Origin of the sequence: Colwellia sp. BRX8-5 (assembly GCF_014077325.1) — a bacterium.
GTDB lineage: Bacteria > Pseudomonadota > Gammaproteobacteria > Enterobacterales > Alteromonadaceae > Colwellia_A.
Genome location: NZ_JACGVR010000001.1, coordinates 230,685 through 346,027 on the forward strand (window position 1 = coordinate 230,685; position 115,343 = coordinate 346,027).

General features: G+C 37.7%; 83 protein-coding genes, 1 tRNA gene and 1 riboswitch (1 of these 85 only partly in view). Of the genes, 46 read left to right on the forward strand and 38 right to left on the reverse strand.

Going from position 1 to position 115,343, the window contains the following annotated elements; genetic code table 11:
- Window positions 1-1,373: 1,373 nt before the first annotated feature.
- The 4 genes from serA to H4J62_RS01005 form a co-directional block, all read right to left on the reverse strand.
- Complete coding sequence (gene serA, locus H4J62_RS00990) at window positions 1,374-2,603, reverse strand: phosphoglycerate dehydrogenase (protein WP_182218522.1); 1,230 nt, start codon at window positions 2,601-2,603, stop codon at window positions 1,374-1,376.
- 107 nt (window positions 2,604-2,710) lie between these two features.
- Complete coding sequence (rpiA, locus tag H4J62_RS00995) at window positions 2,711-3,367, reverse strand: ribose-5-phosphate isomerase RpiA (protein WP_070374586.1); 657 nt, start codon at window positions 3,365-3,367, stop codon at window positions 2,711-2,713.
- 51 nt (window positions 3,368-3,418) lie between these two features.
- Window positions 3,419-4,021: a 5-formyltetrahydrofolate cyclo-ligase gene (locus H4J62_RS01000; protein WP_182218520.1), complete on the reverse strand. Its 603-nt coding sequence runs from the start codon at window positions 4,019-4,021 to the stop codon at window positions 3,419-3,421.
- 124 nt (window positions 4,022-4,145) lie between these two features.
- Window positions 4,146-5,678, reverse strand: coding sequence for a peptide MFS transporter (locus H4J62_RS01005; RefSeq protein WP_182218519.1), 1,533 nt, complete (start codon window positions 5,676-5,678; stop codon window positions 4,146-4,148).
- Between the two features lie 436 nt (window positions 5,679-6,114).
- Between H4J62_RS01005 and H4J62_RS01010 the strand changes: the two genes are divergently transcribed.
- From H4J62_RS01010 to H4J62_RS01020, 3 genes are all read left to right on the forward strand, one after another.
- Window positions 6,115-8,814: an SLBB domain-containing protein gene (locus H4J62_RS01010; RefSeq protein ID WP_182218517.1), complete on the forward strand. Its 2,700-nt coding sequence runs from the start codon at window positions 6,115-6,117 to the stop codon at window positions 8,812-8,814.
- 369 nt (window positions 8,815-9,183) lie between these two features.
- Window positions 9,184-9,477: a hypothetical protein gene (locus H4J62_RS01015; RefSeq protein ID WP_182176096.1), complete on the forward strand. Its 294-nt coding sequence runs from the start codon at window positions 9,184-9,186 to the stop codon at window positions 9,475-9,477.
- A gap of 13 nt (window positions 9,478-9,490) precedes the next feature.
- Entirely contained in the window at window positions 9,491-9,775 is a 285-nt protein-coding gene (locus tag H4J62_RS01020; RefSeq protein WP_182202700.1) for a GIY-YIG nuclease family protein, read from the forward strand.
- 453 nt (window positions 9,776-10,228) lie between these two features.
- On the opposite strand, the gene H4J62_RS01025 is transcribed toward H4J62_RS01020, so the two are convergent.
- Together H4J62_RS01025 and H4J62_RS01030 are read right to left on the reverse strand one after the other, a co-directional pair.
- Window positions 10,229-11,569 carry an IS4 family transposase gene (locus tag H4J62_RS01025; RefSeq protein WP_182218515.1) on the reverse strand — a complete coding sequence of 447 codons (1,341 nt, stop codon included), beginning with the start codon at window positions 11,567-11,569 and terminating at the stop codon, window positions 10,229-10,231.
- A gap of 283 nt (window positions 11,570-11,852) precedes the next feature.
- Window positions 11,853-13,976: a TonB-dependent receptor gene (locus tag H4J62_RS01030; protein ID WP_182218191.1), complete on the reverse strand. Its 2,124-nt coding sequence runs from the start codon at window positions 13,974-13,976 to the stop codon at window positions 11,853-11,855.
- Window positions 13,977-14,066: 90 nt separating this feature from the next.
- A riboswitch (TPP riboswitch) is annotated at window positions 14,067-14,185 on the reverse strand.
- 119 nt (window positions 14,186-14,304) lie between these two features.
- Here H4J62_RS01030 and H4J62_RS01035 point away from each other — a divergent pair.
- From H4J62_RS01035 to H4J62_RS01045, 3 genes are read left to right on the forward strand one after another with little or no spacing between them, the layout of a single operon-like run.
- Window positions 14,305-14,955: a single-stranded DNA-binding protein gene (locus H4J62_RS01035; protein WP_182218189.1), complete on the forward strand. Its 651-nt coding sequence runs from the start codon at window positions 14,305-14,307 to the stop codon at window positions 14,953-14,955.
- Between the two features lie 45 nt (window positions 14,956-15,000).
- Window positions 15,001-17,106 (forward strand): SHOCT domain-containing protein, encoded by a 2,106-nt coding sequence (locus tag H4J62_RS01040; protein WP_182218188.1) that lies wholly within the window; start codon window positions 15,001-15,003, stop codon window positions 17,104-17,106.
- A gap of 11 nt (window positions 17,107-17,117) precedes the next feature.
- Window positions 17,118-17,786 carry a TVP38/TMEM64 family protein gene (locus tag H4J62_RS01045; protein WP_182218186.1) on the forward strand — a complete coding sequence of 223 codons (669 nt, stop codon included), beginning with the start codon at window positions 17,118-17,120 and terminating at the stop codon, window positions 17,784-17,786.
- Window positions 17,787-17,816: 30 nt separating this feature from the next.
- Here the strand turns inward: H4J62_RS01045 and H4J62_RS01050 are convergent, their stop codons facing one another.
- The 3 genes from H4J62_RS01050 to ccoG are packed head-to-tail and all read right to left on the reverse strand — an operon-like array spanning window position 17,817 to window position 20,901.
- Window positions 17,817-18,449 carry a thiol:disulfide interchange protein DsbA/DsbL gene (locus H4J62_RS01050; protein WP_182218184.1) on the reverse strand — a complete coding sequence of 211 codons (633 nt, stop codon included), beginning with the start codon at window positions 18,447-18,449 and terminating at the stop codon, window positions 17,817-17,819.
- A 41-nt stretch (window positions 18,450-18,490) separates the two neighbouring features.
- The gene (locus tag H4J62_RS01055; protein ID WP_182218182.1) at window positions 18,491-19,468 is read right to left on the reverse strand and encodes a serine/threonine protein kinase; all 978 of its coding nucleotides are present in this window, start codon (window positions 19,466-19,468) and stop codon (window positions 18,491-18,493) included.
- The gene (ccoG, locus tag H4J62_RS01060) at window positions 19,468-20,901 is read right to left on the reverse strand and encodes a cytochrome c oxidase accessory protein CcoG (RefSeq protein ID WP_182218173.1); all 1,434 of its coding nucleotides are present in this window, start codon (window positions 20,899-20,901) and stop codon (window positions 19,468-19,470) included. Before ccoG ends, H4J62_RS01055 begins: the two co-directional genes overlap by 1 nt.
- Window positions 20,902-21,035: 134 nt before the next feature.
- Between ccoG and H4J62_RS01065 the strand changes: the two genes are divergently transcribed.
- Entirely contained in the window at window positions 21,036-21,392 is a 357-nt protein-coding gene (locus H4J62_RS01065; protein ID WP_182218171.1) for a hypothetical protein, read from the forward strand.
- Between the two features lie 86 nt (window positions 21,393-21,478).
- On the opposite strand, the gene H4J62_RS01070 is transcribed toward H4J62_RS01065, so the two are convergent.
- Both H4J62_RS01070 and hutG read right to left on the reverse strand, forming a co-directional pair.
- Window positions 21,479-22,840, reverse strand: coding sequence for a formimidoylglutamate deiminase (locus tag H4J62_RS01070; protein ID WP_182218169.1), 1,362 nt, complete (start codon window positions 22,838-22,840; stop codon window positions 21,479-21,481).
- Between the two features lie 129 nt (window positions 22,841-22,969).
- Window positions 22,970-23,761, reverse strand: coding sequence for an N-formylglutamate deformylase (hutG, locus tag H4J62_RS01075; protein ID WP_182218167.1), 792 nt, complete (start codon window positions 23,759-23,761; stop codon window positions 22,970-22,972).
- Between the two features lie 309 nt (window positions 23,762-24,070).
- Between hutG and H4J62_RS01080 the strand changes: the two genes are divergently transcribed.
- Both H4J62_RS01080 and H4J62_RS01085 read left to right on the forward strand, forming a co-directional pair.
- Complete coding sequence (locus H4J62_RS01080; RefSeq protein ID WP_182218165.1) at window positions 24,071-27,325, forward strand: ATP-binding protein; 3,255 nt, start codon at window positions 24,071-24,073, stop codon at window positions 27,323-27,325.
- 155 nt (window positions 27,326-27,480) lie between these two features.
- Window positions 27,481-28,209, forward strand: a complete 729-nt coding sequence (locus H4J62_RS01085) for a glutathione peroxidase (protein ID WP_070375171.1) — start codon at window positions 27,481-27,483, stop codon at window positions 28,207-28,209.
- Between the two features lie 96 nt (window positions 28,210-28,305).
- Here H4J62_RS01085 and H4J62_RS01090 read toward each other — a convergent pair whose 3' ends face one another.
- A complete protein-coding gene (locus tag H4J62_RS01090; protein ID WP_182218163.1) occupies window positions 28,306-30,186 on the reverse strand; it encodes a methyl-accepting chemotaxis protein in 1,881 nt (626 codons plus the stop codon).
- A 162-nt stretch (window positions 30,187-30,348) separates the two neighbouring features.
- On the opposite strand from H4J62_RS01090, the gene H4J62_RS01095 reads away from it, so the two are divergent.
- The 7 genes from H4J62_RS01095 to hemN all read left to right on the forward strand — a co-directional run bounded on the left by H4J62_RS01095 (window position 30,349) and on the right by hemN (window position 37,582).
- Window positions 30,349-30,594, forward strand: a complete 246-nt coding sequence (locus H4J62_RS01095) for a VF530 family DNA-binding protein (RefSeq protein WP_182218162.1) — start codon at window positions 30,349-30,351, stop codon at window positions 30,592-30,594.
- 123 nt (window positions 30,595-30,717) lie between these two features.
- On the forward strand, window positions 30,718-31,578 hold the full coding sequence (gene purU / locus H4J62_RS01100; protein ID WP_182218160.1) for a formyltetrahydrofolate deformylase: 861 nt from the start codon (window positions 30,718-30,720) through the stop codon (window positions 31,576-31,578).
- 124 nt (window positions 31,579-31,702) lie between these two features.
- Window positions 31,703-33,520: a M61 family metallopeptidase gene (locus H4J62_RS01105; RefSeq protein ID WP_182218158.1), complete on the forward strand. Its 1,818-nt coding sequence runs from the start codon at window positions 31,703-31,705 to the stop codon at window positions 33,518-33,520.
- Window positions 33,521-33,646: 126 nt separating this feature from the next.
- On the forward strand, window positions 33,647-34,171 hold the full coding sequence (locus H4J62_RS01110) for a VOC family protein (RefSeq protein WP_070375174.1): 525 nt from the start codon (window positions 33,647-33,649) through the stop codon (window positions 34,169-34,171).
- Window positions 34,172-34,944: 773 nt separating this feature from the next.
- On the forward strand, window positions 34,945-35,526 hold the full coding sequence (yihI, locus tag H4J62_RS01115) for a Der GTPase-activating protein YihI (RefSeq protein WP_182218156.1): 582 nt from the start codon (window positions 34,945-34,947) through the stop codon (window positions 35,524-35,526).
- 9 nt (window positions 35,527-35,535) lie between these two features.
- Window positions 35,536-36,027 carry a DUF2489 domain-containing protein gene (locus tag H4J62_RS01120; protein WP_182231310.1) on the forward strand — a complete coding sequence of 164 codons (492 nt, stop codon included), beginning with the start codon at window positions 35,536-35,538 and terminating at the stop codon, window positions 36,025-36,027.
- Between the two features lie 184 nt (window positions 36,028-36,211).
- The gene (gene hemN / locus H4J62_RS01125; RefSeq protein WP_182215385.1) at window positions 36,212-37,582 is read left to right on the forward strand and encodes an oxygen-independent coproporphyrinogen III oxidase; all 1,371 of its coding nucleotides are present in this window, start codon (window positions 36,212-36,214) and stop codon (window positions 37,580-37,582) included.
- A 49-nt stretch (window positions 37,583-37,631) separates the two neighbouring features.
- On the opposite strand, the gene H4J62_RS01130 is transcribed toward hemN, so the two are convergent.
- Window positions 37,632-38,189, reverse strand: a complete 558-nt coding sequence (locus H4J62_RS01130; protein ID WP_182180442.1) for a DUF1285 domain-containing protein — start codon at window positions 38,187-38,189, stop codon at window positions 37,632-37,634.
- Window positions 38,190-38,423: 234 nt separating this feature from the next.
- Here H4J62_RS01130 and H4J62_RS01135 point away from each other — a divergent pair.
- Window positions 38,424-38,499: transfer RNA gene (locus tag H4J62_RS01135), tRNA-His, on the forward strand.
- A gap of 927 nt (window positions 38,500-39,426) precedes the next feature.
- Window positions 39,427-39,930 (forward strand): MarR family winged helix-turn-helix transcriptional regulator, encoded by a 504-nt coding sequence (locus H4J62_RS01140; protein WP_070375187.1) that lies wholly within the window; start codon window positions 39,427-39,429, stop codon window positions 39,928-39,930.
- 32 nt (window positions 39,931-39,962) lie between these two features.
- Here H4J62_RS01140 and H4J62_RS01145 read toward each other — a convergent pair whose 3' ends face one another.
- Window positions 39,963-41,918 carry a choline BCCT transporter BetT gene (locus H4J62_RS01145; protein WP_182215383.1) on the reverse strand — a complete coding sequence of 652 codons (1,956 nt, stop codon included), beginning with the start codon at window positions 41,916-41,918 and terminating at the stop codon, window positions 39,963-39,965.
- Window positions 41,919-42,173: 255 nt separating this feature from the next.
- On the opposite strand from H4J62_RS01145, the gene H4J62_RS01150 reads away from it, so the two are divergent.
- The 3 genes from H4J62_RS01150 (at window position 42,174) to H4J62_RS01160 (ending at window position 48,123) form a co-directional block, all read left to right on the forward strand.
- On the forward strand, window positions 42,174-44,828 hold the full coding sequence (locus tag H4J62_RS01150; RefSeq protein ID WP_182215382.1) for a TonB-dependent receptor: 2,655 nt from the start codon (window positions 42,174-42,176) through the stop codon (window positions 44,826-44,828).
- A gap of 130 nt (window positions 44,829-44,958) precedes the next feature.
- Entirely contained in the window at window positions 44,959-46,968 is a 2,010-nt protein-coding gene (locus H4J62_RS01155; protein WP_182215380.1) for a tetratricopeptide repeat-containing sulfotransferase family protein, read from the forward strand.
- A gap of 117 nt (window positions 46,969-47,085) precedes the next feature.
- Complete coding sequence (locus H4J62_RS01160) at window positions 47,086-48,123, forward strand: GGDEF domain-containing protein (RefSeq protein WP_259364980.1); 1,038 nt, start codon at window positions 47,086-47,088, stop codon at window positions 48,121-48,123.
- A 75-nt stretch (window positions 48,124-48,198) separates the two neighbouring features.
- Here the strand turns inward: H4J62_RS01160 and H4J62_RS01165 are convergent, their stop codons facing one another.
- On the reverse strand, window positions 48,199-50,604 hold the full coding sequence (locus tag H4J62_RS01165; protein WP_182215379.1) for an ATP-binding protein: 2,406 nt from the start codon (window positions 50,602-50,604) through the stop codon (window positions 48,199-48,201).
- Between the two features lie 5 nt (window positions 50,605-50,609).
- Window positions 50,610-51,593 (reverse strand): ABC transporter substrate-binding protein, encoded by a 984-nt coding sequence (locus tag H4J62_RS01170; RefSeq protein ID WP_182215377.1) that lies wholly within the window; start codon window positions 51,591-51,593, stop codon window positions 50,610-50,612.
- 211 nt (window positions 51,594-51,804) lie between these two features.
- On the opposite strand from H4J62_RS01170, the gene H4J62_RS01175 reads away from it, so the two are divergent.
- The 6 genes from H4J62_RS01175 (at window position 51,805) to H4J62_RS01200 (ending at window position 58,198) form a co-directional block, all read left to right on the forward strand.
- Complete coding sequence (locus H4J62_RS01175) at window positions 51,805-52,272, forward strand: (2Fe-2S)-binding protein (RefSeq protein WP_259364808.1); 468 nt, start codon at window positions 51,805-51,807, stop codon at window positions 52,270-52,272.
- Window position 52,273: 1 nt separating this feature from the next.
- Window positions 52,274-54,451, forward strand: a complete 2,178-nt coding sequence (locus H4J62_RS01180) for a xanthine dehydrogenase family protein molybdopterin-binding subunit (RefSeq protein WP_182215375.1) — start codon at window positions 52,274-52,276, stop codon at window positions 54,449-54,451.
- A 90-nt stretch (window positions 54,452-54,541) separates the two neighbouring features.
- The gene (locus H4J62_RS01185; RefSeq protein WP_182215373.1) at window positions 54,542-55,564 is read left to right on the forward strand and encodes an XdhC family protein; all 1,023 of its coding nucleotides are present in this window, start codon (window positions 54,542-54,544) and stop codon (window positions 55,562-55,564) included.
- A gap of 24 nt (window positions 55,565-55,588) precedes the next feature.
- Complete coding sequence (locus H4J62_RS01190; protein WP_182215372.1) at window positions 55,589-56,233, forward strand: NTP transferase domain-containing protein; 645 nt, start codon at window positions 55,589-55,591, stop codon at window positions 56,231-56,233.
- Window positions 56,234-56,382: 149 nt separating this feature from the next.
- Entirely contained in the window at window positions 56,383-57,126 is a 744-nt protein-coding gene (locus H4J62_RS01195) for a S9 family peptidase (RefSeq protein WP_182215370.1), read from the forward strand.
- Between the two features lie 13 nt (window positions 57,127-57,139).
- Window positions 57,140-58,198 (forward strand): WD40 repeat domain-containing protein, encoded by a 1,059-nt coding sequence (locus tag H4J62_RS01200; protein WP_182215369.1) that lies wholly within the window; start codon window positions 57,140-57,142, stop codon window positions 58,196-58,198.
- 77 nt (window positions 58,199-58,275) lie between these two features.
- Here H4J62_RS01200 and H4J62_RS01205 read toward each other — a convergent pair whose 3' ends face one another.
- Window positions 58,276-58,683, reverse strand: a complete 408-nt coding sequence (locus tag H4J62_RS01205; RefSeq protein ID WP_182215367.1) for a GFA family protein — start codon at window positions 58,681-58,683, stop codon at window positions 58,276-58,278.
- Between the two features lie 354 nt (window positions 58,684-59,037).
- Between H4J62_RS01205 and H4J62_RS01210 the strand changes: the two genes are divergently transcribed.
- A complete protein-coding gene (locus H4J62_RS01210) occupies window positions 59,038-61,371 on the forward strand; it encodes a fatty acid cis/trans isomerase (protein ID WP_182215365.1) in 2,334 nt (777 codons plus the stop codon).
- A 146-nt stretch (window positions 61,372-61,517) separates the two neighbouring features.
- Here H4J62_RS01210 and H4J62_RS01215 read toward each other — a convergent pair whose 3' ends face one another.
- Genes H4J62_RS01215 through H4J62_RS01225 form a run of 3 tightly spaced genes read right to left on the reverse strand, consistent with a single transcriptional unit; the run spans window position 61,518 to window position 63,436 of the window.
- Window positions 61,518-62,225, reverse strand: coding sequence for an energy transducer TonB (locus H4J62_RS01215; RefSeq protein ID WP_182215363.1), 708 nt, complete (start codon window positions 62,223-62,225; stop codon window positions 61,518-61,520).
- The gene (locus H4J62_RS01220; RefSeq protein WP_182215361.1) at window positions 62,222-62,818 is read right to left on the reverse strand and encodes a sigma-70 family RNA polymerase sigma factor; all 597 of its coding nucleotides are present in this window, start codon (window positions 62,816-62,818) and stop codon (window positions 62,222-62,224) included. The genes H4J62_RS01215 and H4J62_RS01220 overlap by 4 nt, the downstream gene beginning before the upstream one ends.
- Before the next feature lie 9 nt (window positions 62,819-62,827).
- Window positions 62,828-63,436 carry an energy transducer TonB gene (locus H4J62_RS01225; protein WP_182215360.1) on the reverse strand — a complete coding sequence of 203 codons (609 nt, stop codon included), beginning with the start codon at window positions 63,434-63,436 and terminating at the stop codon, window positions 62,828-62,830.
- A 287-nt stretch (window positions 63,437-63,723) separates the two neighbouring features.
- Here H4J62_RS01225 and H4J62_RS01230 point away from each other — a divergent pair, with 287 nt between their 5' ends.
- Window positions 63,724-65,166: a response regulator gene (locus H4J62_RS01230; RefSeq protein ID WP_182215358.1), complete on the forward strand. Its 1,443-nt coding sequence runs from the start codon at window positions 63,724-63,726 to the stop codon at window positions 65,164-65,166.
- Between the two features lie 257 nt (window positions 65,167-65,423).
- The gene (locus tag H4J62_RS20595; RefSeq protein ID WP_182215357.1) at window positions 65,424-65,948 is read left to right on the forward strand and encodes a type II secretion system protein; all 525 of its coding nucleotides are present in this window, start codon (window positions 65,424-65,426) and stop codon (window positions 65,946-65,948) included.
- A 42-nt stretch (window positions 65,949-65,990) separates the two neighbouring features.
- Here H4J62_RS20595 and H4J62_RS01240 read toward each other — a convergent pair whose 3' ends face one another.
- The 3 genes from H4J62_RS01240 to H4J62_RS01250 form a co-directional block, all read right to left on the reverse strand.
- Window positions 65,991-66,374: a hypothetical protein gene (locus H4J62_RS01240; protein ID WP_182215355.1), complete on the reverse strand. Its 384-nt coding sequence runs from the start codon at window positions 66,372-66,374 to the stop codon at window positions 65,991-65,993.
- A gap of 31 nt (window positions 66,375-66,405) precedes the next feature.
- Window positions 66,406-67,404, reverse strand: a complete 999-nt coding sequence (locus H4J62_RS01245; RefSeq protein ID WP_182215353.1) for a WD40 repeat domain-containing protein — start codon at window positions 67,402-67,404, stop codon at window positions 66,406-66,408.
- 174 nt (window positions 67,405-67,578) lie between these two features.
- A complete protein-coding gene (locus tag H4J62_RS01250) occupies window positions 67,579-68,052 on the reverse strand; it encodes an NYN domain-containing protein (protein WP_182215396.1) in 474 nt (157 codons plus the stop codon).
- 138 nt (window positions 68,053-68,190) lie between these two features.
- On the opposite strand from H4J62_RS01250, the gene plsB reads away from it, so the two are divergent.
- Entirely contained in the window at window positions 68,191-70,632 is a 2,442-nt protein-coding gene (plsB, locus tag H4J62_RS01255; RefSeq protein ID WP_182215352.1) for a glycerol-3-phosphate 1-O-acyltransferase PlsB, read from the forward strand.
- 103 nt (window positions 70,633-70,735) lie between these two features.
- Here plsB and ubiA read toward each other — a convergent pair whose 3' ends face one another.
- Window positions 70,736-71,599 carry a 4-hydroxybenzoate octaprenyltransferase gene (gene ubiA / locus H4J62_RS01260; protein ID WP_182215350.1) on the reverse strand — a complete coding sequence of 288 codons (864 nt, stop codon included), beginning with the start codon at window positions 71,597-71,599 and terminating at the stop codon, window positions 70,736-70,738.
- Between the two features lie 37 nt (window positions 71,600-71,636).
- Window positions 71,637-72,218, reverse strand: a complete 582-nt coding sequence (locus H4J62_RS01265) for a chorismate lyase (RefSeq protein WP_182215348.1) — start codon at window positions 72,216-72,218, stop codon at window positions 71,637-71,639.
- Window positions 72,219-72,526: 308 nt separating this feature from the next.
- Here H4J62_RS01265 and H4J62_RS01270 point away from each other — a divergent pair, with 308 nt between their 5' ends.
- Window positions 72,527-72,919 carry a flagellar basal body-associated protein FliL gene (locus tag H4J62_RS01270; RefSeq protein ID WP_182215347.1) on the forward strand — a complete coding sequence of 131 codons (393 nt, stop codon included), beginning with the start codon at window positions 72,527-72,529 and terminating at the stop codon, window positions 72,917-72,919.
- Window positions 72,920-72,980: 61 nt separating this feature from the next.
- Here the strand turns inward: H4J62_RS01270 and glpG are convergent, their stop codons facing one another.
- Both glpG and glpE read right to left on the reverse strand, forming a co-directional pair.
- Window positions 72,981-73,853 carry a rhomboid family intramembrane serine protease GlpG gene (gene glpG / locus H4J62_RS01275; protein WP_182215345.1) on the reverse strand — a complete coding sequence of 291 codons (873 nt, stop codon included), beginning with the start codon at window positions 73,851-73,853 and terminating at the stop codon, window positions 72,981-72,983.
- 13 nt (window positions 73,854-73,866) lie between these two features.
- Window positions 73,867-74,196 (reverse strand): thiosulfate sulfurtransferase GlpE, encoded by a 330-nt coding sequence (glpE, locus tag H4J62_RS01280; protein WP_083277969.1) that lies wholly within the window; start codon window positions 74,194-74,196, stop codon window positions 73,867-73,869.
- A gap of 213 nt (window positions 74,197-74,409) precedes the next feature.
- Here glpE and H4J62_RS01285 point away from each other — a divergent pair, with 213 nt between their 5' ends.
- A complete protein-coding gene (locus H4J62_RS01285) occupies window positions 74,410-75,021 on the forward strand; it encodes a DUF952 domain-containing protein (protein ID WP_182215344.1) in 612 nt (203 codons plus the stop codon).
- Window positions 75,022-75,142: 121 nt separating this feature from the next.
- On the opposite strand, the gene H4J62_RS01290 is transcribed toward H4J62_RS01285, so the two are convergent.
- Window positions 75,143-76,330, reverse strand: coding sequence for an amino acid aminotransferase (locus tag H4J62_RS01290; RefSeq protein ID WP_182172491.1), 1,188 nt, complete (start codon window positions 76,328-76,330; stop codon window positions 75,143-75,145).
- A 256-nt stretch (window positions 76,331-76,586) separates the two neighbouring features.
- The gene (locus tag H4J62_RS01295) at window positions 76,587-77,297 is read right to left on the reverse strand and encodes a DUF445 family protein (protein ID WP_182215342.1); all 711 of its coding nucleotides are present in this window, start codon (window positions 77,295-77,297) and stop codon (window positions 76,587-76,589) included.
- A gap of 115 nt (window positions 77,298-77,412) precedes the next feature.
- Between H4J62_RS01295 and H4J62_RS01300 the strand changes: the two genes are divergently transcribed.
- Window positions 77,413-78,270, forward strand: a complete 858-nt coding sequence (locus H4J62_RS01300) for a peptidylprolyl isomerase (protein ID WP_182215340.1) — start codon at window positions 77,413-77,415, stop codon at window positions 78,268-78,270.
- An 88-nt stretch (window positions 78,271-78,358) separates the two neighbouring features.
- Window positions 78,359-80,635 (forward strand): EAL domain-containing protein, encoded by a 2,277-nt coding sequence (locus H4J62_RS01305; RefSeq protein ID WP_182215339.1) that lies wholly within the window; start codon window positions 78,359-78,361, stop codon window positions 80,633-80,635.
- Window positions 80,636-80,857: 222 nt separating this feature from the next.
- On the opposite strand, the gene H4J62_RS01310 is transcribed toward H4J62_RS01305, so the two are convergent.
- From H4J62_RS01310 to H4J62_RS01320, 3 genes are all read right to left on the reverse strand, one after another.
- Entirely contained in the window at window positions 80,858-82,393 is a 1,536-nt protein-coding gene (locus H4J62_RS01310; RefSeq protein ID WP_182215337.1) for a PAS domain-containing methyl-accepting chemotaxis protein, read from the reverse strand.
- Between the two features lie 202 nt (window positions 82,394-82,595).
- The gene (gene greB, locus H4J62_RS01315; protein ID WP_182215336.1) at window positions 82,596-83,069 is read right to left on the reverse strand and encodes a transcription elongation factor GreB; all 474 of its coding nucleotides are present in this window, start codon (window positions 83,067-83,069) and stop codon (window positions 82,596-82,598) included.
- A 308-nt stretch (window positions 83,070-83,377) separates the two neighbouring features.
- Window positions 83,378-86,155, reverse strand: coding sequence for a pitrilysin family protein (locus tag H4J62_RS01320; protein WP_182215394.1), 2,778 nt, complete (start codon window positions 86,153-86,155; stop codon window positions 83,378-83,380).
- Window positions 86,156-86,766: 611 nt separating this feature from the next.
- Between H4J62_RS01320 and H4J62_RS01325 the strand changes: the two genes are divergently transcribed.
- Together H4J62_RS01325 and H4J62_RS01330 are read left to right on the forward strand one after the other, a co-directional pair.
- The gene (locus H4J62_RS01325) at window positions 86,767-87,633 is read left to right on the forward strand and encodes an SPFH domain-containing protein (protein WP_070375218.1); all 867 of its coding nucleotides are present in this window, start codon (window positions 86,767-86,769) and stop codon (window positions 87,631-87,633) included.
- 23 nt (window positions 87,634-87,656) lie between these two features.
- Complete coding sequence (locus tag H4J62_RS01330) at window positions 87,657-87,839, forward strand: hypothetical protein (RefSeq protein ID WP_220465239.1); 183 nt, start codon at window positions 87,657-87,659, stop codon at window positions 87,837-87,839.
- Between the two features lie 301 nt (window positions 87,840-88,140).
- Here H4J62_RS01330 and polA read toward each other — a convergent pair whose 3' ends face one another.
- Window positions 88,141-90,900, reverse strand: coding sequence for a DNA polymerase I (gene polA, locus H4J62_RS01335; protein ID WP_182215334.1), 2,760 nt, complete (start codon window positions 90,898-90,900; stop codon window positions 88,141-88,143).
- 825 nt (window positions 90,901-91,725) lie between these two features.
- On the opposite strand from polA, the gene H4J62_RS01340 reads away from it, so the two are divergent.
- Window positions 91,726-93,753, forward strand: coding sequence for a methyl-accepting chemotaxis protein (locus H4J62_RS01340; RefSeq protein WP_182215332.1), 2,028 nt, complete (start codon window positions 91,726-91,728; stop codon window positions 93,751-93,753).
- 100 nt (window positions 93,754-93,853) lie between these two features.
- Here the strand turns inward: H4J62_RS01340 and gorA are convergent, their stop codons facing one another.
- The gene (gene gorA / locus H4J62_RS01345; protein ID WP_182215330.1) at window positions 93,854-95,209 is read right to left on the reverse strand and encodes a glutathione-disulfide reductase; all 1,356 of its coding nucleotides are present in this window, start codon (window positions 95,207-95,209) and stop codon (window positions 93,854-93,856) included.
- 67 nt (window positions 95,210-95,276) lie between these two features.
- Window positions 95,277-99,803, reverse strand: a complete 4,527-nt coding sequence (locus H4J62_RS01350; RefSeq protein ID WP_182215328.1) for an EAL domain-containing protein — start codon at window positions 99,801-99,803, stop codon at window positions 95,277-95,279.
- A gap of 322 nt (window positions 99,804-100,125) precedes the next feature.
- Between H4J62_RS01350 and prlC the strand changes: the two genes are divergently transcribed.
- Genes prlC through H4J62_RS01365 form a run of 3 tightly spaced genes read left to right on the forward strand, consistent with a single transcriptional unit; the run spans window position 100,126 to window position 103,689 of the window.
- Entirely contained in the window at window positions 100,126-102,171 is a 2,046-nt protein-coding gene (gene prlC / locus H4J62_RS01355) for an oligopeptidase A (protein ID WP_182215327.1), read from the forward strand.
- 16 nt (window positions 102,172-102,187) lie between these two features.
- Window positions 102,188-102,895 carry a DNA-3-methyladenine glycosylase I gene (locus H4J62_RS01360; protein ID WP_182215325.1) on the forward strand — a complete coding sequence of 236 codons (708 nt, stop codon included), beginning with the start codon at window positions 102,188-102,190 and terminating at the stop codon, window positions 102,893-102,895.
- A gap of 5 nt (window positions 102,896-102,900) precedes the next feature.
- Entirely contained in the window at window positions 102,901-103,689 is a 789-nt protein-coding gene (locus H4J62_RS01365; protein ID WP_182215390.1) for a class I SAM-dependent methyltransferase, read from the forward strand.
- 365 nt (window positions 103,690-104,054) lie between these two features.
- Here H4J62_RS01365 and H4J62_RS01370 read toward each other — a convergent pair whose 3' ends face one another.
- Entirely contained in the window at window positions 104,055-104,999 is a 945-nt protein-coding gene (locus H4J62_RS01370) for a DUF4382 domain-containing protein (RefSeq protein WP_182215323.1), read from the reverse strand.
- Between the two features lie 471 nt (window positions 105,000-105,470).
- Here H4J62_RS01370 and H4J62_RS01375 point away from each other — a divergent pair, with 471 nt between their 5' ends.
- The 5 genes from H4J62_RS01375 (at window position 105,471) to ftnA (ending at window position 114,260) form a co-directional block, all read left to right on the forward strand.
- Window positions 105,471-110,048 carry an EAL domain-containing protein gene (locus H4J62_RS01375; protein WP_182215322.1) on the forward strand — a complete coding sequence of 1,526 codons (4,578 nt, stop codon included), beginning with the start codon at window positions 105,471-105,473 and terminating at the stop codon, window positions 110,046-110,048.
- A gap of 809 nt (window positions 110,049-110,857) precedes the next feature.
- The gene (locus H4J62_RS01380; protein WP_182215320.1) at window positions 110,858-112,804 is read left to right on the forward strand and encodes a methyl-accepting chemotaxis protein; all 1,947 of its coding nucleotides are present in this window, start codon (window positions 110,858-110,860) and stop codon (window positions 112,802-112,804) included.
- A gap of 111 nt (window positions 112,805-112,915) precedes the next feature.
- Complete coding sequence (locus H4J62_RS01385; RefSeq protein WP_182215318.1) at window positions 112,916-113,089, forward strand: hypothetical protein; 174 nt, start codon at window positions 112,916-112,918, stop codon at window positions 113,087-113,089.
- 20 nt (window positions 113,090-113,109) lie between these two features.
- Window positions 113,110-113,583 (forward strand): peroxiredoxin, encoded by a 474-nt coding sequence (locus H4J62_RS01390; protein ID WP_182215316.1) that lies wholly within the window; start codon window positions 113,110-113,112, stop codon window positions 113,581-113,583.
- A 149-nt stretch (window positions 113,584-113,732) separates the two neighbouring features.
- Complete coding sequence (gene ftnA, locus H4J62_RS01395; protein WP_182215314.1) at window positions 113,733-114,260, forward strand: non-heme ferritin; 528 nt, start codon at window positions 113,733-113,735, stop codon at window positions 114,258-114,260.
- A 74-nt stretch (window positions 114,261-114,334) separates the two neighbouring features.
- Here the strand turns inward: ftnA and H4J62_RS01400 are convergent, their stop codons facing one another.
- Window positions 114,335-114,637, reverse strand: coding sequence for a winged helix-turn-helix domain-containing protein (locus H4J62_RS01400; protein WP_182215312.1), 303 nt, complete (start codon window positions 114,635-114,637; stop codon window positions 114,335-114,337).
- Window positions 114,637-115,343, reverse strand: partial view of a hypothetical protein gene (locus H4J62_RS01405; RefSeq protein WP_182215310.1) — the 3' portion only. 799 nt of this gene lie beyond the right edge of the window; the window shows 707 of its 1,506 coding nt (coding positions 800-1,506); the start codon falls outside the window, past its right edge — the gene reads right to left on this strand; its stop codon occupies window positions 114,637-114,639. Before H4J62_RS01405 ends, H4J62_RS01400 begins: the two co-directional genes overlap by 1 nt.

Sequence of the window (115,343 nt, forward strand, 5' to 3'; positions counted from 1 at the left end):
GAAATGAATTCAGCATGACGGGAATGGAAGCTGAAATAAATTCAGCATCAACGCAACACCCATCAGCATGAACGCAAACTCCATCAGGATGAACTCAAACTCCATCAGGATGAACTCAAACTCCATCAGAATGAACCCAATCGCCGTCATCCTGAACTTGTTTCAGGATCTCGTTCTTAACAACCCAAAGACCAGATACTGAAATAAATTCAGCATGACGGGAATGGAACAGAAACAAGTTCAATATGAAATCCAAACCCCATTAGCATGACTCAAAACTCCGTCATCCTGAACTCGTTTCAGGATCTCGTACCTAAAAACTCGAAGACCAGATACTGAAACAAGTTCAGCATGACGGGAATGGATACTGAAATAAATTCAGCATCAACGCAACACCCATCAGCATGAACGCAATCACCATTAGCATGACTCAAAACGCTGTCATCCTGAACTTGTTTCAGGATCTCGTCCTTAACAACTTGTTTCAGGATCTCGTACCTAACAACTAAAAGCCCAGATACTGAAATAAATTCAGCATGACGGGAATGGAAGCTGAAACAAGTTCAGTGTGAACTCAAACTCCATCAGCATGAACCCAAACGCCGTAATCCTGAACTTGTTTCAGGATCTCGTACCTAACAACTAAAAGCCCAGATACTGAAATGAATTCAGCATGACGAGAGTGGATACTGAAACAAGTTTAGTGTGAACCCAAGCTCCATAAGCATGAACCTAACCGCCGTCATCCTGAACTTGTTTCAGTATCCACTCTCGTCCCTAACAACCCAAAGCCCAGATACTGAAATAAATTCAGCATCAACGCAACACCCATAAGCATGAACGCAAACACCATCAGTATGAACTCAAACTCCGTCATCCTGAACTCGTTTCAGGATCTCGTACCTAATAACTCAAAGACCAGATACAGAAATAAATTCAGCATGACGGGAGTGGAAGCTGAAATAAATTCAGCATCAACGCAACACCCATCAGCATGAACGCAAACACCATTAGCATGACTCAAAACTCCGTCATCCTGAACTCGTTTCAGGATCTCGTCCTTAACAACTTGAAGACCAGATACTGAGACAAGTTCAGTATGAAGGGAATGGATACTGAAATAAATTCAGCATGACGGGAGTGGATACTGAAATAAATTCAGTATGACGAGAGTGGATACAGAAACAAATTCAGCATGACGGGAATGGATACTGAAATAAATTCAGTATGACAAAAGTTCTTTCATTTCAGTATTACCGGGGCTGTATTCGGTTTTGTTACACGTTCAAATGATAGCTCGTTAATGTGGCAATAAAAAAAACGAGACTTATTAAGTCTCGTTTTTTATTGTTTACGCTAAATACTCAGAAAAACTAATGAAGAATACGTGCGCGTATTGTGCCGTCAATTTGTTTTAATTCACGTAATGCTAGTACACTATCTTGTGCTTCGATATCAATAACTACATAACCAATTTGATCGTCTGTTTGTAAGTACTGTGCTGCAATATTAATATTATGCTTAGCAAATGCTTGGTTAATTTGAGTTAACACACCCGGTTGATTGCGGTGTATATGTAATAAGCGGCTTGTTCCCGTATGACCAGGCAAAGAAACTTCAGGGAAGTTTACTGCCGAAAGTGTTGAGCCGTTATCAGAGTATTTTGCCATTTTACTGGCAACTTCTAAGCCGATATTCGACTGGGCTTCTTTGGTACTACCACCAATATGTGGCGTCAAAATAACGTTGTCGAACGCGCGTAATGGTGAAATAAACTCTTCATCATTACCTTTAGGTTCAACAGGGAAAACATCGATTGCTGCGCCAGCGACTTTTTTACTTTTAAGCGCTTCTGCTAATGCATCAATATCAACGACAGTGCCACGAGAAGCATTAATAAAAATAACACCATCTTTCATGAGTGCAAATTCTTTTGCTGCCATCATGTTTTGAGTTTGAACCGTTTCAGGTACGTGTAAGCTAACTACATCAGCTTCTTTTAATAAAACTTTTAAACTTGATGCTTGGCTCGCATTACCTAACGGAAGTTTGGTTTCGATATCATAAAAGCGTACTCGCATACCTAAAGTTTCAGCTAAAATGCCTAATTGCATGCCAATATGGCCGTAACCAATAATACCTAAGGTTTTGCCACGAGCTTCTACCGAGCCAGCCGCAGATTTATTCCATTCACCGCGATGAGCTTTAGCGCTTTTTTCAGGAATCCCACGTAATAATAATAAGGTTTCACCTAATACTAGTTCGGCAACCGAGCGTGTATTTGAAAACGGAGCATTAAAGACTGGAATGCCACGTTTTTGTGCCGCCTTAATTTCAACTTGGTTAGTACCAATACAGAAACAACCAATAGCCGCGAGTTTTTTAGCATGGCTTAGTACATGGTCAGTTAACTGAGTACGAGAACGAATACCAATAAAGTGAACATTAGCAATTTTTTTGATCAAATCTTCTTCAGCAAGCGATGTACTAATACATTCAATATTGCTGTAGCCTTTCATTTTTAACTCTTCAACAGCGCTCGGGTGGACACCTTCAAGTAATAAAATCTTAATTTTTTCTTTTGCTAATGAATTATTGCTCATTTTCTAATATCTCATGTAGGACTATAGTGGTCATTGCCTTAACCAAATATAAAGTGTTTAGATGGCTAGATTTCTAAACTAGCATATAGTGTATAAACTCTAAAGATTTATTTTATGAGTTTTGCGCCATCTTGAGTGCCTAAAATTAAAACATCAGCGCCACGTAGTGCAAATAAACCATTAGTAACAACACCTACAATGGCATTAATATCGCTTTCAAGTTTTTTAGGATCAAGTATCTCTAAGTTATGCACATCTAGAATCACACAACCGTTATCGGTAATTACGCCTTGGCGATAAACCGGGTCACCACCTAACTTAACAAGTTCGCGCGCTACATAGCTTCGTGCCATAGGAATAACTTCTACCGGTAAAGGAAATTTTCCTAGCATTTTTACTTGTTTACTTTCATCGGCAATACAGACAAATGTTTTTGCTACAGCCGCGACAATTTTCTCTCGGGTTAGTGCAGCACCACCACCTTTTATCATCGACAGATATTCAGTAATTTCATCAGCGCCATCAACATAAACATCAACGCTACCGACATTATTCAATTCAAACACTTCGATACCATGGGCTTTCAATCTTTGAGTCGACGCTTCAGAGCTAGAAACAGCACCTTCAATATCGTCTTTGATTGTTGCTAGGGCGTCAATAAAATGGTTAACAGTAGACCCGGTGCCTACGCCAACAATGGTATCGTTTTTAATAAATTCGAGTGCTTTAAAGGCTGCTGCCTTCTTCATTTCATCTTGTGTCATGTGAATCCTAATTAGCGAGGGGAAATTAGGTAGAAGTATATCAGCAGATGATTAAATATCGAAGTTATAGCTGGTGGTAGGAGTGATAATTTTAGGCAGTGGAATATCCCAACTTTCAAAGGGGATCGTGGTAACTTTTTGGCAATCGTGAGCTAAGCCAACTGGTAAGGGTTTAGCGTGTTTGTTTTGTTGATATTGAGCATGCCAAGCCGAAAGTGTTCGGTCATAAAAGCCACCCCCCATGCCTAAGCGATTACCATATCGGTCAAAGGCGACTAAGGGAGTAAAAATAATATCAAGCTGAGCGACCGTTATTATATCTTGCACGTTAAGCTTAGGCTCTAAAATACCATATTTGTTTTTGACGAGAATAGACGTCTCAGCATATTTTAAAAAGAGTAAGTTATTCTTACTAAAAGGATGTATTACCGGTAAATATACGGTGATGTTATTTTGCCAGCACCAATCAATAAAAGGCTGAGTATTTAACTCGCCATCATTGGCTAAATAAATCGCGATGTGTTGAACGCCTTTGACTACTTGTTCTTTAATGAGTCTTTTAGATAATAAAAGTGATTGTTCCGCTTGCTGGTCAGCGTTTAATAAACTGCGTTGATAGCGAATTTCTTTGCGAAGCACATCTCTTGTTTTCATGATATTTAACCCCTTATAAAATAAGCCTAACAACAACAAGTAAGTTACAGTAAAAATTAGCTATAAAAAAGCCAACAATAAATGTTGGCTTTTCAAAATCACTTTAACGATGAACGATAGTTAACTAAGCGTTAGTCGTTGCCGTTGAACCATTTGCGTTAGTCGTAGATGCTTCTGAATCATCAGGCAAATTTTCCCAAAATCTAGATTTGAAACCAACCAACAAAATGATTAAACCAATACCAATGCTAAATAAGCTAATTTGAATATAAAGCGAAGGTATTTGCGCGACGTTATTTGGATCGTAATTACCGGCTAATAAACCAGAAATTATATTACCTATTGAATAAGTTAAAACAAATACGCCCATCATTTGTCCTGCAAAGCGTTTAGGTGATAATTTACTTACCGCACTAAGTGCAACAGGGCTTAAACAAAGCTCACCAACTGTATGTAGGAAGTAAGTTGCTACTAACCAGTAAGGGGCAACTTTCATTCCTGAAGCAGCGTATTGTGCAGCAAAAAACATCACGATAAAACCACTCGCCATGATGATTAATCCAACAGCACACTTTATGCCATAAGAAGGACTGACCAGTCTTTTACCTAAGTTAATCCATAAAGCAGCAAAAAAGGGTGATAGTAAAACGATAAAAAAGGAGTTTGCAGATTGGAACCAACCCGTAGGTATTTCAAATGATCCAATGACGCGGTCAGTATAATCGCGCGCGAATAAATTCATCGACGAACCCGCTTGCTCAAAGCCCGACCAAAAACAAGCTGATGCAATACAGATCAATAATAATGCCCAGAGTTTTTTCTTTTCATTTTGCGTTAGGTTACTACCAAAATATATTACCGCATAATAAATAACGAAAATTACAGAGAATGCTACGGCAACGTATTGAGCGACAGTTACAGGAACAATAGTAATAATGCCTTGAAAAGTAGCATAGGTAACAAACGCAATAACCGCTAAAACAATACCAATAATTGTCCAGCTGGTTTTTTGTGCTTTCTCTGACATAGGATATACCGGCTTTTCACCAATACCTTGAAGCTTAGGGGTAGTCAATTTGTATTGAATTAAACCTAATGCCATACCAATAGCTGCGGCGCCAAACGCCCAATGCCAACCAACATTTTCCATTAAGTAGCCACAAACTGCATAGCCAATAACTGAACCTAAATTGATGCCCATATAATAAATGGCATAACCACTATCACGGCGAACATCTTCATCTGAGTATAATTGACCAACCATAGCGCCAATATTTGGTTTTAATAAACCCGTACCTAAAATGACGACGATTAAACCAATAAAAAACGTGGTGTCATTCGGAATAGCTAAGATGATATGGCCAATCATAATAATGATTGCGCCGTACCAAACTGCTTTTTGACCACCAATTAATCGGTCAGCTATCCAACCGCCAGGTAAGCCCATAAAATAAACACTACCAGTATATAAACCATATATAGCAGCGGCAGAAGCGACGGTTAAACTTAAGCCTCCTTCTTGTAAAGTAGCGGTCATAAATAATACAAGTAGCATACGCATACCGTAATAACTCATGCGCTCCCACATTTCTGTAACAAACAGCGTTTGTAACCCTGCCGGATGGCCAAAAAAAGAACCTGAATCAGGTTTGCTCATAAAAAATTCCTCTAAGATAAGTGTAAATTACAGATAAATATTATTATTTTAATTCGCTAAAAACATTTTAAAATATTGAAATAAGTTCTTTGCGCTGTAATTATTGTCAAATTTATTTGCGAAAGTCAGCGTGTGTTATACCTGTGCTTGCCATGAAAGGCAATAGTTTGGCATCGAGATTTGATTAAGCAGATGTAATGTTTTAGTTACTTTTGATATTTTTAGAAAGAAAAATAATAAACAGACTCCCCAAAATTAATTATTTGACGTTATAAAAGGTAAGCAAGTTACTTTATTCAATAGCTTGTTACTGATAAACTCCAAACGTTAATTTTAGAACATATTTAGTCGATATATTTGGCCATTATTAATTTTTATGGTTTATAAGTATTGAGCTAATGTTATACCTCGCATTTATAGGAAATTTATTGCCCCAATGATGAACATTACTCGCTATCTGATAGCAACCTTTTTACTTTTTGCGCTTTCTTTAAATTTACATGCCCAGCAAGTGTCTGCTCAGCAAATTGAACAATTTAAAAAGTTACCTAAATCTCAACAACAAGCATTAGCCAAAAGTATGGGCGTCGATTTAAATGCTATTGAGGCTCAGTTATCAGGAAGTAATACACAAAACGCTTCTATTAATACACAGGTAATGCCACGCGATATAAATAGCCTGAACAATGAAAACCTTAAAGCCAAAGATGCCGAAGAAACAGAGAAAGCTGAAGCTATTTTTAAGACCTTGCCACGGTTCGGTTTAGATGTATTTGCAAATTCGCCAACAACATTCTCTCCGGTTATGGATATTGCCATTCCAGAAGGGTATATCTTAGGTACGGGAGACTCAGTTTCAATACAGGTTTTCGGTAAAGAAAATCGTGAAATGCAATTAACGGTGACACGTGAAGGTGAGTTGGTTTTTCCTAACCTGGGCCCCATTAGTGTTGCAGGATTAACATTTTCAGAATTAAAGACTTTTGTTGTTAATAAAATTCAACAAAAAATTATTGGTGTTAATGTGGTGGTTAGCTTAGCTGAATTACGCTCTATGCGTATATTTGTTTTAGGTGAAGCTTATAAACCTGGCCCCTATACGTTAAGTTCATTATCTTCAGTCACCCATGCCATTTTTGCTGCAGGTGGTGTCAGTGATATTGGCTCATTAAGAAATATTCAAGTAAAACGTTCAGGGAAGCTAATTCAACAAGTCGATTTATATGACTTATTAATTGAAGGTGATTCATCAAGTGATATTTTGTTGCAATCAGGCGATGTCGTTTTTATTCCTCCTCAAGGCAAGTCTGTGTCAATTGCCGGCGAAGTAAGACGTCCTGCTATTTATGAATTGAGCCAATCAGACGACTTTTCTAATGTCATTAAAATGGCTGGCGGACTTTTACCCGCGGCTTACCCAAAATCTACTATCGTAGAGCGTTATAACAAAAGCGATTTACGTAGTATCCTAAATATTGATTTATCTGATAAAACCCAAAAAGCTGAAAAAGTTCAAGCGGGTGATTTTATTAGAGTGTTAAAAAGCTCAGACTTATATGTCGATTCAATTACTTTAATAGGCGCTGTAGCACGTCCAGGTAAATACCAGTTACAACAAAACATGTTGTTATCCGATGTTATTACCAATGCTGACGCTCACCTATTACCTTACGCCGATTTAAATTACGGCATTGTCGTTAGAGAAATCGATAGTGCCCGTAATATTGAAATTTTACAGTTTAATTTAGCCAATGTGTTTGCTGATAAAAATTCTAAGAGCAATATCCAACTCAGCAGTAATGATAAAATTATCATCTTCTCGAAAGCCTTTAAATTCTCTGAAGAACAATTCTTATTAGACGAGCTCGCCTACACTCAAGAAGAGTTATTAGCGAAAGAAAGAAATTTAGCGATTGAAACGAGTAAGAAAAAAGAGTTTTGGGAAACCCATGAGCAAAATGATGTTATGGCTGAGACCAAAGATGAAAAAATTTATACCTCTATTAATAATATTAACAGTGGTGCAGAGCACGAAAATGTGACAATTCGAGAAATGGCATTGTTTTCTCGCCAACGTCTACTGGTGCCTATTGTTAACAAACTTCGATACCAAGCAGGATCTGGTGAAGCGGTAAAGTTAATTGAAATTGATGGTGAAGTTAAATTTCCAGGGGTTTATCCATTAGGGAAAGGGGCTCGGGTAATCGACTTGATTTTAGCCGCCGGTGGCGTTAAAGAGTCAGCTTACTTATCAAGAGCTGAGTTAACACGTAATGATATGAGTGGTATTAACTCTGTAAAAATCTCTAAGAATATTCATTTAGTGAATGCCCTCAATAATATTGATGAAGATAATATTCTGCTAAAAAGTAAAGATCGCCTTAACATTCACCGTATCCCTTCATGGAGTGAAAATAATGTTATAGAGTTACGCGGCGAAGTCCTTTTTCCGGGTAAATATACAGTCCGTCGTGGAGACAGCTTATCAAGTATTATTCTTAAAGCGGGAGGATTAACCGCTTTTGCAGATCCCAATGGCTCTGTTTTTTCAAGAACAAAGTTAAAACAACTTGAAAAACAAAACTTAATGAAAGTAAGTGCCGACTTACGTATTGAAATGGCAACTAAATCTTTATCAAGCAACAGCGGGGTAACTTCATATAGTGAAATTCAATCGTTATTAGCAGACCTATCTAAGGTAGAACCGCTAGGGCGTTTAGTTATTAATTTACCGCAAGTTATAGCCAAAAATGATTATGATATTGCCATAGAGGGCGGCGATGTACTGTACATCCCCACTCAGAATCGTTCAATTAATGTTATGGGGCAAGTGCAAGTGAATAGCTCACACATGTTTGACTCATCAAGCAGTGTTGAAGATTATATAACGCAAAGCGGCGGCTTAAAAAAACGTGCTGATGATGAGAGAATTTATATTATTTCATCAAACGGTAGTATCCAAATGTTTGAAGAAAGTAATTGGTTTAGCGGCGGTGCTGACTCAGCTTTAAAACCGGGCGATTCAATTGTTGTACCACTTGATTCAGAGTACATGAACAACTTAACCTTGTGGACAACAGCGACAACAATTATGTATAACACAGCAGTTGCCATAGCGGCAATTAGTGGACTTTAATACTTGTTTTTATAAAAACTAATAATAGATAATTTTTTAACAAAAAAAATAAGTAAAGTCCGATTTTTATCGGACTTTACATTGTTGAATAAAACCCAAACATAGACCAGTTCAGCAAATAAGAACAACCCACCATCATAGTAGCACTGTAAACCGTAATCCTAATTGCGAAACTGTTATCCAGACACAACCACGTTCAGCCTAGACCACCACCGTCATCCTGAACTCGTTTCAGGATCTGTACTTAGAACGCAAAAAACACAAAGACCAAAACAGTATTTTAATTTCATATGAGAAACCTGACAAAACAATAAAGCTGAACTACAATATCAATAAGATGTAAAAATAATGTTAACAAAAGGAGTTGCTATGAATACATTAGTTTATATTTATATATTACAGTCGGTGGATGGTAGCTACCACACTGGCTGCTGTGATGAACTTGGCATTGTGTTAGCGAAATACGATAAATATAACCAACTTCTTTTAGGTACTGAAATAAAGCCCCCAGTCAAACTTGTCCACCAGCAGAAATTTAAAACTGAACAAGAAGCAAGATTGATAGAAAATGAAATTAGAAGGTGGTCTAAAAAACAAAAACAATTTCTTATTAACAATGATTGGCCTGAAATATCTAAATTAGCGAAAAAATTTATTTACTAACAGGGTCGTCAATATGAAACAGCCTCATATTTATATAATGACAAATATAAAAAACACGACACTATACATAGGTGTAACGAGTCAGTTAGTTCAAAGGGTCTATCAACATAAATCTAAACTGACATTAGGCTTCACCAATAAATATAACCTGAATAAATTAGTATATTTTGAGTCATTTGAAACAATGTACGATGCGATAACAAGAGAAAAGCAACTTAAAAACTGGCGAAGGGCCTGGAAGAAAAACTTAATAGAAGAAATAAACCCGAATTGGCTAGATCTGAGCAAAGATTTATAAGCCACACCACCACTGTCATCCAGACCAAGCCACCGTCAACCAGACACCACACTGTAAGCCAGCCACCAATACCGTCATCCTGAACTCGTTTCAGGATCTGTACTTACTCAACAAAGCCCAGATACTGAAATGAATTCAGCATGACGACAAAAGGGCAACGTAACTCTACGCATGTATTCCATCAGCCAGACAGAACCACCGTCAACAGACACCACCACTATCTAGCCGCCAATACCGTCAACCAAACCCCACCACCGTCATCCTGAACTCGTTTCAGGATCTGTACTTACTCAACCAACCCAGATTCTGAAATAAATTCAGCATGACGACAAAAGGGCAACGTAACTCTACGTGTGTACCCCGTAAAACAGACACAATCACCGTCACCAGACACAACCACTATAAGCCAAACACCACAACCGTCATCCTGAACTCGTTTCCAATGCTGTTCGTTTAAGCTATTTCTTTTCGCTTTTGTGAACGCTTCACCGGGAACTTCCCCATCCTCATTTTTACCGCCCTAGGATAATTAGGGCGTTTCTGCTTTGGCAAAATAAAATCCTTAATCGTATCCGTTAATTCTTTTAATCTTGCTGGTATGCTTTGTAAGTTCGATGCTGTTGCCATGCCATAATAATCATAGAGAACTACACGCATTGCCGTTTTGAAACTTATCCTCGTGGGTCTTAATTCAACAACATCTGCCGCTAAAGCAGCCTCATGTCTAATAAGGTTGTACGCTATTAACATGCCATATAATTCTTGTATAACTAAATCAGGCTTTTTACTTCTTAACGTTATTGCGTTTTTAAGTAACGTTTTTTTGATCTCCCTATAGCCTAATTCAATTTCCCATCGCTCATGATAAAGCTCAATAATTTGAGCTGCACTGTATTTTTCTATCGGTAGTGAAGTCGCTATCTCTTGCGGTTCATATCCTTCAAGTTGATACTTCACTACTCTCATTTGCCATTTACGCGGCAATGAGGGGGATTTCTTTCTTGCGTGAGCACTTAAATCCCGCTCAACCAAAAAATCATTATCTCCATACTTTTCAAGCTGTCGATATTTAATCGTGCTTTTTAATCTTGTGACCCAGTACCGCTCTTCGCCAAGGTTTTCAAAATAGTGCAATAACTCCGCTGAATGATACAGTCTATCTAACAGCAATACACTTCTAGGCGGAACATTGTCTAACAATTGTGAGGCAACGGTTAACTCCCCCGTCTTAAAAGGCCCTATAGAAACACGACTTATAATATGGCTTCGCACATTCATTAAACAGGCTAAACGAAACGCAGGGAAGGAAGAAACTAATTCGCCTTTGCTATGCGCTGAGCCAAAATTCTCTCGATTTTCTTCGCTATCCTCAGTTCTAAACGTTGTTCCATCAATACTAAATAAGTTCAGGCCATGCCATTTGTCATCACAATGTGACTGCGATGACCATTTATCAGCACTGCGGTTAAATAACCATTCCACCGGAGCAGAGCCTACACGCTGTCTAGCGCTGCTGATCGAACTTCGTGCAAGTAACTGATTATCAAGTTGCTTTGATTGAAAACTCAATCTAGCGGCTATCTCTTGAATAGGCTCATGTCGCATTAACGACATACCTATTGATAATCGGATAATATCTTCAGCAGGCATTTTTCTTCGCCTAACGGTTACGCTTCCTGTTACGTTAAGTGCTTCATCTATCCACTCTTTTGGGAGTTGGGCATTAAAAATATCAACCTTATCTTTTAAATCACTACACTCGTCAAAAAAATACGCTAACTCATCACTTAACATGCTTTATTTCCTGTAAAAAGAAATAAATATGACACACTCGAAAGATCGTTCAAGTACTATATTTCATCTAAAACGATCAGCATTGGAACTTGTTTCAGGATCTCATTACTTTAAGCCACTAATACAGATACTGAAATAAATTCAGCATGACGACGTGTTAGTTCAGCATGACGGCGTGTTACTTCAACATGACGGCGTTTTACTTCAGCATTATGGCATATCAATTCAGCATGACGGCATGCTACTTCAGGATGACCGCGTGTTAGCTGAAGAGTGCTTAACCTTAGAAGTTATAATCAAACGTTACACCAATTTGTCTTGGTGCGCCAAAACGTTGATATTTTTTAGCTACCCAATCTAAATCAGGTTCGTTGCCGAAGAAGAAGCCGCGTGTTGCGATTTTTTCATCGGTAATATTTCTAGCCCAAAGTGAAATAGACCAATCAGCGAGTTCATAAGCAATTTTCGCATTCAATAAGTTTGAACTTGACGCTTTTTCGTCATGGCTATCAGAGAAGAAAAATTCATCTTTTCCTGACCAGTTCACATTGAAGACAACGCCATTGTCGCTGCGATACGTAGAGCCAAGGCTAAAGGTATAGCTTGGTGCGTGTGCTAAATCGCGTCCTGAAATGTCAATGTTTGTACCGTACTTGTCAGAATAGCCATAAACATCATATGTTGCGTTTAGGTAGCCCACTGTCGAGTCGATCGTTAAATTACTATTAACCTGATATGTTAACTCAAGTTCCAAACCGTAACTGCTTGAACTGGTGGCATTTGCCGTGTAAATGGTAAATTGCTGTGGCTTATCAGGGTTCTGTTGAGAAGCATTAACTTGTTGATCTTGTCTGTCCATATAAAATAAGGCTAGTCGACTGACTAAGGTATTATTTAGCATATTCGATTGCAGACCTAATTCATAATTGACTAAGACTTCGGTATCAAATTCTTTAAATTGGATTAATTGCTCGGGTAAATCCATATTAAAACCACCCGCTTTGTAGCCACGCGCGACACGAACATAGGCAGAATGCTCATTGTTAATGGTTTTACTCAAGGCGATGTGTCCGCCCCACATGGTTTCAGACGGGTCAAACTCATCGCCAGCACTATCGCTATAATCGGTTGAACGTTTTTCAACGCGCAAACCTACTGATAATTCATGGCCATAGCTAAGAACACTGTCTAACTGGGTAAAAATTGCATAATTATTAGCTGAGTATGTAGAGTCGAGTATTTCGTCTTCCCAACCATTATAAAAAGAGTCAAGGTCGTTATCTTCATTCATTTTGCTAATGTAAGTACCCACTAGCCAAGCAGTTGTATTGTCAAAAATTCTTGAGCCGTCATTTGATGATAATCGAAACTCTTGTGACCATACATCTCTATCGGCGCGTTTGTCCCAAAGGTAACTGTATTCACATGGCGCACCATCACAACTTTTACTTGCCCAATAATCTGCGTTTGCCCAATCACCATCATAAGCGTGCTGATGCTCTGTCTTGGTATAGCTGCTTATCGCTTCGAATTTTGCAAATGACAAACCTTCAAAGCTAAATTTTAGTGCGCCGCCATGCGATTTTTGATTATCAACACCTGGGTTGTCCGTGATCGTATTAAAGCCGTTGTTATCTAATGTCCATGGGTCGAAACTATTATCGTTATCCGCAAATATATAAGTAAAATCAACACTTAAATCTTCTGTTGCCGTATATTGCAATTTGAACTTTCCAGAAAACTCGTCAATGCCATTAGTATCATCTCTATTTAGATAAAGATTGTCGCGATAACCGTTTTGTTGATGTTGCTCTAATGATATGCGGTAATTTAAGTCTTCAGTGACAGCACCAGAGCTATAACCGGCAACATTAATTAAGTCGTCATTGCCTAACGTTACTTTAAAACCATGCTCGGGTAATTCTGTTGCGTCTTTTGATTTTATGTAAATTAAACCCGCAAGCGCATTGGCACCAAAACGTGTACCTTGTGGACCTCTTAAGACTTCAACTTGTTGAACATCGTACATAGAAGCTGCCATGCCCAAGCCTGACAAATCGATATCGTCGACAATGAAGCCCACTGATGAGTTTGGCGCACCGCGGTATTCAGAGCGTTCACCGACGCCTCTAATTTGTAAATATTTCGGACGAGATGTTCCACCAGAGAAATTTAAGTTGGCGACACCATTAATAACTTCTTCAAAATGTTGAATGCCCTGCTCAGCTATTTTTTGTTGGTCGATGATTGCAATACTAGTAGGAGCTTGCGCTAAAGATTGCTTATTGAAGCTGGAAGTGACGGTTATACGCTCAATATCATTTGACTCATTTGCTTGTGTGACGCTAGCAAAAGTCAATAAAGTCGTTGTTACCGCAATTGAAATAGGAGATTTTATAAAATTCATACTGGGCTCTTTTTATGGCATGCAAGCAAAAAAGAGCAATAAGGTAAATACACCGTAAGTAAGCACTTACAAAAAGTGTTTACGATAAGTATTCAACATATTAACCATTCCTACGCCGGCATTATCCGTTTCAGGTATTAAGGGTAAAAATTCTCAGCAATACAAAAGCCTATTAACAACAGCTTTTTATTGCACCCCTTGGTTTGATCGGCATACTAACAATTTTATCATCAAAGTACAGAAAAATTATGGTTATTTAATGTCATGTATTTGCTTAATCTGATGATTTTCAGTAAATTAGCACTATAGTTTTTTTTATTAAATTGCCATGACAAATCATCTAAGCCAAAATCATTTATGTTCAGTAACCTTATTAGGAAATTTAGTTGCTAAGCCTGATATTCGTTATCAAGCAAACCCGGTCCTTGCTGTAGCTGAGTTAGTATTAGCGACCCATAGCCGATGGTTTGACAAAACGAGCCAACAGTTTAAAGAATGGACGAGTTATCATACGGTTAAAGTTATTGGTGATATTGTTGATCGTTCACTTATTCACTCGCAAAAGGGTGATGTTATTTTAGTGCAAGGCTATTTACTTAATAGTAAAAAAGCTAACCGTGAAATATTACACGCCACTTATGCACAAACATTTGCAAAGGGTTACGCCCAATCAATAAACCAAGTGCATATGAGTGGTGAAATAAGCAGCGATATTAATTTAGTACTAACCGAGAATAATAAAGAATTAGTCGCGCTTAACTTAACCGTTAATAATTTAGTGTATTCGCCTATAACACAGCAAACCCAAAATATTTCTATCGAACGTTCGGTACATATCTGGGGAAAACAAGCACATTATATTAAAGATAAGGCCGAGCTAGGCGACCAATTAGTTGTCGACGGAAGGTTAAGCTATCTCAATGATAGTAAAAAATCACAATTTATTGATTCACACCAAGTCATTTTATTGAAACATTAAAACGGATTACCTATAATTTTATAAAATTAGGATTGTTGGCAAAATATGGACGTTTTTCATTATATAAAAAAAATAACTACGCGAGCACTTCCAATGTTGCTGGCTTTTTACTGCCTATTAACGCCCTTAACAGCGATTGCTGAAGAAGTTCAACTCGAAGTTTTAGCGCAGCTGCCTAGCCTAAGTTCAACCAATAAAACAACCGTAATTGCATTACCTGTTAATAGTGAGAATAAGCAGCAATACTTAATTGCAGACGCTGCTGGCGAATTGTCTTTACTTAATAATGACAAGCTCACTTTTTTAGCAAGCTTACCTTTAAATAATCATACTACCGATAAACAAGTTAAATTAACCGCGCTAACGTTACACCCCAGTTTTTCGTTAGCAGATAAAACTGGCTTCCAAAACTTTTTTACTGCACATATTGAGCCCGCTAAAACAAATAATAATGTTGCGCGATTAACGCTGTTAGCCGATCCCGTTGCATTGCCATTTGACGCTGTGATAACGCAGTGGCAATACGACAATACAGCGGCAATTAAAATTGATGTGCAGCAACGCAGAGAGGTGCTGAGAATTGCGGTGCCAACTGCCACACATCAAATACAGAAAATTGCCTTTAATCCATATAATAAAGTATGGCACGATGATTATGGCTTAATGCTTGTTGCTTTATCTGACAGTAACGCTAGCTCAGCCAACGCTAGCGAAGGTGCTTTATATTCTGGCGTTGTGTTACGCATTAACCCTGAGAAATTTGGCTTAAGAAATTATAGGGTGCCCAGTAGTAACCCTTTTATGAAAACAAACGACGTTAACAATGAGATCTTTATTTTAGGCGCTCAAAGCATTAGTTCTTTTTCGTGGTCAAAAAAACATTATGGCGCATTACTCGTAGAACATGACTACGATGGCGGTCACCAAGTTGTTGTTGCTGATAAAGGTGCTGACTGGCGAGACTCTTACCAAAATAACCTTGTTTTTCCGCTGAAATCTACTCAAGGAACTGATGGAAATATTTTTCCTTATTATGGGCGAAACTTAGAAGCGTCTGTAGGTAGTGTCTTATATCTTATTAATGATACAAAAAATTGGCAACTTGCCCAATTGAATACCACGATGGTAAATAGTGAGGCTCAAAGTGGCGCTGCTGCATTACCTATTTTGTCTTTTAGTCGTGATGAGCTTTCTCCAAAAAATAAAGTGTCATTACTCTTTGATCACAACGGCGAACCCTTACTGTTAGATTTAACCAATAAACAATTATTATCGGTAAAGGCTATCCCGTTAAAAAGTGACAATAGTAAGCGTATTCAGGTGGATAATAAAAGTGATGAACAATCGGCGCCACTCAACAATAGCGCTTATGGCAAACTACTGCTTACCCTGTTTATATTGGTGGTTGCGGTGGTGTTTTATCGATTACGACTAAAAACGGTTAATCAAAAAGCAAAATTAAGAGGTATGTTTGCACGCTTTGAACTCGATACTAGCCAAACAACCGTATCGTTTTACAAGCGCCATCGGTCAGAAATAGACAGTCAATTGGCTATTGCCGATATTGTTAAAAGTGAAATTTGGGTAAACGATAGCAACGTCAGTATTATTAATGAGGATATTGACCATGGTTACAATGAGCAATGCGAGAACAAACTGCGCTTGTTATTTAATCAAGCGCATCGCCATAAGCTTATTAATGATGAAACTCGACAAGTCCTGCTTTATTTAACCGATAAAAACGCTAAAACATATGTTGTATGCTTATATTTTAGAAAAGGTAACCAGCGTCTAACCAAAGCTAAATATTTTGATATTTTAGAGTCATTAATTGATTGGAGTTGGTTTATTGCCAGCCAGCTGAATCCAGAAGCAACAACGGTACGACCGCTGAAAGTAACCATCGCTAAGAGCGCGATAAAAAAAGTTTTTAAGAAAAATAAGGCCGAGCCTGAAAGCATTGATGCATCCGTAATAGAAGAACCGCTACCTAGTAAGCAAACTGCAGCGGTATTGCACGACATCGTTGTTCATGACTCGGAATTAATAAGTGCGCTAGACAAGCTTGTTGATTTAAAACAACAGGGTTTTTTAACCGATGAAGAATTTAGTTTAGCGAAAGCGAAAATTTTATCAGATATGATTGTTTAATATGGATAGAGATGCTGAGCAAACAAACTAAAACACTTTTTTTAATGACCACATTAATTAGTATTGCCATTCTTTTTAGCGTGTTATTTTCTTTAGATGTATTGAAAAACAACAACCTACAGCCACTACTTGACCAGTTTATTCCTCAAGGGTATCTGGGGGTGTTGATGGTTTTAAGCCTATTGACATTACTGACCAGTATCGGTTTACCCAGGCAAGTCGCTGCCTTTTCTTGTGGTTACATCTTTGGCATTGTTTATGGGGCGCTGTTAGCCACTTTAGCGGCAACACTCGGTTGCATGCTAACGTTATTTATCGCAAAAACTTTTTTTAGACAAAGGGTGCTTGACGCTTACCCCGACAAAGTAATGGTGCTGTCTACTTTTTTCTCAACGGACACCTTCAGCAAAGCTCTAGTTATTCGTTTGTTACCTGCGGGCTCAAACTTTTTAACCAACATATTGGCAGGCATGGCTAAGGTAAAGTTTATCCCCTATGTTACAGGCACTTGTGTTGGCTTTATTCCACAGATGTTGATATTTTCATTACTGGGCGCAGGTATTAAAGTTGGTGAGGAACAGCAAATATTACTGAGTTTATCTTTACTGGTTGTTGCGTTAATTTTTGGCTATTTATTGTATAAAAAAGAAAAAAAACGCAATAAAAAAGGAGCTGTTTAGCTCCTTTTTTATTGTCTTGCTAACGGTCATTTAGTTGAGTGTTAACAAGTACTTCACTAAGTTATTATAGTCAGCTTCAAAGTTGTTTTTGTCTAAACCTGCATTTTCAATTTTGTAGCGGCCATTAACAATAACGGCTGGCACACCAGTTAAACCACCACTTTTTGCGTAGTAGGTTTGCTTTTTCTTCATTTGTTTTACTTGGCTATTTACACCAAAGCTTTTCATTAATTTGTCAAACTTTTCGCCGTCAGCGCCATTTAAAACAAAAACATTACGAATATCTTTTTCAGAAGTAAAAACTGCGCGCTGCACATGAATATAATTAAAAAGTGCGCCCATTAGCTTACTTTCCATGTCCATTTGCTCGGCAACAACTACCGCTTTACTTAACGTTTCCTGCATAACTTGAGAAGCGCCGCGTAAAAAATCAACGTGATTGAATTCAAATTTAACCCCTGCTGGTAACTGCTTTTTAACGCTAGTCATGAAAGGTGAAAACTTAAAACAATGTGGACAGTAAAATGAAAAGAATTCACGTACTTCAGGCTTTTTGGTCGCCTGTTCGCTCACGATCGTGTAATGCGTACCTTCTTGATAATTTGCTGCTGATGCCATTAATGGCAATAATAACATCACAAATAAACTCAATAATTTTTTCATTTAACGTTTTTCCTCAAACAATAGCCCTGCGCTATTAATAATTATGCAGGTAATAAACTTAATGGTGGCTGTTGAAGGGCAGACACTTGCTCTTTCAACATTAAAATTTGCTGTTCCCAATACTTATCGGTATTAAACCATGGGAAGTTATGCGGGAACGCTGGGTCTTGCCAACGCTTACATAACCAAGCCATATAATTAACAACACGCATTGTACGTAATGATTCTATCAAAATAAGTTGCTTGGGTTCAAATGAATAAAATTCTTCGTATCCCGAAAGCATAGTATCAAGTTGTAATAACCGTTGTTGGCGATCACCTGAAAGCATCATCCATAGGTCTTGAATTGCAGGTCCCATGCGACAATCATCTAAATCGACAAAATGTGGACCTTTGTCTGTCCATAAAATATTACCGGCATGACAATCACCGTGTAAACGTATTTCATGGCTGGGTTGATATTGCTCCGCAGCAATATCAACCACTTGTTCTAAAATAGTAAAGAAAGCTTTGCTTAGGTAATGTGGCACAAAACCAGAGTCTTTTATAATATCGGTGGCCTGAAAAAGCATTTCTTGCTTGTTATAGGTCGGGCGATGTTTAAAAGGTTTTGTCGCCGCGACGGCATGAATACGCCCTAAAAATCGTCCCATCCATTCAAGCTGATCTAAATTGTCTACTTCGAAAATACGTCCGCCCCGACAAGGGTAGATAGCAAAATGAAAACCTTGATGAGAAAAAAGCGATTCACCACCAATTTTTAACGGCGCAACTAAAGGTAATTCATGTTTTGCTAACTCAAAAGAAAAGCTATGCTCTTCTCTAAGTTCAGCTTCGTTCCAGCGTTGTGGTCGATAAAACTTGGTGACGTATTTTTTCTTATCTTCGTCATGAAATTGATAAACACGGTTTTCATAACTATTTAAGGCCAGCAAGCCACTGTCAACAAAGAGGCCTGTACTTTCTAGGCCATCTAAGATCAAGTCGGGTGATAGGGTAGTAAAATCAAATACAGACATTAGCGTTTATTAAAAAACCTGCTTTCATGTTCAAGAGAAACATCATCTTCCTCTGAAACCAACTCAATAACAAATGAAATATCGGTCATGTAACCTTTTAATTCATAGGGGTCTACGGACAGACTCATTGGTAACGTATACACAGCGGCGGCTTTTACCATGACTTCTTGTTCGCCATTCCACTTAGTGTTTTCAATACCCTTAACAGACAAGCGATAAACGTTATCAGTTTGCGATTTATTTAAGATTTTTAAGGTGTACACATTTTCTATATCACCGTTAAATTTTTCTTTGGCCAGTTCATTTCTGTCGCGAATAATGTCCATAGTGACCGGAGCTCGATTAACAATTTCTAAAACTAACAAGCTACACATCACTACCAGAACGATGGCATAACCTACTAATTTTGAACGAATAAAATGAACTTTTTTACCTTGTAACTCATGTTCGGTGGTGTAACGTATTAGCCCTTTCGGGTAATTCATTTTGTCCATAACCCCGTCACATGCGTCAACACATGCACCACAGTTTATACATTCATATTGTAAGCCGTTACGAATATCTATACCAGTTGGACAGACTTGCACACAAAGGTTGCAGTCAATACAGTCACCTAATTCTAATGATTCATGTGCTACTTTACGAGAGCGTGCACCACGGCTTTCACCGCGATTAAAGTCATATGAAACCGTTAAGGTATCTTTATCAAACATCGCTGATTGGAAGCGTGCATAAGGACACATATGTAGACACATAATTTCACGCATCCAGCCAGCATTACCATAAGTACAAAAAGCAAAGAACCAAACAGTCGCCGCTAAAGCAAACGAGGCCTGAAAAGTAAAAAAGTCAATAAACACTTCATCAACCGGTGCAAAATAACCGACAAACGTTAGTGCCGTTAGTATTGAGAAAAATAACCAACAAGTATGTTTTAAGGCTTTACGCCAGAATTTGTCAAAATCAAGTTCACGGCTGTCCAATTTTTTACGCTGATTAGCGGTACCTTCAATTTTTTCTTCAAACCAGATAAAAATAAAGGTCCAGACAGTTTGTGGGCATAAATATCCACACCAAACACGCCCTAAAAAGGTGGTAACAAAAAACAGTAAAAAAGCACTAAGAATACAGAGCCAAGCGAGTAAGGTTAAATCTTGTGGCCACAAGGTTAGTCCAAAGAGCGTGAAGCGTTGTTCGGCAATATCAAATAAAATGGCTTGATGATCGTTATATCGCAACCAAGGCAGTACCGCAAAAAGTGCTAAGAAAAAAAAGTTCATCCGCTGCCTAAGTAATTGGAAAATACCACTTACTTTGCGCACATAAATTTGATCACGAGGCTGGTAGGTTTCTACCTGATTAGGTTGATGTATTTTAATATTTTTAACGGGAATTTGAATCTGCGCTTTTTTGATCTTGTCTTCTGATTTCACGATAAATCCTTGATATACGAGAGCCTCAAGATTATAACGATATTTATCTAAGAATACGTTATAAAACAATTAATATTAGTGAATAAGCCCAAAATTGATTATTCTTATATAATCATTCAATTATATAAAGAATTATGAAAAATTTATTGATCTTAATCGTCGCAGCGGCATTATTTTTACACTTTTATCCTCAACCAGAAGTAGACGAGTGGTTTTCAGAACAGAAAAACGTCATTTCTAATGCCTTTTCAGAAGCTACAGATACCAAAGTAAGGTTGAAGGCCGATAAAATTTATACTGACTTAAAGAGTCAGCTTGTCAATTTTAGTCTTGAAGAACAACAATTTTTAAAAGAAATAACCAGCGATAGAAAGTCGGTAAAAGCTTTTTTTACTGATTTTTGTAATGCCAAACAACAATCCCCACATTTGCACCGAGACAACCAAGCGAAAGTTTGTAAAACAATTGCTCAGTATAGTTCTTTATTATAGGTAAATTAAAAAATTAATAACCTATAAAAGATATAAAGCTGTTATCGAGCAGTTCTAAAACTTAGATGCGCGATAACAGTTTAATGCTAAGCAGAAAGACTGGCCAATAGCTTAGAGAATGCTTGTTCAGACTCTTGCTCTAGGTGATGAACACCGCCGTTAATCACCCAGTGGCCATTGACCATAACGTCGTTAATCATATTATGCTGACTTGCAAAAATCATACTGTCTAATAAGTGTTGGTCGTGGTGAGCAAACAAAGCCACTTTTTTGGCATTAAGTACCAGTAAATCCGCTTGTTTACCTATCGCTAACTCACCGGTATTGCTATTTGTACTTTGAGCGCCGCCTAAGGCTGCTTGTTGCCACAAATTACGACCCACTGAAGGTTGATTTTCTGTTGCTAAAATAGCACGTTGTTGCTTAATTAAGCGTTGTGCGTATTCTAACCAGCGTAACTCTTCGATAGGATTCACTGAAATATGGCTGTCAGAGCCAATCGCTAAGGTACCATTTTCTGCTAAAAATTCACTGGTGGGGAAAATACCGTCACCTAGATTTGCTTCAGTGGTTGGGCAAATTCCTGCAATCGCTTTACTGGCAATAATTCCTCGGCGTTCTTGTTCATTGATATGTGTTGCATGAATTAAACACCATTGCGGGTCTAATGCGACATTATTTAATAACCATTCCACCGGACGTTGACCATAATGCGCTAAACAATCATTGACTTCTTTTTGCTGCTCAGCGATATGAATATGCACTGGCGCTTTATTATCTAAACTACGAACATGCTTTACCGCTTGCTCTAACGACGTTTTGTCAACCGCTCTTAATGAGTGAGGCGCAATGCCAACATTGGTATTTTGATAATGAGCACTTAAGGCAAAGCAGTCACTGACCAGTTGATTGAATTGTTCTACTGAATTAATAAAGCGCTTTTGGCCGTCATTTGCCGGTAAAGGACCAAAGCCGCTGAAACGATAAAGTACCGGTAATAATGTTAAACCAATTCCTGATTGCTGACTGGCCTTAAAAATGGCTTTTGCCATGGCAGCAAGTTCATCATGGTTTTCACCATTAATTTCATGATGTAAATAATGAAATTCTGCAACACGGGTATAACCCATTTTAAGCATTTCAATATAAAGCTGTCGGGCAATTATCTCGGCATCGTTTACCGTCAGTTGATCGATAAATTTGTACATGATGCTTCGCCATGTCCAAAAACTGTCTTGCCCTTCACTACCTTGTTCACTGAAACCCGCAAAGGCACGTTGAAAAGCATGGGAGTGGCAATTAACCATACCAGGAATAACAACCCCTACTTGCTCAGCGCCGTCAATATGGCCTGATGCTATTGCGGTGATCACTCCATTTTCTATGGTTAATGTTTGCTGCGTGTGCCAACCGCTGCTTAATAAAATACGTTCTGCAAATAACTTCATCGAAAATACCTTTGCTAATTTTTGTTGTAAAACCCAATCTACATTTACTGCCTTTGCCTATTCACCACTGATTAATGACTACGGCTAAGAAAATAGTTACCGCGACTCATTCATACGAGCACACTTACACTAGGCTTTTTGTTGTGAAAACTTAATCAAGGTTTCTACTAACTGTTTAAGCTTAGGAATAACCTCACTTGCCAACGCTTCATTATATTCTGGACTGGGCTCACTCATGTAAGTACGTTGTGAAAGCTCTAACTGTACCGCATGAATATTTTTTTGCGGTTGACCATACTCTCGGGTAATAAAGCCGCCTTTAAACCGCCCGTTAGTGATCATGCTATAAGGTGAGTAATCAAGTTTTTGTAGTGCAGTGATTAATTCAGGCGCGCAGCTTTTACCATCAGCGGTACCAAAATTAAAATCGGGTAATTGGCCTTCAAAAAATCTCGGCACGGTCGACAAAATAGAATGAGCCTCTAGTAAAACGGCTTTACCAAATTCATTCTGTATGTCAGCTAGAGTGCTTTTTAATGCTTGATGATAAGGCTGCCAATACGTGGTTACTCGATGTAATATTTCATCTTTGTCTGGTGCTTGTCCTTCAAGGTAAAGTGGCGCAAGGTCAAATGAAGTCGTCGGACACAATTCAGTACTGTTGGCACCAGGGTATAAATCAACACCTGCTGGATCTCGATTTAGGTCAATGACATAGCGGCTATATTTGGGCATAATAATATACGCACCAAGCGCTTGAGCAAACGCGTAAAGCTTGTCTTTATGCCAATCAGTATCAGCCACTTTCCTGCCTTGTTCAGTCATTTTATTGGCAATATATTCAGGTAAAGCCTCACCGTTATGCGGCATGCTGATAAGCAATGGAATTCGACCTTTTATTAACGTGTAAGTGTTAGACATCTTCAACCTTTTAATTGTATATACAACTTTAGGGGTAATTTATCATGCTGTTACTGTAGCAAGCAAATTTATTGCGTTGTGATGCTGATCTTTTTAGTTGCTTTACTTGTTGGCCGCTAAGGTTTATTTAATAAGCCCCCGGGCAGCAGTAGATCGTATTACCTAAAAAACATCTGATTTTCATTATATTAAATCAATCACTTATTTATTAAAATTTGCTGGTTTGCTACTTATAGCATAGAGTGTATTTATTAATACTTCACTTCTGCCTTCATAGATAAACTTAAATAAAAATCTAAGTTTTAAACCATGGATGATGACATTATAAGCGATATAAAGAGTATGTTATGGCCCTTGTCTACTTGGCTTAAGCGCACATTATTGTGCAGTATTTTGTTAGTCACTTTTAGTGCCTATGCAGAGCAACTATCCCACAATAAAGCACCCCTTCGAATAGCTTTACCTGATAGGTCGTCAATCAATGCAGCTTCTGGAGAGAAGTTTCAACTGCTGGTTAACTTTCTTAAAGAGTATTGGCAGATTTGGGCAATAGATAATCAACGTGAAGTATCATTTAGCTACATGCCAACAGAAAAGGCTTATCAATCGCTTGCTAATAAGAGTATTGATGTGGTCGCCGTTACTCGTTACCAGCAAGATCAAACAGACTTAGTTTTTAGTATTCCCTATGCTAAATTCAAACAAAAAGTGTTTCGTCGCATTCAAAGTAATAAAAGTAATGGTCTGCAAATAGGTATCTACTCTGACGATCAGTCAACTTTAAATTTTCTTAGTCGCCATATTGAACGTTATTATTATCAAGATATTGATAAACTGCTTGGCGATTATCAAAAGTATGATGCCTTATATGCAACAAAACCCTGGTTACTTAATGAAAAGTTAAACGAATATAAGCTCAGTGGTGACTTTCATATTACAGAAGATGAAGCACCAGAAGTTTACTTTCGCTTTGCCGTGAGTAAAAACAATAGAAGCTTGATGCATAAAATTAACGATGGCATTCGCTCAGTGAGTCGACAACAAGCCGAGTTATGGAATAGCAAATACATTACCTTAAATGAAGGAAATATCTCGTTAACTTTTGGCGCCTATTTTACAAATTTATCTGTTGCTGAAAAAGATTTTATTATTGACCATAATCAACTTTCCTTTCCGGTGGTGTCTGGAGGTTTTCCGCCCTACATTATTACTAAAAACTTTAATCACATTACCGAGCGCGGCTTCACCATTGATTTATTTACGCTTTCAACTGAGCGAACCGGTATTATCTATAAACCTGTTTATGTAAAAAATATTGAGCAAATTTTTTCGTCTTTAGCACAGCAAAAAATTAATGTACTGCCGTTGGTTGAGCGCAATAAAGACCGAGAGAAAAAGCTTATTTTTTCTGAGCCTTATTTGCAAGCCAGTTATAGTATGGTTTATCGCCATAATGACACGATAATAGATGGCTTAAGTGGCATAGGTGACAAAAAAGTTGCAGTGGTTAATAACTTTAATGCTACCCAATTACTAATAGAAAAACTTCCTTTTGCGCACCTTAATTACTTTGACTCGATGAATGCGGCCATTACTTCAGTATCTTTGGGTGAATCTGATGTCTTTATTGGTGGCTCTCTGATTTCTTCTTATTTGGTTAAAGAAAATCAACTCTCAAATCTCACTAGCCAACCATTAATAAACTTTAATGATAATGCTCAATTTTTTTTCGCGAGTAACCCCGGTAACGATATTATTATTAGCTTACTTAATCGCACCATTAAAAGTCTTTCTGCCACAGATTACGAAAGACTTTATGCAAAATGGAGTCAAACGGCTTTCCATGAAAATAATGCCGATAAACAAATTGCTAATGCTTATCGAAATGTTAGTTATTTGTTTGTCGCTATTATGCTTTTTGGGCTGATTATTTTTTGGATTTATTATCGACAGCTTAGGGTCAGAAAACTTGCCCAACTAAAAATTGAACATGCATTATCTATTGCTGAGTCTGCAAAAATAGAAGCTGAAAAATCAGCTCAAGCGAAAATAACTTTTCTTGCGCGGATGAGTCATGAAATTAGAACGCCGATGAACGGTGTATTAGGTATGGCAGAAGCCCTTGCTTTCACACCTTTAAATAAAGAGCAGAATGATTTACTTGAAACATTACAAGGCTCGGCAACCAACTTACTCGCTTTGCTCAATGATGTGCTCGACTTTTCAAAGATGGACGCCGGCAAACTGACTTTAGAGTCGGTGCCAGTGAATTTTAATTTACTTTGTAAAAATATTATTAGTGGCTTCAATCACATTGAACACCACAAACCATTAGAAATTAACTTACACATAGACAATAAAATAAGCCACTGCTATTTAACCGACCCGACACGCTTTACACAAGTGCTTAATAATTTGCTTAGTAACGCGATTAAGTTCACCGATAAAGGGCAAATCGATTTAATTGTTACGGTTGCTAGCAGTGAGGTTATCAATAAAAACACCTACGACACACTTTATTTTGAAGTAAAAGACACCGGCATGGGCATAGCGGCGGAAAAACAAACGTTCTTATTTACTCCCTTCATTCAAGCCGATGACGACATTACGCGAAAATATGGTGGTACGGGTTTAGGATTAAGTATTTGCCAAGAAATAATATCAGCGATGGGCAGCGAAATTAAGATTGATTCAACGCTAAACCAAGGGAGTTCTTTCCATTTTAGCTTAAAGCTAAAACAGTCAACTTTAGAAAGTTCCACCGATAACCGTCGCAGTAATACGCGTTTAATTAATGCCGCTGACGATAACCGTTTTCAAGATCTACGTATTCTTATTGCCGAAGATAACCTAGTAAACGTTAAAGTACTCTGTGCGCAACTTGCGCGTCTAAATATTAAAGCCGATATTGCTTACGACGGCCAAGAAGCTTTAGATTTACATGAAAAACAGGCTTATGACATTATTATATCTGATTGTCATATGCCAAATGTTGATGGTTTTGAACTCGCTCAAACGTTAACAGCAAGCGAGCAAAGCCGACCGCTTTGGTTAATTGCTGTAACCGCAGATGCTTTGAGTGGCGCGGCAGAAAGGTGTATTGCTGCAGGTTTCAATGACTATATGGCTAAACCTTGCCCACAGGAAGAAATAACCAACAAGCTCAACAATGCTTATCGACAGTTATTAAAGAAACAACAGAAAAACGACTTAACTAAACAAAATTTCAGCCTTTTTGATTTAGACATGCTGCTGAAAAATAATGAGCACGACATCGAACTGAGTAAAAATGTTGGTCGACTTTTTATCGCTTCATGGCAAAAAGAAAAAAAGCAGTGGCTAAGCGCCACCGAGAATTTTGATCATAAATATATACAAGCACTTGCTCACAAGCTAAAAGGCAGTACACGGTATTTTTCCCATCCTGAAATAGCTAAAACGCTCAATGAGGTTAGCCAGCAAGCCAGGGTTGAAAATAGTAAAGATATAAAAGCATCTGCTAGCCACCTTTATTTACAACTAGATATAATGACCGAAGAAATTAAACGTTGGCTATTGTCATAAGTCATGTGATTCTTTCATCATCAATCTAGATTAATTTTTTTATTATCAATCGCTTTAATCAATCATTGTGAATTGTTTTTATCACTTTATTAAATCAAGTTATTCACCCATACTAGTGCCACTTAATCGATTCAAATCAATCAAAGCGAGTGACTATGTTTACCAATAAAGAAACACAGCAAGTTCCAAACACTACTTTCCCTATTATTACTGCCGATGGTTGGGCAAGTCGAAACAGTGATGAAATTTTTGCTAATAAAACCGTCATTGTATTTTCATTACCAGGCGCATTTACACCGACTTGTTCATCTTCACATTTACCAAGATACAATGAACTAGCGAAAAAATTTAACGCTAATGGTGTTGATGAAATTGTTTGTATTTCTGTTAACGATACCTTTGTAATGAATGCTTGGGCACAAGACAAAGACGCAGCCAACATTAGTTTCATTCCTGATGGCAATGGTGACTTTACTCAAGCGATGGGTTTATTAGTTGATAAAAAAGAAATTGGTTTTGGTAAGCGTAGCTGGCGCTATTCAATGCTAGTAAAAAATGGCGTTATAGAAAAAATGTTCATTGAACCTGATTTACCTGGCGACCCATTTGAAGTATCTGACGCCGATACCATGCTCAATTACATTAATCCTGAAGCTGTACAATCTCAAGAAATTACAATTTTTAGTAAGCCGGATTGTCCATTTTGTAAAAAGGCTAAAGCATTATTAACAAGCCAAGGTTTAAAGTTTGAAGAATTGATCGTTGGTAGCGACGTAAATACTTCAATGTTCCGTGCTATTACTAACTCAGATACCGTACCACAAGTATTTATTGATGGTAAAAACATTGGTGGTAGTGAAGATTTAGCCGCTTACTTTGGTTAAACTTTATTATTAGCCAGCACTCAACACTTATTGTTGGCGATACAATAAAAAAAGCTAGATAACTCACGTTATCTAGCTTTTTTTTACACTTGCTCGTTAAACTTTAAACTTACCCACTATATCATTTAAGCCGGTGAATTCTTGTTGTAAACTGTCACAAGCTTGCTGCGTTTGCTGTAAATTTTGTACGCCTTGCTGATTTAAATCCATCAAATTTAATATATCTTCATCAATTGATCTGATCACATTAACTTGTTGTTGAGTCGCTTCAGTTACTGCATGATTTTCATTATCAACCTGTTGTAACATATGAATAATTAATTGCATTTTTTCGTCGGCTACTTTGGCTTTTTGCACACTACTGGTACTATTTTTTTGACTTTCGTCCATAGAAATAACCACCGCGTCGGTGCCTGTTTCTAAGTTATCAATCATGGTTTCGATTTCAAGTGCCGCTTCTTGAGTGCGTTGTGCTAACTGTCTAACTTCATCAGCTACCACAGCAAAACCTCGACCCTGCTCCCCTGCTCGTGCCGCTTCAATAGCGGCATTTAACGCGAGTAAATTAGTTTGTGAACTAACCCCTTTAATAACATCTAAAATGCTGACTATATTTTTAGTTTCACTGCTTAATTTTTCGATTTCGCCGCTTGACTGCGTCATTATTTTCGACAAATGTTCAATTGACTGAATATTTTCATTGAGTGCCACCAGCCCTTCATTTGACTGCGCTTGCATGCCTGATGTTAAGTTAGAAGCCGTTAGTGCGTTAGTCGAAATTTCTTGTGAAGAGTTATTTAACTCGGTTACCGCTGTCGATACACTTTCACCACGATTAAGCTGTTGATCGGCCATATCAATACCGACTTGTGAGCTTTGTCGAACTTGGCCAATCTGCTGTTCTAAATTTGCCGCTGACTCTTTAACTCGTCGCATCGAATGATGCATAGTTTCTATAAAATCATTAAAGTTTTCTGATAGTTCACCAAACTCATCGTGGCTCTCAACCGATAAACGTTGGGTTAAATCACCGTCGCCACGAGAAATACCTTTTATGGCAAGGTTTAAGGTATGAATAGGTTTCATCAAATAGCTAAACAATAAATGCATAAGAATAATCGTTGCAAGTAAGCTAGCTATAACCACAATAATGGCAATGTTTCTCGAATTCACCATGGGTTGGTAAGCTTTTTCGCTGTCAAGTACGACACCTACATACCAGTTAACCGAGTCAATGCCTTTAATGGGGATAAATGAAACTATGGTGTTATTATTAATCTCATTTAAGTCACTCGAAAATGGCGGTGTTTGACCTAATAATTCACTCACATCTTTATCGACATATTTCACATCAGGATGACTGAGAATCTTCCCTTTTGAAGTCATTAAATAGGCATAGCCTAAATCAAGAAAATCAATTTCATTTAGAATCGATGAAATCTCATCTAGAAAAATATCACCTCCTGCTGCACCAACAAATTGTCCATTTTTCAAAATAGGCGCTACAGCAGTCAATACTTTTTGATCCGTCGTGGCATCTATATAAGTTTCAGTAAAAGAAGACTTACGTCCTTCTTTTGCAAGCAAATACCAAGGGCGCTGACGAATATCAAAACCTTCTGGGAGTTGTATCGTTAAATCATCAAGAATAAATTCGCCGGTACTGGCTAGTCCAACAAAGGTATTTTTCATCTTCCCGGCTTTTACTGCTTGCTGAACCGCATGAAAAATTTCTTCATGACTATTAATGTCAGTAATATTAAGCGCCACTGCATCGATTATTTGTAGACGATTCGTTAACCAGTTAGCAATATTTCCAGAAACCGAACGGCCTATTTCATCGATGGCATTGTTAAGATTTTTTTGGGTGTGATCTTTTAAGAATATATAATTAATTGATGTAGATACCGACAAGGCTATTAGTAATAATACCGTAGTCACCATAATAATTTTATGGGAAAATTTTAATTTAATCACTGATGATCTCTCTTACTTTATTAGCTAACTTCATGGCATTACCATAGCACTGGAAATATCTAGATCCAACTTCCCGTTGCATTTAATCTTTTGAAAGCAACTTCAAAATTAATCTGATAAAATAACGCTATATTTTTATTGATAGTATCGCTAATTACTCTTATGGACAATCAACCTTTCAACCCATTACACGGCATTACCTTAAAAGCACTTGTTACCGAACTTGTTGAATATTTTGGTTACCCTGCGCTTAGTCAACAAATAAAAATTAAATGCTTCACTGAGGATCCTAGTATCAATTCAACCTTAAAATTTTTACGTAAAACGCCATGGGCACGTGAAAAAGTTGAAGCACTTTTTATCAAGAATTATCATAAAGTGCATCAAGCAAATGATGAAAAAAAATAGCGGTCAATAATCTCGCAAGCCACTCATACTCAATAAAAATTTTAGCTTATAGCGCAATAAACTAATTGCTTGATTAAAAACCTGTCACACTGACTCCATATTCATTATTTTTTGGAGTCAGGTATGAAACCCATTAATCACTATATTTTAACTTGGCAATGCCCTGATACTTCAGGAGTATTAGCAAAAGTTTCTCAGAGCCTTTATCAACACGGCGCTTTTATTACTGAAACCTCACAGTACAGCGACCCGTATACCTCTATTTTTTTCTCGCGTATCGCATTTGATGACAGAAACTTAACCGTTTCAATTACACAATTCCGTCAAGCCATAGCCGAATTAGCCCAACCGCTTGCGATGAACTTTCAATTAAGAGAACGTGATGATTTTCCAAATGTCGTTATCGCGGTATCTAAAGATGACCATTGCTTGGTGTCGTTATTAACTAAAGTTAAAGCCGGTGTTTTACCTATTAATGTTGCTGCTGTGGTTTCAAACCATCTGAACTGCCAAGCTTTAGTTGATTGGCATAAAATTCCTTTTCATCACTTACCTATTTCTTCTTCGACAAAAGCGAAACAAGAAAGTGAACTACAAGCCTTATTAATAAATTACAAAACAGATTTATTAGTGCTTGCGCGTTATATGCAAATTTTGTCTGATGATTTTTGTCAACAATGGCAAGGTCGAGCTATTAATATTCATCATTCTTTTTTACCCAGCTTTAAAGGCGCAAAACCTTACCATCAAGCCCACCAACGTGGTGTGAAAGTGATTGGCGCAACCGCCCACTATATCACTAGTGACTTAGATGAAGGACCTATTATTGTGCAAGAAGTAAAAGCCATTAACCATAGCCTGACGATAGAGCAGATGGTTCATAGTGGTCACGACATTGAAGCAACAGCATTGTCTCATGCGGTTAGAATGCATGCCGAGCAACGTGTCTGTTTGAATCAGGGCAAAACAGTTATTTTACTTTAGCGGTTAATTTATAAGGTAAACGTAACGAGTAAAGCACCCAATACGCTGGGTGCTTTACTGTTTTCATTCACTATTTCTGCTACATTAAGCCATAACCTTTTGTCTTAATTAGTTGTCTTTTCCGATGATCCACTACCAAATAACGCCTCAAAATCTAAACAGTCATTTATTTTTGGTTACGCTTTCTTTTGCCACACAAGTGGGTAAGACTTACCATTTATCGCTACCCGCTTGGTTACCGGGTAGCTATATGATCCGTGACTTCGCAAAAAATATTACGGAAATTAGCGCTTATAACAGCGATCAAAAAGCAGCTCAAAATACTGAGACAATTGCGCTGAATAAAACCGATAAACAAACTTGGCAATTTACCGCAACAAGTGTCACTACCTCAATATGTTATCAAGTATTCGCTTTTGATTTATCGGTACGCACCGCTTACTTAGACAGTGAACGTGGCTTTTTTAATGGCAGTTCAACTTTTTTACAAGTGCAAGAATTGCCAGATGAACGCTGTCAGTTAACTATTGCATTACCACAAGAATTAACGACTAAATCGTCGCCACAGTTAAATAGTTGGCGAGTTGCCACGGGTTTAACACGCGCTACAGGCACTGATAAATATCAATTAGGTGATTATATTGCTAAAGACTATCAAGAACTTATCGATTGTCCTGTTGCCATTGGTCACTTCGATGCTTTTGAATTTGTTGTCGAAGGTGTTACCCATCACTTAGTCTTTACTAGCCAACATTTTGGTGATCGGGAGCGCCTAAAACGAGATATAGCTAAGCTTTGCCAGCATCATATTAACTTATTTGGTGAGGTCCCTTTTAAAGAGTACTGGTTCATTACCCATTTGTTAGGCAGCGGTTTTGGTGGGCTTGAACATAAAAACTCGACAATTTTACAAGCCAGTCGCTTTGATTTACCCAACTCTAATAGACCTGATGAAACGTCTGAAAATTATCAAACTTTTCTCAGCTTATGTTCACATGAATACTTTCACGCTTGGAATGTATGCCGCATTAAACCGAAAGAATTTATTCCCTACAACTTACAGCACGAAGTTCACACGAGACAATTGTGGGCCTATGAAGGCATCACGTCTTATTATGATGATTTTTCATTGTTTCGCAGTGGATTGATCAGTTTTGAAGACTATTTACTGCAATTATCTAAGACAGCTACCCGAGTATACCGGGGTAAAGGGGAATTAAAACAAAGTGTCAGCGACTCCAGCTTTGATACTTGGACCAAGTTTTATCAACAAGGACCAGATGGCGTAAATAATATTGTTAGTTATTATACTAAGGGCGCTTTAATTGCACTCTGGCTAGATTTAACGATTAGAGAAAAGTCAGCAGGTGTCTACAGCTTAGACACATTAATGCGTGAATTATGGATACATTTTGGTAGAACAAATATTGGTACCTGTGAGGAAGACTTTATAAACATTGCCAATATTCTCTGTAATGACGATATTACAGTGGCTTTTCAAGCCTTACTTAACAATGCTCAACGTATTGAATTAGCTCCGTTACTTAAGCAAGTAGGTATTGCCTTTACTGCTCAAAAGTTCAAGAAGTTTAATAGCTTAGAGACTACTGACAATAACGCTTATTCTCCTTATATCGGTGCACAATATAGCGCGCTACCTTCAGGCGTGAAGATTACTCAGGTTATTGAAAACTCTCCTGCAGCTGAAGCCGGCTTGGCAGTTAACGATATTTTACTTGCCGTAAATAATATCAAAGTGACTGAAATATCGTTGCAGCAACTGGCTGATCATTTACCAGAAAATACTGAGCTAACCTGCCACTATTTTCGTGATGATCAGTTAATGACCGGTCACATTGTTTTTATTGATTCACCACTGGCGGCCATCGCTATTACAGAAGTGGACAGCACGCTTAGCAAAAAATGGCGCTGTAAAAATTAACTGTAAATTTTTTGCCACAAAAAAGTAAAACGCTAGTGTAATTAAAAACCCACAAACTAGTAACAAAAGTTACTTTGTGCAAAAATAACCTTATTGCTTTCAAAACTAGAATATTAAGGGTTTAAAATGATCAAAATGAAACGAATTCACCACGTCGCTTATCGTTGTACTGATGCAAAAGTTACTGTTGATTGGTACAAAGAACATTTGAACATGGAGCTAACGGTAGCCATTGCTGAAAATGAGGTACCGTCAACTAAGGCACCAGACCCTTATATGCACATATTTCTAGATGCGGGCATGGGTAATGTTTTAGCCTTTTTTGAAATTCCTAATTCTCCAACCATGGGCCGAGATGAAAACACACCAACATGGGTACAGCACATCGCATTAGAAGTTGAAGATGTTGATGCACTTGTCGCCGCAAAAGAAGAGTTACAAAGTAAAGGTGTTGATGTATTAGGCCCAGTTCATCATGGTGTATTTAAATCAATTTATTTCTTTGACCCGAGTGGTCATCGCTTAGAATTAGCAGCGAATACCGGTACAGTTGAACAAATGAAAGAATTAAAAAGGGTTGCTCCTTTAATGATTGAAGAGTGGGCTGTAACTAAAGTTGCACCAAAACACGCGGCCTGGTTACATGAATAAAACTATTTTGCCCCTCGTTAATGGTCAAACAATATCCAATAAATAAAACTAAGCTATTATTTCTATTTAGCTTAGTTTATTGCGCACATGGTATAACCTAAAAATCACAACAAATTTCTCTCATTAACTGAACGAAATAGGACATTAGTACATAAAACGAAGGGTTTCGTATATAAAGCGAGCGTAACAATGTACTCTATTTGTGATTATTTATGTAAGACATTAACCATAGAGAAAACATATTTTTACCATTCATTAACTTTTAAATAAATCAATAGACTTTAAAAACAATAAGTTAACCTTTTACACTCAATGAATTGTAAATAAATGTATATTTATAACTTGCGACATTTATAAACTAAGGTAAAGTATTGTCCAGCTACTTTGTAGCCAAATAACAAAATGGATTGAATTGCACGGAAAGCCTTAACCTTCTCTTATGAGAGGTTACTTTTAAAGAATACGGATGATTAAGTTAATATCAGGATGATTGTTAATATTTAGGTCAATAGACCGATAAGGACAACCCAATAAAGTGTCAGGATGACCGATAAAAAATGAACCGAGTATTTAACGCAACATAAAAAATAATAATACGTTAAAGCTTATAAACGGAATTGCTAATAGGTTAGGATAACCACTTAAAGTTTGATGAAAACGATGACTTGTTCATCGTTTTTTTATGTCTGAAAATTAATCATGAAAAACACTATCGCTGTTTCCTACAATATAACGTAAAATAGAACCATTGAATTTAAAAACGAAATTATTTTATGTCTCGTACCAAAAAATCTAGAAAACAAGGCAATGGTCCTATCGGCGCAGTAAAAGATGATAAGAAAAAAGCCCTAGTTCCTGTTGATAGAAAACCAAAGAAGAAAACAGGAAAGCAAGCCGGCAACCGACAAAAAGAAGCTTTTGATGCAGGTAAAGAATCTCACTTACCTACAGAAAAGAAAGATCCGCGCATTGGTAGTAAAAAACCAATAGATCTTGGCGGACCGGTAACAGCGGCGGTGCAACCTTTTAAAGCCAAAAACAAAGTAAAAGCAGATAACTCTCCAATTGCTGCTATTCGTGTTGTTGAAGCTGATACCTCATTACAACAAGAACTCTTCGCTATTGAAGAAGATAGCCGCTTGCAAAGTATCCTTGCCCAGCAAGATGAAGATATTTCGCTAAGTAACGAAGATGTTGATTATTTCAATGAAAAAATGGAACGTCATCAACAGCTACGTGAGATACTCGGCATAGAAGATGAAGATGACGAATCACCTGAAACGGCTAGCAAAGCAAAATCAGGTGATGATCTTTGGGATAAATTTGACAACAGCGACCTGTCAAAATTCGAATAAGGCTTTATCATGTTTTCAACTCCTTGGATTTATATACTAGTTGGCGGAGTAATTATTATTGCTGCGCTTGCTTTTTATGCGGTGAAATTATTAAGCCAGCTAAAAGCGCAAACAGCTAAAATAAAACAGGCAGAGCAAGATAAAAAAATTGCCTTAGCAAAGCACGATAGTAAAATCCTTAGTAGTGTTGTGATTATTGCCCACGCAATGAAAGAAGAGCAATGTGATATCGCTGAGGGTTGTTGGCGATTGAGTGTATTGCTCGATTCTTTAAAGTTGAGCAGTGGTTTGTCAGCAGAGTTTCCTGCAGTCTTTGAACTTTATGATAAAATTAAACATATGCCTATTCTTGATGCAAGAAAGAAACTTGCCAAAAATGAGCGTATGAAACTTGATTTTGAACGTATGAAAGCAGAGAGCGATTTATCCGCACAGATAAATATTGACGTTATCTCTTTGCATCAATATGCCCAAGAACGTATGAGTGCGCTAGCAAGTTAATTTTTTACCAAGTTAATTTTTTACCAAGTTAACTTTTTACTAAGTTAATAACGCTTTGTTGCGCTCGATCAATATTGTTAATGTTTGCATTGTTAAACTGTTGCTTAGCATATACCCGTTACCATTCAATCTATATTTTGATTGATAACGCGTATATAAGTAATGGCTAACTCGGTAACCAACCATGCAAGCAAATCAATTTTTTGACCCTAAATTACTGTCTAAATATAATACCAGTGGACCTAGATATACCTCTTATCCAACGGCATTAGAATTTCATGATGAATTTTCTGAACAAGATTTCATCCAAGCAGTGAAAGATTCACCCAACCGTGAATTGTCCTTGTATGTACATATTCCCTTTTGCCATAGCCTTTGCTACTACTGTGGCTGTAATAAAGTAATTACCCGTCACCGTGACAAGGCCGATACCTACTTAGAGTTTTTAGCGGAAGAAATTAGTTCACGAGCTGAATTTTTTACTGACTACACCGTTAAACAACTCCATTGGGGTGGCGGCACACCCAGCTTTTTAACCCATATCCAAATCACAAAATTAGTCTCTTTATTAAAAGAAAAATTCACTTTTGCTGAACATGTAGAAATGAGTATAGAAATTGATCCGCGTGAAATTGAAATGAACCTTGCCGAACACCTCTTTGATTTAGGTTTTAATCGTCTAAGTATTGGCGTACAAGACATTGACAAAAAAGTACAAGAAACAATTAATCGTGTGCAATCAACCGAATTTATTAGCGACTTTATTGCCCATGCAAAGGCAGTGGGCTTCAAATCAATTAATATCGACTTGATCTATGGTTTGCCTCACCAAACTATAGAAACCTTTACAAAAACGCTTAACAAAGCTCATGAGATGGATGTCGACCGTATTTCATTGTTTAGCTATGCACATATTCCAAACCGATTTGCTGCCCAACGTAAATTACGTGACGAATGGTTACCCAGCGTGCAAGAAAAATTTGCCTTAATGAAACTTGCCATCGAAAAGCTTTGTGGATTTGGCTACGATTTCATTGGTATGGATCACTTTGCTAAACCTAATGACGAACTTTCTATTGCACAAAAAGAGGGTTCCCTACACCGTAATTTCCAAGGATATACTACAAAGGGTGGTTGTGACTTGTTAGGATTAGGTGTTTCTTCTATTAGTAATATCGGTACTTCTTTCAGTCAAAATATTAAAGAATTGCAAGCCTATTATAAAGCGATAGATACTAGAAAAAATGCACAAGTGAAAGGGGTTAGCTTATCAACAGATGACGTGATCCGTGGCGAAGTTATTCGTGAATTAATGTGTAATTTATATATTGATAAACATCAGATCAGTAAAAAGTACGATATCGATTTTGCAGAATATTTTGCTGAAGATTTACCGCTACTGAAAACTTTTATCAGTGATGGTTTGGTTGAAAATACGGCTGATTTTATTAAAGTAGATCAGAAAGCGCGTTTGTTGATTCGTAATATTTGCATGAGTTTTGATGCTTATATGAAACAACACGTTAACCAACAGCGCTTCTCGCGGGTAATTTAAGCGGAACTCTCACCTTTATAAATAATAAATAACTATAAAGGTGAGAAATTTAATCAATTTTTCCTAAACTAAACTTGTGGTCAGCACTTGAAAAAATTAATTCAACGCCTTTTTCTGTAACCTCTTCTTGTGCTAAATCGGCCCATTGGTAATAAACATTACGGTGAACTTTTGCCAATAAATTACGACGCACTAATACATATAATTCGCCGTTAGCATTCATCGTTAACGGATGAGTTTCATCAAGCACGAACTCGTCATCTACATTGGTACTAACCGTCATTATTGATTTGTTATCATCTTGCCAAGCCCATTGCGTTAATACAAAAGGGGCGTCTTCAACGATAATCTTAACTTTTTCAGCGGGTGTCACTAAAAAGTACTCGTCGCGATCACCAGCGACTTCTCTTAATAAAACCGAAGCAAAAAGTTTAACTAACGATAACCGTTTAAATATTGTGCCGCCATAAAACCAGTCGCCATTACCTTTGACCTGTAGATCAATTTCGCCACAATACGGTGGGTTCCATGATTCTATCGGCGGTAATTTTTTAGTGTTACCTGGTGTTAGCTTATTTAATTGTTCAGAAATTTTGTCTAGTGACATTTATACCGCCAAATTATCCGCTGGATAGTAATTTTAATACCTAAGGTAAAAATACAGTATGAGGAGACATTAGTAAAACAGCATCTAAAATTAAGTTAATAATCAGCAAAAAGTACAGTTAAGCAGAATGTTGCCCATAAAACGCTTAAAAGCAAAAATTTTTCTTGTCAATCTGCTTAAAAATACAATATACTCTCCGCGCCTTATCACTGGGCGCTTCAAGTAATATCAGTGGTGGCTATAGCTCAGTTGGTAGAGCCCCGGATTGTGATTCCGGTTGTCGAGGGTTCAAGTCCCTTTAGCCACCCCATTCTTTATAAGTTTATCTCAAAGAAAACACACATCCATCAGTGATTCCATTTTCGCTTACCGTGGGTTCAAGTCCCTTTAGACACCCCATTATTTATAAGCACACCTATAACATATTAAATAAAACCATCAGTGATTCCATTTTCGTTTACCGTGGATTCAAGTCCCTTTAGCCACCCCATTTCTGTATAAGCACACCTATAACATATTAAATAAAACCATCAGTGATTCCATTTTCGTTTACCGTGGATTCAAGTCCCTTTAACCACCCCATTTCTGTATAAGTTTATCTCAAATAGAACACACATCCATCAGTGATTCCATTTTCGCTTACCGTGGGTTCAAGTCCCTTTAGCCACCCCATTCTTTATAAGTTTATCTCAAAGAAAACACACATCCATCAGTGATTCCATTTTCGCTTACCGTGGATTCAAGTCCCTTTAGACATCCCATTCTTTATTAGTTTATCTCAAATAGAACACACATCCATCAGTGGTTCCACTTTCGCTTACCGTGGGTTTAAGTCCCTTTAGCCACCCCATTTCTGTATAAGCACACCTATAACATATTAAATAAAACCATCAGTGATTCCATTTTCGCTTACCGTGGGTTCAAGTCCCTTTAGCCACCCCATTTCTGTATAAGCACACCTATAACATATTAAATAAAACCATCAGTGATTCCATTTTCGCTTACAGTGGATTTAAGTCCCTTTAGCCACCCCATTCTTTATAAGTTTATCTCAAAGAAAACACACATCCATCAGTGATTCCATTTTCGCTTACCGTGGGTTCAAGTCCCTTTAGTTATAGGGTTTTTCTAAATTTCTCTTTAAAACCATCTAATAACGCCTATTTAGGTAATTTGTCTAGGTGTTGCTGTTTTTTTTGATTAAACTAATAGTAATTAAAGTAAGAAGCACACTGTAATGGAAAAACATCAACAATTATTAATTGCCTTAAGGAAAGTCATCAGGGCAATCGATTTACATTCAAAACACCTTAATAAAACTTCGGGTTTAACCAGTCCACAATTATTAATTATGCTAGAAATAGATAAAGTTTCTGGTATAAATTCAAGCCAAGTAGCCAAAAATGTTAATTTAAGTGCTGCTACCGTGACCAATATTTTGGACAGGCTAGAGAATAAAGGCTTAGTTTCAAGAATACGTAGTACCCAAGATAAACGTAGAGTGAGCTTATATTTAACCGAGGATGGTAAAGCACTTTTACTCAATGCCCCCCAAGCATTGCAAGAGCATTTTATTGATAAATTTTCGAATTTAGCGCAATGGGAGCAATCACAGTTGCTTTCATCTATGGAACGATTGGCTGGAATGATGGATGCAAATGAAATAGATGCGGCTCCGTTATTAGAGCTTGATGCGATGAGCGCCAGCAGTAGTAGTAAAGCTGACGCATCTAATAAGTAAATACAGCTCGGTTTAACCCGAGCTGTTGTCTATTAGCGTAACAAATGTAAGAAATGCAAATGCTTGTGGTATTGATCAATAATATTATTGATCACTGCCGTTTTCGACCAGCCCATAATGTCATAGTCTTGACCACCTTCGCCCAAGTGAACTTCAGCACGATAATAACTTTGCTCATCTTCCGCTTCATTGGCTTCAATAACATAGTCAGGTTGAGAGTACTTACGAGCTAACACCCGATAAACAAACTCTTGTGCTTCACCATGGTCAACAATTAACGTCAGCCCATCGTCGTGTGAGATTTCAACATTGATTTGATTAGCTTGTAGCTCTTTAGCGACGGAATCAAATGCTGGAACGACTGTCTGCGTAACAAACTTACTGACATTAGCTTTGTTGGGGAAATCGACAACATTCTTCAAGCGCATTTGCCAACTATCACTATTCTCATTACCTGAGTGAGGTATTGCTGTGATTAGCTGACTATCCTGCTTAAAAGCTTCAACTCTTAACGATTTAATCAAGCCTGCAATGGCCAGTAATAATACGATAGTAAAAGGTAGAGCACTGGCAATAGTCATGGTTTGGAGGGCATTAAGACCACCAGCCAATAATAATATTGCCGCAACGATACCAATACCTACCGCCCAATAAACACGTTGCCATAGCGGCGTATCATTTTTGCCATGCGAGCAAAGCATATCAACGACCATAGCGCCTGAATCACAGGAGGTGACAAAAAATATCACAATCATTAAGACACTAAAGAATGACAACACCGAAGATAATGGGAAGTTTTCAAGAAAGACAAACAAGGCAACGGATGAGTCTTTACTGACCATCTCTCCTAATTCGACAATGCCTTGATTATAAACCAAATCAATCGCACTATTACCAAAAATAGTCATCCAAAATAAAGTGAAGACCGTGGGTATTAGCATAACGCCGATAATGAATTCTCTGATAGTACGGCCACGTGAAATTCTGGCAATAAACAAACCAACAAAAGGTGCCCACGCCAACCACCAGCCCCAATAGAAGATTGTCCAGCCACCTATCCAGTCAGTCTTTTTGTAAGCGAATAAATTAAAGGTGTTATGAACAATATCCGCTAAATAATCACCAATATTTTGTAAATAGGCTTGTAATAAAAAGACTGTTGGACCGAGCACAAAAATCAAAAATAATAAGATCACCGCTAAAACCATGTTGGTTTCAGAAAGTATTTTAATGCCCTTATCTAGCCCTGTGGCAACTGATATAACCGCAAGTGACGTGATACCAAACATAATAATTATTTGATTAGTGACTGAGACTTCAATACCGAATAAATAACCAAAACCCGCATTAACTTGTGAGGCACCTAAGCCCAGCGAAGTAGCAACACCAAAGACCGTACTCACCACAGCAAAAATGTCGACCAAATGTCCTGGCCATTTATATATTCTGTCTCCAATCAAAGGATATAGCGCAGAGCGTAACGTTAATGGTAAGTTATGACGATAACTAAAATAGGCTAATACTAAGGCAACAATGGCATAGATAGCCCAGGCATGAAGTCCCCAATGAAAAAATGTCATTTTCATTGCTTCTTGCACGGCTTCAACCGTACCTGTTTCTGCTGTTGGTGGTGACAAATAGTGCATTAAGGGTTCTGCGACACCAAAAAACATTAAGCCAATGCCCATTCCAGCAGCAAAGAGCATCGACAGCCAAGAGACTAAGGTGTAGTCAGGTGTTGAATGATCTGGACCTAAGCGAATATCGCCATAACGAGAAACGCCTAAAAAGATAACAAAAAAGAAGATGAATGCGACAGTCAGTACATAGAACCAACTACCATTTTCAATAATACTCGTTTGAATAAGTGTGAATAAACTTTGCGCCTGTTGAGGTAGTGCAGCGGTATAAACTAACAAGGCAATAATAATAGCGGAGGCACTGCCAAATACCTTCTTGTTTAATTGACTCTTAACGGTTGTAGGCAAATTCTTCCCCTGATTTTAATTAGTATTGATATTATATCGACTTAAGCCATGCTGTAAACAATTCTGTATACAACACAAGAAAATTTAAAGAGGAACAAATGCTCTATTAGAAACACAAATACACCAACTAATATATAAAGATTTGTAAAAATTATCTATAAGTCCTATTTTTTGTTAAGCTATACGCGAATAAATATAGTTAGAACTCTAATAATATCAACTCAAAACATAATTAAACACCAAGGGATACTTAATATGAAATTCACTAAGTTGCATTATGCTGTGCTTACAGCACTAGCTGCATCGAGCGCTCTCTCTGCTGAAGAAGTCACAAAGCAACAAAAAGCAACGATAGAAGTTATTGAAGTTACTGCAACTAAACGCACAGAGTCTATTCAAGATGTTCCTGTTACCGTTACCGCCTTAACGGGTGCTAGTTTAGAAAAACTTGGGGTGTCAAATTTTGACGAATATGTAGAATTTTTACCTAATGTTGTTTTTCAGGGCACTGGCCCTGGACAAAATGAAATATATATCCGTGGTGCAGCTACCGCACAAACAAACATATCTGTCTCGTCAGTACAGGCATTGCAACCGTCAGTTGCTTTTTACTTAGACGAACAACCCGTTTCTATGCAAGGACGTAACTTAGATGTATACGCGACTGATGTTGAACGTATAGAAGTTTTACCTGGGCCACAAGGCACACTTTTTGGTGCTAGCTCGCAATCGGGCACAGTTCGCTTGATTACCAAAAAACCAAACCATGATGGTTTTTCTGCCGGTTTTGATACCAGCACAAGTACCACAAAAGGTGGGGACTTAAGTAATTCTGTTGAAGCTTATTTCAATATGTCTTTAACAGATTCACTTGCTGTTCGTGTTGCTACTTACAATGATCACCAAGGCGGTTGGATAGATAATATTCGCAATGTCCCTGGTCAAGGTGGTTACAACGGTAGTGCAGTAGTTATTGATAGAATTTCAGCTAATTTTGCTAAACTAGCTGATCCAGAAAATACTCCAACTACCGCACCACAAAACGATGCTTTAGTAGAAGACGACTTTAACACTGCTAATTATGCTGGTGCACGTTTTGGTGCCTCATACTTGATCAATGACGAATGGAACCTTTTAGTTCAACACACTCAACAGTCTCTCGATACTGAAGGTGTGTTTTCTTATGATCCAAATCTTGAAGGTCAAACATCAACAAACCGTTTTGTACCAGAAAATAATAATGATGATTTTGGTTTAACCACCTGGACACTAGAAGGTCGCCTTGAGCAACTTGATATCGTTTATACTGGTGGTTACTTAGACAGAGATATTAATTCAACGATTGATTACACCGGCTATACCAATGGTGGTCAATTTTCAGCTTATTATGTTTGTAACTATGCAAGTGCACCTGAAGCACAAGAGTGTCTTGACCCAACTAAGTATTACAAAGAAGAAACTAGTACCTCTCGTATGACTCATGAGCTACGTTTCAATACGCCTGCTGATAAAGACTGGCGTGTTACGGCTGGTGTTTTTTATGACACGCAAGAAGTATCATCAGTGGGTCAATTTAAAATAGCCAATACTGAACTTTTTCCTGATTTACAAAGAACTCTTGTTGGTAGTGAAGGTATTAACAGTAATGGTGGGCCTTTCCCTGCTGAAGTCAGTTTTGTTAATGATGTTACCCACACGATAGATCAAGTCGCGGTATTTGGTCAGTTTGCTTATGACATAACCGACACAGTTACTGCAAGTTTTGGTGCCCGTTGGTATCAAATTGATGACATTTATAAAGGGTCGACAACAACCGCTGATGTTAGTGGTCGATTACGTGCCTTTGGTGACGGAAGTGACGCTGCCTTAAACGAATTTTTTGGTGAAGAAGAAGCAACGGCCATTAAAGAGGCTATTGCTAGCGGTCAGTTAGACACAAGTTTACTTGATAATAGTGGTAAATTAACCGTAGATGATACGATTATCAAAGCCTCTGTTGATTGGAAAGTAACGGACGATGTGATGGTCTTTGCCTCATATTCAGAAGGTTTTAGACCGCCGGTTACTAACCGTGTAGGTGGTGGTTCTGCTGCAAACCAAGAAGGCGCTTTTGAAGGCTTCCGTATACCCGTATACTCAACTACCGATAGCTTAGATAACATTGAAGTTGGTTTTAAATCAACCTTGTTTGACCAATCACTACGCTTTAATGCCACAGCTTATTATTCAAAAATATCTGATCTACAGACCTCACGCTATGACCCAACCAATATCAGTTTCTTAGTATTTACTGATAACGTAGGTGATGCAGAGATCAAAGGTATTGATGGTGATTTTAGCTGGGTAGTGACTGACAACTTAGTTATCTCGGGCGCGTTCAGCTTAATTGATACTGAATTAACATCAGTTAATGACGTACTTGATGGCATTGCACCAAGTGTTGGTAGTAGATTACCTTATTCAGCTAAGTTTTCAGGCAACCTACAAGCAGAATATTACTATAATATCTCTGGCGATTTAACCGGTTATATTAACGGTTCAATCAGTTATACCGGCGAAAGACTTGCGGGTATGGCGATGGATGCTTACATGGTCGAAGATGCGACTAATTTAGTTTATGGCACAGGTTCAGGTTTAAGTATTCAAAAAGAAGCTGATGTCTATAAAGGTGTTAACTATCAAAGTAGTAACGGAGAAACCTTTGCCGGTGGCCGTTACATTCAAGATAGTTACGTTTTGGCCAACTTAAGCTTTGGTGTGACTAACGACGAATGGAAAGCAGAATTTTTTATCGATAACTTAACTGATAAAAGTGCCATTCTATACGTAGATACACAACAATATACGCCAAAAGTTGTTTCTAACAGACCTCGTACTGTAGGTTTTAGATTCTCGTATGATTTTTATTAAGCGTTAATGTTAATTAACTTTTAACTAAAAACTAAATAAAGCCGCTTGAACTTTGTATCAAGCGGCTTTTTATTGATAGAGTATCTCATCAGAGCAAGACCACTTGTTAAACTGCCTTGGAGCAAAATCGTTGAACAACACAACTGTCCCCCCGATTGAAACACACTTAAAATCGATTCAAACCTTAATCCAAACGGCAAAATTTAGCGAAGCGATTGCACAAAGTAAAGCACTGCAACAACAAGTCACCGAACAGCAAGACCACATTGAATTATGGTATTTAATGGCTATTGCCCAGCGCTATAGCAAAGAGTTTACCCAAGCACTCACCAGTATTAACGCGTTACTTAAACTTGATGCCCTGCACAGCCGAGCAAATCAAGAACAAGGTTATACGCATTTAGCCTTAAACAAGGTTAAGCAAGCTAAATTATCCTTTGAAAAGGCCGTACAACTTAATCCAAGTTTAGTGGGTAGTTGGCATGAGCTAATTCAACTTTATCGACAAGACAGTCAACAAGAACAAGTGCAAAAGGCAGCTAACCATCTCGAAAAATTGAAAAAATTACCGCCGGCATTACTGGCAGTTACCGAATTAATGTATGAAGGGAAATTATTAAAGGCAGAGCAAATTTGTCGACATTTTTTACAGAACAACAAGCGTCATGTCGATGGCATGTGCCTACTTGCTGAAATAGGTATGGAGCTAAAAGTTTATGACGATGCTGAATTTTTGCTGGCTAGCGCCCTTGAATTAGCCCCTGATCATATTCATGCACGCTCTCAATATCTAAACCTTCTTATCCGTTTAGGAAAATATAAAGCCGCAGAGCAGCAGGTTGAAACATTACTACTGACACAACCAGACAATCTTAGCTATAAGATCGCCAAAGCCAATACGTTGACCGGCTTAGGTAAAATAGAACAAGCTATAACTTTGTTTGAGCAAGCCATCAGACAAGATAGCAAGATCCCCGGTTTCTATTTACAACTTGGTCATGCGCTAAAAGCTCAAGGCGATATCAAAAAAGCGGTTACTGCTTACCAAAAAGCTTATCAATTAAACCCCAGCTACGGTGATGCATTTTGGAGTTTAGCCAATACGAAAACCTACCGCTTTAGTGATGAAGAAATCACCAAAATGCAACACCAGCGTACGGATGAGAATTTGGCGATAACCGACAAAGTGCAATTACATTTTGCTACTGGTAAAGCCTTTGAAGACAGAGAAGACTATCAGCAAGCCTTTGAAGCTTATCAGCAAGGTAATGAATTACAGCATGCTAGCAATGGCTTTGACATTAATAAAATAGAACAACAAGTCGCTGAACAAATAAAATACTGTACCCACGAGTTATTTGAAGTTCGTCGCAATTTAGGCCTTAACTCACCTGATCCTATTTTTATTGTTGGTTTACCCCGTGCAGGTTCAACCCTGCTTGAACAAATACTGGCTTCACACAGTCAAGTTGATGGCACGATGGAACTGCACAACATTTTAGGCTTAGCGTCGAGGTTACGCGGGCGCGAGAATAATAAAAATGAGCAGGAAAGCCATAAAGAAAGCCAATACCCCAAAAATTTAGCTGAAATTAATCCGACATATTTTAAACGCTTCGGTCAACAATTTATTGATGAAACACGAGTCTATCGTGAACAGGCCCCTCTTTTTATTGATAAAATGCCTAACAATTTTTTACACATAGGTTTGATTAAATTAATACTGCCAAACGCGAAAATTATTGACGCAAGACGCCAACCAATGGCTTGTTGCTTTAGTGGTTTTAAGCAATTATTTGCCGAAGGACAAGATTTTAGTTACCGCCTTGAAGACATTGGCCGTTACTACCAGGCTTATCTGAAATTAATGGCTCATTGGCAGCAAGTACTGCCGGGATTTGTTTTAACGGTTAATCACGAAGATGTTGTTGATGACTTAGAAAAGCAGGTCAGAAGAATACTTGATTTTTGTGGCTTAAGCTTTGAACAATCTTGTGTTGATTTTCATAAAACCAAACGCACCATTAAAACGCCAAGCTCTGAGCAAGTCCGTCAGCCGATTTATAAAAGTGCTACAGAACAATGGCGTCACTTTGAACCTTACTTAGCGCCATTAAAAAAAGTATTAAACATCGAATAAACGGTTGTTATTAAGAGATTAGTAAATATTTAAAACCATTATACAAACTGTTATAGTGAACAAATAAACAGCGAAATAACACCTTCGCTAAAAAGGATTTTGTGAGAATAAGCTAAAATGAACCACTTTGATAACGAAAAATTTCATCAACCTCATGTCATTTCATTATTTGCATTAGTAGGTATGTCGATAACGGCTGTTATGGGAATTGTTGGTCTTTTTAACAAAAACTTTGTTTTAGCGATATCGTTATTCATCGCCAGCTTGATTTATTTCATCGGCTATTATGCCCACAAAAAATTTAACAATGTTAAATTAAGTTCTGCAATCATTCTATATTCTTTATATATATTAATGTTTTACCTTATATATACTGGTGGCGTTGAGAATACAGGTCCACTATGGATATTTATTGTTGCTCCTGTCTCAGTATTTGTTCATGGCCTAAAACGTGGTCTGATAGAGATTATGTTCTTTGTAATAATATCTATTGCAATCATGAGTATACCTACGGAAATCATTCCTCATACTGCCTACAGTACTGAATTTAAATTACGCTTATTATACTCTTTTTTAACCGTGACTTTTCTTTCTGCTCTATATGAATATTCAAGAGATCAATCTTATCAGCACACCTTAAAACTAAGTGAAAAATATCAACGCTTGGCGCATTTAGATCCCCTAACCCAATTATCTAATCGCCGTGCTGCGCTTACTCTGTTAAAACGAGAACAAGCACGTGTCATTCGAAGTAAAGAATCTTTATCTATTATTTTATGTGACATTGACCACTTTAAAAAAATTAATGATAAGTACGGTCATAATGCGGGTGATGCAGTATTAATTGAGTTGGCAAAAATATTTACCAATGGTATGAGGGAGCAAGATTGTATTGCTCGTTGGGGTGGAGAAGAGTTTTTATTTATTTTACCGCAAACCCAAGCCAAAAGTGCCCATGTTTTAGCAGAAAAAATCCAAGAAAAACTCCATCACCATATTGTTCATTATGAAGGCCATGATATTAATGTCAGGATGAGTATGGGAATTGAGCAATTCAAAGACAACCAAACCATTGATGAAATGATCAACTGTGCAGATAAGCAGCTTTATCAAGCGAAAAATGCTGGCAGAAATCAAATTTTTCCAAAGTTTTAAATTTGCTGTTTTATCACAAGATAATCAAAGGATTATAGCGCCTGCTCAGCATAGCTTAAAATCGAAATATGCCCATCATACAATGTATTTAGTACAAGCCTCGTAAAGCTCTTGTAGTTGTACAGGTTTACTTAGCACGCGATCAAAGCCTATCTCTTTGTATAACTCAACATCTTCACTCATAACATTTGCCGTTATCGCAACGATCGGAATATTAGAGCTTGCTCTAATAATTTTACAGGCTTCAACACCATCCATTACCGGCATTTGAATATCCATAAAGATAACCTTAGGATGATGAGTTTTAAACAGCTCGATACATTCAGCGCCGTTTTTCGCCATTAATATATTGGCACTGGTTGGCGCCATTAACTTATTAAATATGGTGCGATTAATGGCAGTATCCTCGGCAAGTAAAATAGTGATATTTTTTAATTGCGGTGTCGCCAAAAGTGCTTTTTCTTTCAATATTTTCTGTTTATTTGTTCGAGTTAAAGGTAAAGAAATAACGAAACAACTCCCTTCACCTAGCTTGCTTTGTACCTCTATATTACCCCCCATCATTTTAGCTAAATTCAAAGCGATATTAACACCTAAACCGGTGCCACCGTATTTTCTGGTCGTCGACTTATCCGCTTGTTCAAAACGGTCAAAAATACTGTTCAATGCATATTCAGACATGCCTATGCCCGTGTCGATCACCTTAATAACGACTTCTTGTGAGCCACTAATATTAATATTTACGCTACCTTGATGAGTAAACTTAAGTGCATTAGAGATAATATTAATCAAGACCTGCTTTACTCTCGTTACATCACCTAGCCAATATTGATGAAAATGATCATCAAAATTCAATGCTAATGTGATTGAGTTTTCGACCGCTATCGGTTTAAATTCATTATAAAGATTGTTAAGCAGTTCCTTTAAGTCAAAAGAATTGGCCTCAAACTCTACTTTGCCTGCCTCAATTTTAGAAAAATCCAAAATGTCATTCAAAATGGTTAACAAGCTTTTACAAGATGACAATCCGGTTAAAATAATCTCATGTGATTCTTCATTGTCGACAGAGTTTTGTAAAATCTGCAGCGAGCCAAAGATACCATTCATTGGAGTACGTATTTCGTGACTCATGTTTGCTAGAAACTGTGATTTATAATTACTTACCCTTTCTAATTCTGACGCTTTTTGTTCAATTTCTTTATATGAACGTTCAAGTTCCAAGGTACGTTTTTTTACTTGAAATTCCAAATATTGTTGATTATCAAGCTGAGTAAAAATTAGCACCAAAAGTTGAGTCAAGGTTTCTATATATGAGTGATCAGCCAAAGATAGTGGGGTTTCTTTTAATAAGCCTAGTGTGATGACACCCAATACCTGGTTTTTTGACATTAAGGGGACAACGAGCTCAGACGACATCTCATTGTTCACCATAAAGGCCTTTGCTGCTAACGCTTGATATTTTACTGGCAGTTGATCAGTCGTATCTTCATTACATTTAATAAAATGAAGTAATGAATGGCCTTTTACCACTTCAGCGCTTAATTGATAATTTACATGAGTAAATTCATTGGCACTTTTAGTGATCCGATTCAAATAAGTAATCGTTAACTGACTAGATTGCAAGGTGTCGACACCTTTGTGTAAGAACTGTACATACTGCTTAAATAACGCTTCTTTGTCATTTACCTGCATCATTTCTTGGGCACTTAACAGTAATTGTTCTAGGTAATTATTTGCATGATTAAGTGCAAAGGCACTTGCTTTTATCTCTTGAAGTGAACCGTTAAGGCGAAAAGCCATTTGATTAAAACTATCGGCAAGTACATGTAATTCATTTCGTTTAGGAGAGTCTATTTTTAACTTAAAGTCGTCTAAATCATCAACATTTAATTTTTCTACAGCATGGCTAAATTCTTCAAGGGGTTTAATTAACATGGGTCTTACTAACCAAAGAAATATTCCCCAAAGCGCCAGCGTTTTGATAATTGAGTTAATAATGATTAGCGTAAAGCCAGTACTTAACTTGCTCAGTATGACATCTCTATCTGAATAGAATACGCCAACACCCACCAATGAATTTTCGTCTTCACGACGATATTCAATATCAAAATAATGATCGATTAAAAAATCAACCGCAATGATTTCGTTAGAAGCAAGATGAACGTCACTTGTTCGTTGAGTAATAATATTATTGTTTGTATCAAATATCTGCACCGATGTTATCGAAGGCAGTTTAATAACGCCATCGATGATGGTGTTTATGCGGTCTTCGTCAAGGTCCCACAGAGCATCAGATAAAGGCTGTTCGTAAGTGGATTGATAAAGCACGAGATCATTTTTAATCATTTGTTTTACATTGAAATATTCTATTGTCATATGTGTCAAAGTAACAACAATCGCGACAATAATATAAATAGAAAAAACACCACGTAGTAGAGTAAAACCAATGGAATGATTAATTGAAATTTTATTTTTTTTCACTCGAATTAACCTGTTATTTTATTTGTTATTTGGCACGATGGTGAAATCCAAGACTGCCAAAGCTGTTGATTGTCTGCCAGCCATTGTGTTGCGGCTTCTTGATAGGTCAATTTGTTTACATCTACTTCGTACGCCAACTTAGCTAACATTGCGTTACTAAAGTTAATTTTAGTGAGTGTTTCGAATGCGCACGGCCATTTTATTGGCATTTCATGCCAAGCGACTTTTTTTAACCAACCATCGGTAGGATTTCCGCAATCGTGCAAAAAATTCTTATTTTCGCCCCATTCAGGTTTTGTTTCACAGTCAGAGTGGTAGCGTGGAAACTCAACAAATTGACCTTTATATTTTGCTTCAATCCAATTAGGTGTCCAATTAAATAACACTATGGGTTGCTTATTACGTATCGCTTTATCGAGTATTTCCCAAAGCTCATCACTATTGTTAGCAGTAACTACTTTAAATTTAAGGTCTAGTGCTCTTATTTTCGCCCCATCGGGTTTCTCCCAAGGTCCTCCAAGATAGCGTCCCCTCGGTGAGGTTTCTTTAGTTTCAAATAAGTGCGCACAACTATTTAACGCTCGCCAAGAGGGTAAGCCCGGACAGAGGTCTAGCACATAGTCAGGGAACCACCATTCTTCACGCGTTTTCGCATCATGAGAACCTGCATCGATAATGCCACCTTCATCTATCATGCGGGTATACATTTTCTCCATGGTGCCTTGCCACACTTCCATTTGTACATGTGCTAAGCCACGTTGCAGTGCCCCCCATTGAGCACCTGTGGTTTTTTTTGAAAAAATAACAGAGTAGCCCATGCCCTCGAATAATTCGGCTGTAATATGAGATAAAACCAACTGACTTGTCCAATCGTTTAAGACAATTTTTATCGGTTCGTCATTACGAAGGGTCTGCGCTTGTGAGGAAGTAAACGTCAGTAGGTTAAAAATAATGAATAACAACAGTATTAGTTTTTTCTTGCTACACATGTGAGCCTTAGAGTTTTGTTTTAATATTGCACTAACTATAGACAGGTTTTCAATAAATTATAGACAATAATTATGTGAAAACCTGACTTTTAGCGCTGATAACAGCACAATCTGTCTTTGGTCGTAGATATTTGATTGTTTGCCGATTTTACTTTTGTGTAATGGGCCATATCAAGCTAATCTAGGATCACACAAAAATAGGATAGTACTTATGAAACAGTCGATGATAATCAACGGAAAAGCCCATGAAATTACGGTAGATGGTGATATGCCACTTTTATGGTTTCTTCGAGACAACTTGGAGTTCACTGGCACCAAATTCGGCTGTGGTAGTGGTTTGTGTGGTGCTTGTACCGTTCACGTTGATGGCCAAGCCATACGTTCATGTATTACTCCAGTAAGTACCTTGGTTGATAAAAAAATCACCACCATTGAAGGACTATCCGAAAAGGGTGACCACCCGTTACAAAAAGCTTGGTTAAATAATAATGTTCCCCAATGTGGATATTGTCAGGCCGGACAAATTATGAATGCGGCGAGCTTGTTAGCGGTTAATGCTTCCCCCACTGAAGCTGAAATTGATACGGCAATGCAAGGTAATATTTGTCGTTGCGGTACCTACCAACGCATTAAAAAAGCCATCGTTGAAGCTGCTGACACGTTAAGTAAGGAGGTTTAGTATGACCATTTCAAACGTAAGCCGTCGTAATTTTTTAAAAACAGCCGGTCTAGCCACCGGTGGTTTAATGATAAGTGTTGCTTTACCGATGAATGCCTTAGCAGAAAAGGGCATTATCAAAGACAGTGGTGATGGACTTAACGCTTTTATTCACCTGGCTGAAAATGGCGATACTATTATCTATTGTGGCCGCTGCGAAATGGGCCAAGGTATTAGTACTGCCCTGCCTTCTGCTGTCGCTGATGAAATGGAAGCTGATTGGCAGCGTGTTACGGTAAAGCAAGGTGACGCCGACGAAAAATATGGTCCGCAAGCAACAGGTGGCTCAGCGAGTATCCGCGTAATGTACCAGCCTATGCGTGAAGCTGGAGCGACAGCAAAAGCGATGTTAATTGCCGCAGCAGCAAAAGTGTGGAAAACCTCTCCTGAAAACTGCTTTGCTCAAGCACATTTTGTTATTAATAAAACTAATCAACAAAAACTCGCTTATGGTGAATTAGCAAGTATTGCTGCCAATATGCCGATACCTGAAAAACCTGTGCTTAAAAAGAAAAGTGATTTTAATTACATAGGTAAAGAATTACCTCGTCATGATCAGGCAGCAGTGGTGGTCGGTAAACGTATTTATGGTGTCGATACTAAACTACCCGGCTTAAAATATGCGGCCATGATCCATTGTCCTGTTTTAGGCGGCGCCTTAAAAAGCCTTGATAAAACCGAGGCTTTGAAAATGAAAGGTGTTATTGACGTTATCGAAATTCCACGTTTTAACATCCCGTTTGGTTCTATTGGCGGTGTTGCCGTAGTGGCTGACAATAGCTGGACGGCACAACAAGCGGTGAAAAAGTTAAAAATAACTTGGGATTTAGGCGAAAATGCTATTTACGACACCAAAGAATATAAACAGCAACTGGTTAAAAATGTTGAAAAACCAGCAACGTTAGCCGCTGAACGTGGTGATATTGAAAAAGCGTTTGGCGCAGCAAAACATAAAATGTCAGCCACTTATACCGGAGGACATCTTTCACATGCACCGATGGAGCCTAATGCGAGTGTCGTATGGGTGCAAAAAGACTCCTGTGAAGTATGGGCGTCAACACAAAGCCCTGCCGATATTCAAAAAGTATTAGGGCAATACTTAACACGCGAGCCAAAAGATATCGTGGTGCATGTAGCAATGGCCGGTGGTGCTTTTGGTCGTAAATTTAAGTGTGACTACGTTCATGAAGCCGCTGTTATTTCAGAAAAGACTGGTGTGCCAATTCAGCTAACGTGGACCCGCGAAGAAGATATGCGTACGGGCTATTATCACTCGATAAATGCCCAACACATTGAAGCATCTATGGACGACCAAGGAAACGTGACCGGTTGGTTACATCGCGCCGCCTTTCCTTCAATATCAACCTTATTTGACCCTTCGTTAGTTAGAACACCGGCGAATAGTTTAGAAGATATTACTAATCATTTATTTGGTATTGAGAATTGTCGTGTCGAATCAGGCGATGCCAAAGCTCATACGCGTATTGGTTGGTACCGGGCAGTTTATGCTATTTTCTATGGTTTTGCTTTTAGTACCTTTGCCGACGAATTAGCGTACAAAGCAAATAAAGATCCTTTGTCTTTTGTTAATCAACTTTTTGATAACAATAAAAATAAAGAACAGCAAGCAAACGTCAAACGAGCTAAAGATATTCTCGCCATTGCTGCTGAGAAATCAGGCTGGGAGAACCGTAAATCACTACCAAAAGGCCAAGCTATTGGTTTAGCGGTGCACTATAGTTTTCAAAGCTTTGTTGCCATGGCAGTACATGTTGAAGTCAACGGTGATGATATTAAAGTATTAAATGTAGACTGTGCGATAGATTGTGGCCAAGTACTTAACCTTGATGGCGCAACAGCGCAAATGGAAGGCGCCGTTGTTATGGGCATGTCATTAGCATTAAGCACCGAGATAACCTTTAGAGAAGGTGCCGTGGTTAATTCAAATTTTCATGATTACCCCGTTATGCGTATTACCGATATGCCAAATGTTAGGGTTCATATTCCTGATTCAGATGAAAGCCCAACAGGATTAGGCGAACCCGGTGTTGCTCCTTTTGCACCCGCATTAAGCAATGCTGTCTTTGCCGCTTCAGGTAAGCGCTATAGAGATTTACCTTTTAAACCGATGTCAGTGTAAGGATTAAATGAACGTTTTATTGTTAATTTTTTTATATTGTTGTAGCAATTTCGAGCAACAACACGTATTGCTCAGCAAGGACTTTTTCCTATGAGCAATCATTTATCGCACTTATTAGCGCAATGGTACCCGCATCGAGATAACGCTGATTGGGTACTTGCTACTATTTACCAGACCGAAGGCCCGTGTTACAGAAAACCCGGAGCTATGATGTTATTTAGTAGCCAAGGTGATCAATTAGGTATGCTAAGTGGTGGCTGTTTAGAGTCAGATATCGGTGTTAATGCCAGAAAAGTTATGCAAACAAACAAGTCAATGTTGGTTTGCTATGATGGAACTGACGAAGATGATTTATCTTTTCATCTGGGTATTGGTTGTGGCGGCACGATTTATATAATGTTGCAGCAAGTCCATGCCGCTAATGACTATTTATCATTGGCGCAAGTTTACGACGCACTTAAGCATCGTATTTCTGGCTACCTTTATCAAAGTATTGTCGAGCAAGGCAATGATGCGCAAGCTTATTTCGAAGCGAAAAAAGTCACGAATATAGCGGCAACAGCGACATTAATTCCCTCCCCCTTAAATAACGATGACAAAACAAACTGGTTAGCAACCCCGATTGTACCCGAACCTCATCTGCTTGTTGTTGGCGGAGGTATTGACGCACGTCCGCTGGTCAATATGGCTGAACAGTTAGGTTGGAAAGTATCGTTGTGGGATCCACGTCCCGCCAATGCTCGAAAAGAATATTTTTCAAATGTTAGCCATATTATAAAAGGCGAAGCCGAAGTACTGACCACCTTTGCTGCAGAAAAAGATGTTAACGCCGCCATATTGATGAGCCATAATGTCTCGATTGATGCACAGGCTCTAAAAGCTTTAGCTAACACCAATATTCAATATTTAGCTTTGCTTGGTCCAAACAATAGAAAACAGCAAGTTATTACTCAGGCTGAAGTTGTCGAGCAATCTTTATCGTTTACATTCGCCGGCCCTGCGGGTCTTGAAATCGGTGGAACCTTGCCTGAGAGCATAGCCTTATCGATACTTGCCGAGTGCCATGCCAGCTTATTTAACAAAAGTGCTCAGTCGATTAGCCATGTACTTTAGTCGTCGCCATCGAACAATAACACCATGAAACGCCCCGATTATAACTTGAAAATAGTGCTACTGGCGGCAGGTAAAAGTGAACGCTTTAACGGTATTAAGGTACTCGCAAAAGTACAGCGACAAGAAACGTCAATAACTTTACTCGAACATGCTTTACAACAACTGTTTTTAGCACTTAAGACACTGAATATCAGTAACAAAAATATTGGTGTCGCGACAGGGCGTTATCATCAACAAATAAGCGAATTATTAGACGACCCCGACCTCTTATATTATTGCGAAGCGGCACATTTAGGCTTAGGTCATACCATTGCACAGTCTGTTGAACACATGCTAAATGATGCACAGGATGATGAAAGTAGCATCAGCCATATTTTGATAGCATTGGCTGATCAAGTTGCTTTAACTGCAGATGACTATATCGCATTAATAAAACAGTCTTTAGCGTTACCAAACACGTTAGTTTGTGCAAAAGCAGGGCAAGAATTCATGCCACCAGCTATTTTCCCCTCAGTTTATTTTACCGACTTAATGCTCTTAAAGGGTGATAAAGGCGCTAAGTCCGTTTTATATACTAATAAAGAAAACCTTCAAACAGTAAACCTTCCTCATACCGAAAAAGATATCGATACCCAGCAAGATTTGGCTGATTGGTATAGCAATACATAAACGTTCTAATATTTAAAACACAACCTATTACATTATATAAGCCTAATTTTTCGACAATTTAACGCTTTGCTGTTTTAATAAACTCATCTATTGGTTAGTTTAGAGTAAACCGATTAATTAACGGGCCAGCCAAAACAACAGGAAAATTTATGAACACTTTTATAAAAATAATGTCTGCCGCGTTATTTGCAGTTACCGCATCAAGTCAGGCAACTGACCTTACGTTAACCACCGACCAAGGCTTTGAATTAAAAGCGAGTTATTACCCGAGTAATAAAACCAGTGATCGCGCGGTATTGTTATTGCACCAATGTAATTACAATAGAACCATGTATAACGACATCGGCCAGCAATTATCAGACAAGGGCATTCATGCCTTGAGTTTAGATTTCAGAGGCTTTGGTGACAGTGCTAACGATGAATTTAGTGTTCAAAAGGTTCAAGCATTACCAAGAGAATCACGAAGTGCCGCTTGGCAAAAGGTGTCTAAACATTGGCCTAGTGATGTTCAACTCGCTTATGACCATTTGAAAAGTAAAATGTCAGACAAAGGTATAGTCGGTGTAGTTGGCGCAAGTTGTGGTGGCTCTCAAGCCATTATTTTAGCAGAAAATAATCCTGTAAATCTCATTGGTTTTTTCTCATCAGGTCAGCCTGATGAAAACATTACGCGCTATAAAAAGATGCTAGCGGACAAACCTACTCTGATCATCGCTTCAGAAATGGATACCGGCACTTACCTTAGTGCGCAAAAATTATTTACGGCGTCTGAAAGCATGAATAGTAAATTTATTGCTTATAAAGGGTCTGCACATGGTTACCCTTTACTTGACAGTGATACGCAACTAGCCAGTTATATGGTGAGTTGGTTAGATAGTAATTTAGTGAAATAGCTTAAGAATAATTATGACAACAACTTTAAAAAAAATAACGATATTTATCGTTGGAATAACACTGATAGTTGGATGCAGTAACAACACCACAGCTAAAGATTTAACGAGTCAAAGCGTTAAAGAATACACCAAGTGCGTTGTTCATAAAAACAGTATTTGTAAAACTGATTTACACCCAAATAACGAACTTATTGCCACAGGAAGTTCAGGACCTAACGTTGAAATTTGGCATAGATATACCGGCAAAGTATTACAATCGCTTAAACACCCAGAAGGAGTGCCTAGCGTTAAATTTAGTCATGACGGCAAAATCCTCGCTACTGGCAGCTATGATAATAACGTAAGAATTTGGCAAGTTTCCAGCGGAGCGTTACTTAATACATTTTCTGGTCATCAGGGCATGGTCGTTAAATTAGCCTTCAGCCCCGATGGAAAAAGCTTAGCCAGTGTAAGCGCTGACGATACCGCCCGTCTTTGGAACTTAACGTCTGGTGAATCAAAAACCTTATCTGCACACGAAGGCGATGTATGGGGCGTGGCCTTCACTCCTGATAGTAAATCTCTGTTAACCGGTGGCGAAGATAACATTATTAATGTGTGGAATGCGTTCACTGGTGAGCATGTAAGAGCATTAAAAGAACATAACCAAGCGGTTTTAGATTTAGCCTTTAGTCACAACGGTAAGCTTCTAGCTTCCGGCGGCGATGACTATACGATAAAAATATGGGATACCACTAATTGGCAAGTACTCAATACATTAGAAGACGATTCATATTCTATCTACGACTTAATATTTAGTCATGATGACTCCTTTTTAGTAAGCGGTGGTCGCGACAAAGGCATGTTCAGTGAATTTCTTCAATATCAATGGGCATACGAGACTGATGAAAATGACATTACCGTTCGAATTTGGGATGTTAAAACAGGGAATGTAATACAAAGACTTAATGGCCATAAAAACGATGTTAGTAATGTAAATCTATCGTCTGACAGTAAAGTGTTGATCAGTTCAGGCGCGGATGGAAAAGTTGTGATTTGGGATACAACATCATTGCTAAAACGTTATTATTGAGAAGGCAGTGTGATATGAAAATTTTATCACACTGCACAATTATGATTTAGCGATGGACTTAACCTTCAAAATAGAGATTATTTTCGGCTAGGTTCAAAAGCATCGTATCTTGGAAGGTTTTCATCAAGATCTTCCCAGTTTGCTTTTGAGGTAGCAAAGTTATGCGAAATAGGTCTTTCTGAAATATCAGAATCAACTATACCTAAACGAAGTCTCAGCCTTGTTGGGTCTTGCTCATTTGAACTAAAAACAGGCGAACCACATTTTGAGCAAAAGTGACGGTTTCTACCAGGCTTGAAGGCAAAGGTTGTTAAAAACGCTTCACCTGAAGTGATCTCAAAATCAGCGGTATTAATAAAACCGTTGGTAGCAAAAGCCGTCCCGCTATTCTTTCGACATAATGAACAATGACAGTGAATGATATCACTTATTGCCCCACTAATTTTAAGGTTTATCGTGCCACACAAGCACTGACCTAAATACATATAATCCACCCTTTGGTTTGTTTTTATAAGACACTACATTCGCCTTGAGTCTTGGCAATCGTTATAGATTCTATCAATAAGTTGTGATTATTATCATCTAAAAAACAAGCAATATAGATAAATGGGCCGCTTTATCCCAAACCCAGTAATTATCTGATTATTATTACCGATATAAACCACAGATAGGGTTCACCTCCTCATAAATAACACGGCTACAAATAGCGCATTATTCATCGTGCTTTGTTAATGCATAAAAATGCCCTAATAAAAAAGCACTTAACCTTATCGGCTATTTATATTAAAATTGTTAGCTTAAGCAGCGATTGCCTGCACGTTTTATGCTTTAGGATTTTAATGCGTTTTTTTAAATTATTACTACTTTTCATCTTTATTTCAGGTTGTGCAACGATCACTTATGTTGAGCTTGATGACCGTTACGGCTTTTCAAACCCAATTCATCGCAGCAATGTTACGGCTATAACGCCACAACAAAGCGAGCTGTTTCATAATCAAGTGCGACCAATTTTAGAAAATCGCTGTATTGTTTGTCATGGCTGTTACGATGCACCTTGCCAATTAAAAATGGAATCTATTGCCGGTATTGAACGAGGCGCCAATAAAACTGTTGTTTATGATGGTGCCCGTTTACAAGCGATCCCGGTAACTAATATCCAAGGTAATCCTAAAACAATTGACCAATGGCGTAATGAAGAGTTTTATCCTGTTTTAAATGAACGCCAGCAATCACCACAAGCCAACTTAGCCAGCAGCTTGATGTATCAAATGCTACAGCTAAAGCGTAATAATCCCTTACCTGACGAGGTGATTTTATCGAAAGCATTTGATGTTAGTCTAAACCGCCAGCAAGAATGCCCCACCATAGATGAATTCAAACATTATCAAGAAAATAACCCTTTAGGTGGCATGCCTTACGCTTTACCTAATTTACCTGATGATGAATACCAACAGTTAACGCTATGGTTAGCTGAAGGTGCAAAAATGCCTGCGCCTACTGCACCAAGTGCGACTGAGCTTGTTATGGTTGAAAAATGGGAGACTTTTTTAAATGGCGACTCTAAAAAAGAACAGCTCGTTGGCCGATATCTTTACGAACACTTATATTTAGCCAATTTATATTTTGACGCTAGCCAGCAAAGCTTTTTTAATATCGTTCGTTCAAAAACACCACCCACACAAGCGGTGCAAATTATTACCACTCGTCGCCCATTTGAAGACCCTAACGTTGAGCGCGTTTATTACCGTTTACAGAAAAAACAAGCCACCGTTTTAGCAAAACGTCATATGCCTTACCGTTTTGATTTAGCGAAACTTACTCGCTATAAAGCGCTGTTTTTTAGCCCCGATTACACGGTAGAGAAACTCCCTGGCTATAAACTAAAATATGCATCAAACCCTTTTATTACCTTTCAGGCATTGCCTCTTGAATCTCGTTATCGTTTTTTGCTTGATGAAGCGCAATTTTCAATTATGAATTTCATTAAAGGACCGGTTTGCCGAGGTCAAATTGCCCTGAATGTTATTGAAGATCAATTCTGGGTGGCTTTTGAGAACCCAGAGAATATTGATATGTTTGGTATTAACAAGTTTTTAGTTGAACACAGCAAACTCTTACAATTTCCAGCAGCAACCAGCAGCAGCGTATTATCGATTCTAGATTGGCGCGAATATGCCAGTCGACAAAAAGAATATGTCGCAGCGAAAAAAGCCTTTATTGAAAGCCTTGATCTGCGAGCTGGCAATATTGACCTTGATTTAATTTGGAGTGGTGAAAATAATCCTAACGCTGCACTGACTATTTTCCGGCATTTTGACAGTGCTTCAGTGGTTAAAGGTTTTGTTGGCAAGCCACCCAAGTCTGCCTGGGTGATTGGTTACCCACTACTTGAGCGCATTCATTACTTATTAGTTGCTGGATTTGATGTTTATGGCGATGTTGGTCATCAATTAAAAACCCGTTTATATATGGACTTTTTACGTATGGAGGGTGAATCAGCTTTTTTAATGTTATTGCCCCAGAAAGTTCGAAAAGAGACCCACGACCTATGGTATCGCGAGACAAGTTCGGATGTTAATGACTATAATTTTTTAGCTAACTTCGCTGAGTTGCCCGATTCGGGGATTGAATACCAAACTGACCAACCCCAAGCAGAGTTATACCAACTGCTCAAAGAGCATACCGCAACAACACACAATAATAGTCATCAATTAACGTCGTCAATTAATGACTATAAATTCAAACGCCTGGAAAATTTAACTGGTGAAAGTGTTTCTTTACTACCAGAAGTCAGCTTTGTTGTCGTAAATGATAGCAACACAAGTCAGGTATTTACCCTGTTGAGAAATTCTGCCCATAGTAATGTAGCGCATTTGTTTGCTGAGAAAAAGCGTCGGCTACAAGCAGAAGATACGCTCACCGTAGCCAGAGGCGCCATAGGGACTTACCCGAAAGCGTTTTTTAATATTAGTCAGCAAGAAGTGGCTGAATTTATTGTTGCTATAGAAAATATGAAAACAAAAGATGATTACTTTAATTTGAAAAGTCGTTATGCGGTCAGACGTACCAATACAGACTTTTGGACGTTTTCCGACAAACTACATCAGCAACTAAACAATGATCAAGGTATTGAGTTTGGTTTATTAGATTACAATCGTTTGGAAAATAAGTAATAGCACTGAAAAAAAGGCAAAAAAAAGGCGTTTCTTGAAACCAAGAAACGCTTTATAAAAACATAAACACTAAGGGAAATAAACTCTCGTATAATAAGAGCCCCTATTGTCTGATAAGTTCAAATTAATTTAAATAAATTATTTATTTATTTCAGCGTGAAATCAAAAATAATTTCATAGCCCTCTTCACTGTATATTCCTCGACGATAACGCCATTTTGATAACGCTTTTCTAGCAGAGATATTAAGCTCGCGATTAACACTCGACTCGACAGTGCTAATATTTAAAACTTCACCTTGTGGCGAAATACTATAAGACAGCTTTACGGTACCTGATTGTTGGGCTCTAATTGCGTCAACCGAATATTTTGGTTGCTCTTGATAGAGTGGCACCAAAGATAACGTGGGTGGTTTAATATCGGCGGTCACTGAAACAGTGACAACATCAATAGGCAGTGAAACAATTAACGTCTCCGGTCGATTATTCGCTCCAAGAGCAACTTCATTCTCAGACTGAGCAGGAACAACATAGGGTTGTTTGGGTGCTAATGGCGGTATAACAACCGCAATAAATTTATCTTCTGGGGTTATTTCCTGATATTCAACAACACTTAGCTTTGTTGGCGATTTTGGCGCTGTTTGGAGGTTCGCTTGCTTAGAAAAATGACTTATCACGGCTAAAATACTAAATGAAGCCACAGCTCCTAAAAATAATAGGCTCAATAACTGCATCAGCGTATATCGCGATTTTTTACTTTTTTGCAAAGCTGACAAATGAATTTCTGGTGCGATGACTTGTTGCTTTCTTTGTTGATAAAGTGAGGCGATCTCTTCATCACAGGATGGGTGTTTCATGATTTATCTTCCAATAAATTTTTAATATAAGTTCTGGCATAACGCAAACGGCTTTTAATCGTTTCAAAGCTTTCACCGGTTAATTCGGCAATTTGTTCAAGTGAAAAACCTTCTTGTTGAAAAATAAAAGCTTCTCGCTGGTAAAAAGGCAATAAGGTAATCGCTCGATTAAAAAGGGCTAATCTATCGATATACTCGAATTGTTGCTCTAGTGAGTGATTATTGGTCTGCGACAATAGTTGTATATCTGTGGCCGCCCCCTGCTCATCAAGGGATTGTGTTTGCCAACGATTTTGCCTTCTTAATTCATCAATTAAGGTATTTCTAGCAATGGTAAACAACCAACTTTTAACATTACTGTGTGCTGGATGGCTCGCTTTAATGTTCATCACCTTTAACCACATCGACTGAATAATATCTTCAGCGGTTTCTTTATCAGACTGGCTCAATAGATAATGATAAATTGGCTGATTAAATTGCTTCACCAGCAAAGTAAAATATTTATCTTTGCTGGTGGCAATATAACGCGTTATTAATATTTCAGGGCTGATAGTTGGATTAAACCAACCCTTAACCATAGAAGGTAACTTCAAAGGCGCATCCTAACTTTGTTGGTCCATAGAAAAATCTAATTGTACGGTACGACCCTTTTGATAGACCGCAGCTCCATCAACCGATTTTGCCTGATATTTCCATTTTCTTAAAGCATGTCTAGCCGCTTTATCAAAAATACGTTTTGGCTGAGCGTCAATCACTGAGATATTAACAACTTTACCGACTTCATTAATATCAAAAGCTAATTGCACCCAGCCTTCAGTTCCTTTTCTCATGGCTTCTATTGGGTATTTAGGATTAACACGCACGATGGGGCGAGCCTCATTATTATTCATCCCTTGGTATTGCTTAAAGCCAGTACTCCCTCCCGTCATTGAGATTGGAGCTGATTGGTAGGATAAATTGTGCGTGTCACTTGCAACATCAATCGTCACAACATTTCTTGGCATAGGCTCTGGTGGTGCTGGTGGTTCAAGCTTTACCTTATCGATTTCAATAACTTTTGAATCTTCAGGTAATTGTGCCACTTCAACAATAACATCGGTTAATGGCTTGGTAATATTTACACTGTCGCTACTGATTAAATACGCCATAAAAGCAAATAAACTAAAAGTAATAATAACTGCCAAGCTGATATAAGATAATAATTTAGCCATAGTAATTCCTTTATTTAACAAACAAAAAACAGTTATAAGCGCTAAAATTGCGACTTATACAGGTAAAACGTTTGGAAAAAGTATAAGGGGTTAAATTATTTTTAACTAAAGGGATATTTATAAATAACCTGGTGATTGCTCATCATTAACTATATTGTAAAATGAGGTTGGTTGGTTCCATAAATATGACATTAGCTACTGTTAAAAATAGAAATAAAGAGTATAGTTAATGAGCGCTTATTGTTCTTTTATCTACCAAAGCGCTTTATTTAAGACAAGGAGCAGTTATGATGAATTCAAATATTTTCCTAGTAAACCTACCCGATCAGGTCTCTAAAAGTTTGCTCCCCGTATTACAGGGCGAAAATTTAGGACATGTCGAATCATTCATAGCTGATGACCTAACCCAACCTCTAAAAGTTGCTATAACACACACTGATTATCTCATTCTTTATATTGAAAAAATTGATGAAGAAAGTATTAGCAGACTTAAATTAAAACAAAATGTACCCACTTTATTGATAACCCGTTTTCTTAATTTTGAAATGGAAAGAACCGCTAAAGCACATTACATTGATATGGTGGTCAATGAAAATGATAGCGAATTAAGCTCTCTTATTTACGGTTTCATTAGACAACACGATATTTATCGTTTTCAACACGCACTGGTTGTGGATGACTCAAGAGTTGATAGCCGTATTGTTGCCAATATTTTGAGTAGTGAGTTTATTCATAACGACACTGAGCTTAATAGCGAGCAAGTAATAGAGCGTTTAAGATTAACACCCACAATTAATATTCTGATTCTTGATTATGAAATGCCCTCTAAAAATGGCTGTGAATTAATGCAAGAAATAAAGGAAACTTTTGTGGATCGATCTTTTATTTTTATTGGTTTAACCGGTAATAGAAATGGTGCGATTAAATTTTTAGCCAATGGTGCTGATAATGTTTTTATTAAGCCTATCGATAATGAACTCTTTATCTTAACGCTTAGAAGACTGATCTTTAATGCGCATAAAATGAATAAAGATCAATGTACTCTCAACGACTATAAAAAAATCATTAATAATATGACTAAGGAAATTTCTGACCCTATTTACGTGTTAACAACGGTGAACGATTGTTTATTAGAGGGAAAAGTCAGTAAGGCACAATACCAAAATTTTAAAGAACTTAGCCAGTTATCCAAAGAAAAATTAACCCGTACTTTTGACAGTTTTTTAAATTATTTTGCCATTTCTAACTATATGCAAAGCTCTGCTTTAAAGTCATCTTCGTTGCAATCAATGATAGCAACACAACTATACCTTGAATCAAGCAGGGATAAATTACGTAATATTATCGTCAAAAAATCGATTGATGACGATATTAAAAACTTATGTGTTCCAGAGAAGATTGGTCAAGTTATCAATCAATTGACTCATGATGCCGTGATGCGGTCACAAAACGGTGGTGAACTTAAAATTCGACTTTATACAAAAAATGAGGATATTGTTTTTGAAGTAGAAGACGCCTCACCTTTAGATAAAACCACTCCGCTGACATCTGTAGGAATAGAAAAGTCCCCTGAAGGTCTAATACAAACACCTATTTTAAATCAATTACTTTGCCAAAAAATTATCAATGAATACGATGGTTCTATAGGGGTTCATCATGAAAATAGTGGCGACGTACATTTTTTTAAAATTCCCAAAAAGACATTTTATTTAGGTGAAATATATCATTAGCTTTATTGGTTAATCTTCTTGCTAGTAAAGTAATAAATTGATTATTTTACTATTTATTATCAACGAACAACGACAACCCACTCTGATTTTACTATAACGGTATCACCATATTTTGATGACAACATTTTTAACAATATAGCAACATAAAATAGTTTATTTTATGTTGCTATGTTGTTAAAATAAAAACTCTTTAATACCACTTAACGTTTATGCAAGTAACGTTAAACAACAAAATATAATTTATGTGTGTGCAGTCGATGAGTCGTAGTCGTAATAAAGGTTTTACTTTAATTGAACTGGTCGTTGTCATCGTGATATTGGGCATATTATCTGCCGCCGCATTACCTAAATTTATCAGCATATCAAAAGACGCAAAAATAGCCGTTTTAACCCAGTTTAGTGTCAGCGTAAAAGCCGCTAATAATTTAATCTTTTTAAAATCGAAGATGCCAAGCTATTCTACATTTCCAGTTCCTAGCCGCGCGGATTTAATTGATATAGATATAGACCGTAATGGCGTTATTGATCTTAATGGCGTTGATTTAAGGCTGTTGCACTCTTACATTGATAATCATGAAATTTACAAGCAGATTGATGTTTCTGAGGAGTTTAAGCTCTCGGGGGGCAAGGTTTTCGAAGAGCAAGGCGCAAACTTCGTCTTTATTGGTTACGATGTCAATGGCAACAATAAAGTCAGTGACGATAATTGCTATTTTAGATATACCCAAGCGCAATCTGCAGCAATAGGTCCGGCGTACGATATTATTGCTGACGGTTGCTAATTTAGGCAATCAGTAGACTCAATAATTCACTTATGCATTTGATTAATTAATTTCTTCAAATGCGACCACATAATAACCGTCCATTAGCGCGCTTTTCAATTCGGTATAAACTTTAAATCGCTTAACGCCATGGCTCTTGGTCTGAATATTCACTGTCACCGCAACAAAGCTATCTTTTTCAGCATCTATTGATTCCATACTCAGTTCCCATAAGCTTTCAACGACCTTCTGATAATGGGGATCTGGATAGGCTTTTTGCCACCAGTGATTTTTATCCGGTATATCGGTTAAGTCCCAACCAACAATATTAATAAACTCTTGATTTAAATAAACAATAGTATGATTTAGCGCTTCTTTATTAAGCTCAACAACCATAATAGGCAGTGGTAACAGATCAAAAGATGTTGTTGGAATTTGCTTATACAAAGTAGTACCTCTAACCTAAAAGGTTATAAAATTAATAAACAGGAAAATGCCACAGCTCTAAAACGCCATCACTATTACTGGCATTAATAAACTTGATCGTTTTAGCATCTTTGATAGTTTCGCTATCCCCGTCATTCATTGCGACACTTAATACCGATGCTCGGCCATTTTCCATGACTGATTGCCACTGGGCAAGTAATGCGCCATCAGCCACTCGCCATAACTGTAATACTTGCCTGGGTGAGCCAGTTAAAAATAGTTGTTTGTCGGCAGAAAAAACAGAGTCATTCACTTCCATAAATTTTAAATAAGTATCTAATTCAGCAATGATTTGGCCTGTTTTTAGGTTCCAAAACTTACGATCTTTAACCGCGTCAATGCTAAAGCCAACCAAACCGTCGCTACTGATATCAACATGATTAACGCGACTGGCATGACTAAATTCAAACAGGGTTTTACCCGTTGAAGTATTCCATAACTGGGCCACTTTATCGCTTGAGCCGGTAAAAGCAATTTGACCGTTTTCAGACAGACTCACCGCGTTTATATCTAAACGATGTTTTTGAAAAGTAGTGACCTTATTCGCTTTGGTATCAATAATACTGGCTTTACCACTACGATATCCTAATAACAGTAACTGACCATTTTTAGATACTGACATATCATTAATTATATTATCTGCGACTTGCCACTCACCGACTATTTCAAGATTATCAAGAGTATATTGCTTTACAGACACACGATTAGAAAGATATAAGAACTGATTGTTATTACTGATATAAGCGATTTCAATATGTTGTGCATGATCCGCTGGAAGGCATTTAGGTAATATTGATTGCTGACTGTTTTGCCAAAGACAGACGCCATTACCATTAATAACCACCGTTAACTTACCATCATCTGAAAGTGCTGTGGTTGCTATCGCTGATTTACTGTAACTGCTTTTGCTAACCGCTGCAGAATTATAGACGTCTTGTTGACCACAGGCTGATGCAAGTAAAGAAAGCATCAGTAATATCAAAATTTTCATTGCCTAATCATTTTATTTCATCTGTATGATACAGCTACTATCGCACATATTTAATAAAAAGCGGATGATTTTTGTTCACTGGCGATCAAGGGTATATGGCAACATTAGCAATCATTAAGATATGGCCATTAATCATTGGCGACCAGAGGCTGACTGTTATTTCGACAAGCAAAGTTACATTAGTAACCAGTCATCAATCGGAAAATAATCATCCGCCGCGTTAATTAATGAGTTAGCGGTTAAAGCTGATACACCATAAACATGTGTAGTTACTCCATAACGCTCTTTAACTTTGCGAAGTAGTAAATCAAAGTCGCCATCGCCAGATAATAATATAACGATATCAACATCGCCGGCACTTTCCATGACATCAATGGTAATACCGACGTCCCAGTCACCTTTGGCAGAGCCATCTCGACGTTGAATAAACGGTTTAAGCTTTACATCAAATCCAATATGTTTTAACGCTTTTTGAAATTTATGTTGAGCATCGTCACTGCGTTGAATTGCATAGGCATTGGCGATAACAATATCGCCCTGCTCACTAATTTGTTGCCAAAACTTTCGGTAGTTAAACTGCCTTTGAAAGCTATCACGGGTGGTATAGTAAATATTTTGTACATCTACAAATATAGCTATTTTGTTCAGTTGGCTTGTCATTTATTACTCGATGATAAAGGAAGGATGTTGGTGATGGCCACCATTACCAAAAACCATAGGCAACATGCTACAATAAAGCTACTATTAAAAACATGTCTAAAAGTATAATAATTCAGAGAAAATTCGATGTCAGCCATACGTTCATTATTCTATTTCTTATTACGTTTCCCGATAAAATTGCTTGTTCGCAGTAAAATTGTTCCTGACAACTATTTAGAGTCAGAAGAAGTAAAACTTGAACAGCCACAGTTTTATGTTATTCGTCATCAATCTGCCAGTGATCTACTTGCCCTACGAAAGGCCTGTAAAACTTTAAAATTACCCGATCCACTAAGCCTGGTAACTGTTAATGGGCAAAGTTTTTCACGTTTATTGTGCTTAGAAAAACCTACACCGCTTTTTCGTTGGCGAAAAGCAGGTCATACCGAAGCGATTACCCAAGGCTTCGAATTATTAAAGCAGCACAGCATCGACGAAAAATTAGATGCTCAGCTCATACCTGCTCATGTTATTTGGGGCAGAACACCAACCAAAGAACATAATAATGCCAATATAGGGACTGTTTTAGCGGATCAAGAATCACCTTCGTGGTTACGTAAGTTTTTCATTGTATTATTTTTAGGGCGTAATTCTATTGTCCGATTTAGTGAAGCGATTTCTTTTCGTCTTATGGCAGACAGGCATGGTACTACGCAAGCAAGTGCACAAAAATTAATGCGTATTGCTCGTTTTCACTTTTACCGCCAAACGATTGCAGTAACGGGCCCAAGGTTAATGCACCGTCAACAAATGTTTGCGACACTGCTTGCTAATCCATCGATAAAACGCTTAATCAGCGACGAAGCCAAAAGCAAAGCGATTAGTGAAGAGCAAGTGAAAAAACAAGCCCTCGCCATCATGGATGAAATTGCCGGTGATTACCGTGACTCTATGGTTCGCTTGGGCGCACGTATTTTAACTTGGCTGTGGAGTCGCTTATACAGCGGTATAAACATCAATAATGCAAAAGTGCTGCGAGATCTAGCTCAAGAAGGCCATGAAATTATTTATGTGCCTTGTCACCGAAGCCACATGGACTATTTACTACTTACCTATGTCATTTTCCAAGAAGGCTTAGTGACTCCTAGAATAGCCGCTGGTATTAATTTAAATTTTTGGCCAGCAGGCCCTATCTTCCGCAAAGCCGGTGCGTTTTTTATTCGTCGTAGCTTTAAAGGCAATCGCTTATATTCCACCATTTTTCGCGAGTATTTAGGCTTATTATTTGAACGTGGCTACTCAGTAAAATATTATTCTGAAGGCGGGCGCAGTAGAACTGGCCGTTTACTACCCCCTAAAACAGGTATGCTTGCCATGACGATACAAAGCTTGCTTCGTGGCATTGATCGTCCATTAACCTTAGTGCCAGTTTATTTAGGTTACGAGCATGTTATGGAAGTCGGCACCTATCATAAAGAATTAAGTGGTAGCCAGAAGAAAAATGAATCTATCTTTGGTGTTATTAAAGCGATTAAAAATTTACGAAATTATGGAAAAGGTTACGTGAATTTTGGTGAACCTATCAATATTAACCAGTTCTTAAATAAACAGGTCCCTAGCTGGAAAGACGATATCGACCCTATTGATCCACAAAAGCCAACATGGTTGACACCAAGTGTTAATATTCTGGCTGATCAAGTAATGACGCATATCAATAAAAGCGCCGCCATTAATGGTACGGCTTTAGTCGCACTTATTCTGCATGCTTGTAATAATAAAGCACTCGCTAAAACAGAATTAATAAGCCAGCTTGATTTATTTTTAAACTTACAGCGCAATGCGCCTTATAGTCAGCAGTTGACCATCCCCTGTGAAGATGGCCAGCAACTGCTTGAAGAGGTTATCTCTCTTAATAAAGTCACCGTAAATCAAGACAGTTACGGCGACATTATTTCATTATCTGAAACAGCCATTTTAGAAATGCGTTATTACCGTAATAATATTTTACATAGCTATATATTACCTGCGCTCATTTGCCGGATATTGGAACGCCATAGCAAAATAGATATCGACACTTTATTAGAACAGGTGCAACGGATCATCAGTTTAGTGAAAATTGATTTATTTTTATGGCAAAGCGAAAGTGATGTTGTGGAACAAACAGAGCAAATAATAAAATTTTTAATGGCCGAAGGTCTTATTCGAAAAAGTAAAAGTGGCTTTTTAAGCGTGGTAAATGACGTTGAACAGACCAGTAATATTCGCTTAATCGGCGAATGTATTAATGAAACCGTACAACGTTTTACCATTATCTGTTCATTAACACATCGTTTATCACCCATTAGTAAAAATGACCTTGAAGACAAAGTTGTTGCTATTGCTAAGCGCTTATCGGTATTAAATGATATTAATGCTCCTGAGTTTATTGATAAAAAAGCCCAGGGAATTTTAATTAAAGCCATGATTGAGCAAGGCTATATTAATAAAGATGAAAACGACCAGCTCGTTGACAGCAGTACTTTAGGTTTGTTGAAGTCGTCGGTCACTCAACTGATAGATATTGAAGTTTTACAGAGTATTATTCGTTAACTCTTGCACGAATAAAACGGGCTACATCGTCATCCTGAACGATTATCAGGATGACGCACCACAAGCATAATGTTGGATCTCATGATTATCGGACCCGTAGTAACTAGAGGTACTCTATTGATATGCCAATAAAAATCACTAAACCTACAAAATGATTATTCAAAAAAGCTTGAAAGCATTTATCACGCTCTCTATCGACAATTAAAATTTGTTGATAACAAAAAAATCCGGCCGCAATAACAAGACTCAGTTGATAAGGCCAACCAAATGCGAGCATTTCACCCACGCTCATTAACAAAGCTAGTGTAGCCAGTTGAAGAAATAGAATAATACGTTTGTCATGGCGACCAAATAGAATGGCCGTTGATTTTATGCCAATTTTTAAATCGTCGTCGCGGTCAACCATCGCATACATAGTATCGTAAGCTACCGTCCATAATAAGTTAGCGCTAAAAAGTAGCCAAGCAACTGTGGGGATTTCACCCATACCTTCGGCAAACGCCATAATCATCCCCCAGCTAAACGCTGCACCTAATACCACTTGGGGTAACTGGGTATAACGTTTCATAAAAGGGTAACTTGCTGCCAGTAACACCGCAACCACTGACAATTGAATGGTGAACCAACTTAAGGTTAAAACTAAGCCGAGCGCGATGCCAATCAACAAACCAAATAACGATAACGCATCGTTTGGCGTTAATATGCCAGTAACTAATGGCCTATGCTGGGTACGTTTTACTTGTCCGTCTACTTTACGATCTGCCCAGTCATTAATAACACAACCTGCGCTGCGCATAACAAAAACACCTAAGGTAAATACAGCTAGCCAATGTAAGGGTGGAAAACCATCGCCGGCTATCCATAATGCCCAATATGTTGGCCATAATAGTAAGTAGGTACCGATCGGCTTGTCGGCGCGAGTAATTTTTACAATGCCTTGCCACTTATCTGCAAAAGAATTTGTCATGTATTTTCCTGAAGATTTTTTATTTCTTTTTTATTTATCATAATTGATCAGTTTGATTAGTTTGATAAGCGAAGGCATTCGGTAAAAATATTTCAGCAACTAATAAAGGTTTATCATGCAGCATAAACGTTGAACGGCGTCCCCAGAGCTCGGTTTTAACTGGTAATTTAAGATGTTGTGCTAATGCTGATACGGTAGAGATTGGAGAAAAAGACGAGATTTCAATGCATTTACGGGTTAACTCTTTTTTGCTAAACAGCACCTGTCCTAACGATTGGTTACCTAAGTGTGCTAACTGCTGCTCTTCACCGGTTAAGCTTTTTAAAGGCAGTAAGCTGCGGGCAAAGACTTGTGGCACATTGTCGCAATATAATATCACCTCACGCACTAACACTTGTTCACCTACATTAATGTCTGCCGTTGCTTCTTCTCTTGTGCAAGGCTGAATTTTTTGCCCTAATACTTCAACACGAAAATGTTGGCAACATTGACTTAATCGAGCAGTCAACGAGCTTGGGTCGAGTAACCAACTTAATAGCGTTTCATTAAGCGATACTCCTAAAGGAGACTGCCATGCTGTATCGATAGTAATGGGAAATAATGGATGCGACTGGGTCATAACAACTAATTAATAACTATTTTATTAGACAATAACCTGCATATCATATCAGTATTGTTTAATTTATGCCGCTGGTAATTTGGTACACCTTGCCGACCAAATTCAAGTGGTGATTTCAAAGGTAGACGAGCTCGCATCAATAGGCCACACGAAATAAGTTAGCCTATCAAACGGGTTATCCTTGAGGGGGTTTTAGCGCTTAGCGTTATAAAAATAAATAAAGCGAACAAATTTGCTAATAAAAGCTAATGATTCATTGTAATATAGTCGATAGTCTTTTCAATTCTCCAGTTAAATAGAGCGGCAAAATGAAAAATACCTTATTAATATTAGCGACATTATTGTCGTTCTCTTTTCCTTTATCTTCAGTAAAAGCGGCGGACTATGCTTACTTTGGTTTTGAACCCGCTATTATCACTAACTATGTAGCGGTAAAAAAGAAACTAGGCTATGTTCGTCTCACCGTTGAATTGATGATTGAAGATTCGGCAAATTATGAAACGGTTGAGCATCATGCACCGTTATTGCGCGATGCTATTATTGCTATTATTGGTCAGCAACCTGAAGCAAAAGTAAAATCGATTAATGGTCGCCACGAAATCCAGCGTTTATGTGAAGAAAAAGTGAAGAGTCTTTTGACACAAGAAACAGGTCAGCCGCTAATTAAAAAATTATTATTTACCCAGTGGCTAGACAACTAACAGTATATTAAAAGATCCCCGTAGGTCGGTAAAACTCAACCTACGGTTTTTTAATAAAGACCTAATGCCTTTTCATCAATAACACGTTGACTGCTGCTAACAAACAGCCACTTACTAATCCTAATAAGTGCGCTGTATTTGCCATATTAACCGGTAAAACATCGGCATAGCCCAGTAAAAGCCAAAACAGTAAAAAGCCAATAATGGGCTTAGAGATCATTAAACCTTTTTCAGGTGCTAGCCAGCCATACCACCAAACATAACCCACTAAGCCATAAACCACACCAGACAGGCCGCCAAAGTTAGGACCTGAAACCATAAACTGCCCGAGATTAGAGAGCAGTGCGGTGATCAAAAATAAATTAATTAACGCCCCCTTCCCTAAAGTACGTTCAACACTGCCACCTAATTGCCACCACCACATAGTATTAAAGACAATATGTAACCATGAAAAATGAAACAGGGCGGGCCCTAAAAGACGTAATGGAGAATCAAAAAAGGCCTCCATCGTTAACTTAGGATAGAAATGTAATAATTCAAAAGTAGGTCGAGCGAAACCCAACAAGCTCGCGATAAAAACTAACCAGCACAAAGCAAAAACAGTTAAGGTTACCACACCGGCATGAGCCAAAAACTGCTGTTTAAAGCTTGTTATTAATGACGGAGAGTTGTCTTGAACTTGTGAAACTTGTCCACTTTGCCATGCAGCTTGTTGATATTTTTCTTGGTAAGGGTCGGCAATAAATTCAGCAAAAATTTCTTTTGCTTGAGCTATTTTATGGCTTGCACAATAAATAACATAGTCGCTGTCATCCTTTTGCACTTTAGCATCGATATCTAAACTGGTTAAATAATTCGCAAACAACAAGGCAATGTTATGTTGTTTAACTTGTACTAAGGGACTTAGCTCATTTGCTGAATTATATTCCGACATTATGCTCAACTATTTAGTGTTCTATATCTTGTGGAAAACGTAATTGCCAATCAGTAAAGCCGCCATCGAGTGAATAAACATCACTGAAGTCTTGGCTAATAAGAAACTGTGCAGCTTGTTGGCTAGAAATACCGTGATAACAGCAAACAACAACGGGGGCATCTAAGTCGGCTTCACGAATGAAGTCGGCAAAGTTTTCATTACTCAAATGAATAGCACCAGGAATATGATTTGCTTGAAAAGAAGCCGCGTCACGAATATCAACAATGACATGAGTTTTATCAGTTAAACTCTCGTGTAAGGTGGCCAGTTGCATATGTTTGAAATTGGTTTGTTCAGTCATTTTTTATTTCCCTAAAAATTTACGCCGTTAATGTAGCATAATTTTACATCTAGACGTTACCATTCAAAACTCAGCAAAATACATATTGATTGGTAATAGCGATAAGACAACAAATATATTCTTTGTTGTTTACCATTTAAAGCATGTGCACTTATCGGTAACATAGACAATTAATAGCTTTATCGCTAACAACAATTTAATACAGGAAAACCCATGGGCTTTAAAATAGCAAATAATTCAATTCTCCGTTCAGATAATTACGCAGAGTTAGTACGTGGAAAAACCTATCCCTTTGAGAGAAAGGGCCATCAGCATCTTGCTGACAATGTTCCTCTATGGTTAACAGGTACTGACTGGACTGCTCGAGCAGAAATAAGCGTTGTAAGTCAGGCTATTGAAAATAACAATATTAAAGGGATATTTCGTGTTGACTACCTTTACCAGAAAGATGAGCAACAAATACTAACGAATACTTTTATTCGCATGTATGCAGGGCTAAATGATCCGTCTATCTATTTACTCTCATCAAATGCTGAATATCAACAAGCACTAAGTGCAGGTAAGCTAACGCGTGATTCGCTAACCAGCGAAGGTTTTATTCATGCGACGCCAAAAAGTCAGTTAAACCGTCTTGCCAATAAATATTATAAAGACAAAGAGCAGCCACTTATTTTGATTGTTGATAAAGAGTTAGTTATACCAGAAATAAAATGGGAACCTGCAAGCGGTGGCTTATATCCTCATATATATGGTCCATTAAACATCAATGCGGTCACTCGGGTTGAAAAAATATCACTTAATGAGGATGGAAATTTTTACCTCTAAAGATAGCCGCTTACTCACATTATCAATTGGCTAGTTAACCAAAAACAATAAAGCCAAAACACCGAGATGTTTTGGCTTTAACTCTTTCTTAAGCTCTAAAGCTGTTAACGAATCTTAGCGCCTATAGAACTTTCGCGATAGATTTTGCTAAGTAATCAACATTACTATTCGCAATACCCGCAATACTCATACGGCTTGAACCGACCATATAAATACTATATTCATCTTGTAACTGTTGCACTTGCTCAGGGGTTATACCTAAGAATGAAAACATCCCCATTTGACGGGTAATAAAGCTGAAGTCACGAGTCACACCGTTTTCGACTAACTTATCAACCAATAGTTGACGGTTACCATTAATACGGTCTCGCATTTCTTTTAATTCTACATGCCACTGGGTACGTAGTTCATCAGAACTTAAGATTGTTTCAACCAATGCGGCACCATGTGCTGGAGGCATAGAATAAATAACACGGATCACATAAAGTAATACGGACTGTGCAACATCAACTGCGGCAGATGTTTCGCCAATAATAGTACAAGCGCCAATACGTTCGCGGTATAAACCAAAGTTTTTCGAACATGAACTACAAACAATCATTTCTTTCGCGTGTTCGGCCATTAAACGCAAACCATAGGCATCTTCGTCTAAACCAACACCAAAACCTTGGTATGCCATATCGATAAGGGGTAAAAAACCAATGTCTTTAGCCACTTCAACAACTTGTTGCCACTGCTCATTGTTTAAATCCATACCACTGGGATTATGACAACACGCATGTAACAACACAGCATCATCGCTGCTGACTTCTTTTAATGCCGCTAACATGCCATCAAAATCAAGCGTTTTGTTTTCGTGGTCGTAATACGGATAGGTTTTAACGGTTAAACCAGCGGCTTCAAACAAACCGGTATGATTTGCCCATGTTGGGTTACTCACCCAAATAGTGGCACCAGCTTTACAAGACTTAATAAATTCAGCCGCAACACGTAATGCCCCAGTTCCACCGGGAGTAGAAACCGTGCGAGCTCTATTTTCAAGCAGCACTTTATGGTGACCGAAAATTAATTTACTCATCTCTTCATTGAATACAGGTGAGCCGGTAGGACCAATATAAACTTTGGTATCTTCGTGATCGTTACGATATTTTTCCGCCGCTTTCACACAGTCTAAAATCGCTGTATGACCTGCTTCATTTTTATAAACGCCCACACCCAAATCAATTTTATGTGGGTTTGAATCTTCACGATATTTAGCCAACAAGCCTAAAATAGGATCGGCTGGCAAAGCCTTTAAGCTACCAAACATGTCTCCGGTTACCTTATTCAATGACGGGATGTTCTTAATTGGGCGATTTCGCTCAACAAGAGAAATAAATCCCTGTGTTTAAAGCGCAAGCATAGCCCCAATAAGGTGAAATTTAAAGCGTTTAAACTAAAAAATTGCAGGAACTAATAGCACAAAAGGGACTAAGGAATAACAAGGATAACCTTGTTGTCTGTAATGACAAGTTTCGCAACAAATTATATCCAGCGTTTGTTGCGAAATAATCGCTGATAAAATCTTAGAAATTATTAGTAACTGCGGCGATAAAGCCAATAATACCACCAAATACACCTCCCCAAACAACCAACCAACCTAAGTGTTTGCGGATCATCGCTTGGATAATTTCCTTGACCAGTTGTGGTGTTAGTTCATTTAACCTTTGATCAATAATTTCACTGACTTTATCACGCATATCCGCCATAACACTCGGTTGCTCTAACTCATCCTTGAGGATATTGTTAAATTCTTCACTTTGTGAAATTTTACCGACGGTGATTTTCATTTTTTCAATAAACGGCTCTCGTAACGGCTGTAATGCTTCGCTGCCACCAACCATCGCTAACATGCCACCAAACGATGACTTTTCAATAACATCAACTAAGTCATCAAAAGCAGGATTCAAGTCTATTTTTTCAATGACGGGTGTTAAGTCTAAAGACACTAAACCACCTGAACCACCCGACAAAAATCGGTCAATATTTTCTTCAGTGAAAAACTGTTCCATCATCAGCTCTTTTATGGCTTTTTTAAAATCTTCAAAGCGCGCAGGAATAACACCAGAGCCATATAAAAAGGGTACTTTTTCAAAAAGCATATGTATAGCAATCCAATTAGTAAATGCCCCCGACAAGGCAAATAAGCCTATGGTAAAGAGTAAAGACTGCTCGAAAAAATAACCCGCTAAAGTAGCAAGCAAGGCGATAATATTAGTCATAAAGCTTTTATTCACTGAGTACCTCAAAATTAGTGTTGGTTTCTATCGCGCTATATTAACAATTGCATGGTTTTGCGCCAACTCTTTTACTGTATAGTAGCGGGTAAACAATAAAGATTAAGGAAACGTCATGAAAATCAGACTTATTTTAGCCATGAGTACATTACTGACTATTTTTAGCGCTGCTGCACAAACATCAAAAGTAGCTGATGAATGGCGAGCTTTAGATGTTGCAAGAACCGTATTACTGACACTACCACACGGAAAAGTTGTCATAGAACTGGCACCACAGTTTTCGCCTAAGCATGTCGAACAGTTTATAAAACTGACCCAATCAGGTCATTATGATGGTAATAAGTTCTATCGAGTGATCGACGGTTTTGTGGCGCAAGGAGGTCCTGAAGACGGCAGTCGTCAAGATAAGTTAGTACCAACATTAATCATGGAAGGTGACTTTACTACCGATGAAAACTGGCAGTTCACTAAAATTCAAAACAATGATTTATTCGCTGAACAAACAGGTTTTAAAGACGGATTTTCATTAGCTCATAACCCGAGTGAAAAAAAAGCTTGGTTAACGCACTGCCCTGGTGTCATTGCAATGGCTAGGGGGAATGACGCCGACTCCGGCACCAGTCATTTTTATATTGTTAATGGTCAAGCCACTCGCTATTTAGATCGAATTATGACTATCTTTGGTCGTGTGGTTTATGGCATGAACCACGTACAAGCCATAACTAGAACATCGGTTATTGAGGGTGATAAGCCTGTTGCTGAAAAAGATTATACCACCATGACAAGTATGAAAATGATGAGTGATGTGCCCAAAGAACAACAAATTTTATTAGCCGTAAAAAATACCGAGCACCCCGCTTTTAGTCAAATGATAGAAAAACAGAAAAAACGAGAAAATGCATTTTTCTACAAAAAACCACCACCCGTTTTAGATATTTGCCAAACGCCAGTGAAAAGCCGGATAATTAATTAAACCTTATCTAAAAGGTGGGGATGGCTTTGACCTTGAAAATGTTTTGCTATAAATTAACATGCAATGTAATAAATAATCTTGGTGAAATATGGACATAGCTAGATTAAAAAAACTATTATCTCATCAACAAGATATCTTATCTAAAATTGCCTTAGGTCGGCCTTTAAATGATGTGCTAAATGATATTTGTTTATCTATAGAAGAGCTTCTCGATGACAAGTCAGCGAGGTGCTCAATATTATCGATAAAGGACGAACAACTTTTTCACTGCGCTGCGCCAAATATTGATGATAAGTATTGTCAGGCTATTAATGGCGTACGCATTGGTCCAAAGGTAGGCTCTTGTGGGACGGCAGCATTTAGAAAGTCTCGAGTCATTGTTGAAGACATCGCAATATCCCCGTTATGGCAAGACTTTAAAGCACTCGCATTGAGCTATGGTCTTAAATCGTGTTGGTCAACCGCCATTATTTCCACACAGTCCAAAACTCTTGGTTCACTTGCCATTTATCATAGCTCTTCTAAATCCCCAACGGATAAAGATTTAGAGTTAATCGACTACTTCGTGCATTTTTCAAGCATCGCCTTAGAAAAAAATGTTGAATCACTTAACGCCAAACGACTGATTGCGGATCTACAAAAAAGTAATCAAAAATTCCAAGCTTTTACTCAGGTTATGCCTGATTTAACCTTAATATTGAGTGAAGATGGCGTATATACTGATATTTATGGCTCAGCTGATGAATTGTTATATGGTTCAGTTAACAAACTCATTAATAAAAATGTAAATGACGCCTTACCTAAAAAAGATGCACAGCCAATCATGTCGGTCATTGAAAAGACCTTAGCCACCAATGAAGTGCAAATTTTTGAATATCAGCTTGACGTTCTAAAAGGTAATATGACTTTCGAGGGGAGAACAGCCCCCCTTGACCATTATCAGCCAAACTTTCCTAATAAAAGGCATATCGTCTGGATAGCTAGAGATATAACGGTGCGTAAAGAGGCAGAAAAGGCGATTGAAAAACTGGCCTTTTTTGACCCATTAACCAACCTTCCTAATAGACGAATGCTCAACGAAAGATTGACAATGTGTATTGAAAGAATAAAACGTTCAAGCAAGACCGGCGCTTTATTATTTTTGGATATAGATAACTTTAAAAGGATTAATGACTCACTAGGACATAGCGCCGGAGATCAAATTTTAGTCGAATTATCGACAAGGCTTAGCGCCACTATAAGGGCATCGGATACTTTAGCTAGAGTGGGTGGCGATGAATTTATTATTTTATTGGAATATGTCGGTGAAAATAATGAGCAGGCCATTATAGAATCTGAAAAGGTCGCTCAAAAATTACACAGCGTATTCGATGAAAAATTTGAGTTAGGTGAATTAGCATTTCAGGTCAGTTGCAGCATAGGTATTAGCCTAGTTAACAATGGTAACTCATTAGTAGATAACATTTTGAAGTTTGCAGATACCGCTATGTATCGCGCAAAAATGAAAAAAGGTAATAGTTATAATTTCTATGATCCCGAATTACAAACCTTACTAGAAAAGCAGGCTGAACTCGAAACTGACCTTGTTAGAGCAATAGCTAATGATGAATTTTGTGCCTATTTTCAGCCGCAAGTAAACACCTCGGGTAAAGTCATTGGAGCAGAGGCACTTATTCGATGGAATCATCCCAGTAAAGGGCTGATCGCACCCAATGAATTTATACCTATTGCCGAACAATATGGGCTTATTCAAAAATTACAAAACATTGTTTTACTTGATATTTGTACATTAATTGCGCAACTGCGTACCGATAATATGATTGACGAGTTGTTCAGTGTTTCAATCAATATAAGTCATTGCCAATTTAACTCATCTACTTTAAAAACTGAGTTACTTAGTGCCATGGCTGGCTTCGATATACAACCATCACAGATTAAGTTAGAGATTACTGAGTCGATGTTGGCTGGAGATATTGATAATACCATTCAACAAATGCAAGAAATTAAAGCAAAAGGCTTTACCTTTTCCATAGATGATTTTGGTACTGGCTACTCTTGTTTAACACACTTAAGTGCTTTCCCGGTCAATGAACTTAAAATTGATAAAAGCTTTATCGATAAAATCTTAGATAATGGCACCGGCTTTAGTATCGTTAATACGATAATAACCTTAGCTAAAAGCCTTAACATAACCGTGGTTGCTGAGGGTGTAGAAGCGTTAGAGCAGCACGAGTTACTCAAAACGCTACATATTGATTCAATTCAAGGTTATCTAATTGCTAAGCCTATGACTAAAGGTGACTATCTAGCGTGGCATAAAATTAATATTAACCATCTCCAGCCGTTTATTAACACCACCCACTGATTTATAGCTGTTGATTCTACTTAAATTAATGCCGCTAAAAATTTATTTTTTTAGCGGCATTTTTACAATAGAAGCGATAATTCTGGTATCTAGGTCGCTAATGTAAACTACAAAAATTACCAGCCTTTAATAATAGACTACGTTTTAAAAGCTCGTTACCAGACGTTTTAACAATAAAAGTGGCGCTATTTTATTTGTATTTAATAACGATTAAACATTACCTTAGCCGTTAAACGCTTGCCCTAAAGCGCTAAGCGCATTGGCTCTTTTTTTAATGTTAACCGTCTCACGTTCAACCGTATTTGTTTGTTGAAGATTATTTTGAGAAGCATCACTGATGTTAATAATATTGCGGCTAATTTCCTGAGAAACCATACTTTGCTCTTCTGATGCTGTCGATATTTGTATGGCTAAATCAGAAATATCAGTGATCAATGAATATACCTTATCAACAACATCATGAGCTTCTGTTGCTTTTTCCACACAACTGTCCGCAGACTCTTTGCCTTTTGTCATAGTTTGCACCCATGATAAAAGTGTATTTTGCATTTCTGATATTGAGCTTTGTATTTGCTCTGTTGCCGCATGGGTTCTGCTTGATAACGCCCTAACTTCATCGGCCACCACCGAAAATCCTCGACCATGTTCTCCTGCGCGTGCGGCTTCGATTGCCGCATTAAGTGCTAATAAATTAGTTTGATCAGCAATGCCTTGTATTTCATGCATTATGCTGCCAACTTTTTCAACCTCACTGGCGAGCTCTGTTGCCGAAGACGCTGAATTTGCGACTTCTTCAGCCAATATATTGACTGTTTCCATGGTAGTGTGCATGGCTTTTGTGGCAATTTCACAATCTGAATGTGCTTGATTAACTTTTTGTGAAGTAAAGGTGGTGTTCTGGGCAACCTCGTCGATTGTTGCAACCATTTCTTCAACAGCTGTCGCGACTTGGTGTAATTCAGCCGTTTCTTGTTCAACACCTTCTTTAGCTATTCTCGCCGCTTGCTCAAGCGTACTCGCGCCTGCACTGAGTAAATCACTACTGTCGGTAATACGGCCTAAAATTGTTTTAATTTTACCTTCAGCCATTTTCAAATGAAAATCGGCAATACCTTGAGGTTTGCTTCCACAATAAATTAACCGTGAAAGACTGTCATAGTCTCTGCTGAGTTTTTTGAAATATTTAGGCGTATCGATAATTTCATTTTTATAAATTATAAAGGGTAGTAAAGGTAATAAAAACATCATGTATGGATAATAAAGAGCACTGAACAATGTTGTTATACTTGCGCCAAAGTAGGCTGCATTTTTAATACTGGCATTTTCGTACCACTTATTTAAAGACTTGCCCGCTTGTAGTGCTTGATAAGATAATATGGCATTACTTTTAGTTTTCTCGTCTAAGCGTGTTCTTACTGATTGAAAACCAACTAGCTGACCTGACTCAAAAATAGGGGTAATAAAAGCATCAACCCAGTAATAACGGCCATCTTTGCAGCGATTCTTAACAACACCTCGCCAAGGTAAGCCCGATTCTAAATTAGTCCATAAATCTTTAAAGGCAGCCTTAGGCATGTCTGGATGCCTTACAATGCTATGATTTTGTCCAACGAGTTCATCAAGGGAATAGCCGGCAATTTTACAAAAGTCTGGGTTCGCGTAAGTAATGACACCCTTTTTATTTGTTGTTGAAATTAACTCTACACCGTTTTCAAAATTAACTTCTTCATTAATAATCGATTGCTTTTGTCTTGTCATAGATAAATCCTTTTGTATGAATTTGTTGTTTTTATATTTTAGTTAATAAAATGATAAGATCAACAATATCAACAAAATATACTGATTTTGAAGGGATATTACATAAAAAAATAGGAAATTGAGCCACCTTGGCGTTTTAATAAAGGGAAATAGAGCAATCGATAGTTAGAGCACGATAAACCTTAGTACTTTTGTCTGCTGGTTATTTATACCAAATTTTTAAAATATCAAAAACACGCTCACCTTCGGGTGTCTGTACTACGACCTCGTCATCAACACACTTACCTATTAATGCCCTTGCCATTGGTGAATCAAGACTTATTTCACCTTTTTTAACGTCCCATTCATCAGGCCCCACCACTCGATAGGTGAGTTCTTTGTCGTCTTCATTAATTAGCGAGACCCAAGCACCAAAATAGACTTTACCTTCTTGCTTAGCATCATAATAGACAATCGTTAAGTCCTCGGTTCGCTTAACTAAAAATCTTACGCGTCGGTCAATTTCACGTAAACGCCTTTTACCATAAATGTATTCTGCATTTTCACTTCGATCGCCCAGAGCAGCGGCTTCTGAGACAGATTTAGTGATAAGAGGACGCTCTTCCTTCCATAAATATTTCAGTTCTTTATCTAAGCGATCCCAGCCTGCGCGGGTAATATAGTTACTTCGTTTCATATTTTTTAAACACGGATAAGCAGAATATTTATTGTGACAGGATTAAGCTGATCTGGCCATACTCAGCAATAAAAAGATAGCAGGTTTAAAATAAGCATCATCGCTCTTTGTAATCCGTAGCAACCCGACATTGTCTACATGGATCTAGGACTATGATTTGTCTAGAATAAAATGACGTGCAATAAGCACTAATGCAGCGAAGGCGTGGATGCCTAAGAGCTGTTATGAACGTTCATCCTGAACATAAAAAAGCCTTAACGTTTATCGTTAAGGCTTTATATCAATCACTCAAAGAGCAATAAGTCAGATTAGATTTCGTAATCAATCACTTCATAACCTAATGCTTTTAGTTGGGGTTTCAATGTTTTAGCATCACCAACAACAACCATTAACATTTCCGCTAAGTTTAAGTGTTTCTTTGCTAGCGTATTTATTTCTTCTGCACTGATTGTTTCAACAATCTCTGCTCGCTCTTGCACAAAACTTGGCTTTAAATCGTATTCTAAGATTTGCGCTAAGAAACCTAATTTTGCCCGTGGTGTTTCATATTTCAACGCATCTCTTTGATTAATTGAATTACGCATAAAGCTTAATTCTTCCGCGGTGATACCTTGTTCGTTGTAGCCTTTTATTTCGTTAACAAACTCAATAATTGATTTATCGGTAACATCAGCACGAACTTCAGCAGAGGCGGTAAATGTACCAGAGAATTTGTCAGCACTAAAACCAGAACGTGCGCCGTAGGTATAACCTTTATCTTCACGAAGGTTTAGGTTTATACGACTATTAAATGCACCACCTAAGGTGAAGTTCATTAAATAAGACTTGTAATACTCGCCGGTAATATCTTGAGTCATTGAGCGTTTACCAATGCGAATCGCGGATTGCGCGGCACCCTCTTTATTCACTAAATAAATAACACCCGCTTTTGTCTCAGGTTTAGCCAGTGTTAGCACTAAGCTTGATCCTTTACCTTGCCAGCTAGAAAAGACGTTAAGTGATTTAATTAGCGCTTTTTCTTTCAAGTCTGATACGACGATTAACTGACTATCACTTGGTTTTACTTGCTGTTCGTAGAAGGCTTTAACATCTGCTAAGGTAATATTATTGAGACTTTGCTCGGTACCTTGGCTTGAAGTTGCTGCAATGTTGTCAGCTTGCAATAATTGACGATAAGCTGTTGAGGCTAAATAACCTGCATCTTTCTTACTATTAATTGCGCCCTGAATAGCATTACTTTTGTTGCGTGAAAATTCCACTTCAATGAATGCTGGGTGCATTAATTTTTCATTAACCAGTGCCATTGTCGCATCAAGATTTTTAGTTAGTGTACTGACATTAACATTCAAGTATTGATTACCTGCATAGATAGCGATTGAACTACCTAATTTTTGTAATTCATTGCTCATTTCTTCGGCGCTACGTTTGGTGGTCGATTCATTTAATGCACTAGCAAGTAACGAAACAACGCCTGCTTTGTCTTTGTCAGAATAATAATGACCTGCAGGAATCTTTAACAATAATGATGTCGTTGGAGTTTCAATGCTTTGCGTACCCAGCACTTTAATACCATTGGCTAACGTTTTGTTCCACATCTGTGGTACAGCGACTGATTTATTGGCAGCTGAGATTGGCATTTTACTGCGATCAAAATTATCTTGCGCTTTGCGTACCACTAAACTCTCTGCTGAGGTTTCAGATGTCTGACCTTTACTACGCGGTGCAGGAATAAAATTATCTTGTGCTGCAATTAGATCCAGTTTGCCTTTAGGCACTATGCTCATGATCACCGCATGTTGGTCTTTAATATACTTTTTAAAGACCCGCATAACATCAGCCTTAGTAACATTGGCATAACGTGCGATATCTTTTTCGATGTAATTTGGATCGCCCTTAAATGTTTGATTAGCCGCAAGTGTACTCACTTTGCCTGAAACACTTTGTAAACCGAAGATGAAGCTTGCTTCCATACTCGCTTTAACTTTCGCTAGATCGTCGTCTTGTACGCCACGCTCTTCAAATTCAACTAAACTGTCGCGAATCACTTTTTCTATATCTGCTAATGTTTTTCCTGAAGCCGGGTGTGGTAACGCTAACAAAGTAAAGGTACAAGCTAGTTCGGCACAGGGATGCCCCACTGAAGCTTGAACCGCTAATTGATTTTTCACTAAGTTTTTATAAAGCAAAGATGTTTTACCGCCACCTAAAATACTTGATAAAACGTCAAGTGGGGCTTCATCTGCATGGCGAACAGAAACGGTTGGATAAGACATATACACTAAAGGTAAATGAACATTATCTTCCATAGAAATATAACGATCTTCGTTTATGGTGAATGTAGGTTTTTCAGGCATAGCGATTTCAGGTCCGCGTGGGATAGACCCGAAATACTGTTCCACTAAGGCTAACGTTTCTTTTGCGTCAATATCGCCACCTATGGTTAAGGTTGCGTTATTTGGACCATACCATTTTAAGAAAAATGCTTTTAGGTCGTTAACATTTACACGATCTAGATCCTCTAAGTAACCAATGGTTTGCCATGAGTAAGGATGCCCTGCCGGATATAACGCTTCAGCAACTCTCTCTCCTAATAAACCGTAAGGACGATTATCATAACTTTGTCCTCTTTCATTTTTTACAGTTTCACGTTGTACTTCAAATTTTTCTTGCGTTACCGCATCAACCAAAAAGCCCATACGGTCTGACTCTAACCACAACATTTTTTCTAGTTGGTTAGCTGGAACCGTTTGAAAATAATTAGTTCGATCACCGTTAGTTGTTCCATTTAAGGTACCACCAGCTTCAGTTATTAATTTAAAATGCTGTTCGTCGGCTACGTTTTCAGAACCTTGAAACATCATATGTTCGAAAAAATGAGCAAAACCTGACTTACCTAACTCTTCGCGAGCAGAGCCAACGTGATAGGTCATGTCAACATGAACTAAGGGATCAGAAGCATCTTTATGAAGAATAACCGTCAAACCATTACTTAAGGTATATTTTTGATAAGGAATAACAGTTTTACCCGCTTCTGCCGTTACTTGCTCAACAAAATTCACACCTGCTGGTAATGTTACTTCAGCCATGGTGGTGGTTGGCGCGGTTTGTTCACATGCTGCTAAACAAGTTAATAGCAATGGGATGCTCCATTTTTTCAATTTATGCTCCTTGGTGGCTTTATTATTTATATAAATATATTTTCTCGCGCTGAACTTCTGCGCCAGTATCTAACTCTAATATATGATTTGCTCACTTGCTTTGCCAATGATATTTCTGTTTTGCAATACTTTGTTACTTATTTGTTAACTTTTAAATTTAGAACAAAAAAAAGACAACGGCTGTTGTCTCAATGATTGTCAGGAAGAATATTAACTACTCTTCTGGTTTCTTATCTTGTTTTTTATCTTGTTCTTGCTGTTCTTTTGTTTCAGTTTTCACTGGTTCATGACCTTCGCCGCCACAGCCTCCGCAACATCCCATTGTATTTTCCTGTTGAATAATGTTGGTAAGATTATAGCTAAGCCTCAACTCGCCAAAATTGATCAAAATCATCAAACGTCTAATAACTTCATTCTTTTACTAACACCTAAACTTTTATAAATATCTTATTTAATGAATGTTGCTCTGCTAAATACTTGCATTAAACAACAAGTGATATCATAATGATATCACTTGTTAAAATCTTACTGAGAATAATATGATTACGGAAAAAGAAATCAAAGCGCCTAATGGCATTATGTTTATTTTTGTTTTATTGGCATTACAGATTGGTACTTTCACCTTGTTAATTAATAACATAATAAATAACAATGTCACACTTGCCATTATTAGTTTACTGGTCACCCTTGCTATTTTTATTTGCTGGTTTGGTTTTTTTATGGTCAATCCCAAAGAAGCTCGGGTTATGCAATTGTTCGGTAAGTACGCGGGTACCGTTCATGATTCAGGCCTCCGCTGGGCTAACCCTTTTTACACAAAAATGCGCGTCTCTTTGCGGGTTAGAAATTTCGAAAGTAGTAAACTAAAAGTTAATGACAAAAATGGTAACCCCATTGAGATTGCTGCGGTCATTGTCTGGGAAGTAACAGATACCGCTGAGGCCGTTTTCCAGGTTGATGATTATGAAGATTTTGTCTCAATTCAAAGTGAATCTGCATTACGTAATTTAGCCACAAGTTATGCGTACGATCATCACGAAGATGACGATATTTCTTTACGCAGCGATCCGACTCAAATTTCAGCAGCATTAAAAATTGAAGTGCAAGACCGGTTAGAAAAAGCTGGAGTCACTGTAATTGAATCTCGTATTAGTCATTTAGCTTACGCGCCAGAAATTGCCAACGCTATGCTAAGACGCCAGCAAGCCATGGCAATTATTGCTGCACGTAGAACCATAGTCGAAGGTGCTGTCGGTATGGTAGAAATGGCATTAACAAAATTAGAAGAGCGTCAAATTGTAGAACTTGATGCAGAAAGAAAAGCCGCTATGGTGAGTAACTTATTAGTTGTTCTATGTAGCGACGAAGCGGCACAACCTGTAGTAAATACCGGCAGCTTATACTAATCGTCAATTGAGTGAGAAATATTGTGGCAAAAAAAGCATATCCTCTTCGCATTAATGAAGAAATTCTTTCTGCCATGCAACGCTGGTCTGATGATGAATTACGCAGTTTAAACGCGCAAATAGAGTACGTGCTGCGTGATGCCTTAAGAAAGTCTGGCCGAACTAAGCCTAAACCGATAGAGGCTATTATTGATCCTAAAAGTTAATCTTGTTTTTAAATACCCGTAAACGGATGATCGACAGTGATACGTTATTAAGTGGTGTCGATCATTCATATACTGAAATATAATTACATAAGATATAGTTATCAAATTTTAGACAAAAAAATACCGATGACAATGCCATCGGCTTATAAGCTATGAGGAGAGCTTGAATATACAAATTATTACAACAAGCGTTCACAAAAGAACAACTACATTATAGAGTAATCATTCTACTTTTGTAAAGCGCTTTATGTAATTAAATTACATTTTAGTTTTAAAACCACCAAAAAATAATATTGCATAGTTAATGCGCCTGCTCCCAGTTATCACCAATACCTGCCTCAGCAATGAGGGGGACTTTTAACTTCACCGCATCATTCATAATTTCAACAAGCTTCGCCGTTGTTTCATCAACGATGTCTTGATGAATTTCAAATATCAACTCATCGTGTACTTGCATTGTCATTTGAATACGTGGGTCTTGCTGGATTTGTATCCATTCATCTACAGCTAACATCGCTTTTTTAATGATATCAGCGGCAGTGCCTTGCATAGGTGCATTAATAGCGGCACGTTCAGCGCCTTTTCTACGCATCGCATTTTTAGCTTTAATATCAGGTAAATATAAACGACGACCGAAGCATGTTTCCACAAAACCTTGCTCTGCAGCTTGCTGACGCGTGTCCTCCATGTAAGCCATAACATTAGGGTAACGTTCAAAATACTTATCCATATACTCTTGCGCGCGATGGCGAGGCACATCAAGTTGTTTTGCTAAACCAAACGCTGACATTCCGTAAATCAAACCAAAGTTTACTGCTTTAGCGCTACGGCGTTGATCAACCGTTACCTCGGCCAAATCGACACCAAATATCTCAGCCGCTGTTGCTTTATGCACATCTCGCCCTTCTGAAAAGGCAGAGACTAATCCTGGATCATCAGATAAATGCGCCATAATACGCAGTTCTATTTGAGAATAATCTATCGCGACAATTTTATGATCTTTGGGCGCAATAAAAGCTAAGCGAATTTTTCGACCCTCTTCACTACGAATTGGGATATTTTGAAGATTTGGATCGGTCGAAGATAAACGCCCTGTTGCCGCAACGGCTTGTTGATAAGAGGTATGTACTCGACCTAACTTGCACACTAACAAAGGAAGCTTGTCAGTGTAAGTCGATTTTAACTTACTCAATCCTCGGTTTTCTAAAATAACTTTCGGTAAAGGGTAATCTAACGCCAGCTCTTGTAACACTTCTTCTGCGGTTGAAGGTGCACCTTTGGGCGTTTTCTTAATAACCGGAATTTTTAACTCTTCAAACAATATTTTTTGTAGTTGCTTGGGTGATGATAAGTTAAACGTTTGTCCGGCAATATCGTGTGCTTGAATTTCTAATTCTTGTAAGCGCATACCAAGTGCATGGCTTTGTTCATTCAACAAATCAGAATCGATTAGTACACCGTGTTGCTCCATACGCGCTAAAATAGGTAACAAAGGCATTTCAATGTCGGTAAATACTGATAATTGATCTTTATTTTTTTCTAACTTAGCATAAATGGCTTGGTGCAAGCGCAAGGTAATATCGGCATCTTCGGCGGCATAATATCCCGCTTTTTCAATTTCAATTTGGTTGAAAGTTAATTTTTTAGCGCCCTTGCCAGCAACTTCTTCAAAACTGACCGTCTTGTAGCCTAAATATTTAGTCGCTAATGCGTCCATATTGTGGCGAGTCGCAACACTGTTTAAACAATAAGACTCGATCATGGTATCAAAAGTAATACCTTGCATTTCAATATCGTAACGTGAAAGCACGTTAACATCATACTTTAAGTTCTGACCGACTTTTGCTTGATTTTTATCTTCGAGAAGTGGTTTTAATTGTGCCAAGACCCAGTCACGGTCGAGCTGTTTGGGCGCATCAGGATAATCATGCATAAGCGGCACATAAGCGGCAGTTCCAGCTTCGACAGAAAACGATAAACCCACTAACTCTGCTTTCATATAATCGACACTGGTTGTTTCGGTATCAAAGGCAAAGAGATCAGCATTTTTTAATTTAGTCAGCCATGAAGTAAACTCAGCTTCGCTAAAAATAATTTGATAGTCAGTTTCAATATCATCTGCTGCAGGTGTTTCTTCTACAATCGAGTCAACACTTGAGGTTTGCTGTCCGGGTGAACCCGCAATAGCAGATTCACCATTTTGTAAGTCTGCTAATAACCGGCGCAATTCAAATCGAGTGTATAGCTCAGTTAATTTTTCAACATCGGCAACGCCTGGCTGTAATTGATCAGCGGTTTGCTCAAGCGGTACATCAAGTTTAATGGTTGCTAATTCATAAGAGAGGGGTAAAAACTCAAGTGCTTCACGTAAATACTCACCAATCTTACCTTTTACGTTTCCGGCATTAGCAATCACATTTTCTAAATTTTCGTGCTCAAGCAACCATTTTACTGCTGTTTTGGGACCACACTTATTAACCCCTGGAATATTATCGACTTTATCACCCATTAACGCGAGGTAATCAATAATTTGATCTGGGCGGACACCAAACTTTTCAATAACACCATCAACATCCATTTTTACATCGGTCATGGTATTAATAAGCGTGACATGCTTATCAACGAGTTGCGCCATGTCTTTATCGCCAGTTGATATAACGGTATCGATACCCGCTTTACTCGCTTGTTCTGCCAAAGTACCAATAACGTCATCGGCTTCGACGCCATCAATCACCAATAGCGGTAAACCCATAGCGGCAACAATTTCATGGATTGGTGCAATTTGAGTACGAAGATCGTCGGGCATTGGTGGACGATTCGCTTTATATTCAGGATACATGTCATTACGAAAGGTCTTTCCTTTCGCATCAAATATCACAATAACATTGCCATTTGGATAATTTTTTTTCAGACTTTTTAGCATGTTTAACACGCCAGTAATCGCACCGGTAGGTTGACCATCTTTTGTCGATAATGCTTGTAAATATGGAACATGATAAGCACGGAATAAGTACGAAGAACCATCTACTAAAATGAGTGGCGATAAAGCAGAATTTGTCATGATGATATGTGACTAGAAGTGAAATTTGGCTAAGGATGCCATACTCAGTACATTCTCTCCACTTAATCTATAAAATTAGTCGCAAAAGATCGTTGAAATTGTGGATAAGTATGTTGAAAACAACGTAGAAAACCATAACAACCAAATGGCTATTACAGTAATTTTATAGGTAACATCTTATTTTTATTGAGAAAAGGTAGTTTGAAATTCCTTTTTCACATATTTATTATTATTTTTATTTATGTGGATAAAAATTTATCCTGTACGTTTTCAGCATCTTATTAATTGTGTGTTTTTTGTGCTGCTTAAATAAACGAGGTAAGAGAGTACCAGAATTTTCTCTCAATACCAGAAAATTATTAAATTATTTTTAGTGGTATATTTCTGCTTTAAATAACTAAAAAACATAAGCGAATAACAGTAAGACTTAGCGCGATTTTAAAGATAAAAAAAGCTGAATTAATTTATCTTTAATTTGAATAAAAGCTCAAATTACCAAAAAATAAATCATCAAAAATATTGCTTTATTATTCTTGCTTTATTTTTATAATTAATATTTAATTTTCAATGTTGTTACGGGAGCTTTTTAGCTAAGCCATCTGGTCATACCTTTATTGAGTAGAGAAGATTACCGTGATACTGTAATTAAACTTAAGATATGGATGTCTTTTAGGCCAGTAGGTCACCCTTTAATTTAATTTGGTTTAATTGTTAGGTAAAACGCTTTTATCTAAGACATTTTAATAATAAATGCACACCTTTATCACATTAAGTAAATATCGGATTACAATTAAAGGATGAGCAACGTAACACAAGGCTTAATTTATGCTGAATCTCACCATAAAACAAAAAATCATCTTTGGTTTTACTACGATTGGATTATTATTATTAACGGCAAGTAGCTTTTTTTACTATTCATTAAGTAAAATTTCTGACGCCAATAATAATGTTGAAACATTAGCCGTTCCTGTGCAAAAACAAAGTGGCACGTTACAAGTTCAATTGCTGAAAATGATGAAGCAAGCGGCTGTCGCTTATACACAATCCGATGCTAATGAGTTACAGGAAAGTTTAGAGCAGTTTAATCATCTACAAAAAGATTACCAAGCAACTGTTCAGCTATTACGCCTGAAAGTGACTAAGCAAGCAAAAATGCAATCGGCTCTTGAAGAAGCACAAGTCCAATATCAACAATACTCAACCGATATTCAAGCAATGTTCTCAGCTAAAATAGGGCATCAGCAAGCAACAAGAGACTTCCAAGCTGACTATAAAACTTTTGAAAATGCTCGTTATCAAGCAAGCACCTATATGCTTGATTTAGAAATTATTGAAGCGACGGGTCAGGAGAAGTTACTTGATGAAGTTATTGGTACAGGTACGCGCATTGATGACTCACTTTTTAGCTTAAAAAACACTATGTCAGGGCTTGACCGAATAGAATCAACAGACTTAGTGACTAAACACCAAGATGATATGATTTTTTTAATCAATAATATTGAAACTAATTTTGCTTATTTAGTCCAGCAAGCTGAGCCACTTAATGCTAATGAACTGTTAAATGACTTTAAGCAGAACTTGACGCTGATGCAAGAATCAATTCAACAACCAGGTCGTTTATACCAACTACAACTACAAACAATTAATCTACAATATCAAGCAAAAGAAGCTTATCTTTCTGCAACCCAATCTTATAATTTAAGCTATGCCAAGCTAGATGAATTAGTTTTATTAGCGAATAAACGTTTTGCTCATTTTCAAAACAATGCCCAAGAAGAAATTGAAAGAGGAAAAACTTTAGCCATCGTTTTAGCGTTAATATTTATTGTTATGGCGAGCTTTATTACTTATGTCACAACTAAAGCCATGATTGGTCCATTACGGGCAGTAAACAAAGCCTTGGCATTAATCGCCAGTGGTAACTTGTCAAAGCGCATGGAAAAACGCAGCGATGATGAGTTTGGCGGGCTGATTACTAATATTAATAAGTTATCTGATGATCTAACTCAATTACTTAACGCCATTAATAAAGACGCCCATTCGCTTGATGAATCTGCGGCGTTAACCAATCAACAAAGTTTGTTTATATCAGAATCCGCCAGTCAACAAATTACCCGTATTGATAATGCCAAACAGCTTGCTGAACAAATGTTTGCTAGTTCAAGTATGGTAAAAGATGAAGCAGTGACTACCGCTTCCCATGTCACTGAAGCATCACAACGCAGCCAAGACATTAATAATATTGCTAACGATAACAGCCAGCGTATTAAGCAATTATCAACTCGACTGGGTGAATCCGTGGAAGTCATGGAATTACTTAGCCAGCATAGTCGCAGCATAGGTAGTATTTTAGATACCATTGGTGGTATTGCTGAGCAGACTAACTTACTCGCTTTAAACGCGGCTATTGAAGCAGCAAGAGCCGGAGAGCAAGGTCGTGGCTTTTCAGTGGTTGCTGATGAGGTAAGATCATTAGCTTCTCGCACTCAGGCGTCCACCGCTGAAATACAAGTGATGATTAATAATTTACAAAAAGATACTACTATTGCGGTCAAGGCGATTTCTGAAGGCCAAACACAAGCCAGTGAATGTGTGGCTCAAAGTCAGCAATTAAGCCATGCCATTAACCAAATTGAGGACACCTTAAAAGCAATTGACTCGATGAGCAAAAGTATTACTACTGCAGCACAAGAGCAGTTGGTTTATAGTGAGCAAATTGAACAAACAATGAATGAAACGGCTGATGCGGCAAATAAGAATGCTATGGAAGCGAGTAATATGCACAAAAGAAGTGAAGATGTCAGTACTTTAGCGCATTCTCTAACCAGCTCAGTAGAGCGTTTTACACTTTAAGCGGCGGATTTATTAGCGCTAGTTAAAGTAGTGTCGAGCGTCATCATTAATAGCCAGAAGATGACGCCAACACAACTTTGTATGGTGTGGTTAACGCCACTTAATTCATGGTAACAAACTCTTCTGCACTTGTTGGGTGTATCGCAATAGTGTTATCAAAGTCGGCTTTAGTTGCGCCCATTTTCATGGCAACCGCAAACCCTTGCAACAATTCATCACTACCAAAACCAATACTGTGAATGCCAACAATTTTTTCTTCTTTACCAACACAAATAAGTTTCATACGCGTAGGATCACGATAATCTTCAGTCATCGCCTGATACAAAGCAGTGAACTGTGAATTGTAAACCTTAACCTCTTCTACGCCGTATTCGTCAAGCGCTTCTTTTTCTGATAAACCAACCGTACCAATAACTGGGTGACTAAACACAACCGTGGCAATATTTGAATAGTCTAAATGCTCGTCAGGTTTATTATTAAATAAACGTTCACATAAGCGACGACCTGCGGCAACAGCGACCGGTGTTAATTGTGCACGACCGGTATTATCACCTACTGCATAGATACCTTTAACATTCGTATTTTGGTATTTGTCTGTTGAAATAAAGCCTTGTTCGTTCATTGCGACGCCAGCCAACTCAAGATTAATTTTATCTGTTGCTGGCTCTCGCCCTATTGCCCAAATTAAAGAATCAACAGGCCCAACAGACTTACCATTTTCCAAATGGATGGTCAGTTGACCATTATCGTGTTTTTCAACATGACTGGGTGTACTGTGGGTATGCAGTGTTGGACCATGTTTTGCCATTTGTTCGACTAACGTGTCACTGAGCATATCGTCAAAACCACGTAGTGGCTTTTCTTTACGCACTAATAAATGTGAGGTGGTGCCTAAAGCATGAAATACGCCAGCAAGTTCTACGGCAATATAACCCGCCCCAACAACCGCAACACTTTTCGGTTGTTCTGTTAATGCGAAAAAGCCATCAGAATCGATACCATGCTCTGCACCTTCAATACTTGGAATGCTCGGACGACCACCGGTAGCAATAACAATATGGTCAGCGGTAATTTGTTCGCCATTAACTTCGACAGTGTTTTTATTGATAAATTTGGCAAAACCATCAATGACAGTAACACCGTTACTGGCAAAACCACGAGCATAGGCTGCATGAATGCGCTCTATATAAGCTTCCCTGTTTTTAACTAACGTGCTCCAATTAAAACCTTGTAACGGCGCATTAAAACCGTAATCAGCAGAGTAGTGTAACGCATCGGCAATTTGCCCGGCATACCACATGGCTTTTTTCGGCACACAACCCACATTGACACACGTGCCACCAATTTGCTTAGCTTCTATTACTGCTGCTTTTTTACCGAGCTTTGCTGCGCGATTTGCAGAAGCAATACCGCCACTTCCTGCGCCAATGGCAAGAAAGTCAAAATGTTGAGTCATGTTATTATTCCTAAAAAAATGTATGAGTTATATATGTGGCTAAACAAGCGTTATTCAAGCCAATTAGCTATTCTGGCTTATTCACTTTTATCGCGATAATGTCATCATGCAAAAATTGTTCAATTTTCGCAGCTCCAACTGGCTTACTATAAAGGTAGCCTTGGATAAGGTGACAGTGTTTTTCACCTAAAAATTTCAGTTGTATTTCATTTTCTACACCTTCGGCAATACAAATCATTTTCAAGTTTTTTGCCAAGACTAACGTCGCAGCAACAATCGCTTCATCAGCAGAGTTAATGCCAATGCCAGAAATAAAGCTCCGGTCAATTTTTAATATTTTTAAAGGTAGCTTCTTTAAATAAGACAAGGATGAGTAACCGGTACCAAAATCATCTAAAGCAAGTACCACACCTAATTTATCAAGCGCGGTCATAGTTGCAATAGCTTTATCAGGATCAGAAATAAGCATGCTTTCAGTGACTTCAAACTTAAGCGCTTCTGGAGGTAAATCATGTTCTTGTAAAATATTTTTTAAATAATGAATTAAATTGTCTTCAAGAAAGTGCTGAACAGACAAATTAATTGATAAATAGATATCAGGGCGAATTGCCCGCCATTTTTTCAAATCTATTACACCACGTAAAATAGCCGCTTCAGTCATAGGTATAATCAAACCTAGATCTTCTGAAAGTGGAATAAAATTATCGGGTGGAATTAACTTGTCGCCACTTTGCCAGCGTAATAATAATTCGGCGCCAACGGCCTTACCTTTATATGAGTCAACAATAGGCTGATAATAATTAATAAATTCGCTGTTTTCAAAAGCCAACTTAAGCGTTGATTCAGCAAGTAACCGCTCACTTGCTTCAACATTCATACGGGGTGTATAAAATTGAAAGGTATTACGGCCAAGTTGCTTAGAATGATACATAGCGACATCGGCGTGACGAAGCAACTCATCACTATCTTTGGCATCTTCGGGGAAAAGTGCAATACCTATACTAGCACCAACACTGATGGTATTGCCGTTTAATAGCACCGGCTCGCCAACGGCAGTAATCACCTTCTGTGCAACTCGACCCAGCTGACCATGGCCGCGAAAAGACTCTAGCAGAACAACGAATTCATCACCGCCAATGCGAGCAACGGTATCATCAACCCTCAGAACTGCTTTTAAACGCCTGGTGACTTCTTGTAAGAGCAAATCGCCACAGTCATGACCCAATGAATCATTAACTTGTTTAAACCTGTCTAGATCAATAAAAAACAAAGCAATGGATTGTGACATGCGGGCAGAATAGTCCATTGCATGTTTTATTCTGTCGAGCAATAATGAACGATTAGGTAAATCCGTTAAATGGTCATAATTGGCTAAATAACGCAGCTCTTTTTCTGCATGCTTTTGCGCGGTTATATCGGTAAAAATACAAACAAAATAAATACTATTCGTTGACTCATTAAGGCTGGCACTGACCGTTAAAATAACATGGAATTCTTCACCAGCCTTTGTTGTTATTAGCTCTTCACCTCGCCAATCATCCCCAGCCTTTAAATGAGAAAATAAGGTCTTATAAAACTCAAAGCGATCGTTGGTTAATCCAAATAATTTCGCATCGAAAGCGAACTCTTCATCTTGCCAAGCAAAAACCTCACGCAAGGACTCATTCGCGATGACCCGACTAAAGTTGTCACTAATAATTAAGACCCAATCTTTGGTTTTCTTAAAAGCTTCACCATAGAAGTGAGCACGTTCGGCGTCGGCTAACGACTGGGTAATATTTGTATACGCGCCGGTAATTCTGGTTGGCTTGCCTTTAGTGTCAGTTGCCACAATTTTTCCAAGGTCTTTAAACCACAACCAATGACCATTGGATTTTTTCATTCGGTAACTGCATGAAAAGCTTACCTTAACATCAGCCGCACCCAAAAACTGTAACCATCGTGAATGAAACAATTCACGTTCATCTTTGTGAATTAACGACAAATGCTCATTAAAGCTATAAGAATATTTAAGGTCACTATAACCTAATTCTTCAGAGGCTCGTTTAGCGAACATTAAGTTATTATCGCTTTGCCAATCCCACACTTCACTATTACTACCAGTTAAGGCTAGCTGCAATCTATTTTCTCGGTATTTTACCTCTTCATGTGCGGCAAGTAATAAACGCGTATTTTGTTGGCGCTTTGCATACCACAGCATAAATAAAGTCAACAAGAGCACAATATAAACTAAGTAAGCTAGCGGCGAAGACCAAAGAGCATATTTCACCACGAAGTTAATAACAAAAGCTTCAGAATATTTTTTAGTTTCAGCTGATTGGATACGCACTACCAGCGAATGCTCCCCTGAAGGTAAGCTCGGAAAAGTAATGTGATTTTCAGTGGTTAATGGATAACTTATGTTATCAGCACCTTGTAACTTGTATTCAAACAGGAAATTATTCGTGTTGTTGTAAGATAATGGCGAGAAGTCAATACGAATACCGACATCATCATAGTTTAACTGAACGGTATCACCATTACTCAGCACAAAAGGCAAAGCTAAATCACGTGATAACACGTTAATATTAGTGGCATGTACACTCAGTTGCTCATCATCTTGTTTTGTCTTTAAAACCAGAGGGTCAAAAATGGTTAAGCCGTTCATGGCACCATAGGCAAATGTGTGATTATACATTTCGTAGAAAGCACCACTATTGAACTCTTTACCCACTAAACCATCACTGATACCAAAATTACGAAGATGGTGTGTTTCAGCGTTTAGCATATAAATACCGTTATGGCTGGAAAACCAAAGATCACCTTCAGGGTCTACCATTAAACCGTAAATATTGAGTCCCACATTGGAATTATTTTTGTCATATACATATTTTTTTTCAAACGTTTTACTGTCTAAACCGACCAGTTCTTTACCAGCAAAACTAAACCATAGCAGGCCTTTTTTATCAAAAGCCACATTTTCTATAGATATCCATTCACTTTCTTTAATCTTAGGATTTTGATAAATCATGGTACTTGTTCGTGTTTCAAGATCAAAAAACCATAATGAATTATTGGTAGAAAAAAGCATTTTATCACTATTAGGTAAATAGCCGAGTAAAGTAAAAACCTTATCTTCCGCAATGCTCGCAGTCATTTCATCAAGTGGGTCAATAGCGCCCGTTGTTAATGAAATGCGATTGACACCTTTTTCCGTAATACTCCACAACGTATTATAACGATCATAAAAGAAATCATACTGACCTAACGCAAGCAGCTCTTTTACTTTAACGTCATACGGAATATCAATAATTTTTTTGAGCGCTATATCAAATAACACCACCCCTTTACCGGTAGAAAGCCATAAGCGTTGCTCCAAATCTTCATAAAGATGATCTATGTTCCCACGATGATAAATCGTTTTAGGGGTCTCGGTTGTTAAATAGTGCAACATGGTATCGTGACGCGTATCGAGTAAATTAAGACCATTTTGAGTGCCTATCCATAACTGTTCAGGGTCACTCCTTTTCGCCGTAATAGACCAAACAAGGTTGTCTGTTAAACTTTTTTCACTGTCTTTTTTATAACGATAGTTGGTTACTAAGCTCAGTTTAGGATTCCATTTATAAAGACCGGTAGCCTGAGAGCCCAACCAAAACACCCCTTGTTTGTCTTTCATAATAGCAACTACATCACTGCTTTTAATATGGTCAAAAAACTCATTAAACGAAAAAAGAAATTCTGTGGTGTCTGTTTTTGTATCAATAGCAGACAACCCTAAATGACTGCCTTGATATACGTTATCGCCATCGTCATAAAACTGCCAACTTGAAACACCGTCAGTTACCATTTTGTAAGTGGGTAATTGAAGATCACCCACTAAATAATTGTTAATTTTACTAACCGGCAAGCTATAAACACCATTGTCTGTACCCAAATACAAATGATTATTCGCACTTACATGCAAGTTAAATACTTTATTCGCCCCTACCGCACTAAAGCTGTCTGAGCTAATTTCAGTCGCGGTAATGGCAGGTAATTTTTTCCATTTTTTAGTGTCAACATTTAAGGCAAAAGTGCCAATACGTGTCGCAATATATAAAATATTTTGATGTAACAATATTTCATAAATATTATTAACCGCAGGAAACTCATTTGATAAATCTAATAGACGCGTATTTTTTTGAGATATTTTGTTATACACGATGATAGTTTTTGCACTGGCAATAAAAAAGTCATTATTGTTGCCCTCGACCATATCCGCTATATAATAATCTTTATTTAGCGGATCTGTTTGTAGAATTTTTTGGTAGGTATCTGTTTTTTTATTGTAAGTAATTAGCCCTTTATCAACGATGTTGATCCAAAGTAATTTGTCCTTATCTTGAATAATCCGGTACGTTTCATAATTTTCAAAATCATTATCTGGCCCAGGTAAACTGCGAAAATTATAACCGTCATACATATTCAAACCATTTTCAGTGCCAACCCAAATAAAACCTTCATCATCTTGAAAAATAGTTTTAACCGAGCCTTGAGACAAGCCATGCTCAACTGACAAGTTTTCTAAATATAAATTATTCACCTCTGCTTGTGCAGTATTTGTGAAAAGCATAGCGCACAGTAAAAAAAGTGAATATAAGGAATTCACAGAAAAAAAACGAAACATAACACCTCGAGAAACTCATGACGAAGACAAATCATATATTTTTAGTATAAGTAAAATACAATTAAAATAAATATTTATCCGAACTAAAAGGGTAAATAAAGAGCCTAATTAACAATAACAAACAACGTATTAACATAGACAGTAGCATTTATTTTTTTAAGGTGATCAATTTTAAGTAAAATAGATTGAAAACAAAAAGCGCTACACCTTGAATCTTTCCCATTAAGGTCTTACATCTACATCATCATTTAATAAAGAATACCGCATTATGAGCAATCCATTATTAACAGTTTCAGATTTACCCCAGTTTTCTCAAATAAAGCCTGAACATATCAAGCCTGCTGTTGAGCATGCGATAGCAGAATGCAAAAAAGTGATTGCAGCAGTGCTTGAAGAAAAAACATTTACCTGGGCAAACTTAGTTATGCCTACGGACGAAGCTGACGATACGTTAAGTAAGCTGTGGTCGCCGGTATCCCACATGAATTCGGTGGTTAATAGTGACAAACTACGTGACGCATACGAGTCATGTTTACCACTGTTATCTGAATACAGTACTTTTGTGGGCCAGCATCAAGGGTTATATCAAGCCTACCAACAATTTGCCAACAGTGATGAATATTCACAATTAAGTATTCCTCAAAAGAAAGTCATTGAGAATGCCTTACGTGATTTTAAATTGTCGGGCATCGCATTAAACGATAATGATAAAAAACGATACGGTGAAATCGTTACTCGTTTATCGGAGTTAAGCTCAACATTTGGCAATAATGTACTCGATGCTACGCACGCTTATAGCGTTAATATTACCGATAAAAGTGAACTTACTGGCTTACCTGACAGCGCTATAGAAGCCGCAGCAGAACTAGCAAAAGAACAAGAAAAACAAGGCTGGCTATTCACCTTAGATATCCCTAGTTATTTACCCGTAATGACTTATTGTAGCAATGCGACATTACGTGAACAGCTCTATCGTGGCTTTGTTACTCGCGCTTCAGACCAAGGTCCCAATGCCGGAAAATTCGATAACAGCGACATCATGAACGAGCTATTACTACTTCGTCATGAATTAGCACAGCTATTGGGCTTTAATAACTTTGCTGAGAAATCAATTGCTACCAAAATGGCATCATCAACCTCTGAGGTTTTAGACTTTCTAGAAAACCTAGCGGTAAAATCGAAGGTTCAAGGTCAACAAGACTTAGATGAAGTTAAAGCTTTCGCTGAAAAAGAATTTAACCAAACAGACTTACAAGCTTGGGATCTGCCCTACTATAGTGAAAAATTAAAGCAAAGCCGTTATGCTATTTCAGACGAAGAATGTCGCCCTTATTTTCCAGAAGAAAAAGTTGTAGCTGGCTTATTTGAAGTTGTTCATCGTTTATTTGGCATGACAATTAACCAAGTAGCTAACATCGACACTTGGCACAAAGATGTGAAGTTTTATCAAGTATACGATCGCGATAATAATTTGCGTGGCCGCTTTTATTTAGATTTATACGCCCGCGCCCACAAACGTGGTGGCGCATGGATGGACGATTGTAAAAGTCGTCGTGAATTAGCCAATGGTGATATTCAATACCCTGTTGCCTACCTAACCTGTAATTTTAATAAGCCTATTGGTGATAAGCCTGCGCTATTTACCCATGACGAAGTGGTTACTTTATTTCACGAATTTGGCCATGGTATTCACCATATGCTGACACAAATCAACACCAGTGGCGTTTCAGGTATCGATGGTGTGCCGTGGGATGCAGTAGAGTTGCCTAGCCAATTTTTAGAAAATTGGTGTTGGCAGCCAGAGGCATTAGCCTTTATCTCAGGACACTACCAAACGGGTGAACCACTACCGCAAGCTATGCTTGATAAAATGTTAGCGGCAAAGAATTACCAATCTGCGATGCAAATGTTACGTCAATTAGAATTCAGTATTTTTGATTTTAAAATGCATAAAGATTACCAACCTGCACAAGATAACTCTGGGTATATTCAGCAAACATTAAATCAAGTGCGTGAAGAATATTCAGTATTGAAAGCCGCCGACTTTAATCGCTTTCAACATGGTTTTGGTCATATTTTTGGTGGCGGTTATTCAGCCGGTTACTATAGTTACAAATGGGCAGAAGTATTATCTGCAGATGCCTTTAGTCGTTTTGAGGAAGAAGGCATTTTTAACCCGAAAGTGGGTAATGATTTCTTAACTAATATATTAGAAAAAGGCGGGTCTCAAGAACCCAGTGTCTTATTTAAAGCCTTTCGTGGCCGTGAGCCTGAGATTGATGCTTTACTCAGACATTGTGGTATTGAAGGATAATGAGTGGCCCTAAATAATGGAAAAATTTGACTCACTTTATCAACGCGCCGCCGAACGTAAAGGTGGTGCGGCTATACTCAACCTCTTATTAGGTGATAACCAACAAGATCATTTAGTTGCCAAGTTAGGAGACGATAGAATTTTATCGGCCTTTAGCAAAAAGATCTTTCAAAGTGGTTTTGTCTGGCGTGTAGTAGAAAATAAATGGCCAAACTTTGAAGAAATGTTTTTTAATTTTGATCTCGCTAAAGTCTTAATGATGCCTGAGGAAATGCAAGAACGTAAAGCGGCAGATGCGCGAATTATTCGCAACTTTAATAAAGTAAAAACTATTCAAGCTAATGCCCATATGATGTTTGATGAAATACATAGCGATAATAGCCAGCACGATAGTTTTGCTAAATTTATTGCGGCATGGCCAAGCAATGACATGATAGGTTTATGGGATTACTTAAAGAAAAAAGGTCAACGTTTAGGGGGCAATACTGGCCCCTACGCTTTACGTGCTATCGGTAAAGATACCTTTTTACTTACCCGTGACATTGAAGCCTATTTCCGTGCCAATAAAATTATTGACGGCGGACTGCAAAGTAAAAAAAGCTTAGTTGCCATTCAAAATGCTTTTAATCAATGGCAAAGTGAAAGTGACTTATCACTGAGTCAACTCAGCCGCTTAGTTGCCTATGCAACCGGCGATAACAATGTTCAAGTAGAGTTTGATTAATGGATATGTCTAGAATAGCGGTTGGGTACCTTGATAAAACCGATGTTGATTTAGCTAAAAAAATTGCTAAAAAATGGCAATTAGCCTATATCGGTGACAGCGCTTCAGTTACTAAGCATCCAAACTTACTGTTTTTATTACAAGTCAACTTTCAAGAATTAGAACTGATCAAGCTTGATGAGCCTAAACTCGGTGGTATTAAAGTAGACTTTGTTGATGGCGCGGTTGCCCACCGACGAAAATTTGGTGGTGGACGCGGCCAAGATATAGCTAAAGCGATTGGACTAAAACATGGTTTTACTCCACATGTACTAGACGCTACCGCAGGCTTAGGACGAGACTCTTTTGTATTGGCTACCTTAGGTTGTACAGTAACCATGAAAGAACGTATGCCTATTGTCGCAGCACTGCTAGAAAATGGCTTAGAGCGCGCTAAATTGAACAGTGAGGTCAGTGATATTGCCAGTCGTATGTCACTAGTTCATGCGGCAACGATTGAAGAGTTGTCATTCACTCAACAACCTGATGTTATTTATCTCGACCCTATGTATCCACATCGTGAAAAATCGGCCGCAGTGAAAAAAGAAATGCGCGTATTCCAATCACTCGTCGGTGAAGACTTAGATGCGGATGATTTGCTTGAACCGGCATTGAAATTAGCAAAGTACCGTGTTGTGGTTAAACGTCCAAGCTATGCGCCACCATTAAATAACAAATCGCCTTCAACCAGTATAAAAATGAAAAAAAATCGTTTTGATGTTTATGTCAACCAAGCGATCCCAAAAAATAATTAGCGATACTCGTTTACAACGTACTCCCTATCTAGTGCTGAAAATCTTTCAAAATGGTATGGGCTAAAATTGTAAACGAACTTCCTTCCAAGCCCATCCAAGTAATTACCTACACGGTTTACCCTTTCGTTCAATCTATAGATCTATAGTTTATGATTTCTCAGTGTAAAATCAGTTAGAAAAACAATCATAATTTCTGATATTCAACCAACACTCTAAATGAGCACTCTGTCCACATTGTTGAGGATAGTGGTTGGCTTTCTTTAAGTCAGCAGTCGCTAGTTGCTGACATTTTTTAATATATTTTAGAACTTCATAGTGAACACTTTTTAACTTTCTGGCCTTATGATCGGTTAATATCAGTTTATTTAAAAGTCGACCGTTTTAACATCACCTTTGATAATGCCTACTGTAGCTACATTTCCAACAGGAGAAGGTATGGTTAAGGCGTTATATTGAATGTTGTCATCGATATTTGTACCACACATTAGTGCAACAGTGTAACTTCCTGTTGGAACAAACCCTATGCTGTAAGTTCCATCTACGGCTACTAGTGTTGAAATAAGTGGTGCCGTCGCTGTCGGTGCATCACCGACGAAAGTTTCATCATCTGCATCATAACTATCACCTAATTCGGTTGGTTCACCTTCATATAGATAAACGATACAGCTACCTAAATTAGTATTATCAGCAGAAACATTACCCTTCAATGTTCCATATTCGCTAACAATGTGAACGCCATGAGGTTTAATAATAAAACCATTTTTTGTGGGTGCATTACCGCGCATCACTAATGACTCGCGTAAACTAAATTCAATAGTATAAGCTGGGGTATCGCCGACTTGGATAGAAGTTGACGCAATTTCAAAATCTCCTAAACGTAGTCTAGAGCTAGGGACTTTAATAGAGTATTCGGTCGCATCATTTTCAAGCAGTACATATGAGCCGGCATCGACTACCAGTAATTCCATCGAATAGGTGCCTGGGGCCATAGTTACACCTTGAGCTTCATCAACAATTTTAAGTTGGTCTGTACCCTGAAAATCAAGTAAGTTAACTTTAATGGTTTCTACAATTTCATTATTGTCATTAGTAAATTCAGTAATGACTGTAGTCTCTGTCCCTGAAATAGTAATTTCATCTATTTCAATAAAGACTGAATCCGCCTCATCAATAGGTGCATCACTAATCCCTAAAGAAAATTTTGCTTGCTCAGAGGGTTGTGGTGATGAATTATCACTGCCCCCACAAGCGGAAATTGCCAATATAATAGGGGTGAATAAAAATGGAATTGTAAAGTTTTTGTTAAACATAATATTTACCTTTATTGCTACTTTAGTTAATTAAATTAATAAGTCTAAGGTAAAGTCATACTATGCAAAGCTGGTGCTTTGTTGTTTCATTAATATATTAACAAAACTCACTGATAGACTTTTTCTATAGAAAAAATGAAATCGATTATAGATTCAATTTCACGATTGTCTTTTGACAATTTATCAATTACCAAGTGATTATAATGTAATCACTTACAACATGATAGATATAGTGTTACCAACAAAAATTAATGGCCCTATGCCGTTTACTAGATACTCGAAAGGTAAAACTCATATTACATGGCAACAGTGTAAACGACGTGGTTATTTTATAAATTAATGATGAAACACATATACAAAGACAAGTGCTGGAAGTTGTGGGATTTTTAAATCTAACATATAGTTGTTTATACTTACCTAAAAGTATTATCTTACTTTTATTGTTCAGAGCTAATAAGTAGTGGTATTAATTTGAAATATACTCAACCTAAAAAAAGTTACTTTAATGTAATCAATTTTATAGTTGCTGTTATTTTAATATGTCCAATGATTAGTTATGCAAAATTTAACAAAATAACACTCGATCAAATTACGGTTAAGGACGGGTTATCCCAAGTATCTATTAATAGCATTAGTCAGGATGATGATGGGTTTCTTTGGATATCAACAGAGTCTGGCCTTGAACTATATGACGGATATACCTTCACTAAAATAGAAGGACCTGATAACGATTTTTCACAATATAGTGCAGGAAAAACAGTCCAATCAGCGAATGGATTAATGTGGTTACACCTCTATGGTAAAGGTTTGTATAGCTTTAATAAAAGCACTAATGAGTTTGACCTACTCTTAAATAACAATCAATTAGAGTCTGATGATTGGGTTATGGATTACTTGCCACAAAAAGATGGAACCGTTTGGCTTGCGACAAGTAAATACATAGCGACTATTGATGTTAAAACTAAAGTTTATAAACAAATTGTTAACTTAAAAAAGTATCTAGGTGATTCTGCAATATATCAAATCATTTTACATAACAACTATCTATATATAGCCAGTAAAGAAGGCACTATTGTTTATCAATTATCAACAGGCCAAGTAGCTAAATTACCTCAAATCACCAAGATAACTGCGCAAAGTGCTGATCTAAAACCTATACAAGCAAATAAAATTTATACCTTAAGTATTCTTAATCAGACCTTGTTTTTGGGAACAAACGATGGTGTTTACTCATTAAATATTCAACAAATCGACTCGCTTTTTGCAATGGGAGAAGATAATGAATTACCGCAGTATCAAACTATTTTTAAACATCTATCGGTCTGGGATTTTTTTATAGAAAAGGAACTATTAATTATTGGTGCTGCGGATGGGCTGTATCGATATAACGCTGTTACGCAGCAAGGACAATTTTTATTCAGCTTTGATGAATATGCTCCCTCTTTTGCGAATAATACGGTTAAGTCATTAATTGTCGACCAAGATGGCTACTACTGGCTAGTGAGTAATAGCCAAGGTTTGTTAAAATGGAATCCTAACTTAGGCTTAGTTGAGAATTATAATTATTACAAAGGTCGTGACAACAGCTTAACCAGTAATAATGTTACGGGCATTTTGCCTGATAAAAACGATGATAACTTATTCTGGATTTCAACCGATAATGGCTTAAATTTACTAAATAGAAACACCCAACACGTTGAACAATTCTTCGCCCTGAAAAACTCAAAGACGACATTTACCGCAAGCAATATAGTTTCATTACACTATGGTAGCAATAAAACTATTTGGTTAAATACTTCTGTAGGATTAAGACTTTTTGATATTAAAAGCAAAGCAATCATACCAATACCTTTTGAAGCAAGTTTTTTAGAAAAGCTAACTGTTGATTACCCCGTTTATTTCACTACCGATAAATACCTTTGGTTCACTCAAACGGATCAACTACTTATGATTGATCAAGAATCTGGTCAATCAACTGATTTCAGTAAAGTAATGACTGATGCTGGCATTAAAGATATTTGGTTTTTTTTCAAATCACCAAATCAGGATAAAGAAATTTGGTTTAGTACAACAAAAGCATTATGGATGTTTAATACTCAGTATCAAACGTTTAAGAAAATATATGAACATATCAACATGAGCGAAACTGAGTGGTCTTTTATTGATAGTTTTGTAGTTGATGCTGAAAAATCTCTGCTATGGGTAGCCCATACATCAAAAGGTATTTATGGTATCTCCCTAGAAACACAGGAGGTTCTTCATACTTTCAACAATCAAAACAGTATTCTAGACAACAATCTATATGGTCTACAGCAGGACTCGCAAGGAGACCTTTGGATCTCAACTCATGATGGTATTTATTCGATTGATACACGCTCTTTTCATATCAGAAAATTTGGTATTCATCATGGCTTTTTAGGTATGGAATTTAATGGTGGCGCGCATGCAAAATCATCAACCGATGAATTGGTTTACGGTTCGGTGAATGGCGTTTCTTTTTTCGATCCTTTGGCCTTAAAAGAAAAAGGCCTGACCAAAAATAAAAATGTTTTTGTCACTAAAGTTGATTTACTTACACGGCATTTAGAAGATGCTTATATATTTAACTCAAATAAGGTAGTAGAACTTAAATATGACGATGTGGGCATTAGGGTTGATTTTACCACCTTTGATTTTTCAAAATCTAAAGACATAATGTTTGAGTATTCTTTAACAAGTAACAGCACGGTGAACTATCCTTCGACCTATGAAAATCATATTATTTTTCCAAGTTTAGAGTCAGGGAAGCATACTTTAGCTATTCGGGCTAAGTCGCCTATTACAGGCGATTATTCACCACTAACTTATATTAAATTTAACGTTTCTTATGCACCTTGGGCATCACCTACCGCCTATATTCTGTATTTTATTTTAGTTATCTCTGCATTCAGTTTTTGGATAAATAAAAGACGTAAACAACGTGATGCTCTGTTGGCTGCTCATGAACAAGTTGTCTTTAGAGAAAACCGTTTACAGCTAGCATTAAAAGGTAGTAACAGTGACGTATGGGATTGGCACGCTCAGACGAATAGTTTTTCTGCTAATCGTTTTAAACATAATGTAAGCCTAATAGAAAATGCCTATACCTTCCCTATAAAAGTATTTATCAATGATATTCATCCAGATGATAAAGCGACCTTTCTTGCTGCTTGGCAACAATTTATTGATAAAGCTGATGTTAATGTAACCTTTACTTTTACCTATAGACTAAAAGGCGAACATAATGAATGGCGATGGTATAAAGATTTAGGGAAAATTGTAGAAATTGATGATAATAAAAAGCCTATACGGGTTACGGGTTCCTATACCAATATCACTCAATCTAAGGCTGATGAAGAACGTGCCCAATATTACGGAGAAGCATTTAGACATACAAAAGATTGGGTATTAATTATTAATCAAGATTTCACCAAGGTGACTTCAAATCAAGCAATGAGGAATATATTTGGCTGGGAAGAAGAACAGCCATTTAATGACTCATTAATTGGTATAGACAGAAAAAAGATAAAATATTATAGCGATGTAGCATTAAGTTTAGGTGTAAATGATCATTGGCGTGGAGAAGAGCTTGTTACTTCTGCAGCAGGAGATAAATATAATGTACTGGTCAAAATTAATGTTGGTATAAATAGTAATAACAGTCTTCATTATATTATGGTGATGACCGATATTACCGCTCAAAAGCTCGCTGAAAGCGAACTACGCTATATGGCTAATTACGATCACTTAACGGGGCTACCTAATCGGAGTTTACTCATTGAGCGGATTGATCATGCAATAGAATTATCAGCAAGAAACAAAAATATTTTAGCGATATTTTTTATTGATTTAGACCGCTTCAAACAAGTCAATGATACGCTAGGTCATGATGTTGGTGATCGATTATTGAAAGTTATCACACAACGATTAACCAAAGTCTTTCGTCAAGAAGATACTCTGGCAAGACTTGGCGGTGATGAGTTTGTCGTATTGCTAGAAAGCTTTTCATCAATAGATAAGCTTTCACAAATTGCACAAAAAATTATCGATACCATTGAGCAACCGATAACACTACAAGATACTATGGTCTGTATTGGTTCAAGTATTGGTATTTCTATTTACCCTGAAGATGGCATGGATTCAGCTGAGCTTTTAAGAAATAGCGATATTGCAATGTACTGTGCGAAACAAAATGGTCGAAATATCTATCAATATTTTGAACCATCAATGACTGAAGCAGCAGCTAAACGACTTGCTCTTGAAGCAAATTTAAAGCAAGCCGTAAAACAGAAGCAATTTATCAATCATTACCAACCCATTGTTGATGCACATTATGGCAAAGCGGTTGGCGTAGAAATGTTAATGCGCTGGCCTACCGACAACGGCATGATTTCTCCCATGGAGTTTATTCCTTTAGCCGAAGATTTAAATCTTATTATTTCGATGACAGAAGTAGCGTTAAACACAGCATTACAAGACTTAATAGTATGGCGTAGCTTTCGAACTGATTTTTATTTATCCATTAATATTTCTGCTAGTCATTTTAGTAAAGGAGAACTTGTCACTTTTATTACGAGAATATTAAATGAGTTTGATTTACCTACCTCAGCAATAAAACTAGAAGTTACTGAATCTGCATTTATCTCTGAACCTGAAAAAGCGATTGAGAAAATGAATCAGCTAAAAGCTATAGGTATCAAGTTATCGCTTGATGATTTTGGCACCGGTTATTCGTCTCTATCTTACTTAAGATTACTCCCGTTAGATGTTATAAAAATTGACAGAAGCTTTATCTCTAACATTGGTGAAAACAACGCAGACGAAGCGATAATAGAGGCGACGATAAGCCTTGCACAAAAATTAGGCATGAGTTGTGTTGCTGAGGGTGCTGAAACCAAAGAACAAATTGACTTCCTGGTTTCTAGAAATTGTCATTACATTCAAGGGTATTTTTACAGTAAACCCGTATCCAGTGAACAAATTATTTCATTGTTAGAAATGAATAAACCTGAGTATATATCACCTAGGTGATTTTTTTAAACGTGATCTCTTGCGTTTAATAAAGCTGACACCCACTTTATTAGCAGATTTTCACGCATATGAGTACACCAGACGCTCCTCCTTTAACTACTTGATTGTAATCACATATATGGCTAACTGCTCAACTTTATGAGTAACTGCTTTTGTTTCTTTGATAAGTGTTCGAGTTGTTTTGTATAGTTTTCTTTTGATTTTTAGCTTTTTTTTGAAAAAATTTATGGCAAAAATCGTATATAACTCAGTGCGAAAGAATTCAATTTACCATAGGTTCTTCACTCTCCTATCATACGAAATTCATGTGTTTAAAAAGCTTTTCAGATTGTTTTTTTTACGAGTGGTAGAAAATAAATAGTCAAACTTTGAAGTGATTTTTTATCTGACAAAAATAATTATGTTGCTAGAAGAAATGCAAGAACGTAAAGCGGCTGATGTTCGAATTATTGGTAATTTCCACAAAGTACAAAAGCTTAACCGCCACTTAAATCGCCTTCAACCAGTATAAAAATGAAGAAGAATCGTTTTGATGTTTATGTGAATCAGGCAATTCCTAAAAACAATTAACCTTGTATCCCTCGTTTAAACAGTCGTTAAGATGAATAACGGACTACGCTGTATTTACGCAAGCCCTCGAAACGACTTTCACTGGGCTTGCGGTACATTTTAGCCTCTTGAGTTAAAATCAATCAGATCTAACCACAACACACTTCATACTTGTTCAGTAAACATTTGTCATAAAACCGCAACAAAGATCAGTAAGAATCGGCATTAATTTATCTGTGAATACCCTTCAAGGATTGACTATGCGAGTATCAAGTTTTTCACGACTGTCTGTTATTGCCATTAGTATTTTTGCCGTTATATTCGTTGCAACTATGTATCATGTTGGAACTTCTCTTACATCAAGTCGGGGCCAGTACGCTGAATATCATGCATTAAAAACGTTAACCACCGTTAAGTTTTATCGCACCATTGCAACCTATCTACAAACTGGTGATGCCAGCATGCTTAATGCAGCACAAGAGCAACTCAACGAAATAATTACACGATCAACAAGCTTAGATATTGGTAACTTAAGCCATAACATTACTGAAGAAGCGGGCAAACTTAATAAAAATATTGAAACAAAGTATCGTGCCATGGGTAAGTTAAGTGGTAACCCACTCGCTTTGCTTCGTAACAGCGAACAGAATATGGTAGCTATTACTCACTCGCTGATAAAATATGCCTCTGAAAGTGAGGCGCTAGACGAACAGCAACGCATAAATTATTTAGTGACAATCGGCACTATTGCTCGCGCATTAAACTATTTAATCAACACGCGTGAAAAGTTGTTCCTTAGCCAAAACATTAGCGATACCGGCTTTAAAAATGCATTACAAGAATTAGCACAACGGCATCAACAATTAACAAACTATCCTTTATTGGCTATTTTCCTTGAAAGCGACAGTAATACTGATGAAGATGACTTTTTTTCCAATGACGATGACAAAGAAGACATCAGTGAAGAAGCGATTGATGAACTCAATTCACTCATTAATCGTTATCAAAGTGAGTTTGAAAACACCCTAAACTCACAGAATCAGCGCACCGCTGGCTTAGCACTACTCAAGAAAAATGTTACTGCATTAGAAGATATTATTCTTATCGCTGAAACAGAAATACTAAAGAAACAACAAGTGTTGAATCAGCAACTTTATCGAATAGTTATTGGTTTGCTATCCTTTTTAATCTGTTTCTTAGTCGCCAATTACTGGTTGCAACGCAGTGTTATTTTAAATCCGTTACGTAAATTACGAAATGGTTTTGTTCAACTTGTTGAACAAGGAAAGGTTGATAACATTACTGATATTTCAGCGGAAACTGAGCTTGGAGAAATATCGTCCAGTTTTAATAAAATGGTCAACAAACTTGCACAAGATGATAAAGCAAAAGCACAACAGCTTGATTTGGTCGCCAAAGCATTAACAACCATGGAAAGCCAAGTTAAAAACATTTATCAATCGTCAAATAGTACCAGCACGCATGTGCAAGGTGCTCGTGAAATAATGGATGCACTTGGGCAAGCAACTGAAACAGTCAATGCTTTATCAGAACAAGTTGTTAATAACGCAAAAGCCACGCAACAGGCAATGGAAACAAGTCAAAGCCGAGTTGCACAAGTGCTCGCCGCAAGCGACTCAACCAGCATCGCGGCACAACAAAGTAAAAGCGCAATAACCTCACTCTTTCAATCTGTTGATAGTGTTACCTCTATTGTTGACGTTATTAGTGCCATTGCCGACCAAACTAACCTACTGGCTTTAAACGCGGCAATTGAAGCCGCAAGAGCGGGTGAACACGGCAGAGGTTTTTCTGTCGTTGCCGATGAAGTCAGGCAACTAGCCGGTAAAACTCAAGATTCACTTAAACAGATATCACAACGCTTAGACCAACTGCAAAGTGCCAGTAATTCAATTGAAAAAACAATTATTGATATAGAAACAGCATCCCTCAATCAAAAAACAATTGCTGACCAATTACAAGAAACTGCGTTAGAAGTGACCGGACAGGCTAAAATATCCGCCACGGTCGCACAAGACTCTCTGACGCAAATAACGCTGCAACGCCAACATTTTATCGCTTTTGAGCAAGCGATGAGTAATGTTGATGAAGAAGTGAGCAACTCTCAAAAGCTTGCTAATATCATTTCAATTGATGTGAATAACCATGTTAGCGATATTGGCTTAACGCTCGATAAAAGCGCATAACACTTAATCATGCTGCTAATTAATTTAACCGTTTTTAACGATAAATAGATGCATGTCGGTGCGCTATATCCTAAAATGAAACAAGTAATGATATTCATTTTAGGATAGTTTATGGCAAAGGCGCTTTGTAAGTGGAAAAAAAAAGACATAGAAAAAAGTCTTCACGAACTTGCTCGTATTGTTGATAAACCATGTTTTATTTGTAAAGACTGTGCGCGTTCTGCAAACAGCAAAGATTTTTTATGTAAAGCGATAATACTGCCTTTACCCCATCAACATAGTTAACGTTAAATGAGAAGAATTTTATGATTGAAGAAAATAAACCCATGCCTTCAGGCGAATTGTCACAGTTAAAAGACGGCAACATGATTACCCATAATACCGATGAGCTTTTTGCCAACAAAAAAGTGGTGCTATTTGCCGTTCCCGGTGCTTTCACCCCAACTTGTTCAGCCGCTCATTTACCCGGCTATGTGGTATCAGCGGATGAATTAAAAGCTAAAGGTGTCGATGCCATTATCTGTTTATCGGTAAATGATGCTTTTGTAATGAATGCGTGGGGCGAAGCACAAAATGCTGAAAATATTATGATGCTTGCTGATGGCGACGGCAGTTACACTAAAGCACTTGGTTTAAGTATGGAGACCGCAGGATTTGGTGGTTTACGTTCTCAGCGTTATGCTATGGTCATTGAAAACGGTACAGTAACAAATTTACATATTGAAAAGCCTAAAGAATTTGAAGTAAGTACCGCTGAATCTATTCTAAAAACACTATAGATGAGATGTAATGATAATGATTTGTGTTGTTTATCATATTGTTTTTTATGACTTTTAAATCTTACAAATCAAAAATGTTACACTTTATAGCTTGTGTCCCAGCCATAGAACAGGCAAAATTTACTGATATTTTTTAATGAGGTACCAACATGTTAAAACCTGAAATGGTCAAACAACTAAATAAACAGATCAACTTAGAGTTTTACTCTTCCAACTTGTACTTACAAATGAGTGCCTGGTGTGAAGAAAAAGGCTTTGAAGGTGCAGCAATATTTATGCGTAAACATGCAGCAGAAGAAATGGACCACATGACACGCTTATTTACTTATGTCAGTGAAACAGGGGCATTACCTATTATAGGTACCATAGATGCGCCGCCACACGAATATAAGTCATTAGCTGACGTTTTCGAAAAAACTTATGAACATGAATGTTCAATTACCGAACGTATCAATTCTTTAGCGCATCAAGCCTTTACTAACCAAGACTATTCAACGTTTAATTTCTTGCAATGGTATGTAGCTGAGCAACATGAAGAGGAGACTTTGTTTAAAAGTGTCTTAGATAAAATTAACTTAGTAGGTCAAGACGGCCATGCTTTATTTTTTGTTGATAAAGATTTAGCCGAAATGGCTAAAGTAGGTACTACAAGTATCATGACGGGCGCACCCGTTTAGTCACAATCAATAATATACCGCATAAAAAAGGCTTCTATATGAAGCCTTTTTAAATAATAACCTCTCATTATTCGTTAAAAAACATATCCTTCACCACGAAAAGTTTTAATCCGTGATTTGTCAGTGTTCACCAATAACTTTTTCCTGATGGTTGAAATATGCATATTAATACTTCGATTAGACTCGACCAGGCTACGCTTAAATATATGCTCAGCGATACTTTCACGGGTAACTAGTTGTGGAAAATCACTCATCAGCAACCACAATAAATTAAATTCTAATCCGGTCAGTGTAACCAACTGGTTGCAGCAATAAACTTCTCGACTACCCGGAAAAATTTCTACATCGGCGATTATAATTTTATCAGATACCAACATTATATTGTTTGATCAAACAAACTCACTTTATAACCAGTAGGAGCAGTATCATCAACTTCAACAACCATAAATTGTTCTTTCGATTCTTCATCTAGGATGAGTTCAAAAGCATTTAAGATGATCTCACTGCTGTTGTCTTGAGCAACCACATAAACTTGGTAGGTATTATTTTTTAAATACACGAGTTCGCTGTTGGCAAAGCTAACGGCTGTTTTATAAAAAGCACTTTCAATGGTTTCATCACTTCGGACAAAATAAATAGTAAACGCACCAAATTCAGTACTGTCGACAAGATTAACCATTTTAATTTCATGATCATAAATACTCGTTCTACTACTATTGCTAACGACTAACGAATGCACATCTAGCTGTATCTCATCAATATTACCATCACCGTCTTCATCAACATCACCATCTCCATCGTCATCGACGGCCACTTCATCAATATAAAAGAAAGCGGTTTTATGGCTATTTTCTCCTAAAGAAAGTAAATGGTTTTTCAACAATAGTTCATTTCCATCACCGACGACCAAATCGACACTGTAGTCTCCTTTAACAAGTTCAATCGGCTGACTTAGCTCACCTAGCGATAAGGCTTCAATTTCTGGCGAGTCGTCTACACCATTTAAATATAAGGAAAATTCACCTTGATAATCAGGTAGTAAATCATGCTTACCAATCGCATTGTACGCATTAAGTTTTGCTT

Excerpts from the sequence above, each read along its gene's own strand:
- serA (WP_182218522.1), bottom strand. The coding sequence starts at position 2,603 with ATGAGCAATAATTCATTAGCAAAAGAAAAAATTAAGATTTTATTACTT.
- rpiA (WP_070374586.1), bottom strand. The coding sequence starts at position 3,367 with ATGACACAAGATGAAATGAAGAAGGCAGCAGCCTTTAAAGCACTCGAA.
- H4J62_RS01000 (WP_182218520.1), bottom strand. The coding sequence starts at position 4,021 with ATGAAAACAAGAGATGTGCTTCGCAAAGAAATTCGCTATCAACGCAGT.
- H4J62_RS01005 (WP_182218519.1), bottom strand. The coding sequence starts at position 5,678 with ATGAGCAAACCTGATTCAGGTTCTTTTTTTGGCCATCCGGCAGGGTTA.
- H4J62_RS01010 (WP_182218517.1), top strand. The coding sequence starts at position 6,115 with ATGATGAACATTACTCGCTATCTGATAGCAACCTTTTTACTTTTTGCG.
- H4J62_RS01015 (WP_182176096.1), top strand. The coding sequence starts at position 9,184 with ATGAATACATTAGTTTATATTTATATATTACAGTCGGTGGATGGTAGC.
- H4J62_RS01020 (WP_182202700.1), top strand. The coding sequence starts at position 9,491 with ATGAAACAGCCTCATATTTATATAATGACAAATATAAAAAACACGACA.
- H4J62_RS01025 (WP_182218515.1), bottom strand. The coding sequence starts at position 11,569 with ATGTTAAGTGATGAGTTAGCGTATTTTTTTGACGAGTGTAGTGATTTA.
- H4J62_RS01030 (WP_182218191.1), bottom strand. The coding sequence starts at position 13,976 with ATGAATTTTATAAAATCTCCTATTTCAATTGCGGTAACAACGACTTTA.
- H4J62_RS01035 (WP_182218189.1), top strand. The coding sequence starts at position 14,305 with ATGACAAATCATCTAAGCCAAAATCATTTATGTTCAGTAACCTTATTA.
- H4J62_RS01040 (WP_182218188.1), top strand. The coding sequence starts at position 15,001 with ATGGACGTTTTTCATTATATAAAAAAAATAACTACGCGAGCACTTCCA.
- H4J62_RS01045 (WP_182218186.1), top strand. The coding sequence starts at position 17,118 with ATGCTGAGCAAACAAACTAAAACACTTTTTTTAATGACCACATTAATT.
- H4J62_RS01050 (WP_182218184.1), bottom strand. The coding sequence starts at position 18,449 with ATGAAAAAATTATTGAGTTTATTTGTGATGTTATTATTGCCATTAATG.
- H4J62_RS01055 (WP_182218182.1), bottom strand. The coding sequence starts at position 19,468 with ATGTCTGTATTTGATTTTACTACCCTATCACCCGACTTGATCTTAGAT.
- H4J62_RS01065 (WP_182218171.1), top strand. The coding sequence starts at position 21,036 with ATGAAAAATTTATTGATCTTAATCGTCGCAGCGGCATTATTTTTACAC.
- H4J62_RS01070 (WP_182218169.1), bottom strand. The coding sequence starts at position 22,840 with ATGAAGTTATTTGCAGAACGTATTTTATTAAGCAGCGGTTGGCACACG.
- hutG (WP_182218167.1), bottom strand. The coding sequence starts at position 23,761 with ATGTCTAACACTTACACGTTAATAAAAGGTCGAATTCCATTGCTTATC.
- H4J62_RS01080 (WP_182218165.1), top strand. The coding sequence starts at position 24,071 with ATGGATGATGACATTATAAGCGATATAAAGAGTATGTTATGGCCCTTG.
- H4J62_RS01085 (WP_070375171.1), top strand. The coding sequence starts at position 27,481 with ATGTTTACCAATAAAGAAACACAGCAAGTTCCAAACACTACTTTCCCT.
- H4J62_RS01095 (WP_182218162.1), top strand. The coding sequence starts at position 30,349 with ATGGACAATCAACCTTTCAACCCATTACACGGCATTACCTTAAAAGCA.
- purU (WP_182218160.1), top strand. The coding sequence starts at position 30,718 with ATGAAACCCATTAATCACTATATTTTAACTTGGCAATGCCCTGATACT.
- H4J62_RS01105 (WP_182218158.1), top strand. The coding sequence starts at position 31,703 with ATGATCCACTACCAAATAACGCCTCAAAATCTAAACAGTCATTTATTT.
- H4J62_RS01110 (WP_070375174.1), top strand. The coding sequence starts at position 33,647 with ATGATCAAAATGAAACGAATTCACCACGTCGCTTATCGTTGTACTGAT.
- yihI (WP_182218156.1), top strand. The coding sequence starts at position 34,945 with ATGTCTCGTACCAAAAAATCTAGAAAACAAGGCAATGGTCCTATCGGC.
- H4J62_RS01120 (WP_182231310.1), top strand. The coding sequence starts at position 35,536 with ATGTTTTCAACTCCTTGGATTTATATACTAGTTGGCGGAGTAATTATT.
- hemN (WP_182215385.1), top strand. The coding sequence starts at position 36,212 with ATGCAAGCAAATCAATTTTTTGACCCTAAATTACTGTCTAAATATAAT.
- H4J62_RS01130 (WP_182180442.1), bottom strand. The coding sequence starts at position 38,189 with ATGTCACTAGACAAAATTTCTGAACAATTAAATAAGCTAACACCAGGT.
- H4J62_RS01140 (WP_070375187.1), top strand. The coding sequence starts at position 39,427 with ATGGAAAAACATCAACAATTATTAATTGCCTTAAGGAAAGTCATCAGG.
- H4J62_RS01150 (WP_182215382.1), top strand. The coding sequence starts at position 42,174 with ATGAAATTCACTAAGTTGCATTATGCTGTGCTTACAGCACTAGCTGCA.
- H4J62_RS01160 (WP_259364980.1), top strand. The coding sequence starts at position 47,086 with ATGAACCACTTTGATAACGAAAAATTTCATCAACCTCATGTCATTTCA.
- H4J62_RS01170 (WP_182215377.1), bottom strand. The coding sequence starts at position 51,593 with ATGTGTAGCAAGAAAAAACTAATACTGTTGTTATTCATTATTTTTAAC.
- H4J62_RS01175 (WP_259364808.1), top strand. The coding sequence starts at position 51,805 with ATGAAACAGTCGATGATAATCAACGGAAAAGCCCATGAAATTACGGTA.
- H4J62_RS01180 (WP_182215375.1), top strand. The coding sequence starts at position 52,274 with ATGACCATTTCAAACGTAAGCCGTCGTAATTTTTTAAAAACAGCCGGT.
- H4J62_RS01185 (WP_182215373.1), top strand. The coding sequence starts at position 54,542 with ATGAGCAATCATTTATCGCACTTATTAGCGCAATGGTACCCGCATCGA.
- H4J62_RS01190 (WP_182215372.1), top strand. The coding sequence starts at position 55,589 with ATGAAACGCCCCGATTATAACTTGAAAATAGTGCTACTGGCGGCAGGT.
- H4J62_RS01195 (WP_182215370.1), top strand. The coding sequence starts at position 56,383 with ATGAACACTTTTATAAAAATAATGTCTGCCGCGTTATTTGCAGTTACC.
- H4J62_RS01200 (WP_182215369.1), top strand. The coding sequence starts at position 57,140 with ATGACAACAACTTTAAAAAAAATAACGATATTTATCGTTGGAATAACA.
- H4J62_RS01205 (WP_182215367.1), bottom strand. The coding sequence starts at position 58,683 with ATGTATTTAGGTCAGTGCTTGTGTGGCACGATAAACCTTAAAATTAGT.
- H4J62_RS01210 (WP_182215365.1), top strand. The coding sequence starts at position 59,038 with ATGCGTTTTTTTAAATTATTACTACTTTTCATCTTTATTTCAGGTTGT.
- H4J62_RS01215 (WP_182215363.1), bottom strand. The coding sequence starts at position 62,225 with ATGAAACACCCATCCTGTGATGAAGAGATCGCCTCACTTTATCAACAA.
- H4J62_RS01225 (WP_182215360.1), bottom strand. The coding sequence starts at position 63,436 with ATGGCTAAATTATTATCTTATATCAGCTTGGCAGTTATTATTACTTTT.
- H4J62_RS01230 (WP_182215358.1), top strand. The coding sequence starts at position 63,724 with ATGATGAATTCAAATATTTTCCTAGTAAACCTACCCGATCAGGTCTCT.
- H4J62_RS20595 (WP_182215357.1), top strand. The coding sequence starts at position 65,424 with ATGAGTCGTAGTCGTAATAAAGGTTTTACTTTAATTGAACTGGTCGTT.
- H4J62_RS01245 (WP_182215353.1), bottom strand. The coding sequence starts at position 67,404 with ATGAAAATTTTGATATTACTGATGCTTTCTTTACTTGCATCAGCCTGT.
- plsB (WP_182215352.1), top strand. The coding sequence starts at position 68,191 with ATGTCAGCCATACGTTCATTATTCTATTTCTTATTACGTTTCCCGATA.
- ubiA (WP_182215350.1), bottom strand. The coding sequence starts at position 71,599 with ATGACAAATTCTTTTGCAGATAAGTGGCAAGGCATTGTAAAAATTACT.
- H4J62_RS01265 (WP_182215348.1), bottom strand. The coding sequence starts at position 72,218 with ATGACCCAGTCGCATCCATTATTTCCCATTACTATCGATACAGCATGG.
- H4J62_RS01270 (WP_182215347.1), top strand. The coding sequence starts at position 72,527 with ATGAAAAATACCTTATTAATATTAGCGACATTATTGTCGTTCTCTTTT.
- glpG (WP_182215345.1), bottom strand. The coding sequence starts at position 73,853 with ATGTCGGAATATAATTCAGCAAATGAGCTAAGTCCCTTAGTACAAGTT.
- glpE (WP_083277969.1), bottom strand. The coding sequence starts at position 74,196 with ATGACTGAACAAACCAATTTCAAACATATGCAACTGGCCACCTTACAC.
- H4J62_RS01285 (WP_182215344.1), top strand. The coding sequence starts at position 74,410 with ATGGGCTTTAAAATAGCAAATAATTCAATTCTCCGTTCAGATAATTAC.
- H4J62_RS01290 (WP_182172491.1), bottom strand. The coding sequence starts at position 76,330 with ATGTTTGGTAGCTTAAAGGCTTTGCCAGCCGATCCTATTTTAGGCTTG.
- H4J62_RS01300 (WP_182215340.1), top strand. The coding sequence starts at position 77,413 with ATGAAAATCAGACTTATTTTAGCCATGAGTACATTACTGACTATTTTT.
- H4J62_RS01305 (WP_182215339.1), top strand. The coding sequence starts at position 78,359 with ATGGACATAGCTAGATTAAAAAAACTATTATCTCATCAACAAGATATC.
- H4J62_RS01310 (WP_182215337.1), bottom strand. The coding sequence starts at position 82,393 with ATGACAAGACAAAAGCAATCGATTATTAATGAAGAAGTTAATTTTGAA.
- greB (WP_182215336.1), bottom strand. The coding sequence starts at position 83,069 with ATGAAACGAAGTAACTATATTACCCGCGCAGGCTGGGATCGCTTAGAT.
- H4J62_RS01320 (WP_182215394.1), bottom strand. The coding sequence starts at position 86,155 with ATGGCTGAAGTAACATTACCAGCAGGTGTGAATTTTGTTGAGCAAGTA.
- H4J62_RS01325 (WP_070375218.1), top strand. The coding sequence starts at position 86,767 with ATGATTACGGAAAAAGAAATCAAAGCGCCTAATGGCATTATGTTTATT.
- polA (WP_182215334.1), bottom strand. The coding sequence starts at position 90,900 with ATGACAAATTCTGCTTTATCGCCACTCATTTTAGTAGATGGTTCTTCG.
- H4J62_RS01340 (WP_182215332.1), top strand. The coding sequence starts at position 91,726 with ATGCTGAATCTCACCATAAAACAAAAAATCATCTTTGGTTTTACTACG.
- gorA (WP_182215330.1), bottom strand. The coding sequence starts at position 95,209 with ATGACTCAACATTTTGACTTTCTTGCCATTGGCGCAGGAAGTGGCGGT.
- H4J62_RS01350 (WP_182215328.1), bottom strand. The coding sequence starts at position 99,803 with ATGCTTTTCACAAATACTGCACAAGCAGAGGTGAATAATTTATATTTA.
- prlC (WP_182215327.1), top strand. The coding sequence starts at position 100,126 with ATGAGCAATCCATTATTAACAGTTTCAGATTTACCCCAGTTTTCTCAA.
- H4J62_RS01360 (WP_182215325.1), top strand. The coding sequence starts at position 102,188 with ATGGAAAAATTTGACTCACTTTATCAACGCGCCGCCGAACGTAAAGGT.
- H4J62_RS01365 (WP_182215390.1), top strand. The coding sequence starts at position 102,901 with ATGTCTAGAATAGCGGTTGGGTACCTTGATAAAACCGATGTTGATTTA.
- H4J62_RS01370 (WP_182215323.1), bottom strand. The coding sequence starts at position 104,999 with ATGTTTAACAAAAACTTTACAATTCCATTTTTATTCACCCCTATTATA.
- H4J62_RS01380 (WP_182215320.1), top strand. The coding sequence starts at position 110,858 with ATGCGAGTATCAAGTTTTTCACGACTGTCTGTTATTGCCATTAGTATT.
- H4J62_RS01385 (WP_182215318.1), top strand. The coding sequence starts at position 112,916 with ATGGCAAAGGCGCTTTGTAAGTGGAAAAAAAAAGACATAGAAAAAAGT.
- H4J62_RS01390 (WP_182215316.1), top strand. The coding sequence starts at position 113,110 with ATGATTGAAGAAAATAAACCCATGCCTTCAGGCGAATTGTCACAGTTA.
- ftnA (WP_182215314.1), top strand. The coding sequence starts at position 113,733 with ATGTTAAAACCTGAAATGGTCAAACAACTAAATAAACAGATCAACTTA.
- H4J62_RS01400 (WP_182215312.1), bottom strand. The coding sequence starts at position 114,637 with ATGTTGGTATCTGATAAAATTATAATCGCCGATGTAGAAATTTTTCCG.